Origin of the sequence: Streptomyces sp. NPDC048442 (assembly GCF_040651475.1) — a bacterium.
Lineage (GTDB): Bacteria > Actinomycetota > Actinomycetes > Streptomycetales > Streptomycetaceae > Streptomyces.
Genome location: NZ_JBEZKB010000011.1, coordinates 53,830 through 169,172, shown reverse-complemented (window position 1 = coordinate 169,172; position 115,343 = coordinate 53,830). Strand labels below are relative to the sequence as shown.

Annotated in this window: 87 protein-coding genes and 11 pseudogenes (2 of these 98 only partly in view); 61 read left to right on the top strand and 37 right to left on the bottom strand. The window is 68.8% G+C overall.

What is annotated here, in order from left to right:
* Together AB0D18_RS19030 and AB0D18_RS19025 are read right to left on the bottom strand one after the other, a co-directional pair.
* Positions 1-3,749 carry the 5' portion of a MupA/Atu3671 family FMN-dependent luciferase-like monooxygenase gene (locus AB0D18_RS19030; protein ID WP_362419344.1) on the bottom strand. The gene continues 1,306 nt to the left of window position 1, outside the view, so the window shows 3,749 of its 5,055 coding nt (coding positions 1-3,749); the start codon lies at positions 3,747-3,749; its stop codon lies beyond the left edge, outside the window.
* A 27-nt stretch (positions 3,750-3,776) separates the two neighbouring features.
* Positions 3,777-8,897, bottom strand: a complete 5,121-nt coding sequence (locus AB0D18_RS19025; protein WP_362419341.1) for an amino acid adenylation domain-containing protein — start codon at positions 8,895-8,897, stop codon at positions 3,777-3,779.
* 257 nt (positions 8,898-9,154) lie between these two features.
* Here AB0D18_RS19025 and AB0D18_RS19020 point away from each other — a divergent pair, with 257 nt between their 5' ends.
* From AB0D18_RS19020 to AB0D18_RS19010, 3 genes are all read left to right on the top strand, one after another.
* On the top strand, positions 9,155-10,498 hold the full coding sequence (locus AB0D18_RS19020; RefSeq protein WP_362419484.1) for an MDR family MFS transporter: 1,344 nt from the start codon (positions 9,155-9,157) through the stop codon (positions 10,496-10,498).
* 124 nt (positions 10,499-10,622) lie between these two features.
* Positions 10,623-11,633, top strand: a complete 1,011-nt coding sequence (locus AB0D18_RS19015) for a TauD/TfdA family dioxygenase (protein WP_362419338.1) — start codon at positions 10,623-10,625, stop codon at positions 11,631-11,633.
* Positions 11,630-12,376 (top strand): alpha/beta fold hydrolase, encoded by a 747-nt coding sequence (locus AB0D18_RS19010; protein WP_362419335.1) that lies wholly within the window; start codon positions 11,630-11,632, stop codon positions 12,374-12,376. The genes AB0D18_RS19015 and AB0D18_RS19010 overlap by 4 nt, the downstream gene beginning before the upstream one ends.
* Before the next feature lie 43 nt (positions 12,377-12,419).
* Here AB0D18_RS19010 and AB0D18_RS19005 read toward each other — a convergent pair whose 3' ends face one another.
* Positions 12,420-13,241 (bottom strand): NAD(P)-dependent oxidoreductase, encoded by an 822-nt coding sequence (locus AB0D18_RS19005; RefSeq protein ID WP_362419332.1) that lies wholly within the window; start codon positions 13,239-13,241, stop codon positions 12,420-12,422.
* A 62-nt stretch (positions 13,242-13,303) separates the two neighbouring features.
* A complete protein-coding gene (locus AB0D18_RS19000; protein ID WP_362419329.1) occupies positions 13,304-14,107 on the bottom strand; it encodes an IclR family transcriptional regulator in 804 nt (267 codons plus the stop codon).
* A 133-nt stretch (positions 14,108-14,240) separates the two neighbouring features.
* On the opposite strand from AB0D18_RS19000, the gene AB0D18_RS18995 reads away from it, so the two are divergent.
* From AB0D18_RS18995 to AB0D18_RS18975, 5 genes are read left to right on the top strand one after another with little or no spacing between them, the layout of a single operon-like run.
* On the top strand, positions 14,241-15,749 hold the full coding sequence (locus tag AB0D18_RS18995; protein ID WP_362419326.1) for a sodium:solute symporter family protein: 1,509 nt from the start codon (positions 14,241-14,243) through the stop codon (positions 15,747-15,749).
* 30 nt (positions 15,750-15,779) lie between these two features.
* Positions 15,780-16,724: a 5-dehydro-4-deoxyglucarate dehydratase gene (locus tag AB0D18_RS18990; protein ID WP_362419323.1), complete on the top strand. Its 945-nt coding sequence runs from the start codon at positions 15,780-15,782 to the stop codon at positions 16,722-16,724.
* A complete protein-coding gene (locus tag AB0D18_RS18985) occupies positions 16,724-17,980 on the top strand; it encodes a glucarate dehydratase family protein (protein ID WP_362419320.1) in 1,257 nt (418 codons plus the stop codon). The genes AB0D18_RS18990 and AB0D18_RS18985 overlap by 1 nt, the downstream gene beginning before the upstream one ends.
* Before the next feature lie 4 nt (positions 17,981-17,984).
* Positions 17,985-19,151, top strand: coding sequence for a hypothetical protein (locus tag AB0D18_RS18980; protein ID WP_362419317.1), 1,167 nt, complete (start codon positions 17,985-17,987; stop codon positions 19,149-19,151).
* A gap of 11 nt (positions 19,152-19,162) precedes the next feature.
* Positions 19,163-20,617, top strand: a complete 1,455-nt coding sequence (locus tag AB0D18_RS18975; protein ID WP_362419314.1) for an aldehyde dehydrogenase (NADP(+)) — start codon at positions 19,163-19,165, stop codon at positions 20,615-20,617.
* Between the two features lie 90 nt (positions 20,618-20,707).
* Here AB0D18_RS18975 and AB0D18_RS18970 read toward each other — a convergent pair whose 3' ends face one another.
* On the bottom strand, positions 20,708-21,718 hold the full coding sequence (locus tag AB0D18_RS18970) for a hydroxyacid dehydrogenase (protein WP_362419311.1): 1,011 nt from the start codon (positions 21,716-21,718) through the stop codon (positions 20,708-20,710).
* A 477-nt stretch (positions 21,719-22,195) separates the two neighbouring features.
* Between AB0D18_RS18970 and AB0D18_RS18965 the strand changes: the two genes are divergently transcribed.
* The 10 genes from AB0D18_RS18965 (at position 22,196) to AB0D18_RS18920 (ending at position 33,119) form a co-directional block, all read left to right on the top strand.
* Positions 22,196-23,443, top strand: a complete 1,248-nt coding sequence (locus tag AB0D18_RS18965; protein ID WP_362419308.1) for a sugar ABC transporter substrate-binding protein — start codon at positions 22,196-22,198, stop codon at positions 23,441-23,443.
* Positions 23,440-24,411, top strand: coding sequence for a sugar ABC transporter permease (locus tag AB0D18_RS18960; RefSeq protein ID WP_362419305.1), 972 nt, complete (start codon positions 23,440-23,442; stop codon positions 24,409-24,411). Before AB0D18_RS18965 ends, AB0D18_RS18960 begins: the two co-directional genes overlap by 4 nt.
* On the top strand, positions 24,408-25,274 hold the full coding sequence (locus tag AB0D18_RS18955) for a carbohydrate ABC transporter permease (protein WP_362419302.1): 867 nt from the start codon (positions 24,408-24,410) through the stop codon (positions 25,272-25,274). Before AB0D18_RS18960 ends, AB0D18_RS18955 begins: the two co-directional genes overlap by 4 nt.
* Before the next feature lie 175 nt (positions 25,275-25,449).
* A complete protein-coding gene (locus AB0D18_RS18950; protein ID WP_362419299.1) occupies positions 25,450-26,796 on the top strand; it encodes an alpha-L-fucosidase in 1,347 nt (448 codons plus the stop codon).
* 34 nt (positions 26,797-26,830) lie between these two features.
* Entirely contained in the window at positions 26,831-28,264 is a 1,434-nt protein-coding gene (locus tag AB0D18_RS18945) for a polysaccharide lyase 6 family protein (RefSeq protein WP_362419296.1), read from the top strand.
* 91 nt (positions 28,265-28,355) lie between these two features.
* Entirely contained in the window at positions 28,356-29,798 is a 1,443-nt protein-coding gene (locus AB0D18_RS18940) for a polysaccharide lyase 6 family protein (protein ID WP_362419293.1), read from the top strand.
* 100 nt (positions 29,799-29,898) lie between these two features.
* A complete protein-coding gene (locus AB0D18_RS18935; RefSeq protein ID WP_362419291.1) occupies positions 29,899-30,738 on the top strand; it encodes a TIM barrel protein in 840 nt (279 codons plus the stop codon).
* A gap of 74 nt (positions 30,739-30,812) precedes the next feature.
* Positions 30,813-31,478 (top strand): SGNH/GDSL hydrolase family protein, encoded by a 666-nt coding sequence (locus tag AB0D18_RS18930; protein WP_362419288.1) that lies wholly within the window; start codon positions 30,813-30,815, stop codon positions 31,476-31,478.
* 300 nt (positions 31,479-31,778) lie between these two features.
* Positions 31,779-32,069, top strand: a complete 291-nt coding sequence (locus tag AB0D18_RS18925) for a hypothetical protein (RefSeq protein WP_362419286.1) — start codon at positions 31,779-31,781, stop codon at positions 32,067-32,069.
* Positions 32,070-32,486: 417 nt separating this feature from the next.
* Positions 32,487-33,119, top strand: coding sequence for a DUF2461 family protein (locus tag AB0D18_RS18920; protein WP_362419283.1), 633 nt, complete (start codon positions 32,487-32,489; stop codon positions 33,117-33,119).
* Between the two features lie 101 nt (positions 33,120-33,220).
* Here the strand turns inward: AB0D18_RS18920 and AB0D18_RS18915 are convergent, their stop codons facing one another.
* Entirely contained in the window at positions 33,221-33,625 is a 405-nt protein-coding gene (locus AB0D18_RS18915) for an FKBP-type peptidyl-prolyl cis-trans isomerase (protein WP_362419281.1), read from the bottom strand.
* A 518-nt stretch (positions 33,626-34,143) separates the two neighbouring features.
* On the opposite strand from AB0D18_RS18915, the gene AB0D18_RS18910 reads away from it, so the two are divergent.
* Together AB0D18_RS18910 and AB0D18_RS18905 are read left to right on the top strand one after the other, a co-directional pair.
* Positions 34,144-35,112 (top strand): ABC transporter permease, encoded by a 969-nt coding sequence (locus AB0D18_RS18910; RefSeq protein ID WP_362419481.1) that lies wholly within the window; start codon positions 34,144-34,146, stop codon positions 35,110-35,112.
* Position 35,113: 1 nt separating this feature from the next.
* Positions 35,114-35,467 (top strand): hypothetical protein, encoded by a 354-nt coding sequence (locus AB0D18_RS18905; protein WP_362419278.1) that lies wholly within the window; start codon positions 35,114-35,116, stop codon positions 35,465-35,467.
* On the opposite strand, the gene AB0D18_RS18900 is transcribed toward AB0D18_RS18905, so the two are convergent.
* Together AB0D18_RS18900 and AB0D18_RS18895 are read right to left on the bottom strand one after the other, a co-directional pair.
* Positions 35,358-35,600 (bottom strand): sigma factor, encoded by a 243-nt coding sequence (locus AB0D18_RS18900; protein ID WP_362419478.1) that lies wholly within the window; start codon positions 35,598-35,600, stop codon positions 35,358-35,360. The two genes, AB0D18_RS18905 and AB0D18_RS18900, sit on opposite strands and share 110 nt — an antisense overlap.
* A complete protein-coding gene (locus tag AB0D18_RS18895; RefSeq protein ID WP_362419276.1) occupies positions 35,522-36,028 on the bottom strand; it encodes a hypothetical protein in 507 nt (168 codons plus the stop codon). Before AB0D18_RS18895 ends, AB0D18_RS18900 begins: the two co-directional genes overlap by 79 nt.
* 591 nt (positions 36,029-36,619) lie before the next feature.
* On the opposite strand from AB0D18_RS18895, the gene AB0D18_RS18890 reads away from it, so the two are divergent.
* The 3 genes from AB0D18_RS18890 to AB0D18_RS18880 all read left to right on the top strand — a co-directional run bounded on the left by AB0D18_RS18890 (position 36,620) and on the right by AB0D18_RS18880 (position 38,711).
* Positions 36,620-37,117, top strand: coding sequence for a hypothetical protein (locus AB0D18_RS18890; RefSeq protein WP_362419274.1), 498 nt, complete (start codon positions 36,620-36,622; stop codon positions 37,115-37,117).
* A gap of 290 nt (positions 37,118-37,407) precedes the next feature.
* On the top strand, positions 37,408-37,659 hold the full coding sequence (locus tag AB0D18_RS18885) for a hypothetical protein (protein WP_362419271.1): 252 nt from the start codon (positions 37,408-37,410) through the stop codon (positions 37,657-37,659).
* Between the two features lie 608 nt (positions 37,660-38,267).
* Positions 38,268-38,711, top strand: coding sequence for a hypothetical protein (locus tag AB0D18_RS18880; protein WP_362419268.1), 444 nt, complete (start codon positions 38,268-38,270; stop codon positions 38,709-38,711).
* A 127-nt stretch (positions 38,712-38,838) separates the two neighbouring features.
* On the opposite strand, the gene AB0D18_RS18875 is transcribed toward AB0D18_RS18880, so the two are convergent.
* Entirely contained in the window at positions 38,839-39,108 is a 270-nt protein-coding gene (locus AB0D18_RS18875) for a hypothetical protein (protein ID WP_362419265.1), read from the bottom strand.
* Positions 39,109-39,191: 83 nt separating this feature from the next.
* A complete protein-coding gene (locus AB0D18_RS18870; RefSeq protein WP_362419262.1) occupies positions 39,192-39,407 on the bottom strand; it encodes a hypothetical protein in 216 nt (71 codons plus the stop codon).
* A gap of 433 nt (positions 39,408-39,840) precedes the next feature.
* Between AB0D18_RS18870 and AB0D18_RS18865 the strand changes: the two genes are divergently transcribed.
* Both AB0D18_RS18865 and AB0D18_RS18860 read left to right on the top strand, forming a co-directional pair.
* Positions 39,841-40,107: a hypothetical protein gene (locus AB0D18_RS18865; RefSeq protein ID WP_362419259.1), complete on the top strand. Its 267-nt coding sequence runs from the start codon at positions 39,841-39,843 to the stop codon at positions 40,105-40,107.
* Positions 40,108-40,291: 184 nt separating this feature from the next.
* A complete protein-coding gene (locus AB0D18_RS18860; RefSeq protein ID WP_362419256.1) occupies positions 40,292-40,810 on the top strand; it encodes a hypothetical protein in 519 nt (172 codons plus the stop codon).
* Positions 40,811-40,972: 162 nt separating this feature from the next.
* Here the strand turns inward: AB0D18_RS18860 and AB0D18_RS18855 are convergent.
* Positions 40,973-41,325 (bottom strand): annotated as a pseudogene (locus tag AB0D18_RS18855) (transposase); the annotation flags it as partial.
* A gap of 105 nt (positions 41,326-41,430) precedes the next feature.
* Here AB0D18_RS18855 and AB0D18_RS18850 point away from each other — a divergent pair.
* From AB0D18_RS18850 to AB0D18_RS18810, 9 genes are all read left to right on the top strand, one after another.
* Positions 41,431-41,598, top strand: a complete 168-nt coding sequence (locus tag AB0D18_RS18850) for a thiomuracin/GE37468 family thiazolyl RiPP peptide (RefSeq protein ID WP_362419253.1) — start codon at positions 41,431-41,433, stop codon at positions 41,596-41,598.
* 103 nt (positions 41,599-41,701) lie between these two features.
* Positions 41,702-44,380, top strand: coding sequence for a lantibiotic dehydratase (locus AB0D18_RS18845; protein ID WP_362419250.1), 2,679 nt, complete (start codon positions 41,702-41,704; stop codon positions 44,378-44,380).
* Positions 44,373-45,338, top strand: a complete 966-nt coding sequence (locus tag AB0D18_RS18840) for a lantibiotic dehydratase C-terminal domain-containing protein (RefSeq protein ID WP_362419247.1) — start codon at positions 44,373-44,375, stop codon at positions 45,336-45,338. Before AB0D18_RS18845 ends, AB0D18_RS18840 begins: the two co-directional genes overlap by 8 nt.
* Complete coding sequence (locus AB0D18_RS18835) at positions 45,335-46,525, top strand: thiopeptide maturation pyridine synthase (protein WP_362419244.1); 1,191 nt, start codon at positions 45,335-45,337, stop codon at positions 46,523-46,525. The genes AB0D18_RS18840 and AB0D18_RS18835 overlap by 4 nt, the downstream gene beginning before the upstream one ends.
* On the top strand, positions 46,510-48,543 hold the full coding sequence (locus tag AB0D18_RS18830; protein ID WP_362419241.1) for a hypothetical protein: 2,034 nt from the start codon (positions 46,510-46,512) through the stop codon (positions 48,541-48,543). Before AB0D18_RS18835 ends, AB0D18_RS18830 begins: the two co-directional genes overlap by 16 nt.
* Positions 48,530-50,500, top strand: coding sequence for a TOMM precursor leader peptide-binding protein (locus tag AB0D18_RS18825; protein WP_362419238.1), 1,971 nt, complete (start codon positions 48,530-48,532; stop codon positions 50,498-50,500). The genes AB0D18_RS18830 and AB0D18_RS18825 overlap by 14 nt, the downstream gene beginning before the upstream one ends.
* Before the next feature lie 16 nt (positions 50,501-50,516).
* The gene (locus tag AB0D18_RS18820; RefSeq protein ID WP_362419235.1) at positions 50,517-52,124 is read left to right on the top strand and encodes a SagB family peptide dehydrogenase; all 1,608 of its coding nucleotides are present in this window, start codon (positions 50,517-50,519) and stop codon (positions 52,122-52,124) included.
* A complete protein-coding gene (locus AB0D18_RS18815) occupies positions 52,121-52,771 on the top strand; it encodes a TfuA-like protein (RefSeq protein ID WP_362419232.1) in 651 nt (216 codons plus the stop codon). Before AB0D18_RS18820 ends, AB0D18_RS18815 begins: the two co-directional genes overlap by 4 nt.
* Before the next feature lie 102 nt (positions 52,772-52,873).
* On the top strand, positions 52,874-53,422 hold the full coding sequence (locus tag AB0D18_RS18810; protein WP_362419229.1) for a hypothetical protein: 549 nt from the start codon (positions 52,874-52,876) through the stop codon (positions 53,420-53,422).
* A 9-nt stretch (positions 53,423-53,431) separates the two neighbouring features.
* Here AB0D18_RS18810 and AB0D18_RS18805 read toward each other — a convergent pair whose 3' ends face one another.
* Complete coding sequence (locus AB0D18_RS18805; RefSeq protein ID WP_362419227.1) at positions 53,432-53,638, bottom strand: transposase; 207 nt, start codon at positions 53,636-53,638, stop codon at positions 53,432-53,434.
* Positions 53,622-54,026 (bottom strand): transposase family protein, encoded by a 405-nt coding sequence (locus AB0D18_RS18800; protein WP_362419475.1) that lies wholly within the window; start codon positions 54,024-54,026, stop codon positions 53,622-53,624. Before AB0D18_RS18800 ends, AB0D18_RS18805 begins: the two co-directional genes overlap by 17 nt.
* Positions 54,027-54,155: 129 nt before the next feature.
* Between AB0D18_RS18800 and AB0D18_RS18795 the strand changes: the two genes are divergently transcribed.
* From AB0D18_RS18795 to AB0D18_RS18780, 4 genes and pseudogenes are all read left to right on the top strand, one after another.
* Positions 54,156-54,347, top strand: coding sequence for a hypothetical protein (locus tag AB0D18_RS18795; protein WP_362419496.1), 192 nt, complete (start codon positions 54,156-54,158; stop codon positions 54,345-54,347).
* Positions 54,348-54,439: 92 nt separating this feature from the next.
* Positions 54,440-54,586, top strand: coding sequence for a hypothetical protein (locus tag AB0D18_RS18790; protein WP_362419224.1), 147 nt, complete (start codon positions 54,440-54,442; stop codon positions 54,584-54,586).
* 497 nt (positions 54,587-55,083) lie between these two features.
* Positions 55,084-55,254 (top strand): annotated as a pseudogene (locus tag AB0D18_RS18785) (transposase); the annotation flags it as partial.
* A gap of 306 nt (positions 55,255-55,560) precedes the next feature.
* Positions 55,561-58,566: a BTAD domain-containing putative transcriptional regulator gene (locus AB0D18_RS18780; protein WP_362419221.1), complete on the top strand. Its 3,006-nt coding sequence runs from the start codon at positions 55,561-55,563 to the stop codon at positions 58,564-58,566.
* A gap of 56 nt (positions 58,567-58,622) precedes the next feature.
* On the opposite strand, the gene AB0D18_RS18775 is transcribed toward AB0D18_RS18780, so the two are convergent.
* On the bottom strand, positions 58,623-58,838 hold the full coding sequence (locus AB0D18_RS18775) for a hypothetical protein (protein ID WP_362419218.1): 216 nt from the start codon (positions 58,836-58,838) through the stop codon (positions 58,623-58,625).
* A 356-nt stretch (positions 58,839-59,194) separates the two neighbouring features.
* Between AB0D18_RS18775 and AB0D18_RS18770 the strand changes: the two genes are divergently transcribed.
* Together AB0D18_RS18770 and AB0D18_RS18765 are read left to right on the top strand one after the other, a co-directional pair.
* Positions 59,195-59,476, top strand: a complete 282-nt coding sequence (locus AB0D18_RS18770) for an acyl-CoA dehydrogenase family protein (RefSeq protein ID WP_362419215.1) — start codon at positions 59,195-59,197, stop codon at positions 59,474-59,476.
* Positions 59,463-60,032, top strand: a complete 570-nt coding sequence (locus AB0D18_RS18765) for a hypothetical protein (protein ID WP_362419212.1) — start codon at positions 59,463-59,465, stop codon at positions 60,030-60,032. The genes AB0D18_RS18770 and AB0D18_RS18765 overlap by 14 nt, the downstream gene beginning before the upstream one ends.
* Before the next feature lie 421 nt (positions 60,033-60,453).
* On the opposite strand, the gene AB0D18_RS18760 is transcribed toward AB0D18_RS18765, so the two are convergent.
* Positions 60,454-60,621 (bottom strand): hypothetical protein, encoded by a 168-nt coding sequence (locus tag AB0D18_RS18760; protein ID WP_362419209.1) that lies wholly within the window; start codon positions 60,619-60,621, stop codon positions 60,454-60,456.
* Between the two features lie 444 nt (positions 60,622-61,065).
* Between AB0D18_RS18760 and AB0D18_RS18755 the strand changes: the two are divergent.
* Positions 61,066-62,308: pseudogene (locus tag AB0D18_RS18755) on the top strand (IS256 family transposase).
* On the opposite strand, the gene AB0D18_RS18750 reads toward AB0D18_RS18755, so the two are convergent.
* Together AB0D18_RS18750 and AB0D18_RS18745 are read right to left on the bottom strand one after the other, a co-directional pair.
* Positions 62,239-63,360, bottom strand: coding sequence for a hypothetical protein (locus AB0D18_RS18750; RefSeq protein ID WP_362419206.1), 1,122 nt, complete (start codon positions 63,358-63,360; stop codon positions 62,239-62,241). The pseudogene AB0D18_RS18755 and the gene AB0D18_RS18750 overlap by 70 nt on opposite strands.
* On the bottom strand, positions 63,260-64,012 hold the full coding sequence (locus tag AB0D18_RS18745) for a transposase family protein (protein ID WP_362419204.1): 753 nt from the start codon (positions 64,010-64,012) through the stop codon (positions 63,260-63,262). The genes AB0D18_RS18750 and AB0D18_RS18745 overlap by 101 nt, the downstream gene beginning before the upstream one ends.
* A gap of 234 nt (positions 64,013-64,246) precedes the next feature.
* Between AB0D18_RS18745 and AB0D18_RS18740 the strand changes: the two are divergent.
* Positions 64,247-64,375, top strand: a pseudogene (locus AB0D18_RS18740) (sulfurtransferase FdhD); the annotation flags it as partial.
* Between the two features lie 170 nt (positions 64,376-64,545).
* Here AB0D18_RS18740 and AB0D18_RS18735 read toward each other — a convergent pair.
* Together AB0D18_RS18735 and AB0D18_RS18730 are read right to left on the bottom strand one after the other, a co-directional pair.
* On the bottom strand, positions 64,546-65,532 hold the full coding sequence (locus tag AB0D18_RS18735) for a Dyp-type peroxidase (RefSeq protein ID WP_362419201.1): 987 nt from the start codon (positions 65,530-65,532) through the stop codon (positions 64,546-64,548).
* Positions 65,533-65,812: 280 nt separating this feature from the next.
* Positions 65,813-66,736, bottom strand: a complete 924-nt coding sequence (locus AB0D18_RS18730) for a LysR family transcriptional regulator (RefSeq protein ID WP_362419198.1) — start codon at positions 66,734-66,736, stop codon at positions 65,813-65,815.
* Positions 66,737-66,936: 200 nt separating this feature from the next.
* On the opposite strand from AB0D18_RS18730, the gene AB0D18_RS18725 reads away from it, so the two are divergent.
* From AB0D18_RS18725 to AB0D18_RS18715, 3 genes are all read left to right on the top strand, one after another.
* Positions 66,937-67,827, top strand: coding sequence for a 3-hydroxyacyl-CoA dehydrogenase NAD-binding domain-containing protein (locus AB0D18_RS18725; RefSeq protein ID WP_362419195.1), 891 nt, complete (start codon positions 66,937-66,939; stop codon positions 67,825-67,827).
* 105 nt (positions 67,828-67,932) lie between these two features.
* On the top strand, positions 67,933-68,814 hold the full coding sequence (locus AB0D18_RS18720; protein ID WP_362419192.1) for a hypothetical protein: 882 nt from the start codon (positions 67,933-67,935) through the stop codon (positions 68,812-68,814).
* A gap of 150 nt (positions 68,815-68,964) precedes the next feature.
* Entirely contained in the window at positions 68,965-69,600 is a 636-nt protein-coding gene (locus AB0D18_RS18715; RefSeq protein WP_362419189.1) for a DUF1345 domain-containing protein, read from the top strand.
* Between the two features lie 58 nt (positions 69,601-69,658).
* Here AB0D18_RS18715 and AB0D18_RS18710 read toward each other — a convergent pair whose 3' ends face one another.
* A complete protein-coding gene (locus AB0D18_RS18710; protein ID WP_362419186.1) occupies positions 69,659-70,939 on the bottom strand; it encodes a DUF3533 domain-containing protein in 1,281 nt (426 codons plus the stop codon).
* Positions 70,940-71,217: 278 nt separating this feature from the next.
* Between AB0D18_RS18710 and AB0D18_RS18705 the strand changes: the two genes are divergently transcribed.
* A complete protein-coding gene (locus AB0D18_RS18705; RefSeq protein ID WP_362419183.1) occupies positions 71,218-72,087 on the top strand; it encodes a 3-hydroxyacyl-CoA dehydrogenase family protein in 870 nt (289 codons plus the stop codon).
* Positions 72,088-72,107: 20 nt separating this feature from the next.
* On the top strand, positions 72,108-73,397 hold the full coding sequence (locus AB0D18_RS18700; RefSeq protein WP_362419180.1) for an amidohydrolase: 1,290 nt from the start codon (positions 72,108-72,110) through the stop codon (positions 73,395-73,397).
* 436 nt (positions 73,398-73,833) lie between these two features.
* Here AB0D18_RS18700 and AB0D18_RS18695 read toward each other — a convergent pair whose 3' ends face one another.
* The 7 genes from AB0D18_RS18695 to cas7u all read right to left on the bottom strand — a co-directional run bounded on the left by AB0D18_RS18695 (position 73,834) and on the right by cas7u (position 85,883).
* The gene (locus tag AB0D18_RS18695; RefSeq protein WP_362419177.1) at positions 73,834-76,146 is read right to left on the bottom strand and encodes an FdhF/YdeP family oxidoreductase; all 2,313 of its coding nucleotides are present in this window, start codon (positions 76,144-76,146) and stop codon (positions 73,834-73,836) included.
* A gap of 129 nt (positions 76,147-76,275) precedes the next feature.
* The gene (locus AB0D18_RS18690; RefSeq protein ID WP_362419174.1) at positions 76,276-76,740 is read right to left on the bottom strand and encodes a GreA/GreB family elongation factor; all 465 of its coding nucleotides are present in this window, start codon (positions 76,738-76,740) and stop codon (positions 76,276-76,278) included.
* Between the two features lie 80 nt (positions 76,741-76,820).
* Positions 76,821-79,427, bottom strand: coding sequence for an AAA family ATPase (locus tag AB0D18_RS18685; RefSeq protein WP_362419171.1), 2,607 nt, complete (start codon positions 79,425-79,427; stop codon positions 76,821-76,823).
* A 487-nt stretch (positions 79,428-79,914) separates the two neighbouring features.
* Positions 79,915-82,194: a LuxR C-terminal-related transcriptional regulator gene (locus AB0D18_RS18680; protein ID WP_362419168.1), complete on the bottom strand. Its 2,280-nt coding sequence runs from the start codon at positions 82,192-82,194 to the stop codon at positions 79,915-79,917.
* On the bottom strand, positions 82,179-83,273 hold the full coding sequence (cas3u, locus tag AB0D18_RS18675) for a type I-U CRISPR-associated helicase/endonuclease Cas3 (protein WP_362419165.1): 1,095 nt from the start codon (positions 83,271-83,273) through the stop codon (positions 82,179-82,181). Before cas3u ends, AB0D18_RS18680 begins: the two co-directional genes overlap by 16 nt.
* On the bottom strand, positions 83,273-84,730 hold the full coding sequence (gene csb2 / locus AB0D18_RS18670; protein ID WP_362419162.1) for a type I-U CRISPR-associated protein Csb2: 1,458 nt from the start codon (positions 84,728-84,730) through the stop codon (positions 83,273-83,275). Before csb2 ends, cas3u begins: the two co-directional genes overlap by 1 nt.
* 22 nt (positions 84,731-84,752) lie before the next feature.
* Positions 84,753-85,883 carry a type I-U CRISPR-associated RAMP protein Csb1/Cas7u gene (gene cas7u, locus AB0D18_RS18665; protein WP_362419159.1) on the bottom strand — a complete coding sequence of 377 codons (1,131 nt, stop codon included), beginning with the start codon at positions 85,881-85,883 and terminating at the stop codon, positions 84,753-84,755.
* A 1,749-nt stretch (positions 85,884-87,632) separates the two neighbouring features.
* Here cas7u and AB0D18_RS18660 point away from each other — a divergent pair.
* Entirely contained in the window at positions 87,633-89,123 is a 1,491-nt protein-coding gene (locus tag AB0D18_RS18660; protein WP_362419156.1) for a DUF2971 domain-containing protein, read from the top strand.
* A 505-nt stretch (positions 89,124-89,628) separates the two neighbouring features.
* Positions 89,629-90,108 (top strand): STAS domain-containing protein, encoded by a 480-nt coding sequence (locus AB0D18_RS18655; RefSeq protein ID WP_362419153.1) that lies wholly within the window; start codon positions 89,629-89,631, stop codon positions 90,106-90,108.
* A 212-nt stretch (positions 90,109-90,320) separates the two neighbouring features.
* Here AB0D18_RS18655 and AB0D18_RS18650 read toward each other — a convergent pair whose 3' ends face one another.
* A complete protein-coding gene (locus tag AB0D18_RS18650; protein WP_362419150.1) occupies positions 90,321-90,797 on the bottom strand; it encodes a hypothetical protein in 477 nt (158 codons plus the stop codon).
* A 22-nt stretch (positions 90,798-90,819) separates the two neighbouring features.
* Between AB0D18_RS18650 and AB0D18_RS18645 the strand changes: the two genes are divergently transcribed.
* Positions 90,820-91,617: a PIG-L family deacetylase gene (locus AB0D18_RS18645; protein ID WP_362419147.1), complete on the top strand. Its 798-nt coding sequence runs from the start codon at positions 90,820-90,822 to the stop codon at positions 91,615-91,617.
* A gap of 104 nt (positions 91,618-91,721) precedes the next feature.
* On the top strand, positions 91,722-92,225 hold the full coding sequence (locus tag AB0D18_RS18640) for a hypothetical protein (RefSeq protein ID WP_362419144.1): 504 nt from the start codon (positions 91,722-91,724) through the stop codon (positions 92,223-92,225).
* Between the two features lie 701 nt (positions 92,226-92,926).
* Here AB0D18_RS18640 and AB0D18_RS18635 read toward each other — a convergent pair.
* Positions 92,927-93,529 (bottom strand): hypothetical protein, encoded by a 603-nt coding sequence (locus AB0D18_RS18635; protein ID WP_362419142.1) that lies wholly within the window; start codon positions 93,527-93,529, stop codon positions 92,927-92,929.
* A gap of 260 nt (positions 93,530-93,789) precedes the next feature.
* On the opposite strand from AB0D18_RS18635, the gene AB0D18_RS18630 reads away from it, so the two are divergent.
* The 3 genes and pseudogenes from AB0D18_RS18630 to AB0D18_RS18620 form a co-directional block, all read left to right on the top strand.
* Complete coding sequence (locus tag AB0D18_RS18630; protein ID WP_362419139.1) at positions 93,790-94,335, top strand: winged helix-turn-helix domain-containing protein; 546 nt, start codon at positions 93,790-93,792, stop codon at positions 94,333-94,335.
* 69 nt (positions 94,336-94,404) lie between these two features.
* Positions 94,405-94,860 carry a transposase gene (locus AB0D18_RS18625; RefSeq protein WP_362419137.1) on the top strand — a complete coding sequence of 152 codons (456 nt, stop codon included), beginning with the start codon at positions 94,405-94,407 and terminating at the stop codon, positions 94,858-94,860.
* Between the two features lie 492 nt (positions 94,861-95,352).
* Positions 95,353-95,827 (top strand): annotated as a pseudogene (locus AB0D18_RS18620) (SAV_6107 family HEPN domain-containing protein); the annotation flags it as partial.
* A gap of 641 nt (positions 95,828-96,468) precedes the next feature.
* Here AB0D18_RS18620 and AB0D18_RS18615 read toward each other — a convergent pair.
* The 7 genes and pseudogenes from AB0D18_RS18615 to AB0D18_RS18585 all read right to left on the bottom strand — a co-directional run bounded on the left by AB0D18_RS18615 (position 96,469) and on the right by AB0D18_RS18585 (position 104,062).
* Entirely contained in the window at positions 96,469-96,852 is a 384-nt protein-coding gene (locus AB0D18_RS18615; protein WP_362419472.1) for a transposase, read from the bottom strand.
* Positions 96,853-96,894: 42 nt separating this feature from the next.
* Positions 96,895-97,425, bottom strand: a pseudogene (locus tag AB0D18_RS18610) (IS3 family transposase); the annotation flags it as partial.
* Between the two features lie 53 nt (positions 97,426-97,478).
* Positions 97,479-98,555, bottom strand: a pseudogene (locus tag AB0D18_RS18605) (ISAzo13 family transposase); the annotation flags it as partial.
* A gap of 205 nt (positions 98,556-98,760) precedes the next feature.
* Positions 98,761-98,889: pseudogene (locus AB0D18_RS18600) on the bottom strand (transposase); the annotation flags it as partial.
* Positions 98,890-98,958: 69 nt separating this feature from the next.
* Positions 98,959-99,159: pseudogene (locus tag AB0D18_RS18595) on the bottom strand (IS256 family transposase); the annotation flags it as partial.
* A 50-nt stretch (positions 99,160-99,209) separates the two neighbouring features.
* Positions 99,210-100,316, bottom strand: coding sequence for a hypothetical protein (locus tag AB0D18_RS18590; protein WP_362419134.1), 1,107 nt, complete (start codon positions 100,314-100,316; stop codon positions 99,210-99,212).
* The gene (locus tag AB0D18_RS18585; protein ID WP_362419131.1) at positions 100,313-104,062 is read right to left on the bottom strand and encodes a hypothetical protein; all 3,750 of its coding nucleotides are present in this window, start codon (positions 104,060-104,062) and stop codon (positions 100,313-100,315) included. Before AB0D18_RS18585 ends, AB0D18_RS18590 begins: the two co-directional genes overlap by 4 nt.
* Positions 104,063-104,186: 124 nt before the next feature.
* Between AB0D18_RS18585 and istA the strand changes: the two genes are divergently transcribed.
* From istA to AB0D18_RS18565, 4 genes and pseudogenes are all read left to right on the top strand, one after another.
* Positions 104,187-105,605: an IS21 family transposase gene (gene istA / locus AB0D18_RS18580; protein ID WP_362419469.1), complete on the top strand. Its 1,419-nt coding sequence runs from the start codon at positions 104,187-104,189 to the stop codon at positions 105,603-105,605.
* A pseudogene (locus AB0D18_RS18575) lies at positions 105,602-106,120 on the top strand (ATP-binding protein); the annotation flags it as partial. The gene istA and the pseudogene AB0D18_RS18575, both read left to right, overlap by 4 nt.
* Before the next feature lie 604 nt (positions 106,121-106,724).
* Positions 106,725-108,254: a group II intron reverse transcriptase/maturase gene (ltrA, locus tag AB0D18_RS18570; protein ID WP_362419128.1), complete on the top strand. Its 1,530-nt coding sequence runs from the start codon at positions 106,725-106,727 to the stop codon at positions 108,252-108,254.
* A 115-nt stretch (positions 108,255-108,369) separates the two neighbouring features.
* Positions 108,370-108,615 (top strand): annotated as a pseudogene (locus tag AB0D18_RS18565) (ATP-binding protein); the annotation flags it as partial.
* A 151-nt stretch (positions 108,616-108,766) separates the two neighbouring features.
* Here AB0D18_RS18565 and AB0D18_RS18560 read toward each other — a convergent pair.
* Complete coding sequence (locus tag AB0D18_RS18560; RefSeq protein ID WP_362419125.1) at positions 108,767-109,021, bottom strand: hypothetical protein; 255 nt, start codon at positions 109,019-109,021, stop codon at positions 108,767-108,769.
* A 276-nt stretch (positions 109,022-109,297) separates the two neighbouring features.
* Here AB0D18_RS18560 and AB0D18_RS18555 point away from each other — a divergent pair, with 276 nt between their 5' ends.
* The 3 genes in view from AB0D18_RS18555 to AB0D18_RS18545 are tightly spaced (at most 47 nt apart) and all read left to right on the top strand, a layout consistent with a single transcriptional unit that may run on beyond the window.
* Positions 109,298-113,695 (top strand): amino acid adenylation domain-containing protein, encoded by a 4,398-nt coding sequence (locus AB0D18_RS18555; protein ID WP_362419466.1) that lies wholly within the window; start codon positions 109,298-109,300, stop codon positions 113,693-113,695.
* Positions 113,696-113,742: 47 nt separating this feature from the next.
* Entirely contained in the window at positions 113,743-114,699 is a 957-nt protein-coding gene (locus AB0D18_RS18550; RefSeq protein WP_362419122.1) for a TauD/TfdA family dioxygenase, read from the top strand.
* A protein-coding gene (locus AB0D18_RS18545) for an MFS transporter (protein WP_362419119.1) crosses the window boundary here: on the top strand, positions 114,683-115,343 show its 5' portion. It continues 623 nt past the right edge of the window; 661 of the gene's 1,284 nt are visible here — the first part of the coding sequence; its start codon is at positions 114,683-114,685; its stop codon lies off the right edge, out of view. The genes AB0D18_RS18550 and AB0D18_RS18545 overlap by 17 nt, the downstream gene beginning before the upstream one ends.

Sequence of the window (115,343 nt, the reverse complement as noted above, 5' to 3'; positions counted from 1 at the left end):
GGGATCAGCTCCGGGTCGCCGCCCTCGGCAGCGGTGACCGCGGCGCCCCGGGGGCGTATCCAGCCGGCGAGCGCCGCGCGGTCCCCCTCCCCGACCACGCCGACGACCGCCCGCTCCACCCCGGGGAAGGCCTCGATGTGCGACTCGATCTCACCGAGCTCGATCCGCCGGCCGCGCAGTTTGACCTGGTCGTCCAGCCGTCCCCGGTACTCCAGGGCCCCGTCCGGGCGCAGCACCGCGAGGTCGCCGGTGCGGTACAGCCGTGCGCCGGGCGGGCCGAACGGATCGGGTACGAAGCGCTCCGCGGTCAGCTCCGGGCGCCGCCAGTAGCCGCGCACCACGCTGTCCCCGCCGATCAGGAGCTCACCCGGGGTGCCCACCGGCACCGGCTCGCCCGCCGGGTCCACCAGGTGGAAACGGGTGTTGGCGACGGGCCGGCCGATCGGCGGCGGGCCCTCGCCCGTCACCGGGTGCGTACTGGACCAGATGGTGGTCTCGGTGGGGCCGTACATGTTGAGCACCCGGCCGAGCAGTACGTCGCCGAGCCGGCTCGCGAGCGCGGCCGGGAAGGCCTCGCCGCCGATCACCAGCTGTTCCAGCTTCTCCAGCGTGGCCAGACCCGCGTCCGTCTCGGCCAGCGCGAGCGCCAGCGACGGCGTGCACTGCAGGTGCGTCGCGCTGTGCCGGGCCAGCTGGGCGAGCGCCGACTGGTCCTCCTGGGGTCCCCGGTCGCCGACCGCGGCGGCCCAACCGGCCCGCAGGACGTCCAGTTGGGGCAGCGAGGCGAGGATCTGCTCCGGGTCGATGCCGAAGTCGATGAGGCAGGCGATCTCGTCGACCCCGGAGGCCGCGATCCGCTCCACCATCGGCCCGCAGGACTCGGGCGACCCGATGAGGCCCGCCTCGTTGGCGAACCGGTCGTAGTAGCGCTCCAGGAGTACGTCCAGCTCCTCCTGCGCCAGCGCCTCGATGTCCGCCGCGTCCTCGCCGCTGAGCAGGCGCTTCACCAGCCCCAGCGAGCTGCGGAGATAGCCGACGAACGGCTTCCTGGCGCGCTCCCGCACCGCCTGGGCGTCCGTGTCCACCGCCGTGTGCACCATCAGTGCCACCCGGCCGCGGCCCGGGTGGCCGGCCTCGTCCCAGGCCTTGCGGTAGCGGGCCACCTTCTCGGCCAGCTCTTCAAGGCTCTGGCCGAGCAGGTGGGTGAGCAGGTTCACGCCCGCGCGGCCCGCCGCCTCGAAGGTGGCGACGTCGCCCGAGGAGGTGAGCCAGGAGGGGAGTTCGCCGCGGGCCGGACGCGGGTAGGCCGCCACCTCGATGGTGGCTCCCGCCCCGTTGACCCGCTCGACCTTCTCACCGCGCCACAGCGCGCGCACGGTGTCCATGCCCTCCATGAGGACCCGCTTGCGGTCGGCGTGCCGGTCGGGGGCGAGCACGAAGTCGTCGGCCAGCCAGCCGGAGGCGAAGGACACCTCGGCCCGCCCGCCGGAGATCCCGTCGACTACCGCCCACTCCTCGGCGACCCGCAGCGGGTCCTGGAGCGGCAGCACCACGCTGCCCGCGCGGACCGCGATCCGCCGGGTCACCGCGGCGACGGCCGCGCCGGTCACCGACGGGTTCGGGTAGAGCCCGCCGAAGGCGTTGAAGTGCCGCTCAGGCGTCCACACCCCGGCGAAGCCGTGCTCGTCGGCGAACTTCGCGCCCTCCAGCAGCAGCCGGTACGGCTCGGGGCCCTGCTCGCCCTCCGCGCTGGCGAAGTAGAACAGGCTGAAGTCCACCGAGGGGCGCGGCGCGGACCGCTCCTCGCCCTGCAGTACGACGGTGACGCCGCGGGCCAGCGTCCACAGCAGTTCAAGACCGGCGATGTCGAAGGAGATGCTGGTGGTCGCCAGCCACACCGAGCCTTCGCCCGCGGTGATCTGCTCGTCCATGGCGTGCAGGAAGTTGGTGAGGGCACGGTGCGGCACCGTGACGCCCTTGGGAGTGCCGGTGGAGCCGGAGGTGTAGATGACGTACGCGGGGTTCTCCGGCAGCACCGCGGAGGCGACGGGCTTCTCCCCGGCAGCGCCTTTCTCGGCGGCGCCTTCCCCGTCGAGCGGCTCCAAGGAGGTCAGGACGAGGGAGGCGCCGGAGTCGCTGAGCATCTGTTGCCTGCGCCGCTCCGGGTAGTCCGGGTCCACCGGCACGTAGCCGGCCCCCGACTTGAGCACCGCGAGCAGCGCGACCGGCAGGTCCTCGGTACGGCGCATCGCCACGGCGACCAGCTGCTCGGGGCCCGCGCCCCGGGCGATCAGCGACCGGGCCAGCCGGTCGGAGCGGGAATCGAGCTCGGCGTAGCTGAGCCGGACGTCGCCGTGCACCACGGCGGTGGCGTCCGGGGTGCGCCGGGCCTGCTCGGAAATCCGCTCGTGCACGAGTTCGGCTCCAGGGAACTCCCGTACCGTGTCGTTGAGTCGGCGGACCGCCTCGGCGTCGGCGGCGGTGGCCAGCGGCAGCCGGGCGATCGGGGTGTCGGGCTGCGCGAGGGCTCCGGTCAGCAGGGTCGTCAGCTGCTCGGCGAACCGCTCGATCGTGCCGGCGTCGAACAGGCCGGTGTTGTACTCCAGCACCCCGGTGGCACCGGAGGCGTGCCGCTCCACCGTCAGGATCAGGTCGAGCGGGACCGTGCCGTAGTCGACGGGCAGCTGCTCGACGTCCAGGCCCGGCAGGTGCAGGGTGCGTCTCTCGCTCTCGTACCAGGCGAACATCAGCTGGACGATGGGGGAGTGGCTGAGCTGGCGGGACGGCTGGAGCTCGTCCACCAGCTTCTCGAAGGGCACTTCGGCGTACGGATAGCAGGCCAGGGCGTCCGCGCCCACCCGGTCGACGAGTTCGCCGAACGACAGCGCGCCGTCCACCTGGCTGCGTATCGCCAGCGTGTTGGTGAAGGAGCCCACCACCCGCTCCAGAGCGGGGTCGGGCCGGTCGGTCACCGGCGTGCCCACGATCAGGTCGTCGCGCCCGGTGCTGCGGTGCACGAACGCCAGGAACACGCTGAGCATGGTCATGAAGGGGGTGGCCCCGCGCTCCGCGCCGAACCGGACGACCGCGGCGGTCAGTTCCTCGCCGAGCTCGAACCGGTGGGTGGCCCCCGCGTAGCTCTGCACGGCGGGCCGGGTGCGGTCGGCGGGGAGTTCCAGCAGCTCGGGGACGCCCGCGAGCTGCTCCCGCCAGAAGTCGAGCCCCTCCTCCAGGGCCGGTCCCGTCAGCTGCTCGCGCTGCCACGTCGAGTAGTCGGCGTAGTGCAGGGTGGGCTCGTCGGGGAGCTCCGCGCCGCTGTAATGGGCACTCAGTTCTTCGGCGACGAGCTCCATCGACGCACCGTCGGCGATGATGTGGTGCGCCGCCAGCAGCAGGGCGTGGTCCTCGGCGCCGAGCGTGACGAGCACGGCCCGCAGCAGCGGTGCGCGGTCCAGGCCGAAGGGGCGGGCGCTCACGGCGCGCAGCAGCGAGGGCAGTTCTTCCTCGGTGCCTTCCAGCCGTTCCAGCACGATCTCGGCGCTGTCCTCCACCACCTGGAAGGCGGTTCCCGCCACTTCGGCGAAGCGGGTGCGCAGCGCTTCGTGGCGGGCCACGACGGCCACCAGGGCCCCGTTCAGCGCGGCCTCGTCCAGTGCACCGCGCAGCCGCACCGCCACATGCACCAGAGGGGGCGCCTCGTCGGGCGCTATCTGCGCCAGGAACCAGAAGCGTTCCTGGGCGAAGGACATTCGGGCACTACGTATTTCCGACATGAATCAGATCGCCTCCGCACTGTCTTCGGTGAGCAGCTCGGCCAGCGTGCGGCGTGCCGCGGGGCGCATCGGCGCGATGCGGGAAGGCGCTCCCGCGGGCCCGGGGCCGGCTTCGGCGGCCGTGGCCAGGGCCGCGTCCACGGCTGCTGCCAGGTCGCCGAGCGTCTCCTGCTGGAGGACCAGCCGGAGCAGGGTGGGCACCGGGAGCGGGCGGGCCTTGGAGAGCCGGCGGGCGAGCCGGGCCGCCTTCAGGGAATCGCCGCCGAGCTGGAAGAACTTGTCCTCCGCGGTCAGCTCCCGGATGTCCAGCAGTTCGCCGAGCAGCTCGGCCAGCAGCCGTTCGGTATCGGTCTGCGGGGCGCGGCCGCGGGGCGTGTGCAGCTCCCCGGGGTCGGGCAGCCGGCCGGGTTCGAGTTTGCCGTTCGGTGACAGCGGCAGCTCGGACAGCACCACGAACCGGCCCGGCACCATGGCCTGGGGCAGCGTCGCCGCCAGCGAGGCGCGCAGCGCGTCGAGGTCGAAGCCGTCCGCGTTCGGCACTTCCAGGTAGCCGACCAGGCCGCCCCCGCGCACCGTGACGTGTGCGGCGCTGACCAGGGGGTGGCGTTCGGCGACGGCCTCGATCTCGCCGGGCTCCACCCGCAGTCCGTTCAGCTTGATCTGCTTGTCGCTGCGGCCCGCGAAGACCAGCTCCCCGTCGGCCAGGCGGTACGCCTGGTCCCCGGTCCGGTACATCCGCGTTCCGGGCGGGCCCAGCGGGTCTGGCCTGAACCGGTCGGCGGTCTGGGCCGGGTCGCCGAGATAGCCGCGGGCCAGGCCGTCACCGGCGATCCACAGCTCTCCCGTGATGCCCGCCGGGACGGGGTTGCCCGCCGCGTCCAGCACGTGCAGTCGTACGTTCTGCAGGGCCCGGCCGATCGGCAGGCTCCCGGCCCCGGACAGCTCGTCGGGCAGCGGAACGGGCACCGCGTACATGCTGGCGGTGACGCTCGCCTCGGTCGGTCCGTAGGCGTTGACGAACAGGAAGCCGTCCGGCAGTTGCCCGGACAGCTGCCGGTAGGCCTCGACGGAGACCGCCTCGGCGCCGACGCTGATGCCGCGCAGCTCCAGCTCGGACCGCCGGGCCGCCTCGGGGACCATGTACGGCGCCATGAAGGTGCTCTCGATGCGGTGCTCGATCAGCCAGTCCAGATGGTCCTCGGGTGTGGTGCGGGCCCGGTCGGGCGTCAGGTGCACCTCGGCGCCGCGCGCCAGGGCGGGGAACATCGCGTAGACCGAGGCGTCGAAGCTGAAGCTCGCCCACACCGCGGCCCGGCAGCCGCGGGGCACCAGCGCGTCGTAGTTCGGGTCGGTGATCAGGTTGACGACTCCGGCGTGCGGGACGAGGACGCCCTTGGGCCGGCCGGTGGAGCCCGAGGTGTAGATCAGGTACGCGGGACTCCGCGGGTCGACCGGAGTGTGCAGGTCCTCGTCCGGCAGCTCCCGGGTGTCCGGCAGTGCTCCGGAGAGCACCACGGCCGCCTTGGAGTGCGACAGCATGAACTCCCGCCGCTCCTGCGGGTAGGTGGGGTCCACCGGGAGGTAGGCGCCGCCCGCCTTGAGCGTGGCCAGGATCGCGACCGGTACGTCCAGGCCGCGTGCGAGCGACAGGGCGACGATCCGTTCCGGGCCGACGCCCAGGCCCACCAGGTGGCGGGCGAGGCGGTTGGCCCGCGCGTTCAGCTCGGCGTAGCTCAGCCGGTCGCCCTCGTGGACGAGCGCGGTGGCCCCGGGCGTGCGCCGGGCCTGCTCCTCGACGACCTCGTGCAGCAGCCGCGGGGCGCCGGGCGCCAGGTCCTTCGCGGTGGTGTTGAGCTGCCGCAGCCCTTCGTGCTCCGGTGCGGTGAGCAGCGGCAGCGCGGAGAGCGGGGTCTGCGGGGCGCAGACCGCACCGCGCACCAGGGTGGTCAGGTGCCCGGTCAGCCGCTCCACGCTCTGCTCGTCGAAGAGGTCCGTGCTGTAGATGACGGCCCCCGAGATGGTCCCGCCGGGCCGTCGCTCCAGGGTGAAGGTCAGGTCGAACTGGGTGTCGCAGAAGTCGGACGGGATCGGCTCGCGCTCCACCCCGGGCAGCGAGAGCCCTTCGCCCGGCATGGTGTGCAGCGAGAAGAGGACCTGGACCAGCGGGCTGTGGCTGAGGCTGCGGGAGGGAGCCAGCTCCGCCGTCAGCCGTTCGAAGGGCACTTCCTGGTGGGTGAAGGCCGACAGGGAGGTCTCCCGCACCCGGCCGAGCAGCTCGGTGAAGGTCGGGTCGCCGTCCAGCGAGGTGCGCAGGGCCAGGGTGTTGACCAGGAAGCCGACCATCCGGTCATGTTCCGGCCGGAGCCGTCCGGCGACCGGTGAGCCGACGACGAGGTCGTCGAGACCGGTGTAGCGGTGCAGCACCGACTTGACGCCGCTGAGCAGCACCATGAACAGGCTGGCCCCGTGCTCCCTGGCCAGCCCCTCCAGGTCGGTGACCAGATCGGCGGTCAGGGTGAAGTGGTGGGTGGCGCCGCGGAAGGACTGCACCGCGGGGCGCGGCCGGTCCGTGGGCAGCGGCAGCAGCTCGGGTGCTCCGGCCAACTTCTCGCGCCAGTACGCGAGTTGACCGGCGAGGTCCTCGTCGGCAGGCACCGTTGCCGTGCCCGTCAGCCGCTCGCGCTGCCACTGGGCGAAGTCGCGGTGGCCGACCGGGGGTTCGGGCGGCAGCGCACGGCCCGCGTACAGCGCGCTCAGATCCTCGAAGAGGATCCGCAGCGACCACGCGTCCGCCACGATCTCGTGCACGGTGAGCTGCAGTACGTGGTCCTCGTCGCCCAGCGGCACCAGCAGGGCCCGCAGCAGCGGCGCGGTGCTCAGGTCGAACGGCCGGTACGCCTCCTCGTCGAGGGTGGCCCGCAGCCCCGCCGCGTCCTCGGGACGGTGCGCCGGCGCCGTGCGCAACTCCAGCGCGACCTCGTCGGCCACGATCGCCAGCCGCGTCTCCCCGGTGCTGTCGAAGGAGGTGCGCAGCGCGTCGTGCCGCGCCGCGAGGGCGGTCAGCGCACGGCGCAGCGCCTCGCAATCCAGCGGGCCGCGCAGCCGGTAGGCGAAGGCGTTGTTGTACGCGGTGTTGCCCGGCTTCAGCTCGTCCAGGAAGAGGAACTGCTCCTCGCCGAAGGAGGGCAGGCCCCGGGACGGATCGGTTCTCCGGGGTACCGACGGCAGCTTCGAGGTGGCCTCGTGGTCCGCCTCGGCCTGCCGGACGACCTCGGCCAGCTGGGCCACCGTCCGGCCCTCGAACATCAGCCGCATCGGGAGCTCGACCCCGTACGTCTCCCGGATGCGTGCGACCACCTGGGTGGCGATCAGGGAGTGGCCGCCGAGGTCGAAGAAGTTCCGGTCGGTGGCGACCTCGTCGACGCCCAGGGCCTCGGCCCAGATTCCGGCGATCGTGTCCCGGGCCGGATCGGTCGGCTGCTGCTGCGCCCGCGCGCCGTGCGGCGCGGTGCGTACCGCCGGGGCGGGGAGCGCGGCGCGGTCGGCCTTGCCGTTGGGGGTCAGCGGAATGCGGTCCAGTACGACCAGGGCGCTCGGCACCAGCTGGGCCGGCAGCCTTCCGCGGATGAACTCACGTACCAGATCGGGAAGTTCGTCGCTCTGCCCGACGGCACCGTCCGCGTTCTGTCCGGCGGCACCGTCCGCGTTCCGCCCGGGGGTACCGTCCGCGTTCTGCCCGGCGGATCCGTCCGTGCTCTGCTCGGCGGGGACCAGATAGCCGACCAGTCGCTGGTCGCCCGGCCGATCCTCGCGGACGGTGGCGACGGCCGCGATCACCGCGGGGTGCGCCCGAAGTGCCTCCTCGACCTCGCCCAGCTCGATCCGGAAGCCGCGGATCTTCACCTGGCCGTCCAGCCGGCCGCCGAACTCCATGACTCCGTCGGGGCGCCGGGTGACCCGGTCCCCGCTGCGGTACATCCGTGCTCCGCCACCGGCGAAGGGGTCGGGCAGGAAGGAGGAGGCGGTGCGGTCGGGGCGACGCCAGTAGCCGTAGGAGACCCCGTTCCCGCCGATGTACAGCTCGCCGGGGGTGCCGTCGGGGACCGGTCTCAGCTGCTCGTCCAGTACGTACAGCAGCGTCTGGTCGATCGCGGTGCCGATCGGCACGCTGTCGGCCTCGTCCGGCAGCGCGGCCGTGTCGTAGACGGCGGAGAAGGTGCTGGCCTCGGTCGGGCCGTAGCCGCTGAGCAGACGGCCGCCGGGCGGCAGGTGCTTCCGGGCGGCCCGGACGCTGCCGGGGTCGGCCGCCTCGCCACCGATGACCAGCTGGGGGACGGATGCGAAGGCTGCCGGCTCGTTCCTGATCACCTCGTTGAAGAGGGAGGTGGTGACGAACACCGTGCTGAGCCGCTGCTCCCTGACGAACCGCTCCAGGTATCGGGGGGAGGTCATCACCTCCCGGTCGATGCCCACCAGGCAGGCGCCATTGAGCAGCGCCATCCACATCTCCAGCACGCTGGCGTCGAAGGAGAGGTTGCCGCCGAAGCCCACCCGGTCCTCGGGTGTCAGCCGCAGGTAGCAGGTGTCCACCACCAGCCGGATGACGGCCCGCTGGGTCGTCAGCACGCCCTTGGGGCGGCCCGTGGAGCCGGAGGTGTACATCATGCAGGCGGGCTGGGCCGCCGACTGCCGGCCGGGGCGCTCGGGGCTGCACGCCGCGATCAGCTCGGCGTCGCTGTCGAGCCGCACCACGGGGATGCCGTCCGAGGGCAGCAGCTTGTCGTGCGGACTGCGGGTGACGACGAGGTCCAGTACGGCGTCCCCGGCCATCCAGGCGAGCCGCTCATCCGGGTACGACACGTCCAGCGGCACACAGACGGCTCCGCACTTGAGCGCGGCCAACGTGGCCACCACCATGTCGGACCGCCGGTCGGTGCACACGCCGACGAAGGCCCCCGGTCGTACTCCCCGGTCGGTCAGATGGGCGGCCAGGCGATTCGCGCGGACATCGAGTTCCGCGTAACTCCACTCCTGGGTATCGAATATTACGGCCGTCCGCTCTGGTGCGGTATCGGTGTGATGCTCGAAAAGCCCCGCGAGAGTGGGCAGTTCAGCCCTGAACATAACATCCGTCCGATCGTGGGGAGTTGCAGCAGTCGGTGTTTGAAGTTGGATGCTTTCAGGGCCTGTTGCCAAGATCAAGGTCTGGATTTCCTGGCTCGGACAATGCATGATCTCGGACGAGACGGAGTGCTGGGCAGGGCAATAGCTGCCCGAAATGCCGTACATCCGATCAATGGAGGACGCTTGTGACCAGTGCGGACACTTCAGAGCAGGCCGATGTACGACTCGATCGGCCGCTGTTGGTGCTGGGCGCCCTCATGGCCGTGGGTACGTTCGCAGCGGCCCTCGACGCGACAATCGTGTCGCTTGCGTTGAACAGTATTCGTTCGGAATTCAACACTCCGATTGATACGATCCAATGGATTATCACCGGCTATTTGCTGGGAATTGCGACAGTCATCCCGGTGACCGGATGGGCCGTCGACCGTTTCGGTGCAAGGACCATGTGGTTGACGGCCATGGGGATTTTCCTGGGCGCCTCACTGCTTTGCGGAATTTCCTGGTCCGCTCCTTCGCTGATCGTCTCCCGGGTGCTCCAGGGGTTCGGCGGCGGCATGATCGTGCCGATCGCCCAGGCGGTCCTGGCCCGCGCGGCGGGCCCCAACCGGGTGGGCCGGATCATGGCCCTGGTGACCATCCCCACCCAGTTCGCCTCGGTCATCGGGCCGACCCTGGGCGGCGTGCTGGTGGAGACGACGACCTGGCGCTGGATCTTCTACCTCAACCTGCCCGTCTGCCTGATCGCCGGCGTGCTGGCCGCCCGGCTGCTCCCGCGTGACGAGCCGCAGCGCGAGGCCCGCCTCGACCTCAGGGGGCTGCTGCTGCTCTCGCCCGGCCTGGCCCTGCTGGTCTTCGGCGTCTCCCGGGTGTCCGACGGCGCGGTCGCGGTGCTCGTCCCGGTCGCGGCCGGCGCCGTGCTGCTGGCAGGTTACGTGGTGCACGCCCGGACCACGCCGCACCCTCCGGTCATCGACCTGAGGCTCTTCGCCACCCGCTGGTTCCGCACCCTGGCCGGGATCATGCTGGTGTACGGGGCCTTCTTCTTCGGCGCGGTCTACCTCTTCCCGCTCTACTTCCAGCAGGGCAGGGGCCACTCCGCGCTGCAGGCCGGAATGGAGGTGGCGCCGCAGGGCATCGGCCTGTTGCTGATGCTCTTCCTGGGCGGCTCGCTGGCCGACAAGCTGGGCCCCCGGCCCGCCATGCTCGGCGGCCTCGGCCTGCTGGCGGCGGGAACGCTGGTGTACACCCAACTGCCCGCCGATCCGCCGGCCTGGCTGCTGCTGACCGCACTGGCGGTGCGCGGCGCGGGCGTGGGACTCTGCGTCGGCCCGCTGATGGCCGCCGTGTTCCAGGGCGGGCTGCCGAAGGCGTCGATCCCACGGGCCACCACCGCCATCAACATCCTGCAGCGGGTGGGCGGTTCGTTCGGTACGGCCCTGTTCGCCGTGGTGCTCACGAGCCAGGCGGGGGAGCAGCACAACGCCTCGCCCGCGGACTTCAGCCAGACCTTCTGGTGGGTGGCGGGGCTGGTCGTCCTGGCACTGGTGCTCACCCTGACGCTGCCCCGCGGGCGCCCCGCCGCGGCGTCCGCCGACCACTGACCCCGCGCCGGACCACTGCCCCGCGCCGGACCACTGCCCCGCGCCGACCGCTGTCCCCGCCCCGGATCACCGCCCCCCGCTGGACCACTGTCCCCCCTCCGCTCCGTGGGAGAGAAGAAGAGACATGACGACGAACACCGCCCCGAGCGTCCTGGGAGACGCCGTACGGGAGTGGGCAGTGCTGCCCGGAGGCCCGCTGCCGCTGGGCGTCGAGCCGGTCACTCCCGGCCTGGACCTCCTGGACTGGGCGTCCCGGTACCGCGAGCCGCTGCGCGAGCGCATCGACGAGCACGGGGCCGTGCTGCTGCGCGGCTTCTCCGGGGTCACCGCCGAGTCCTTCGAGGCGCTGGTCCGCGAGGCCTGCGGAGCGCCCCTCGAATACGTCGAGCGCTCCTCCCCGCGCCACGCCGTGCACAAGAACGTCTACACCTCGACCGACCACCCCGCGCGCGAACGCATCCACCTGCACAACGAGCAGTCGTACAACCTCCTGTGGCCGCTGCGCATCTGCTTCTGCTGCTTGATCGCGCCGGGCGGCGAAGGAGCCACCCCCCTCGCCGACTGCCGCAAGGTGTACGACCGGATCCCGGCGGACATCCGGCAGCGTTTCGCCGACCGCGGCGGCTACCTCTACGTGCGCAACTTCGGCCACGGTGCGGGACTCGGCTGGCAGGAGGCCTTCCGGACCAGCGATCCGGCCGAGGTCGAGCGCTACTGCGCGGAGAACGACATCGAGGTGACGTGGGGCCCCGACGGCCAACTGCGCACCGCCCAGCGGCGCCCCGAGGCGCTACGGCATCCCCGTACCGGCGAATGGACGTGGTTCAACCACCTCACGTTCTTCCACCTCTCCACGCTGGGACCCGACCTGGCCGACGCGCTCCTCGAAGCGCTCGGCCCCGATGCCCTGCCCAACCACACGTACTACGGGGACGGCGGGGAGATCGAGCCCGAGGTGATGGAGGTGCTGCGCGCGGCCTACGCCGCCGAGCTCGTCGAGTTCCCCTGGCAGCGGGGCGACATCCTGCTGGTCGACAACATGCTCACCGCGCACGGCCGGGCCCCTTTCCAGCCGCCCCGGCAGATCGTCGTCGGCATGGCCGAGCCGGTGTCCGCGCGGCAGGTGGGAGCATGACCGCGCAGCGCTACCGCACCCCCGCGATGCGCGCCTTCCACGAGGCGCCGCAGGCCGCGTCCCGGCTGGTGTGCTTCCCGCACGCGGGCGGCTTCGCCTCCTACTTCTTCCCGCTGTCCCGGGCGCTCGCGCCGGCCGTCGAGGTGCTCGGCGTGCAGTACCCGGGCCGTCTGGACCGCAGCGAGGAGCCCGCGGTCGAGGACATCGGGGTGCTCGCGGAAGAAGCGGCGGCACTCATCGCCGACGACCCGCACCCGCCGCCCACCCTCTTCGGGCACAGCATGGGAGCCCTGGTCGCCTTCGAGACGGCCAAGAGGCTGACGCGGGACCACGGCATCACCCCGGCGGGGCTGATCGTCTCCGGTATGCGGGCACCGTCCCGGCCGCGCCGCCGCCCCCGGGACTGGGACCGGGAGGAAGAGCTGCTGGACGAGATGAGGCTGCTCTCCGGCACCGACCCGGCGCTGATGGAGGACGAGGAGCTCAGAGAGCTGTTCCTGCCCGTCCTGCGCAGCGACTTCCGTGCCGTGAACGCGTACCCGGGCGATGACACCGTGCTCTCCTGCCCGGTCACCGCCTTCGCGGGCGACGAGGACCCGGTGACTCCGGACGGCGTGCACCACTGGGCCACTCACACCTCGGCGGAGTTCACCACCCGGTCCTTCCCGGGCGACCACTTCTACCTGAAGGGCTTCCCGCCGTCCGTGACCGCTGCCGTACGGGAGGCGCTGAGCCGGAGCTGACCGGACCGGCCGCCCTCGGTCCCCGGTCCGACGGCAGTGTCGTTCAGAGGGGGTTGGGTTCGCCCAGGGGTGCTGTGACGAAGGGGCCGCCGACGTACTCTGCGGCGGGGCCGGTGGGGGCGGGTGCGTCGATCCGGTCCGCGAACGTTTCGGCGTTGTCCTGGGACGTGTAGCCCAGGGCCTCCGCTTCGGCGAGGGAGTAGATGCGGCGCGTGTTGTCGGAGACGCCCCAGATCAGGCGGTAGCCGGGCGACGGAGTGGCCAGGCAGGCTTCGAACAGGCGCGCGCCGTCGCCGGGGGAGAGCCAGGTGACCAGGCCGCGCGGTCCGAGGCCGACCGGGGTCGGGAAGCAGGAGCCGATGCGGACGACGATGACGTCCATGCCGAACCGCGAGTGGTAAAGGCTTCCGAGCGCTTCGATGGCCGCCTTGCTCACGCCGTAGAAGGTGTCGGGGCGGGCGGTGGAGTCGGCGGCGAGGCCCCTCTCGCCGGCTTCGTCGTTCCGCCGGAAACCGACGGCGTGGTTGCTGGAAGCCAGGATCACGCGTGGGACACCTGCCGCGCGGGCGGCTTCCAGGACAGTCCTGGTGCCGTGGATGTTGACGTCGAGGGTCTCTTCCCACGACGTCTCGCGGCTGTGCCCGCCGAGGTGGATCACCGCGTCGACACCGGCGCACGCCTCGGCCATCGCGGCCGGGTCGGTGACCGAAGCGGAGAGCAGCTCGACTGCTTCACCCGCCTCTGCGGCCGGCTGGTCGGAGAGGTCGAGGAGGCGCAGGATCCGGCCGTCACGGCGGAGCCGCGAGCGCATCAGGCTGCCGACTATGCCCGCTGATCCGGTGATCAGGACGCGCTGGTCTGCCATCGGTGTTCTCTTTTCTCTACGTACCAACAGGGACATACGTACCAGAAGGTGAAGGGGAGAAATCAGCGAATTCCCGCGCGGCGCAGGCGTTGCCCGAGCTCTGCGGTGGCTTTGGCGAGCAGTTCGCCGACGTGCTTGGCGTCGTCGTCGGTGACCTGGTCGATGGGCATGGAGCAGCTCATCGCGTCGGTGGCGGGGATCCGGTACGGGATCACCGCGGCGACGCACCGCACCCCGAGGCCGCCTTCCTCGATCTCGGCGCCGTAGCCGCGTTCCCGGGTCAGGGCGCACTCGGCATGGAGGGCTTCGACCGAGGTGATCGTGTGCGGGGTCAGCGCGGTCAGCGGGTCGCGCAGTACGGCTTCGATCTCGTCGTGCGTCAGCTCGGCGAGCAGCACCTTCCCGAGGGCGGTGGCGTGCGCGGGAAGCGTCCGGCCGACGCGTGAGACCAGATGCGTGGACCTGACCGACTCCCGGGTCTCCAGATACACCACCTCCGCGCCGTTGCGGCGGGCGTAGTGCGCGGTGAACCCGGTCTTCTCGCGGACGAGTTCGAGCGCTTCCGTCGCGTAGGGGACCACGGGATCACGGTCGAGATACGCCGTGCCGCAGATCAGCGCCCGGACCCCGAGGCGATATCGCCCGGTGTTGGAGTCCACCTCCAGCCACCCGGCGTCGAGCAGCGTACGGAGCAGTCCGTGCAGGCTCGACCTGGGGAAACCGGTACTCGCCTGCAGATCGGACAGCGACAGCCAGACGCCGTTGGCCGCGAAGGTCTCCAGCAGATCGATGGCGCGGCGCGCCGATTTGACTCCCGCCGGCTCGACGGCGTTCTCGCCTGCCGGGATTTCCACCTTCTGCGGCACGAGGCGCTCCTCCATCCAGCCGTTGACACGTACGTCACACCACATTAACGTCCCGGGACAGCATTCCCATGCATGAACCGCTAGCACAATAACAGACTCCGTTCATGGATGTGAACAGCGAGAGGGGTCAGTGGTGCATTTCCTCGACTGGTCAGTGGTGTGCGGCTACTTCGTGCTGATGGTGGTGATCGGCTGGTGGTCCCACCGGAAGGTCTCCAACGTCAGCGACTTCTTCACCGCCGGCGGCAAGATGCCCTGGTGGCTCGCCGGAATCTCCCATCACATGTCCGGCTACAGCGCGGTTCTCTTCGTGGCGTACGCAGGCGTGGCGTACACGAGCGGGATCACGGTCTACTTCTGGGGCTTCGCCAGCATCGGCATCGGTGTCGGCATCGGCAGCTGGCTCTTCGCCGCCAGGTGGAACCGGCTGCGCTCGAAGGTCGGCGTCGCCTCACCGCTCGAATACCTGGCCAAGCGGTACGACGTCCCGACGCAGCAGGCCCTCGCGTGGAGCGGCAGCCTGCTGAAGGTCTTCGACATCGCGGCCAAGTGGTACGCGGTGGCGACCCTGCTCCACGCCTTCGCCGGGGTCCCCTACCTCTGGGGCATCCTCCTCACCGGCTCGGTCACCCTCATCTACTGCACCGCCGGAGGCCTCTGGGCCGACGCCCTCACCGACTTCGGCCAGTTCGTCATCCAGGCCGTCGCCGCACTCGTGATGATCTGGGTCATCCTCGGCAAGCTCGGCGGTGTGTCCGGCCTCTGGACGATGTGGGCGAAGCTTCCCGAAGGCCACCTCGACCCGGCGACCGCCAAGTACACGACCGTCTTCCTCCTGGTCTACGTACTGGTGAAGACGCTTGAGTACAACGGGGGGATGTGGAACCTGGCGCAGCGCTACATGGCCGCGCCCAACACCCGCGAAGCACGCCGGGGTGCACGGCTCTCGTCGGCTCTCTACCTGCTGTGGCCACCGGTCCTGATGTTCCCGATGTTCGCGGCCCCGCTGCTAGTCCCGGGCCTGGAGGACCCCAACACCTCGTACGCCGTGATGACGATGACGTTCCTGCCGCCCGGCCTGATCGGCCTGGTACTGGCCGGCATCTTCTCGCACACGATGGCGATGGTCTCCTCCGACGCCAACGCGCTCTCCTCGGTGATCACCCGGGACATGCTGCCCGCGCTCTGGCGCCGGGCGAGGAGCTTCACCGAAGCGGAAGGCCTGCGGGTGGCCCGGACGTCCACCATCCTGTTCGTCGTCCTGACGATGATCGTCGCCACCCAGGCGCAGAACCTCGGTGGTGTGCTCCAGATTGTCGTGTCGTGGGTCGCGGCCCTGATGGGCCCGATATCGGTGCCCCTGCTGCTGGGCATGCTCCCCGCGTTCCGCAACTGCGGGCCGCGAGCCGCGCTGGTCTCCTGGGCGGGCGGGCTGATCGCCTACGCGCTCTGCTACTACGTGTTCGCCGCGGGCGCGACGGTCACTGTCGCCACGCCGGTACTGGTCTCGCTGGCCCTCTTCTGCGGACTCGGCCTGCTCGCCCCCGAACGCAGGGAGTCCACCGACGAGATGATCGAACTGGTCGGCAGGGAGGACGACGACCTCGACACCCGCATGAGCGAACCCACTTCCCGCTCATGACCCTTCAGATACGAAAGAGCGAATGAGTTGATGGCACAACCCCACGTCGAGCTCGAAGGCCTGCTCGCGTTTCCCCTCACTCCCTTCACCCACGACCTCGACCTCGACCTGGACGCGTTCGCCGAAACGGTCGAGGGCCACGTGGCAGCCGGTGCCGGAGCACTGTTCATCGCCTGCGGGACAGGCGAGTTCAGCGCGCTGACGGCCGACGAGCAAGCCGCGCTCCTGCGCAGGGCGCGCGAAGTGGTCGCCGGCCGGGTGCCGGTCTGGGTGGGAGCCGGAGGCGGCGCGGCGACGGCACGGGCCGGGATCGCGGCGGCACAGGAAGGCAACGCCGACGGCGTTCTCCTGCTGCCTCCGTACCTCGTGTCCGGGCCGCCGTCCGGCCTCGTCGACCACGTGCGTTACGCGGTGAACGACACAGACGTCCCGGTCGTCGTCTACCACCGCTCCAACGGCGCTTTCACCCCGAGGTCCGCGGTGAAGCTGCTCGACATCCCCTCCGTGGTCGGTCTCAAGGACGGCGTCGGCGACGTCGAGCTGATGACCAGGGTCGTCACCTCGATCCGGAGCGCGAAGTCGCCGCGGGCCGGCGACTTCCTGTTCTTCAACGGTCTGCCGACGGCCGAGGTCTCGGCCCGCGCGTACAAGGCGATCGGGGTGGCCCGCTATTCGTCGGCGGTCCACTGCTTCGCGCCGGAGATCGCGATGCGCTTCCACGGAGCGCTCGCGGCAGGGGACGACAAGGCCGTCGACGCGCTGCTGGCGGGGTTCTACCTGCCGCTGGTGGCGCTGCGGGACGAAACCCCGGGCTTCGCGGTCTCGCTGGTGAAGGCCGCCGCACGGCTGCGGGGCGACAGGGTCGGCGGCGTCCGGCCACCGCTCGTGGAACCCGACGCGGAGCAGGTCGAGCGCCTGGAAAAGATCGTCAAGGACGGCTACGCGCTGCTGTCCGCGTTGGAGGGCGTGCGCTGATGAAAATCATCGACGTTGTCCTGACCCCGGTCGCGTTCCGTGATCCGCCGCTGCTCAACGCGATGGGGGTGCACGAGCCGTTCGCGCTGCGCAGTGTGGTCGAGCTGCGCTGCGAGGACGCGGTGGTCGGTCTCGGCGAGTCGTACGGCGACCTGGCCTTCCTCGACCAGGTGAGGAAGGTGCTGCCGGAACTGACCGGGCACGACGTGTTCGACCTGCCGGGACTGCACCGCACCGTGACGCGGGTACTGGGCGGGGCGGTGTTCGCCGACGAGCACGGCCTCACCGGCGGCTTCTCGGTGAGCAAGACCATCGCCAGCGTGTACGCGCTCTTCGAGGTCGCTTCCTTGGACGCCCAGGGGCACTGCCTGGGCCGTCCGGTGGTCGACCTGCTCGGCGGGCGTGTGCGCGACGAGGTCGACTTCTCCGCGTACCTCTTCTACAAGTACGGCGCGCACGCGGGCGCCGAACAGGACCTCTGGGGCGAGGTGCTCACCCCAGAGGCCCTGGTCGGTGAGGCGAAGCGGATGATCGACCGGTACGGTTTCAAGTCGATCAAGCTCAAGGGCGGCGCGCTCGACCCCGACCAGGAGATGGACGGGATCCGCGCGCTGGCCGAGGCCTTCCCCGGGCACCCGCTGCGCATCGACCCGAACGCGGCCTGGACGGTGGAGACTTCGATCCGGGTCGCCCGGGAACTGGACGGCGTCCTTGAGTACCTGGAGGACCCGACCCCGGGCATCGAAGGCATGGCGAAGGTCGCCGAGCAGGCGAGCATGCCGCTGGCCACCAACATGTGCGTGGTGCGGTTCGAGGACATCGAGCCGGCGTTCCGGGCCAGGGCTGTCGGTGTCGTCCTCTCCGACCACCACTTCTGGGGCGGCCTGCGCGACACCCAGGCGTTGTCGAAGACCTGCGAGGCCTTCGACGTCGGTCTTTCGATGCACTCCAACAGTCACCTGGGCATCAGCCTCGCCGCGATGGTGCACGTCGCCGCGGCGACCGGGCATCTGACGTACGCCTGCGACACGCACTGGCCGTGGCGCGCCGTCGACGTGATCGCGCCCGGTGCGCTGGAGTTCCGCGGTGGCGCGGTGGCCGTGCCCGACAAGCCGGGCCTGGGCATCGAGCTGGATCCGGACGCGCTGGCCAGGGCACACGAGGACTACGTGCGTTGCGGACAGACCAAACGGAACGACGTGACGTACATGCGCAAGTTCGTCCCCTCGTTCGAACCTCATACGGCACGGTGGTGAACCCGTGCGAGTAGTCGGTTACGCCTATCCCTGGGACATCCTCGACGCACCCGGTTTCGTGGACCGGGCGGGGGAACTCGGGGTCGACGAAGTGGCCGTCGCCGTGTCCTACCACAGCGCCCGCGCCGCCACTCCCTGGTCGCCTGCGGGCACTTCGGTCCTCGCCCGGCATGCGGCGCTCTACCGTCCGGTGCGGGAGAAAGCCTGGCGTGACGCCCCGCTGCGTCCGGCCGCACCCGACTGGGCGTCGGTCCCCGACAGTGCGGGAGACGCCGTCCGCGTGCTGAACGCGGCCGGTGTGCCCGCCGCCGCGTGGATCGTGCTCACCCACGATTCCCGGCTGGGCACTCAGTTCCCGCAGTACGCCGTACGCAACTGCTTCGGCGAGAGCTACCCGTGGGCGCTGTGCCCGTCGCAGCCGCAGGTGCGGGCGTACGCGGCGACGCTGACCGCGGAGTGCCTGGAGGGGCTCGACGTCGCGTCGGTGCTCCTCGAAGCCTGTGGCCCGCTCGGCGCGGTGCACCAGCACCAGCACGAGAAGACCGACGGCGTCTGGTCTCCCGCTGTCGCACGGCTGCTCTCGGTGTGCTGCTGCACGGCCTGCGCAGACGGCTGGGCCGAGTCCGGTGCGAAAGCCGAAGACGTCCGCGACGCCCTGCGGAGCGAGGTCCGCCGCCTGGTGGACAGCGCCGATCTTCTCGCCACCGCGGACCGGTTGCCCGCCGATCTGAGGACCACGATCCTCGAAACCCGGCAGCGGGGCACCGACCGGCTCCGGCGCGGTGTGCTCGCCGCGATCGGGCCCGGCACCAGGGTCGTCCTGCACGGCGCGCTCGACCCCTGGGCGACCGGGGCACTTCCCGGCCTGACCCCGACCGCGGCCGCCGACGTCGACGCCGTGGTGCTGCAGAACTGGGCACCCGGCGGGGCCAGTGTCGACGCCGTCGCGAAGGCCCGACGGCAGCTTCCGTCCACCGTGGACGTCGGCAGCTACATCACCGCGGTGGCCGCGAGCCCGGTCCCCGACATGTCGGCCTACGTGACGGAACTGGCCGGGGCCGGCGCCGCCGAGCTGCACCTCTACCACCTCGGGCTGGCCGGCCCCGGCCGCCTGCCGGACATGCACGCCGCCACGGGCGCGGCGCACGCTGCGCGAAGGAAGGACTCATGAAGGAGGGACCCATGACCCAGGACACCGATTCCGCCACCTTGGAGCGCGTTCTCGCCGGCGCCGCGGCAGCGGCAGGACCGGCAGCCGCCTCGACCCCCGCCGGGCGCGCGGCCTGGCTGATCGCCGTCGCCGACGCACTCGACGACGCGGCCGAGGAACTCGTCGCCCTGGCCGCTGCCGAGACGCACCTGCCGCCCGCACCGCGGCTGAAGGGCGAGCTCGCCAGGACGACGTTCCAACTGCGCCTGTTCGCCGGTGAGCTCGACAACGGACACTTCCTGGGAGCCACGATCGACCACGCGGACGCCGCGTGGCCGATGGGCCCCCGTCCCGACATCCGGCGGTCGCTGATACCGATCGGCCCGGTGCTGGTGTTCGCCGCAGGCAACTTCCCGTTCGCCTTCAGCGTCGCAGGCGGGGACACGGCGTCCGCGCTGGCCGCCGGCTGCCCGGTCGTACTCAAGGCCCACCCGGGGCACCCGGAGCTGTCGGACCGGACAGGCGCGCTCGTGCACGACGCGCTGGTCGCGGCCGGTGCGCCGGAGGGGATCTTCGCGGTCGTCCACGGCGTCGACGTCGGTGTCACGGCACTGCGCGACGAGCGGATCGCGGCGGCTTCGTTCACCGGTTCGGTGCCGGGCGGGCGCGCGCTGTTCGACATCGCGAACGGCCGCCCGAGCCCGATCCCGTTCTACGGCGAACTCGGCAGCGTCAACCCGGTCGTCGTCACACCGGGTGCCCTCGCCGCGCGCGGTGAGGCGATCGCGAAGGCGTACGTGGGTTCGTTCACCCTGGGCGCCGGCCAGTTCTGCACCAAGCCGGGGCTGCTGTTCCTGCCGGAAGGCCATGGCCTCGACGGCGCGTTGAAGGAGGCCGTTTCCGCCGTCGCCGCCCAGCCGATGCTGAACGAGCGCATCGCGCAGGGCTACACCCGCGCGCTGTCCGGGATCCGTGAGATGCCGGGTGTCGAGGCGCTGGTGGAGTCCGGGCAGGACGGTCCGGTGTTCACTCCGGCCCTGCTGAGCATCAGCGGCAAGGAGTTCCTGGCCGCGGGCAAGGGTGTGCACCAGGAGTGCTTCGGTCCCGCGTCGCTGGTGGTCACCTACGCCGACCGGGCCGAGCTGGTGCGCCTGCTCGACCGGCTCGAACCGGGACTCACCGCGACCGTGCAGGGCGAGGAGAGCGAAGCCGAGCTGGTACGCGGCGTGCTGCCCTCGCTCGTCAGGCTCGCGGGCCGGCTGCTGTGGAACGAATGGCCGACCGGAGTCACCGTCAGCTGGGCCCAGCAGCACGGCGGGCCGTACCCGGCGACCACCTCGCCGGGGTCGACCTCCGTGGGCACCGCCGCCGTCGAGCGCTTCCTCAGGCCCGTCGCCTGGCAGGGCTTCCCGGACGCGTTGCTGCCGGACGCCCTGCGGGACGACAACCCGTGGAAGCTCCCGCGCCGTACGGACGGCCGGCGCTGAGTCGCAGACCGGCTTGCAGACCGGGGCCGGTACGGCCGACCCGGGCCAGGCTCTGGCCCGGGTCGCGTACCGGTACGGCTCCGCGCCGGGTCAGGCCAGTGAGGCGGCGTGCGCGGGGTTGATGGCGTGCTGGAGCGGCAGTCCCTGGGTGAAGCGGCGGAGTTCGTCGAGCACCAGCAGCCCGAGTCGGTGTCGTTCGGCGCCCATCGCGCCGCCGAGATGGGGCGTCAGGACCACGTTGGGAAGGTCGAAGAGTGGCGAGTCGTGGGCCGGAGGCTCCGGGTGTGTGACATCGAGTACGGCGGTGAGGTCGGGCCTGGCGCGCAGCACCTGCGCCGCGGCCGCCTCGTCGACAAGCGCGCCCCGCGCGGTGTTGATCAGCGTCGCGCCCGGCCCCAGGGAGTTCAGCAGCCGCGCCCCGACCGTGCCGCGGGTCTCGGGCAGGAGCGGTGCATGGAGGCTGACGACGTGGCAGGTGGCGAAGAGCTCCTCGATGCCGATGAGCCGGACGCCCGCCTCCCGGGCGGTTTCCGGGGAGGCGACGGGGTCCGTGGCGAAGACGTCGACGTCGAAGCGGCCGAGGTGGGCCGCGACGAGTCGGCCGATGTGCCCGAGCCCCAACAGGCCCACCCGCGACCGGTAGGCGCCCGGCACGGCGACGTCGCGGGGGAAGCGGCGGCTGCTCGCCACGTCCCGCGCGATGCGGTGCACCTGCTTCAGCCCGAGGAGGACCTGGGCCAGGGTGAACTCCGCCACCGGGACGGCGTTGGCCGCGGCGGCGGAGACGATCGGTATGCCGCGCTCCCAGAAGGCGGGCGTGGTCAGGTGCCGGACGGATCCCGCCGCGACGAGGACGGTCCGCAGCCGAGGGGCATGCCCCAGGAGGGCGGCGTCGAGGACGGGCGCGCCCCAGCCCGTGAGCAGGATGTCGACCCTTCTCAGCACGGAGGGGTCATCGGCGAGCTGCTGACGGGTGAGGGGCGGTCCCTGCCAGTCCACCAGCCCGTCGATCCCGGCCAGTACCTCGGGCGGATAGACGTCCGCCCGGCGTTCTTCCTCCATGACCAGAAGGGCTGTCGGTACGGTGACCGGCTCGTTCATGTCGGCTCTCTCCTCTGCCTGTTCACTGGCGGCCCGTCAGCCGGCCGGCCGACGGCCCCTGGTCGGATGCGTGGGCAAGTGTCCGACCGGATGTCGCAGACTGGCGCGGTTTGTTTACCACTTGGGTTTACCACTCGGGCCAGGCGGCTCGCAGGGACCATACATCGGATCTCTGGAATGTCATCGCCTGAAACGTGGAACTCCGGCCCTCGTCGATCGGGCGGCAATTTGCGGAGGCCCATGCCCATTTCGGTGCGTGGGAGCGCCTCTGGCAGGACTCTCGCCGATCACCGGAATATTCATATTCATCGGACTATTGACCGCTGATTCGGACCCCGTTACCGTCCGAGCAAGCGCTTTCTAGCTCAACTGCGCAGCGGCGAAACAGGAGTTGTCATGCAGAGATCACAATGGATAGGTGCGGGTTTTCTCGCCTCGGCATTGGTCCTCACCAGTTGTACATCCGGGCCTGCGGGAGTGGATGCCAAACAGAACTCCAAAGCGCCGTTGGAGCTCTGGACCAGGACGACACCGGGCGGACCGGGGGAGCAGGGGACGCTCAGGCTCGCCAAAGCCTTCGAGAAGGCCACCGGCCACAAGGTCAAGGTCACGGCCATCTTCGACGACTTCGAGACCAAGCTGCAGCAGCGGGCCGCGCAGAAGAACCTTCCCGACCTCGTCATGAACGACGTCACGCAGCTCGGGGCGATGCACAGCCAGGGCCTGCTCCGGGAGATCGAACTGGACAAGATCAAGAACAGCAAGGACCTCATCGGCCAGGGGCTGGACTCCGGCAAGAGCGTGGACGGCAAGCAGTACGCACTGCCCTACTCGGCGCAGGCGTCCGCACTGCTCATCCGCAAGGACTGGCGACAGAAGCTGAAGCTCGGCGCCCCGAAGACCTGGGACGACTTCGCCGCGATGGCCAAGGCCTTCACCACCCAGGACCCCGACGGCAACGGCAAGCAGGACACCTCCGGCCTCGCCGCCCCGCTCTCCACCAAGCGCGGCTACGCCTCCTGGTACTTCTCCAACTTCCTGTGGGCCGCGGGCGGAGACTTCATCACCGAGGCCGGCAAGGGCACGTACCGACCGGCGATGACCAGCAAAGCGTCCGTCGAGGCCATGGAATGGTTCCGTGACCTCGGCTGCAAGGACAAGGCCGTCCAGCCGGGTTCGGTGACCATGGACACCCCGCCGACGAACGAGACGTTCGAGGCGGGCAAGACCGGCATGTACGTCGTCGGCCCGTACATGCTGCCGCGTTTCGACGAGAGCCTCGGCAAGGACAAGTACGAGGTCGTGCCGATGCCCAAGGGGCCGAAGGACGCCACCGTCCTCGCCGAGGGCGGTTCCGTCTATCTGATGGCCGGCTCCGAGAACCGGGCCGGGCAGGACGCGTTCGTCGACTTCGCCGTCTCCGCCGAGGGCCAGAAGGTCGGGATGGAGGGCGACAAGGGCTTCGTCGTACAGCTCCCCGTCAACAAGACGGTGAACATCTCCCAGGTCCGTCCCGACCCCCGCTGGAAGACCTACTCCGAGGTGTACCGGGATTCCGGACGCTACGCGCCCTCCATCCCGAACTGGACCCCGGTGCGGCAGGCGACGGCGGACACCGTGAACGCGCTGATGGCCGACTGCGGCCTGGACATCAAGGCCAAGCTGGCTGAGCTCGACAAGCAGCTCGCCGGCATTCTCAAGGAGCAGGGGATCGCCGCGTCATGAGCCTCGACCAGGCTGGTCCGGCCGCTCCCCCGGCGGCCGGACCAGCCACCCGTACAGCGGGCCGGCGGGGTGCGGGGGCCGCAGGCCGCCGGAGGAACGGCCGTAGGTCGGGCCGGTGGTGGACGCCCTGGCTGTTCCTCGCCCCCGCCCTGCTCCTCTTCCTGTACTTCAAGTTCATCCCCATGGCCAGCGCACTGACCATGTCCTTCCAGGAGGTTCAGCCCTACCTGGGAAACAAGTGGGTCGGCACCGAGAACTACTCCACGGTGCTCCAGTCCCTCGGTTTCCGCGAGGCCGCATGGCACACCGTCGTCCTCGCCGCCGGGCAGACAGCCGGCTCGATGGTGCTCGGCCTCGCCCTCGCGCTGCTGATGGAAGGGCAGAGCCGCCGACTGGGATTCGTACGCTCTGCGGTGTTCCTGCCTGTGGTGGTGCCCATCGCGGTCGTCGCCGAACTGTGGCGGATCATGTACCACCCGACCGAGGACGGGATGCTCAACTCTCTCCTCGGACTGGTGGGGTTCGGTCCCTCGGGGTTCATCAACGACCCCCACAGCTCGATGGCCTCCATCATGCTCACCGGCATCTGGCGGGGCGCCCCCTACGACATGATGATCTTCCTCGCCGGTCTGGCGAGCGTGGACCGCGGTCTGTACGAGGCCGCCAAGGTCGACGGTGCGTCCAGGCTGCAGCGGGTGTGGTACGTGACGGTGCCCGGACTGCGCTCGGTGTTCTCGATCCTGTTCATCCTCGCCGCGATCCGTGGACTGCGGGTGTTCACCGAGGTGTTCCTGCTCACCAACGGAGGGCCCGACGGCTCCACCGAGGTCGTCATGACCCTCATCTACAAGCTCGGCCTTGAGCAGAACCGGCTCGGCGTCGGCGCGGCGGGAGCCGTCCTGCTGTTCGTCGCGACCCTGATCCTGACCGTCGTCGTCCAACTGCTGCGGCGGAGGGAAAGCAAATGACCGCGCCGACCGAGACCGCGCTGGGCCTGACCGAGAGCCGGAGTGCCGGCGGACGGATCCTGAGGGCCCTCGTCTACCTGCTGGTCCTGATCGTCTTCGGCGGACCGCTGCTGGCGCTGCTCGTCAGCTCCTTCGGCCACGTCAAGGACCCGACACAGCTGAGTGTCATCCCGTCGGGAATCACGCTGGACAACTTCGGGATCGCCTTCGACCAGGGCGTCCTGAAGTACCTGCTGAACTCGTTCTTCGTGGTCGGCTTCGGGCTGCTGCTCCAGGTGGCCGTGTCCGTCCTGGCCGGATACGCGCTGGCCAGGAAGGTTTTCCCCGGCATGACGCTGGTACTCGTCGCCGTCCTGGCGACGCTGATGCTGCCCGAGGAGATCCTGGCCCTCCCGCTGTCCCTGATCCTCTCCGACCTGCCGGTCCTCCACTTCAACCTCATCGGCACACTGGCCGGAATGATCGTCCCGCTGGGCGCCTGGGGATTCTCCATCCTGGTGATGACCGAGTTCATGAAGGACGTGCCCCGCGAACTGGAGGAGGCCGCCCGTATCGACGGCGCCGGCGACCTGCGCATCTTCCTCCAGATCATCCTGCCGATGTGCAAGCCCGCCCTGGGCGTCATCGGGGTCTTCGGCTTCACCATGATCTGGGACCAGTACCTGCTGCCCCTCCTCGTCTCCACCGACGCCTCCTCCTACACTCTCCCGCTGGCACTGCGGACCCTGCGGATCGACCCCGACGTCACCCCCGGCGTGGTGATGGCCGCCGCCCTGCTGGCCCTGCTGCCCTCCGTGATCGTCTTCCTGTTCTTCCAGCGCTCCTTCGTCAGCGGCCTGTCCTCCGGCGCACTGAAGGGCTGACCCCGCAGCCGCGGCATCCCCGGCGCCCTGCCCGGCCCGGCAGGACAAGCTGTCCCCGGCAGGTCAGCCCGCCCGGCCCGCCCCCGGCAGGACAGCCCGCCCCCGGCAGGTCAGCCCGCCCACGACCGGCACCCGTGCCGCGTCCGCACACTCCCGTCCAAGGAGCGAATCCCCCATGACCCCGCACACCGACACTCCGCCGGCACACCTGAACGGGACCCCGGCCACCGAAGAAGCCCCGGAGACCTCCTGGTTCACCACCGCCCGGTTCGGCATGTTCGTCCACTGGGGCCTCTACTCCCTCGCCGCTCGGCACGAATGGGTCAAGAACCGGGAGAAGCTGACCGACGAGCAGTACCAGGTCTACTTCGACCACTTCGACCCCGACCGCTACGACCCGGTCCAATGGGCCAGGGCGGCCAGGGCCGCGGGCATGCGGTACGTCGTCCTGACCGCCAAGCACCACGACGGCTTCTGCCTGTGGGACAGCGCGCTCACCGACTACAAGGTCACCCACACCCCACACGGCCGCGATCTCGTCGGCCCGTTCGTCGAGGCGTGCCGCGCCGAAGGGCTCAAGGTCGGCCTCTACTACTCACTGATCGACTGGCACCATCCGTCCTTTCCCGTGGACGGCACCCATCCGCAGCGCGACGACGAGGAGTTCAAGGCCGCCCATGCGGACCGGGACATCCGCGACTACCAGCGCTATCTGCACGGCCAGGTCCGCGAACTGCTGACCTCGTTCGGACGTGTCGACTACCTGTTCTTCGACTTCTCGTACGCCGGGCGCAGCTGGTGGGGCGGCAAGGGGCCCGACGACTGGGACTCCCGGAAACTCCTGGAGACGATCCGTGAACTCCAGCCGCACGTACTCGTCAACGACCGCACCGGTCTTCCCGGCGACTTCGTCACCCCCGAGCAGTACCAGCCCTCGGGACCGATGACCGAGGACGGGCGCCCCGTGCTCTGGGAGGCCTGCCAGACGCTCAACGGGAGTTGGGGCTACGACCGCGACAACCTCGACCACAAGAGCGCCGACCTGCTGATCCGCATGCTCGTCGACGGAGTGTCCAAGGGCGGCAATCTTCTCCTCAACGTGGGCCCCACCGGCCGCGGCGATCTCGATCCGCGCGACGCCGCGGTCCTCGGGGAGATCGGCCGGTGGACGGAGCTGCACGAGAGGTCGGTACGCGGCTGCGGCCCGTCCCCGTACACCGCCCCCGCCGAATGCCGGTACACCCAGCGCGGCGACCGGCTCTACGTCCATCTCTTCGCCTGGCCGCTGCGCCATCTGCATCTGCCGGGCCTCGCCGGCCGGGTGCGCTACGCCCAGTTGCTGAACGACGCGTCCGAGATCGTACGGATCCACATCGACCCGGACCGGCCCGCGGTCAACACCGAGATGGGCGGACAGCCCGCCGGGACGCTCACCCTCCAGATCCCGGTCCGGCGCCCCGACACCCCCGTACCCGTCATCGAACTGTTCCTGGACACCTCGGCCGACCGGACCGACTGCTGAGCCGGAGCCCGGTCCACCACTTCACGGAGGCATCATGCAACGACGCACGTTCCTCATAGGCACCGCGGCAGGGGCGGCGCTGGCCGCCGCCCCTGCCGCAGGACTGCTGACCGCAAGCGCCACGGCGGCCCCGGCGATCGTCGGGTCACTGGACGAGCTCCAGGCCGCGATCGACCGGGCGCGCCCGGGAGACCGGATCGTCCTGGCCGACGGTACGTACACCGTCCCGCCGGACCGGCCTCTCACCGTCCGCAACAAGCGGGGCACCAGGCGCGCACCCGTGACCATCGCCGCCCGGACCCGCGGCGGCGTCGTACTGAACGGCGAGCAGAGCTTCGTCTTCCAGGCGTCCAGCCATATCACCCTCAGCGGCTTCTCCTTCCGCCAGAGCAGCACCCTGGACGTCCCCCCGGACTGCTCGCACATCAGGCTCACCCGCAACGACTTCCAACTGGCCGACATCGAGGGCGTGCACTGGGTGATGGTGCGCGCGGACGACAGCGAGGTCGACCACAACCACTTCCACGGCAAGAGCACGCTTGGCATCTACCTCGGGATCGAGGGCGCGGGCGAGGCGGAGATGGCCCAGCGCGTTCACGTGCACCGCAACTACTTCTCCGACCACAGCTTTACGGGGTCCAATGGCGGCGAGCCGATCCGGCTCGGGGTCAGCCCCCGGGCACTGTCCAGCGCCCACGCGGTCGTGGAGTACAACCTGTTCGAGCGCGCGAACGGGGACCCCGAAGCGATCTCGGTGAAGTCCTCGGACAACACCATCCGGTACAACACCATCCGTGACAGCTTCGGCGGGATCGTGCTGCGGCACGGCAACCGCAACCGGGTGGAGGGCAACTACCTCGTCGCCGGCACGGAAGGCGTACGGATCTACGGAAACGACCATGTGATCGTCAACAACTACCTGTCCGGTCTGTCCGGCCGTGCCCTGGTGATCGGCAGCGGTTCGGAGCGCGACCACGTGCCCGGCGAGACGCCCGACGCGCGCCGTGGCAACGACGCCGCCGACCGGGTCCTCATCGCGTACAACACCCTGGTGAACAACAAGGGCACGCTCTTTGGGGAGAGCCAGCGCCCGCACGAGCCGCGGGACGTCACCGTTGCCGACAACCTGCTCGTCGGGGACTCGGGCCAACTGGTCGCGATGGCGAACACCGTGCGTTTTACCTGGTCGGGCAACCTCCTGTGGGGCGGGGCCGCGGACGGCAACATCCCCGCCGGCGGCGGCACCCGCAAAGACCCGAAGCTGGTGACGGGCCCAGGCGGAATCGTCCGGCCGGCCGCCGACAGCCCGGCGCTCAACGCCGGCACGCTCCGGTGGCCGCGCATCACCCACGACATCGACGGGCAGCCACGCGGCCGGGCCCGGGACGTGGGCGCGGACGAATACTCCCGCCGGGCACCGAGGCGCGGGCCACTGACCCCGGCGGACGTCGGTCCGCAGGCCGGCTGAGAACATCCGTCCACACCCCTGGAGGGCCTGTCCCGCCTCATCCCCACAGGCCGGAGGGCCGGCCCCGCCTCATCCCCGCAGGAGAGACACCATGCAACGACGCACGTTCCTCAGAAGCACCGCGGTGGCAGCACTCGCCGCCGTGCCCCTGACCACCTTGCTGTCGGGCAGCGCATCGGCGGCCGACAAACCCGTCGCCTCCCTGGCCGAACTCCAGAGCGCGATCAACGGCGCCGCACCCGGTGACCGGATAGTCGTCGCCGACGGCACCTACACCGTGCCGTCGGGGAGCTCGATCAAGATATCCGGCAAGAACGGGACCAGTGCCGCGCCGATCAGCATCGTCGCCAAGACCCGCGGCGGCGTCGTGCTGCGAGGCCAACGCGGCTTCGTCCTCAGCAATTCGAGCAACATCACTATCAGCGGCTTCTCCTTCCGTCAGAGCATGCAGATGGAGATCCCGGCGAGCTGCTCGTCGATCCGGCTGACCCGCAACGACTTCCAGTTCGCGAACACGGGCGACCTGGACTGGGTCGCCGTGCGGGCGGACGACACGAAGATCGACAGGAACCACTTCCACGACAAGACCACCGCCGGCATCTTCATCGTCCTCGACGGCCCCGGCTCGGACGACCCCAGCACGGGAGTGGCGGCCCACAACCTGCAGATCTTCAAGAACCGCTTCTCCGACCACAGTTACTCGGGGCTGAACGGCGGAGAAGCGATCCGGCTCGGAGTCAGTGGCCGGGCGCTGTCCCGCGCCGAGGCGAGGGTGGAGTACAACCTCTTCGAGCGCTGCAACGGCGACCCCGAGACCATCTCGGTGAAGTCCTCGTACAACACCATCCAGTACAACACCATCCGTGACAGCCGCGGCGGGATCGTGCTGCGGCACGGCAACAACTCCACGGTGGCGGGGAATTACCTCATCGACGGCACCGACGGAATTCGCATTTACGGAAACAAGCACCTGATCGCCAACAACTACCTCAGCGGGCTGTCGGGCAATGCGCTGGTGATCGGCAGCGGATCCACTCGTGACCACAACCCGGACGAGACGGAGGCAGAAAGGAGGGGCAACGACGCCTGCGACTCAGTGGTGATCGTGCACAACTCCCTGCTGAACAACACCAAAACGCTCGTGGGCGAGAACCGGACGTACGAGCCGCGGAACGTGGTCGTCGCCGACAACCTGCTGGTCGCAGGTTCCGGCAGCCTCGTCGCGATGGGAGCCACCTCCGGGTTCACCTGGCAGTCCAACATGCTGTGGGGGAGTGCCAGCAACGGCAACATCCCCTCCGGTGGCTACACCCGGGCCGATCCCCGCCTCGCCCGGGGCCAGGACGGTGTCCTGCGACTGTCGTCGGGCAGCCCTGCGATCGGTGCCGCCACGCTGGGCAGCCCGGCGGTGGCCGACGACATCGACGGGGACCAGCGCGGCAGCGCGCGCGACATCGGCGCCGACGAGTACGCCACAACTCCCGCTCTCCGGCACCCTCTCACCGCCGCGGACGTGGGCCCGAACGCAGCATGAACGGCACCCGGGGACGGGGCACGGACGACCCGGTCCGCACGCCCCGCCCCCGGGTGGACCACCCAAGAGCTTCCGCAGGACAACGCCGGAAAGGCATGGAGTGACCGAGAAGTTGAGGCGGGGCGTGGCGGACGACACCGCGAGCCGTCGACCGGCCGGGCCCGACGCCGGCGTGACCAGGCTCGGCCTGTGCTCGGTCACCTTCCGCCGGCTGCCCGCCGCCGAGGTCGCGCGGTGCGCCGCGGACGCGGGCCTGGAGGTGGTCGAGTGGGGAGCGGACGTGCACGCGCCGCCCGGGGAACCCGGTACCGTCCGCGCGGTCCGTGAGGTTTCCGACCGGTACGAGCTCGCCTGCTGTTCGTACGGCTCGTACTTCCGCGCCACCCCGGGCGAACTGGCCGAATTCCCGGCCGTCGCCCAGGCCGCGGTGCTCCTCGGGGCGCCACGGGTACGGGTCTGGGCGGGCGGAACCGGATCGCGGGCCACCTCGCCGGACGAACGGCACACGACCGTGGCCTGTCTCCGGGAGGCGGGCCGGATCGCTGCGGACCACGGACTGGAGCTCGCACCGGAGTTCCATCAGGGAACGCTCACCGACACCGTCGCCTCGACCGTCCAACTGCTGGACGAGGTGGGCGCGGACAACGTCCGCACCTACTGGCAGCCGCCGCTCGACGTCCCCGACGAGGAGGCCCTGTCCGGCCTCGCCGAGCTCGGCGACCGGGTCACCGCCGTGCACGCCTTCTCGTGGTGGCCGGGCAACACCCGGCTGCGGCTGGCCGAACGCGAGGCCCTGTGGGCCGCCGCACTCCGCCTGCTGAACGGCCGGCGCGTCGAGGCACTGCTGGAGTTCGTGCCAGGCGACGACCCCACCGTGCTGGCACGCGAGGCCGCGACGCTGCGGCGCGCCGCAGCGCAACGACCAATTCATCAGCGGTAGTCGACCGGCAGGTGGGAAAGCAACGATCGTCTCGTCCCCCACGCCACCCCACACGCGACGCCAGGACGGCAGACATGCACATCAAGGGAGACGACACACTCCTGTTCATCGGTGACTCCATCACCGACGCGGGCCGCGCCCGGGCAGATCCCACCTCGCTCGGCAACGGATACGTCCACGAGATCGCGCAGACCCTGCGCGACCGGGCGAACGCGGGGTCCGGCCCCACCCCGGGGCCCTCCCCCCGGGTCATCAACAAGGGACTCAACGGCAATCGTGTGTACGACCTCGAATCCCGCTGGACCACCGACGTCACCGATCTCCGGCCCACCGTGGTCACGGTCAAGATCGGAATCAACGACACCTGGCGGCACTACGACAGCGGACTCCCCAGCCCCGTCCACGAGTTCGAAGCGTGCCTCGACCGCCTTCTGGCGAGCACCGCGCAGACCCTCGCCGCACGGCTGGTAGTCATCACCCCCTTCCTGCTTCCCGTCACCCCGGAGCAGGAAGGCTGGTTCGACGACCTGGTGCCCCGTACCGAAGCCGTGCTGCGGGCAGCTCGGGGCAACGGAGCCCAGGTGGTCCGCGCGGACCTCGCCCTGCTCCGCGCGGTACAGGACCGGGAAGCGGCGGAACTGGCCCCGGACGGCGTCCACCCGAGCCCTCTCGGCCACCGCCTGATCGCCGACGCCTGGCTCGCCGCGGTCGATACCCGCACCCCGGTCCCGCGGCGGTAGCGCCCGTACGGGGGGACGCCGGGTTCGCGCCAGGTTCGGCGCCCCTGCCCCCCCCGTACGGCCTTGTGCCGGAACGGCAGGCCAAGGCTTACGTGGTTCCACGACGTTTGCCCCGCGAGGGGAGCCACTGCCCGCGCCGAGGATTTTGCAGGATGGCTCACCGCCCGAACCCTCGCGAGGTCCCTCTGTCCGGGACATGTCCCGGACAGAGGGACGCGGTTCCCACTCCCTGCCCCGCCTGCCAAGGTCTGCCTTGCCGGCCGGAGACGGGCTCCGGCTCACGAGCGCTGGAGAGACCTGATGAAGCGCATGGTTCGCACGACGTTGACCGCCCTCGCACTGACCTGCGGGAGCCTGCTGGCCACCACTGCTCCCGCGAGTGCGGGGCAGCTGGCCTGCAAGGCCCCGTGGACGGACGGCACCACCTTCGGTATTGCCTGCTCCGGCGGTCCCTACATCGCAGTTGCCCAGTGCAAGAACGGCCGGTGGGTACAGGGAGCCTCCGCCAGCAACTACAGCAAGTCCTATGCCTACTGCTCGACCGTGGGCTCCAAGTACAAGGCCGGTACGGGGTACGCCCTCTACCTGTAGCCCGCAGCATCCTCGAAGGGTGAGGGAACAGACCGCGCGCTACGCCTTGGCGCAGACCCACTACCGGTGACAACACCCGGACGACAGCAGAACAGCGGGTGGCCGGCGACGAAGGGCGAGGTGTGCGTACGGGAAGTCGGGCTGGGGCCGCCGCAGCGGAGCGTGCCGGGTGCGCCCGTACGAACGGTTCCAGCCTGCGGAATCGAGCGGAGCGGTGACGGCGACCGGACGGCCGGATCCGCCACGGCATTCGGGAAGGCCGAGGATGTGGACGGTCTGAGCGAGGTCCTGTCCGAGCTGCGCAGGATCAACGCGCCACCGGATCGACACCTCCACCATCCCCCGGCCAGGCGGCCAATCCGCTGCAGCCCCGCCTCGTTCTCCGCGCGCCGATCACGGGGGAGCTAAAGTGCGCGCATGCGCGGACAGTTCACCGGCTGGCCGGAGCAGGCCATGGAAGTGTTGTGGCAGCTCCAGGGCGAGCCGACCCACGCGATCCGCGAGCGCTACCGCGCGGACCGTGAATGCCTGGTCCGGCAGCCGATGATCGCCCTCCTCAACGAAGTCGCGGACACCGACCCTCGGTACGAGGACTTCTCCGTCTGGCACTACCGCACCGACTCCTGGTGGTGGCAGCACCAGGGCGCGGTGATCCGGCTCGGCCGCAAGATTGAGATCGGTCTCCGGTTCGCCCTCGACGGCCTGCGGATCCAGGGCGCCTGGTGGTACCCCGATCCCGGCCAGGTGGACATGTTCCGCAAGGCCGTGGCCTCCGGGGGGAGTGGCCTCGAACTGTCCGCCATCGTCGAGGATGTGCGGAAGAAGGGCTACGAGATCTCCGGGGACGTGATGAAACGCCCCCCGCGTGGCTATCCGGCGGACCACTCCCGTTCGAACCTGCTGCGCCATCGTTCGCTGATCGCAGCCCGTCCGCTCGGCTGCGAGGAGTGGCTGCACACGCCCGAGGCGGTCGACCGGGTCCTCTCGGCCGTCGCCGACCTGGATGCGCTGCTGATGTGGTTGGTCCGCCACGTTGAGCGCGCCGCCTGACATCACGAGGGCATCCCTCGACCTGGTGTCCGGAACGCAGCAGCAGATCGGCGACCGAACCTCCGATGCAGCCGGTGGCCCCGGTGACAGCGCCAGGGTCGCTAGGCGTTGCTCCACCCTGCTGTGCTGGAATACGAGTCGAGCAGGTCCACCACGAAAACCAGGGTCGAGCCCGGCGGGATCAACGGCGAGGGCGACTGATTGCCGTAGCCGAGACGCGGGGGAACGATGATCTCGCGCCGACCGCCGACCTTCATGCCCCTCACCCCCCGGTCCCAGCCCTTGATGACCTTGCCACTGCCCAGGCCGAACTTGAACGCCTCGCCCCTGTCCCAGGAGGCGTCGAACTCCTTCCCGGACTCGAAGGTCACCCCGACATAGTGGACCCTGACCACCATGCCCGGCTTCACCTCAGCGCCGTCCCCGACGACCAGGTCCCGGATGGTCAACTCGGTAGGAGCGTCACCCTCCGGAACGTCGACCTCGGGCTTGGTCCGTTCACTCATTGCAGCCTCGTCACTCTCCGCCGGAAGCCCTCGCACGGACCAGCCGGACATATGGACACATGGGCACACCATGCAGCAGATGGCCACGCTACCGAGAATTCCGATTCCCGGAGCACGCCAAATCCCTTACCGGTGCTGGCGGCCGAGATGCCAAAACCGCTATGGCTTGCCCGTGACGGTGGGCACCGACGCCACCCCGGCCCCCTCGGCACGCGCCGCTGAGAACTGCGTGCGGACCATGCCTGCGATAGACCGGTTTGCGGCATATCGAAGATCATTCTGCTACGGCAGCATTGCGGTTCTTGCCGCAACGTTGCGGCCTTGTGGCTAAACCGGCCAAAACCTGGTGCGGCCATCCAGGTACGGACCAAGCTGACATTCGCCCCTTCGTGGCACCGTTCCGTACCCGTACGCCCGCAGAAAGCTCCACCACACATGTACTCGTCCTGCTTCTCCGGCGCCGTCCCGGCGCATCCCACGTGTGTGATGAGGGGGCGGTCCGCACCGTGCGCCATGTAATGCGCAAGGCGGGCGGCTGGCTCCTGATGATCGCGGTCGCGACCAACGCCACCTATTTCCTGGCCAGTTGGTTCCTGGACCCGCGATCGAACTTCAAGGATTTGCGGCCCGTCCGCAGCGAGGCGCAGATTTCCCGGGCCCTCGCCCCGTACAACCTCGACCCCGGGATGCCGCTGGTGCAACGGTGGTGGAATTGGCTCACCTCGGTGATCTCCGACTTCGACTGGGGCCAGTCACCCACCGGTGTTTCCGTCAACGGTGAGATGGGTTACCGCGCGCTCGTCAGCGCCCAGCTGGTCGTCACGGCGACCGTCCTGTCCGTCGTGATCGGTGTTGCGCTCGCCGTCTACACCGCCGCACGCCAATACGGCACGGCCGACCGGGTTTCACAGGCCATATCCATCGCGGTGTTCAACGTACCGACGTCCGTCGCCGCACTCGCCGTGGTCTTCGTCGCCATCTGGCTGGGCCAGCACGCCGGGCTCGACTTCCTCTACGTCGCCGGGGAGAACTCACCAGGCGTCGAGGGGCTGCTCCCGACGATCGGTGACCGTCTCCTCCACCTGATCCTGCCGACGCTGACCCTGACGCTGATGGGCTACGTGGGCTACCACCTGACGCAGCGTTCGCTGCTGCTCGACACGATCAACGCCGATTTCGTACGTACGGCCCAGGCCACCGGCCTCACCCGCAGCCAGGCCGTCCGCAGGCACGCCCTGCGGGCCGCGCTGATACCGACGGCTGCCTCCGTGGCGTTCAGCGTGCCCGCCATATTCACCGGAGCCATCATCACCGAGACGATCTTCGGCTGGAACGGCATGGGTCGCTACTTCATCCAGACCATCAGCAAGAACGACGTGCACGGCGCGGTCGCGACGGCCGCCTTCGCCGCGGTACTGACCGCGATCGGCGCGATCCTCGCCGACATCGCCACGGTCTTCCTCGACCCGAGGGTGCGGGTGAACTGACATGGCGACAGCGATCGATACCGCCCAGCCGCGTAGAGGCCTCGGCCGCGGCCGGCTCTACCTGCGGCGCTTCCTGCGCAACCGCCTCGCGGTCGCCGGCGTGGTGATCTTCGCGCTGCTCGTGCTCTTCAGCGCCTTCGGCGGCGGGACGGCGAGGTGCTCGGCCACCTGGGCCACGGTGCATTCCAGGACGTACATGAGGCGGATGACGGTTTGCTGCTGTTCGGTCAGCTCCCGCACGGCTTTCAGCACCACGTGGGTGGTGATCGTGGATTCCGTGCTGTCCCAGGAGGCGTCCAGGTCCTCTGCCGGTACTCCAGTGGCCGGATCTGCCGGGTTCGGAGGTGGTCGATGACGAGGTTTCTCGTCACGGTGAACAGCCACGGCCGGATGTGCCCGCCGCGGGTGTTCAGTAGCCCGGCGTGCCTCCAGGCGCGGGCCGCGGTCTCCTGGAAGATGTCCTGCGCCGTGTGCCAGTCGCCGTCCAGCAGCCGGGTGGCGTACCGGACGAGCAGAGGCCCGTACTGGGCGTGGATGTTTCGAATGAAGGCATCGCAGTCGGCGGCGTCCTATGCGTCGTGCCGGGCCTGCGAATACCGCGCCGGAGGGCCTCGATGATGTTCGCGAGGGTCGCGGAGTGAGAGCCCTTGCGGCCGGTTGCCTGGTCGTGCCCCGCGTAGGTGTCGGCGTAGTACGACGTCGCGAGGTTGACGCCGGGCCGGGCGAAAAGTGCCCCGTGCTCATGGCGCACGCGGTACAAGTTGGAGTACACCTGAACCCCGAGCCCTTCTGCCAGGGCATGTTCCACGAGCTCGACGAAGTCGGGGTGAAGCGTGGCTTCGCCGATGAATTGGATCTTCTTGACGCCGAGTGCCGCGGCCTGGCTCATAACCCGCTTCCAGTCGTCGCCGGTCATGCTGCCTTCCCTGATGATTGGGTGAGTTCAAGGACTCAGAGGCGTGCAGGTTGGACGAGTGGTGGTTGGTGTTCGTTCCGGACCTGAGCGGTGGGGGCCGCTGCCGGCAGCGGCCCCGCGAGCAGTGCCTGTTGCCGCTCCGCAGCCAGGCCAGATGCCGCTCCGGCAGGCTGACGCCAGGGCACGTTGAGGGTGCGAGCCAGCAGTGCGCGCTCCCAGTTTCACGCTAGGGCGTGACGTGCGCGGTGCGGTCTGCTGTCCTGAAGGTGGGGGTGGCAGATGGAGTGGTTCGAGAGTGCGCGCGCTCGCCTCGGCGTATGACCAAGCGGAACAGCATGCGTTGTCCGGACTGGGAAGGTCTGGTGGGGAAGCCCCTGCCTCAGAGGGCGTGTCACTTGATTGACACAAGATGATAAGGCCGTTGGCGTGTCGGGCAGCGAGGGAGTGTGGTCATCGGGCAGGGCCGTCTGGATGAATTCGCGCCGCTTCAGCCCTTTCATTCGCTCTGATGTGGCTATACAGGGTTCGTTCCTGCCGCCTGGTCACATTGTTGGCCCAGCACATCGGAGTGTCATGTCACAACGTTGTGGAATGGTTCTGACGGTTGCGGTGCTCGCTGCATTCGCTCTGTCTTCGGGGCAAGGCAGTGCAGTCGCCGACGGACGGGTCGTGGAGACTGGCAACGCCGTTCGGGGGCAGGCCGACCTGGCCGAGACGCCTCGCGAGGCCAGGGCTCCCAGATTGCCATACCTCTGTAGTGGGAAGGTCGACTCTCCGCACAGTTCGCACACGAAGAACTACACGATCAATGTGCACTTCGACACGGCATGCAAGATGGTTGCCACTAACGTCTCGACCGAGGGCAGTCTCTACCGATCCCGCTGGTACGGCTGGGAACAATTGAAGACGGCCAAGGACGGGAGGAAGAACACGCGCAAGCTGCGCGTGGTTGCCCCCAAGGGTTGCAAGGCCGGAACGAAGTACCGCTACAAAGGGCAGGCGCGCTTCTATGTGTCGGGCCCGCAGGGCAAGGGCTCAGCGCACGTCTACAACCAGAACGACAGCGAGATCACGTGCAAGAAGCGCTGATGCGGGGGATGGCTGCCGCGGCGGGCACCGCCTGTCTGATGGTCACCCTGGCGTCGTGCGGGACCAGTCGGCAAGGTGGTGAATCTCCTCCTGACTCCGTGGCGGGTGTGCCGAGCGCACGCGAAGGTCAACACGACGCCGTCCTACCGCTGGTGGCCGGCCACTGGCCGGGGAGTGGTGCCCACCATCCGCCGAAGAAACTCGCGTGGGAACGAGGGCACGCCGTGCGACCGGAGGACTCTCTGTCAGTGGAGGTCGCAGGTCCGGGGCGCCCCTGGTACGCGTCTTTCATGACGCACAAGACCGTCGACCGGGCAGGCATTCCGGATGAAAGTCCGGACAACCAGCGGGTACTGGCGTGTGGAGAGGGCATCACAAGGCCCGGATGCCGTATTGCGTCGCTCGGCGGCCACCGGTGGCGGATCGAGACGCTTGCCCCTGCGCCTCAGGATCACCCGTACCGCATCCTGTACGTGCAGTGGCCCTCGGGCCGCCCCGGCGAACCGGAGAACTGGGCATCGTGGAAACTCCCCACCCCCTGAGCGCCATGGCTCGCGATCACGCGGGTCTGGCTCGCTGGGCCCTTGGGCGCATGGCCGCCGCAGTGGCAGAAGACGTCCGGTTCGGCGCGGAGGCGCAATACGTTCAGCACCGTGTTCCGAAAGACCTCTCCGGCCGCTACGGCTGGCACGGCGTGGAGCGCTTCGGCGAAGCAGAGGTCCCGTCCACGGGGCGACTCCATATCGATTCCGAATCCAGCGCCCGTCTGCGCCGGGAGGACGAAGCCGCCGGCGACCCTCTCCTCTCACTCTGTGATCCCGCTCGACTGGTGAGCGGCGTGGCCGGCGCATCGGCCGGGCAATGCGCCTGGAGCGAGGGACGTCCCTGCGTCGACGTCACGCTGGTCCCGAATCCCCGGGCCGCCGACCCACAGGACCCCTGGCTCCCGCCGGGGGCGGCTCACCTGACTGTCGGCGTGGACACCGCCACCGGATTCCTCCTGCACGCCCGCGCCTACGACGCACAGGGGTGTTTCCGCTCCGGTCGTCTTCGCCACCTGCGTACTTCTGCGGACGAAAGTTCACCGAGCGCCGATGAGCCGTGGGCATCAGAGAGCACGAAGGGAGCAGCTTGCTGCGTGCTGGCGCGCATGGCGACCAGCCTGCTCGATCCCGTACGGCTGAGCGCCGACGTCACGACCGATCCGGAGATCGGATCGGAACTGTCGGTCGCAAGTGTGCCGTCCCACCGCTCCTGGGCCGTCACCCCTCGGGGCGCGACCGCGAGGACGGTGGAAATGAGCGGCGACTACGAACCCGACCAGGCCGACCCCGCAGCCGCCAGACTCGCGGAACTGCTCACCCCGGCCCGCATCGTGTCGCACCTCGCAGAGGTCACGGGGGCCGGGCCGGCCTCCGTCATCGCCGTGGTCCGGCCCATGCGCACCTTCCCCTTCAGCGCCTGGGCCCCGGAAGAAGGCCTCACCTGCCACTTCACACTCGACCCCGCCACGGGCATCCTGCTGCAGGCCCAGACCATGGACGGGCTGCAGACGCTCTTCCGTAACGAAGTCGCCGCTCACCTGGCCTGGTAGGCCCTTGCGGATCGCGACGCGCAGGATCTACTGCGCTTCTTCGCGAAGATCCTCGGCCCAATGCCGAGCCCGAAGACCCCCGTTTGGCTCCTGCGCGGAAGGCGGTCGACTCGCTGTTGGAGGACCTTCAAGGGCGCTGACGTGCCGTGAGGAGCTGCCGATACTCCCGGACGGCCTGATCGTCGATCTCGTATGCCAGGTCTTCGGTCAGCTCCCACAGGTGGTTGACGTTGTCCGGGCCGACGGCGACCGCGTCGGCCCGGGGCAAGGTGTAGGAGGCACAGAACGCAGCCTGGAACTTCGTTGCCGGGGCCGAATCCCGCAAGAAGATCGGCGGATCGAAGCCCTCCCACACACCGCCTGGGCGGTGCTTCCGCCGAAGGGGCTCATGCGCCACACCCGCACCGGAAACGGCACACCGAGCGTGCCGCTGCGGCAGCCGCCTGGAAGGGACGGCCCGCATGACCCTGACCGCTTCTTCTAGTTCTGCTGCTGCTCGTGGTCAGTCTGCTCGTTGGCACCGGCGTTGCGGCCCGTGCTCCACCACTGTCCCGCCTGGGCGTTTTCGGTCACCGGGGCTCTTGCCGCAATGATGCTCACGGCCACCGCTGCCGGACTGCTCATCGCGGTCACCCACAACTGACGCCACTCGGCGACATGTTCACCCGTGCCGACGGTGCCCCACAGGCTCTTCATCCTAGATATCCGAGGTGATACCCAGGACGGCGACCACGAACGCTCAGACCGACCAAGTGAGCCCTCGGTTGTGGGTGCGAGCTTTCACCACCAGGCCGTCACTCGAAGACCAGACCACTCGAAGGAGTGACCCTCGTCAGAGTGGCGGAGGAGGCTTTCATGCCGCCCCTGAAAATTCGCGACTAATGTCGACCGGGTTCCTTCATCCTTGTTCGGGTGAAGTCTCTTCTGGGGCCGTTGGCCGTCCTGTCGGCCGATCGGTCCCTCGCGTTGTGGAGTTCCCTGATCCGTTTTCACGGTTTTCGCTGTTCGGCGGAGGCGTGCGCTGCGCGATCAGCGTGCGGAAAGGCACCGGAAAGGCTCCGAGTTGGTTGCCATCAGCGCCGGAACCCTCCCCGCCGTGCCGAACCGAACCCGACGTAAGGAGAAGGGCATGATGCAGCACGTCCGCCGGGGGATCGCGAGGATCCTCCCGGCAGCGCCCGAAATTAGCATTCCGATCTCGGATGCCGTGCAAACCGGAGTGCGGAGTATCACCGTGCTGACGCTTCGCTTCGGATCCGCACTGGCACTTGGAGTTGTGGTCGCCGCCGTTGTGCGGCCCGAATCGTTTCCAGTCCAGCTGTTGTGCGCGGTGTCGGTGGCCACTTTCGCCGACCGCAGCGGGCTGACGTATCTGAGGATCCGCCGCACGTGCTGATGCCCCGACGGCCCGGAGTGTGAGACCGGTGGCCGCTTCGGACGAGGCGGCCACCGGTCTCACACTGAACGCAGCGCACGCTCGCACGGCTTACCCATGGCTTAGCCCGTTCCTTGCAGCGTGCTGCGCCTTCCGGCGCGCACCCAGCACACTTCCCGACGGACCATCAGAGGTGAGGTTCTCGATGCTGCGGCAATCCAGCTCTTCTGGACCGCAGAACGCCGCCGCGCCCGAGGTAAGGAAGCCCGTACGACTTGCCCCGCGCCTTTGCACCGGCCCGGGAACCGCCACGTCCTATGCCGCTTTCTGCCAGGACTACGGGCGGGTCTACCGGCAGTACGCCAGCTCCGTCACCGGATGCGCGGTCACCGGGGGGCGCCTCGCCGACGTCGCCTTCCGTGAGCTCGGTGCCCCGTGGCACACGGTCCTGCGGAGCGCTGTTCCCTCCGCGCTGGGGTGGGCGCTGCTCTGCGCGACGACCGCCTCCCACCGTACGGCTACCGCACGCATGCTTCACCAGGTCCTCGGCCCGCGCGGGGCGGATGCCCTGGTCCTCTACTACAGGCTGGGCCTGACTATGCATCAGGTCGGGCCTGCGATGGGGGTGGATCCGTCCACTTTCGATCTGTGCCGGCGGAGCGCCCTGCGGAAGGCTGCCTGTCTCGGCCAGTGGGCGCATATGCCAGAGTTGAATGCCCTCTGACCTGGGGAAGGGGTGCGCCGGAGCATTTCAGGTCACCTTGACCGCCAAGGCGCTCCGAACAGTTTCACCTGCGGGTGGAAGCGGGTAGCTGTGGGTCGGCCAGCCTTCTAGCATGGCGTCTCCACCTCCGGAGAACTGCCGCGTCCGAGGGGGGCGCGTGCGGCCGTCGGCGGTCACGGCCATCACCTCGTAGACCGGACGGTTCGCGACCTGCCCGTCACAAATCTTGTTGACGGCATCGACGAACAGGACCGGATAGACGCGGTCCAGCGGCCGGCTGAACCATTCCGCCATGCCCTCCCTCACCTTGTCGGTGATTGGGGTATTGATCGCCTTGGACACGCTCGCAGCGTTGGCCTCGGCCAGGTGCGCGGAGATTTCCCCGTGCGTCAGGCCCTTCGCGGCAGGGACAGCACCATCTCCTTCACACCGGTCAGGCGCCTCTGGCGCTTCTTGACAATGGTTGGCTCGACCGTGCCCGCCAGGTCCCGGGGCGCCTTGACCTCCGCCGGGCCGACACCGTGCCGTAGACCTGCCGTAGTCCTGCCATAGATGTCGGCCGGTGAAGGTTTCGACAAGCGGTGCACCACGGTGGTGCACCCAACTCGAAGGAGCCGGATATGAACACCGACAAGCTGCTCGCCGACCTCGACAAGCTGGACATCGACACCATCGAGCTTCCGCAGGACGCGTCGTTCGAGTCGCTGGCCACCGGTCACGCCGTGACCGAGATCGGGGCCTCCTGCCCCGGTTGCATCCGGACCAAGCTCGGCAGTCTTGTCGTCTGACGCACAGCACTACCAGCGGGTGTCCCAGCTCATGGGGCACCCGCTGTTCCTCCGGTGCCGCCGAGTCGGGCGCCCGGAGAGTCGACCACTCCGGGAGAAGTACATGGTTCGCAATCCGGGCCGTTCCGCCACGGCCACCGTCTCCGATCTGGTCCTGGTCCGGGTCGCCGGACTGCCCGTCACCGCGCTGGAGGAGCTGCGCTCCCCCGCCACCTGGGAGACCGTCCGGCGCGCTGTCGCCGAGCGGGCCCGGCTGGCACAGGAGGGACGCGCCCTCGCCGACCACTGCTACGTGCTGATCGGCGACCACGCCGGACACCCGCTCAAGCCCGCCCTGGTCGCGCTCCGCCGTGACCTGCACAACTCCCGTCCGCCGACCGGCGCGCTGCGGCGCGCCGAGGTCCGTGCCGCACTGCCCGCCGACCTTTTGGCCGAGGTCGAACAGTGGGCCGCGCGGCTGGCCGAGGCCGACCGGACCCCCGAGGACCTGCCCGCTGTGTTCACGGCCGAGCAGCACAGGGCCCGATCGCGGCTGCGCCACCACGTTGCGGATGACGCCCTGCGCTTTGGCCTCGTCCAGGGGAGCCCCGCCCTCTCGGACGAACTCGACGCCTGGCTCACCGGGCCCGACACCGCCGAGCCGGACCGCACGGTGCCGCTGAAGCTCGCCAAGTACCTGACCCGGATAGTGGCCAAGACCAGTCCGTACGCGACCTTCACCCTCACCGGGTCGGCCTGCTGGGTGCCGCACGGCCCGGCGGTGCAGCCGACCGGCCGTTGGTCCTGGCGCAGCGCGGTGGAGCCCAACGTGTGGCTGGCGCAGAAGGCGGCCCGCGCCCTGGCCCGGCATCCGGAGGCGGCCGCCTCACTGCATGTACGGGTCAATCCGAGCGCCGTCGAACAGGACGGCAGCCTGTGGTTCACCGGCCGCGACCGCTCGGGCGAGGTCCATGGCGTCACCGCGAGCGCGACGCTGCGGGCCTGCCTGGAGCAGGTCGGGGCGGACGGCACCACGGTGGCCGCGCTCCGCGCCCACCTCGGCGGGGGCGAGCCGGCCGTCGCCTTGGTGGACCGGCTGCTCGCGACGGGGCTGCTCGACCTCCAACTGCCCTTCGCCGACCAGTCGCACGACCCGCTCGGTGAGCTGCTCGGCTGGGTGGACAGCTGGCTGGACGGCGTGACGATCCCCGACAGCGAGGCCCTCCGGCAGACACTCGGCACGCTCCGGGGGGCCATCCGCCGCTACCCGGACCTGACCGAAGTGGCCGGCCGGCGGGCCCGGCACACCCAGGTGGAGGCCTCGGTGGAACGGCTGTTCGCGCTGCCGGGCATCCAGGAGACGTATGCCGCGGCTCTGCCGAGGAAGAACCTCTTCCACGAGAACGCCGTGCTGTCCGACCCTGTCCTGAACTGCAACCGGACACGCTGGCAGCCGGCCTTGGACGACCTGGACCTGCTGCGTCGGCTGCTAGCCGTGTTCCGGCACGACACCGTCGTCGCGCTGGTCGCCGCACCCGCGTTCGCCGAGCGGTACGGGCCCGGCGCCCGGGTGCCGTACACGGTGTACTACCGGGACCTGCTGCGTTCCATGGCCGTCGGCGCGCCGGAGCGGGGGGCGGCCGCTGAGCTGCGCGCGCTGGTCCGGCAGACCGCAGGCGCCGAACACTCCACTGCGACCAGCACCGTCGCCCGGGTGCGGACTCTGCACCAACTGCGGCAGCGACTGCTGGAGCTGCTGCGGTCCGCCCCGGAGCAATCACCGGGAATCGCCGCAGTGGACCGCGACGCGCTCGCCGAGCAGCTCGGCTCCTGGCCCTCGTACGTCATGCCCGCACGCTCGATCTCCGTGTACGCGCAGCAGGCGGCGGGTCCAGCGGCCGACGAGGACGTCCGGCTGGTACTCAATGGGGTGGGCCCCGGCTACGGGCAGTACCGCAGCCGACTGCACCGGATGCTCGAACTCACCGGCTCCCCGGCCGCCGAGCGGGCCGCCCGGGTGCTCGACGGGGACGACGAGCTGCTCGCGGAGAACGACGGCTGCTTCGACAGCAACGTCAACCTGCGCAGCCCCTCGGTCCGGCTGACGATCGACCTGCCGGGGGTGACCGGTGCGCGGAGAGCTGCCGACCGTGTCCCGTTGTCCGCGCTCGTGGTGGCGCCCAACCGCGCGTCCGGGCGGCTGGAGTTGCGCGTCGGCGACGAGGGGCCCGCCGTCCGCCCGCTCCACCTGGGCACCATGGTCAGCAGCCAGCTCCCCCCGGCGATCCGGCTGCTGGTCGAGCTCTTCGGCGACACCCCGAACTCCGCGACCGGCACCTGGTGGCTGTTCGCCGACATCCCGGACGGCACCCGTCGGCAGGTGACCGCCCGGCCGCGGCTCGACCTCGGCCGGGTGACCCTCGCCCGCGCCTCCTGGACCGTCCCGGCAGAGCTCGTCCCGGTGCGGCACGGCCACGAGTCGGAGGCCGAGTACCTGCTCCGGCTGGCCGTCTGGTTTGCCGAACAGGGCATCCCCAGCCGGTGTTTCGTCCGGCTGGTTAAGGACGACCGGCGAAGGACGGGCGCCGTGATCGCCGACAAGGACCTCAAGCCGATGTACGTCGACCTGGCCAATTGGTTCCTGGTCAAGCTGTTGGAGCGGCTGGTACGCAACCGCGTGGGCCAGGTGCTCTTCCAGGAGGCGCTGCCGGACCTCGGCCACGCCCCCGACCTCGGCCAGGCCGGTCGCCGGGTCACCGAGTTCGTCCTGGAGCTCACCGAGCAGGGGGTCCACCGTGACTGACCGGCCGTGGGTGAGCCTGCACGCCTTCCACACCAGCGGCACGGACGCACTGCTCACCGGGGCGGTGGCCCCGCTGCTGGCAACGCTGGAGCACCGGGGCCTGATCACCGGCCACTTCTTCCTCCGCTACTGGGAGGGAGGGCCGCACCTGCGGCTGCGGCTGCGGTGCGCGCCCGCCGATGCGACCGCCTCCCCGGCAGCCGTCACCGCACAGGCCACCGACGCACTGGTCGGCTGGCTGGCCGGACGGCCAGCCGATAAGCGTCCGTCGGCCGACGAACTGGCCCGGCTCTCGGGGCAGTTGGCCCAAGCTGAGGGGCTGCACGACTTCGACCGGCGGATCCGCACCCGGGACGGTGTCGAGCGCATACCCTACCGGCCCGAGTACCGGGCCTACGGCGGGCCGGAAGCGGTGGCTGCGGTGGAGCGGCACTTCACCGACTCCTCGCGGATCGCGCTGGAGCTGCTGACGGCCGGCGCCGACCTGCGGCAGCGGGCCGCCTTCGCGCTGACCGCCCAGCTGCTGGCGCTGGCGGCCTGGGAGCCGGACCGGGAGCGGATCGGCGCCCTGTTCGCCCTGACCCCACGCCTGCCTGCCCCGCCGGTGCCCGACGCCCTCCGCCAACGCGCCGAATTGTGCTGGCAGTTGGCGAGCGGTACCGCCCCCGCCGAGGTAGGTGGACCGAGCGCGGCCTGGTGGCGATCGGTCCGCCGCCTGCGCGCCGAACTCGCGGCCCTGCACGAGGGTGGCCGGCTCGCGCCCACCGCCACCGACCCGCTGTACGGCCTGGACGCCACCGCCCTCCAGCCCGGTGACCGCGCTGTCCTGGTCGTCCTGATGCGGTGCGTCCACCTGCTGCACAACCGGCTGGGGCTCACCACCGACCGGGAACTGCACCTCAGGTCCCTGGTCGGCGCTGCCCTCATCTGCCGGAACGACACCGAGGAGACTTCATGAAGACCCAGAGCACCACAAGCACCACCACGACTGCGGAGTCTGCCACTGCCGCGCAGTGGCGCAGCATCCAGGTCCGCTACTACGCCGAGGACAAGGACAACCTCGTCCTCGACGCCGTCCGCCCCCTGTTCCGACGCTTCGCCGGGGAGATCGGCAGCCCCTACCTCACACGGCACTGGCGGCGCGGACCGCATCTGCGCCTCAACTTCATGGCCACCGAGGAGGACTGGCAGAACACCGTACTGCCCGGCGCGCGGCACGAGCTCGCCGAGTACCTGCGCGCATCCCCCTCCACGACCGTGCTCGACCAGCAGGCCCACGCCGCCGCGCACAGCCGGATGGCGCAGGCCGAGGACGAGCGGGGCCCGCTGTTCCCCTGGCACCCGGACAACACCCTGCAGCACGAGCCCTATGAGAACCGGCTGCACATCCTCGGCAGCCGACGGCTCGCCGAGCTGCTCGACTCCGCGTACGCGGCGAGCTGCGAGCAGCTGTTCGCCATGCTGGAGCGGGTGCGCGGCGGCCACGACAGCCGCAGTGGCATCGCGCTGGACCTGATGGTCGCGTTCGCCCATGTGAGTGTCCCGCCGATCACCAAGGGATTCAGCTCCTACCGCGCCCATGCCGAGGGCTTTCTGAGCCGCTGCCAGGACCCGTCGGCGGTGCGGAACGCGCTCGACGCGGAGTACCGCAGCAGGCGGCCCGCGCTGGAACGGCGGGTCTCCGCCGTCCTGGAGACCCTGGACGGCGACGGGCAGGTGCCCTTCGTCCGGTGGTGGGCGCAGCACACCGCCGAGGTCAAGGCCGCCGCGGAGCCGTTGCTTGAGGCGGGGCAGATCTCACTGGACCACCACCTGCCGCAGACCCCGCAGGTGCCGATCGGGCTGTCGCCGACGGACGGGCAGAACTCGTACCTGGACCTGCTGCTGGTCAATCCGACCTACCAGCAGGAGGTGCTCGCCACCGTCTGGCACCGCAGTCACCGGCTGGCGATCAACGTGCTCTACACCCAACTCAACCGGCTGGGCATCGTGCCGAGGCAGCGCTTGCTGCTCTGCCACCTGGTCGCCAATACCGTCGAGGACCTCTTCGGGGTCTCCGCGGAGGAGCGTGGCCGCGCCTACGTGGCCGCGCACCCGGCCCCCTTCGACCGCGGTACGGGGGAGGGCCCGTGCGACCGCGCCTGAAGGAGGACGTGCGCTTCGCCCCTGTCGAGGGCGGGGTGTTCGTGCAGGGATCGCGGGGCTCTTTCATGGTGCCGGGCGGCGGCGCCGGCACTTGGCTGGAGCGGCTGGCCCCGCACCTGACCGGGGAGCACTCGCTGGCCGAGCTGACGGCGGGGCTGTCCCCGAAGAAGGGGGCCGTGGTCGGCGACCTGGTGCGGCTGCTGCACCGGGCCGGGTTCGTCGCCGACGCGCGGGAAGACCGGCCGCACGGCCTGAGCGAGGAGGAGCGGCGGGAATATGCCGACCTGATCGCGTTCGTCGGGTACGCGCTCGACTCGGCGGACCACCGGTTCCAGCGCTACCGCGACCACCGCCTGGTGGTGGCCGGCGACGGCCCCCTGGTGGCGGCCCTTGTGCCGGCAGCGGTACGCACCGGCTGCCGCCGGGTGGAGGTGGTCGCGAGCGGCACTGCGGCCGACCAACTGGCCGAGCAGGCCGCGGCGGTCCTCCGGGACCGGCGGCAGGAGGTGGTGCTCCACGCCTCACTGGACAAGGTCGCGGCGCTCGGGGAAGCCACGGTGCTCCACGTGTGCACCGGCACGGACACCGGTGAGGTCCGAGCGGTGGCCGAGCACTGTTCCCGGTCGGGTGCTGTGCTCGGGCAGCTGCTGGCGGCCGGGGACGAAGCCTGGATCCGCCCGGCCGCTCCAGCCGGACCGGACGCCGGCTCATCGTGGCGGCGGCTGGAACCAGCGACCGGTCCGGCCGGGCGGGAGGGCGGGGCCGACGCCTGGGCCGCATGCAGGCTCGCCGGCCCGGTGCCGGCGCTGCTCGCCCATCAGCTGCTGCTGGGCTGGTTCCGCCGCGCGACCGGCCTCGCTGAGCCGTCGGCGTCCGAACCCCTCTCCCCGGGCCCCGGACGATCGGCCCCGCCCGGCGGCACCGACCTCGTCCGGGTCGACCTGCGGACCCTGGAGGCGAGCCGTCACCACGCCCTGCCGCACCCGGCGGACCGACCCGTGCAGCAGCCCGCGCACTGCCTCGGCACCACCCGGATCGACGGCGCGCGACCGGGCGGCAGGCCTGGAGAGGCCCGTGCCCGGGCCGCGCTGCAGGACCGTGTGAGTGGCGCTCCCGCTGACCCGCAGGATCTGCTGCACCGCGCGGCGCGCGCCGTCGACCCCCGCACCGGGCTGCTCCGCGCCGTGGACGAGGGCAACCTGCCGCAGTCACCGTTGTGGAGCTGCTGGGCCGAGCCCGCGGACCCCTTCCGGTCGGACCGGCCCGGAGCGCCCCAACCGTCCATGGTCCTCGGCCACGGCCTCGACCGCGACGAAGCCCGGCTGCGCGCCCTGCTCGCCGGCCTCGCCGCGTACGCCGCGCTCGTCGTCGCACGACCCGGCCCCGACGACGGCCTGGTCTGGGGCCAGGACCTGGTCACCGGCGACCTCGTCCAGGTGCCCGCCCCTCGCACCCGAGCCGGTACCGCGGCAGGCCTCAGCTGGGCCGAGGCAGTGCTCACCGGCCTCTACCAGCAGGTCGAACGACATGTCGAACAGCACGCCGGACGGCACAAGGCCCACCGGCCTGCTGGCCCGCTGGCGGCTGGCGCCGGCGAGCGGCAGCCGCACGAGCGCGGCGAGCGGTTGCTCGGGCTTCTGCACACCATCGCGGCGCCCGGGCTCCGCGACCTCACCGAGCTGTTCGGCATCCCTGTCTGCGAGGTCCGCATCGGCCCCGACACCGGCCTCGCCGCCGGCCCCAGCTGGGCCACCGCCCGGGCTGCCGCGGCGGAACGGGCGCTGCTCGCCTGGCAGTTCCGTACGGCAGTCGGCCCCGGCGGCTCGGCCGCCCCAGAACTGTCCACCGGCGCACCCACCCGCCCGGTCCCGCCAGGACCGCAGCCCTGGCAGCCGCTCGCGGTGGCCCTGCACGCCCGGGGGCTGCACGCGGTCGCCGTCCCACTCGACCAGGATGCCCAGGCCACCGCCCTGCTCCCCTACCTCGTCCAGGTGGTGATGACCGATGCCCGGCCGTGACCCCGCCGCGAGTGTGGCCCTGCTTGGCGCCGACTGGCTGGCCGCTGCCCTCCGCGCGGAGCTGGCCCCCCGCCCGCTGCTGACCGCCCCCGTATCCGACCGGCACCTGCCGCACCCGCCCGGCCCCGACGCCCGCGTGCTCGTTGCCGAGGACCCGTTCGGCGACGAAACGCACCGTCGGATCGCCCGTGCCTGGGCAGCCGGCTCCGACCGGGCCTGGCTCCCGCTGCGGCTGGACAGCGGCACCGCCCTGCTCGGCCCCGCGGTGCTGCCGCGCACCCCGGGCTGCCCGGAGTGCGCCGACCGTCGGCACCCGGCGAACAGCCCGCACCCGGCCGGACTCCGCGCCCTGCTCACCGAGGGCCCGACGGCGCAGTCGGCACCCGGACCGTTCGCGCTGGAGCCACTTGCCCTGCTGGTCGCCGACGAGGCGCGGCAGCTGGCTGACGCCGATCCGACGGACGCACGTACCGCCGGGGCTCGGCTGCGCCTGGACCTCACCACCCTGGCGGTGACCCGCCACCTGGTGGTTCCCGACTCGCGCTGCCCGCTCTGCGCCGCCCCGCTGGTCCCCGGCCCGGCCGCCGCCCGGCCCCGCTGGTCCCCGGCACCGAAGCCGGACCCGGGCAGCACCCGGCTCCGCAGCCTCTCGCCGGAAGGGCTGGAGCGGTGCTACGCCGACCCGGTAACCGGGCTGGTGTCCGCCGTCGACACCTGGGCGGAGCCGAACGCGGCCTGCGCCGTCGCCCGGCTGGCACCCGCTCTCGCCGAGGACGCCACTGGCTTCGGGCACGGCCGGGCCCGGGACTTCGCCACGGCCCGGCTCACCGCCGTCCTGGAGGCGCTGGAGCGGTACGGCGGCGAGCGACCGCGCAGCCCGCTCGCCCCCGTCACCGCGCGGTTCGACGAGGTCGCGTCGGACGCCGTCGATCCGTTCTCGCTCGGCCTGCACTCTCCCGGCCAGCACCGCCGCCCCGGCTTCCCTCTGGCGGAGTTCGACCCCGCGGAGCCGATCGGCTGGCTGTGGGGGTACTCCTTCGCCCGGGAGCGGCCGGTCCTGGTGCCGCAGAGCTACACGTGCTTCGGCCCGACCGGGCCGGGCGATCGGCGGTTCGTCTACGAGACCTCCAACGGGCTCGCCCTCGGTGGGTCCTGGACGGAGGCCGCACTGCACGGACTGCTCGAAGTCGCCGAGCGGGACGCCTTCCTGACCACCTGGTACACCCGCCTGCCCGCCCCCCGGGTCGATCTCGACTCGGCTGCGGACCGGCGCATCCCGCTGCTCACTGAGCGGACCCGGCAGGAGCACGGCTACCAACTGCACGCCTTCGCCACCGTGCTGGAGCAGCGCGTGCCCGCCTTCTGGGTGGCCGCGCAGGACCTGTACGGACGCGCGGACCATCCGGCGCTGCTGTGCGGCGCAGGCGCCCATCTCGACCCCGAACGGGCCCTGCTCCGCGCGCTGGACGAGCTCACCGGCTTCCTGGCCGGAGCCGTCAAGCAGCACGACCGGGCCCGGGCGGCCCGGCTGCTGGCCGACCCGGACGCCGTCGAGGAGATGGAGGACCACGCCCAGCTGTACGGGCATCCAGAGGCCTTCGAGCGGCTCGACTTCCTGTTTCGCGACGGGCCCGCCGTGCCCACGGGCAGCCTCGCGCGGGAGCTGCCCTGGCCGGAGTACGAGGACCTCGGCCAGGACCTCGCCGAGCTGGTCCAGCGCTACCTGGACACCGGCCTGGACGTGGTCGTGGTCGACCTAACGGCGTCGGAGCACCGGTCGGCTGAGCTGTCCTGCGTCAAGGTGATCGTCCCCGGCGCTGTCCCGATGAGCTTCGGTCACCGGTTCCGGCGGGTGGACGGGCTGCCGCGGCTGCTCTCCGCCCCGCGTCGGCTCGGGCACCGCGACCGGGACCTGGAGTCGGCCGAGCTGAATCCGTATCCGCACCCCTTCCCCTGACTGGCCGAGGACGGACATGACGATTACCACTGCGGGGGCCGCCACCCTCGCCTATCTGCCGCACGGGCGCCGACCCCGGCCGTTCCGGGCCGACTGGTCCACGGTGCCGGCGCCCCACCCGGACCACCCGGGCGGGCCCGTCCGAGCGCTGCCCTGGCCCGGCGCCGACGCACCGCACGCACCGGCGGACACGCCGACGGACGCACTGCTGGGCGAGCTGCTGCGCGGCATGTCCGGACTGACCCGGGCCGTCTGGTCGCACCCGCTGGAACCGGCCACCGGCGCCCCGGCCGGGGGCGTGGCCCACCAGTCGGCGGGCCGCCCGGCCCCCAGCGGCGGCGGGCTCTACCCCGTCGAGGTCCAGGTGGCCACCCGGGACGGCCTGTACCAGTACGCCCCGCTGCCGCATGCGCTGCGCACCGTCCGCGCAGGCGACCACCGGTCGGCCCTGCTGGCGACGCTGACCGAGCCGCCCGCCCAACCCCCGTGGCTGGTGCTGGTGTTGACCACGGCCTGGTGGTGCAGCGGGGTCAAGTACGGGGAGTACGGCTACCGATTGCAACAGCAGGAGACCGGGGTACTGGCCGCGCAGGCTCAGGCCGTGGCCGGGGCGCTGGGCGGCACGGCGGCCGTGCACCTGGCGTTCCGGGACGAGCAGGTCAACGGGTTGCTCGGGCTGGAGGCCCTTCGGCAGAGCGCGACCGCCGTCCTGGCCGTGGACCATCCCGCGCGGCCGGCAGCGCGGATGCCCGGACCGGACCGGCCCGCAGCGGCCGCCCTGGTCGCCAGGGGTGCCCCGGTCGCCCAGAGCCACGCGTTGCCGGACATCTCGGCCGTTCTGCCGGTCACGGCGGCGCTGCACGCGGCGGCGATGGTCCAGCCACCGGCCACCCGACCGCTGCCGGAACCTCCCGAGCCGCCGCCGGTCCGGGGAGCGCAAAGCGAGCCGGTGCGGCTCCCGCCGGGCGTGGCGGTGCCGGCGCACGGACTGCGCGCACGAGTGTCGGCGGGCCACGGATATCTGCGCGAGCCCGTCCCCGCCGAGGCGCTGGCCGCGGTCCTGCGGGCTGCCGCCGGTCCGGGAGGCGGCGGAGTCGACCTGTCCGTGCCGATCGGCATGTGCTGCCTGGTCGGCCGCGTGACCTCGGTCCCGGCCGGGGCGTACTGGTACGACCGGCACACCGGTGGGCCGGACGACCGGCTGGCCGTCGTCGGTGGACCGGAGTGGACCGGCCGCCTGCGAGCCGGGCTGACCAACGAGCAGACCGTGCTGAGCCTGTCCGAGTGCGCGTTCGCCCTGCTGCCGGTCGCCAATGTCCGGTCCGGGCTGCGCTGTCACGGCGACCGCTGGTACCGGCTGGCCCAGATCGCCACCGGGATGAGCCTGCAGCGGGCAGCGCTCGCGGCGGCCTCCCTCGGCCTCGCGGCCCGGATCCACTCAGACGGGAGCACCCCCACAACCGACCGCGCCCTCGGGCTGGCGGACGGCCCCGGCTCGACGGGCCAGTCGATGTCGATGCTGCTGGTCGGCTGCGGCCGCCCGGGCCAGGCCCTGCACCTCCCACTCGACCACCGCCCCGCCCCGGGCTCGTCCGGCCCCCTTCCACCGAAGGAGCTCCGATGACCACCTACGTCTTCGTCGGGCCCACGCTGCCCGTAGCGCGTGTGGCGGCCCTCGCCCCGGACGCCGTGGTGCGCCCGCCCATCGCGCAAGGTGACCTGTTCCGGCTCGGCCTCGCGCCCGGAGACGCCGCCGTCGTGATCGACGGCTACTACCACCACGTGGTGCCGGTGCGGCACAAGGAGATCCTGGCCACGCTGGCCGCCGGGGTCCGGGTGGTGGGCTGCGCCAGCATGGGCGCGCTGCGGGCGGCCGAACTCCACCCTTTCGGCATGATCGGGGACGGCGTGGTCTTCCGGATGTACCGTGACGGCGTCATCGACGCGGACGACGAGGTCGCAGAGGCGCATGGCGAGGCGCCCGAGTACCGGCGCACCAGCGAGCCGCTGGTGAACATCCGTCACGCGCTCGACGCCGCCACCGCGGCCGAAGTCCTGACGCCCCCGCAGGCCACCGCGGTGCTCGCTACCGCGCACGCCCTGCCGTACCACCGGCGGAGCTGGCGCGCCGTGGAGCGCGCCTGCACCGCCGATGGCACCTGCGCCGATACGGGCCTGCGCAGGCTGCGGGAGTTCCTGGCCACCTGGCCACCCGGCCGGAGCACGCCGACCGCAACGCGGCGGACGCCGCCGACACGCTCGCCCGGCTGAACCGGCTGGTGTCCCCCGCGCCGGACACCCTCCACTGGGCCCGGTCCGAGGGCTGGCGGAGCCGGGACCTCCACGAGTGGCAGGCCGAGTTCGGCGGCCCGGGTGCGCGGGATCCCGGACGGCGACGCCGCGGTGCTGCGCCACCGCCAGGTACATGACGAGGACTGTCCGTCGCGCTGGCGGCGGTTCGCGCTGGCTCGGATCGCCGCCGCCGCGGCCGGCACCGACGCGGAGGCCGGCACCGACGCGGAGGCCGGCACCGACGCGGAGGCCGGCACCGACGCGGAGGCCGGCACCGACAACACGCCAGAGGACGCCCTGCCGGAGGACGCCGCGTTGGCTGCCGCCGACCGCTGGGGCATGCAGCCCGGTGCGCTGTCGGCCGAGCAAACCGCCCGCTGGCTGACCGGGCGGGAGGCCGCCCAGCTCGACCCCCGCGAGGCGCTGCTGCGCATCCTGGTCCGCTCCTACCGGCCGCCCCGCGGCGCCTATGACGTCGTGGCCGCCGATCCCGTCCTGGTGTCCGTACCGGAGCTGCGGCTCGCCGTGGCCCAGGAAGCGGGCGAGATCGACCAGCGGATGCGGGAAGCCGTAGCCGAGGGACTAACGAGTTGGTGCGTGATGGCGGGTAGGACGTGTTTGTCCTGCTGAGCGTCTTCTTCAGGCGGTGGTGGTGCGGTCGGATACGAGGATGGCGATGGCTCGGTAGGTGTCGGGCAGGCGGTCTCGGCGGTGGGTCCAACGCGTCAGTTGCTTCCAGCGTTTGTGGTCGGCGAGGGCGTGTCCGACGGTGATGCGGCGTGAGGAGTGGTCGTGTCTTGGGCGTGCTCGGGCTTCGACGAAGGGGGAGTTACTCCTGGTCGTCATGTGGGAGGTGCGGTGAGGGACTGGCCCGGGTGATTCCGTCCGAGGCCGAGGTAGCCGTCGTCGAGGAAGACCTGGACAAGGTCGAAGTATTCGAAGCATCTGCTGATCCGTCCGTGCGGGCAGCGGTCACATCGTGCATCAACCCTGGCCGGAGGGCATCTGTCCACAGCGTGCGTCCCTGGTGGTCGGCGATGACGGTGGCCTTCATCGTGTTCTGATTCTTCTTGCCCGACAGGAACGCCCGCCGGCTGCCCTGGCCCGCCGCCGGCCTGCGGGCCTGGACCTCGGCGGCGTCCAAGCGCAGCTGAACGCCCTCGACCTGGGCATAGGAGAACACGTCCTCCAGGTGCGCAGTCGCAGGCCAGGGCGGGGGACGGCGAGCCCCCATTACCGTTTTCATTGGCTCCGCGATGGAGCTTCCGGCCTCCGAGGCCGGCATGACTTCCCCCCTTGTTCACCATGATCCGGCGGTGGTGTCACCGGACCCGGAGGCACTGACTGACCGCTGATTAGGGCCATGACCACTGACTTCTTCGCAGGTCGGGAGGCTCCTCGTGATGTGGATGTGGCGATCGGTGCCGTGGCTTCGAGGCCGGCTGAGCACAACCGGAGGTTGTACGTGATCGACACCCGTGACATCAACGTCTATCTCGGCCTGGATGTCGGCAAGGGCGAATACCAGACTCTGCCTCGCCCGCCGCCGAGCTGACGTCCTCTTCGCCATGCTCCGCGACGGCACCTTCCACGAACCTCGGCCCGCCACAACGGCTTGAGACCCGCTAGTGCTCTGACCGGGAGGGTTTGAGGTATTCGCAGGGCGGAGGCCTGACCGACGAGCGGAGGGCATTCCGGGAGAAGATCCGGCTGGAAGCTGCCGACCCGGTCGCCCAGGACCTCCCGAACGGCGAGGTGGCCCGGGAACTGTGGGTCAGCGTGCGGTCGACGTAGCGATGGCGCCGGGCGTGGGAGAGCGCGGCGAAGTCGAACGGCAGGCCGAGCCGGTCGGCGACCTTCGCGGAGTAACCGGACGAGCCGAGCAGCCACAACGGCAGTCAGCCGGTGAGGCGACCGCGCCGCGTCCCCAAGGCGCACGCCGACCGCCCGGCCCCGTTCGGCTACGAGAAGACCAGCCCGTTCGCGGTACAGGGCCGCGCCCGGGGCATGACGCCTGTCGAAGCGGTGGACTTGCTCGGGGAAGCTGAGCTTCACGCGCGCACAGCGGAGCTCGCGGAGTGGCGATGCCTCGTGCAGCTGCCCACGACAACCGGCGGCCCGTACACCCCGGACGGCGACATGGTCGTCCTGGAGGAGCTCGCCGAATTCCGGCGCCGCAAGGAAGCCGAGCGAAAGCGGCTGGCTCCGCCCGGACGCGCCGATAGTGCGAACCGCCTGTTCTGGCTCGCCACACTGCGATCGAGTCGGCAAGCCCCGGCGAGGGCAGCCAGTTCTGCCATGCCTACGGCCCCAGCGGCCGGTCATCCGGCCGGCTCATACCTCGCTGGCCCTCCTCGTTCGTCGCAACCCTGGAATCAGGGCGGACGTCCTGGTGCCAGTTCCTCGACACCATCCGCCTCGGCCCGGCCGACGACGTCGCCAAGGTGACCTCCGCCCGGCTCCCCGGGAGCACAGGCTCCCCATGCACCGGCCGGGTCGGCGTCGCTCGAGTTGGCCCACTCTCTCCTCCTGTCCCCGCAAGCTCCTCCTGTCCCCGCGAGTCTCCTGCCGTAACCGCTCGGGCCGTGGCCGGGTCCTTCCAGGAGGGAACCGAGACGGAGCAATGACCATCCCCTTATATGCCCCTGGCCAGAGGGGTGAGGGCCAGGACGACGACCAACTGTTCGCGAGGTACCACCGGGTGGGGCCGGCGCAGGTGACTGGCGGGCGCATCGGAACATCACCGGGGGGAAGTCGTGGACGTCTTTATGCTCGGACCTGTAGGTATTCATGCGGGAGACAGGGAGCTTCGTTGCGGCGCGCCGCAGCAGCAAGCCACGCTCGCCGTGCTCGCGTTCCATCCCGGCCGGGCGGTGCCGTTGCACGAGCTGATGGAGGCGGTGTGGGGTGAGGAGCCTCCCGTCTCGGCGAACAAGGTGCTGCGAACGTATGTGTGGCGGCTGCGCAAGCTGATCGCGGGGCACGGCGGCGACCCGGGGCTACTCGACTCCGCAGGCGATGGTTACCGGCTCGCCGTACGGCCGGAGCAGGTGGATGCCTGCCGGGCCGAGCAGGGTGGACGGCAGGCCGCGCGGGCAAGCGAGGCGGGCCGGTACGACGACTGCGCGGAGCACTTGGTGCAGGCCTTGGCGCTGTGGCGCGGCGAACCACTGGCGGGAGTCCCCGGACCGTTCGCGGAAGGCGCGCGATCGCGGTTGGAAGAGCTCCAGCTGACGCTCAGGGAGGAACGGTTCCGACTGGAGGTCCAGCAGCACAGACACACTCCCCTCGTTCCAGAGCTGACGTCCTTCATCCGTGAACACCCGCTGCGGGAGGGACCGTACGGCACCCTGATGCAGGCACTGTTCGCCTCTGGGCGGCAGGCGGACGCCCTGGCAGTATTCGGCCGGGCGCGGGCAGTGCTGGGCAGTGAGCTGGGCTTGGACCCCGGCGTCGAACTGCGCACGCTGCACGAGCGCATCCTTGGCGGCGACCCGGACTTGATCCCGGCGAAGCCGCCGTCCGTGCGTACGAGGGAGCCCGTCCGCGGCTCCGCACCCGTCACGGTCGTGTTGCGGCCAGCCCAGCTTCCCTCAGAGACAACGGACTTCACCGGGCGCGCTGAGGCGGTCGACACTCTGTGCCCGGTACTGACCGGCACCGGGTGCTCAGCCCCCGTGATCGTGTCCGTCGGCGGCATGGGCGGCATGGGCAAGAGCGCCCTCGCGCTGCGGGTAGCCCACCGGGTCAAGGACCATTTCCCCGACGGTCATCTGTACGTGGATCTGCAGGGCGCCGGGCCGGGAGCGGTGGATCCCGGTACGGTCCTGGAGAGCTTCCTGACGGCGCTCGGCGTGGCTCGCCAGGACGTGCCCGCGTCCCTGGAGGACCGGGCGCGGCTGTACCGCACCGTGCTGGACGGACGCCGCGTACTCCTCGTATTCGACGACGCACGAGACAGCGTCCAGATCGCGCCGCTGCTGCCGGGTGAGGCCCGGTGCGCGGTGCTGGTGACCGGTCGGACCCGCCTGTCGGCCGTCGCGCCCACCGTTCATGTCCAGCTCACCGAGTTCAGCAGCGAGGAGGCACTGGCCCTGGTGCGGCGGATCGTCGGCCCGGAGCGGATCTCGGCGGAGGAGGCCGCAGCGAGGGCTCTGGTCGCGGCCTGCGCGCACCTGCCGCTGGCGGTGCGCATCGTGGCGGCCCGGCTGGCCGCCCGGCCCGGCTGGACTGTGGCCCATTTACTGGGGCGCCTCGCCGACGAACGCCGCCGGTTGAGCGAACTGCGCACCGGGGCCCTCGCGGTGGCGGCCGTGTTTGAACTCGGCCACCACCAGCTGGCTCCGGCCCAGTCCCGAGCGTTCCGGTTGCTGGCCACCATCGCCGTACCCGATGTGGGCCTCGCGGCCGGGGCGGCCGTACTCGGCCTGCCGGAGGCGGAGACGGAGGAACTGCTGGAATCCTTAGTGGACATCGCCCTGATGGAATCCCCCGCGCCTGGCCGATACCGCTACCACGACCTCGTACGGGATTTCGCCGTACAGCTGTCCCCCTCCGGTACGTCCGCGGAGCCCGGCCCCGATACGCCTACGGAACCCGACACCCCCGCGGAGGTGCGCGCAGCCACGGACCTCGCGGTGCTGGGGCGGTTGCTGGACCATCTGCTGGAGGGGGCGGTGGAAGCGTTCCAGCTGATGGTTCCCGGTGACCCGGTCCGCAGCATGCTGCCCGCCGGCCGTTCCGCATCCCGTGGCCCTCGGTTCCGGGTCCTGGCGGACGCCCGTGCCTGGGTCGTGGCCGAATTCGACTGTGCGATTCATGCCGTACGGCTGCTGGGACGGCCGGTGTCGGCCGGTGTGGGGCCGGGGGAGGGCACCCTCACGGACGCCGCCGATCTGCTGGTCGCCCTCGGGGCATACGGCCAGGAGATTCCGTACACCCACATCGAGGACGTGGCCCGGACACTGGCAGAGGTGGCCTCGACGCGGCAGAGCCACCGCGCCGCCGGCCGCGCCCACTTCATCTGCGGGAACGCCGCACTCCAGGCGACCCGGCTGCCGCGCGCCGGCTACCACACCCAGCGTGCCGCGGAGGCGTGCCGGCTCGCCGACGACCGGCCCATTCTCCAGCAGACCTACAACGACCTCGGCGTGATCGCCCTGTTCGAAGGAGACCACAACGCCGCCGCGGAGCACTTCGACCGGGCGGTCGCCCTCGCCAGGGAACTGGGGCACCGCTCAGGCGAGTTGATCACCACGCTCAACGCCTCGCTCGCCCGAACCCGGGGGGGCCGGGCGGAGGAGGCGCTGCCGGTCTGTGACGGAGCACTTGCCGCGCTGCGCGAGGTGGCCGACCGCCGTGGCATCGCCTACGCATTGTGCGCACGCGGTCAGGCTCTTCAGGAACTGGGACGCTACGAGGACGCTCTGTCCGCCTATCAGGAGTGCCTGGACGTCGGTGCCGCCGCCGGTCTCGCGGGTCAGCGGGCGCAGGCCCGCTATCGCCGTGCCGACACCCTCCTCGGGCTCGGCCGGGCCGCCGAGGCCGCCGGAGAGGCGGAGCAGGCGGTAGCCTACTACGGCACGGTGCTGGACCGGGACCGTGACCGGGGCTACGCCCTGCTGTCCCACGCCCGCGCCCTGCTCGCCGTGCGGGAGTCGGGGCGGGCACTGGAGCAGGCACGAGCGGCGCTGGAAGTCTTCACTCGGGCCGGTCTGCCGGAGACCGAACAGGCCAGGCGGCTGATCGGCGCCGTGCGCACACCGCCGAGCTGAGCCAGGGGCCTGCACCGCTCGTGAGGACGCAGGACAACCGCCCCGTACCGAAGGCGTCAGGAGGCCGTCCGAACGTACCCCGCAGTCGAGTTCACCTCTTTGGGGGAGAGCTCCTGGCCGTCGCTGAGTGGATCCCCGGTGGCAAGGATCCCGGCCGGGCCGCCCGCCCCGTGCCCGGCCCCGGACAGGGTCAGAAGGCAGCCGAGGAATGCCGCTGCGAGCACCCTGAGCAGGCGGGCGCGACGGGGAAGGGACAGGGGGTGCTGCTGCATAGGGAGCTCCTGTTCGTCGGTGGTGCGATCGGGGAGGCCCAGGTACGGCCGCTGTGGCTTCGTGCGCCGACTATCACGGTAGGCGGTCTACGTTCGGTATACGGGGCCGCTGACCGGCTGAGGTACCCACACAGCGCGGGCAAAGGGTCCATGTACCGGCTCAGCGTCAGGACCTACCTCGGCGCCCCGATGATCGACCCCGCGACCAAGATCAGTCCCGGGACGGTCTGCGCGGTCGGCACTGAGCAGCCCGACTTGAACCGCGCCGACGTCGAGCTGAGCAAGGCATTCGCGGCGGAAGCCGTCGACCTGATCAAGCACCTGGCCTCCGTACAACCGCCTGCAGGGAGGGGAACGTGCCGGGTCTCACGGACCGCGAACTCGCCGCCCACATGGGCAAGTTGGGCTGGACCAGTATTCTCGTTCCCACCGAGTACGGCGGTGTGAGTGCAGGCCACATGGCCAAGACGCTCCTGATCGCGCATGTCTCGCATGCGAGCGGAGCAGCGGGCGGCATCCAACAGGCATCTCTGATACGCGCCCTCGCGCTGCAAGATCTGCGCAGCCCCGAGCAGCAGTCGCTCTGGCTGCCGCAAATCGCTGCCGGGCATGTACTACGCCGCCATGCGTCCCGCTGAGGTCATCCACCTGCAGAAGTCCCAGTGTCGCCTGCCGGCGAGCGGGTGGGGTCTTCTCAACCTCAAGGGCGGGGTCGTGGCGGCCGGAAAGGCGTGGACGAACGATGGCGCCGTTCACGAGATCCACTCACTGAAGCGACGGGCTGCCAAGGCCACGCGACCGGTGCCCATCCCGCCCGTGCTCGTCCGCATGCTGCGCGAGCACATAGAGCTCTTCGGTGTCGCGCCTGACGGGCGCCTGTTTCGCAACGCAGCGGGAAACTACATCGAGGCTGCGGCGTACGGCATCACATGGGGACGGGCACGTGAAGCCACACTCACCCTCGACGAACACGCCCTCGTACTGGCGAAGCGCCCCTACGACCTGCGCCACGCGGGAATCTCCTTCTGGCTCGCCTCCGGCGTAGACCCCGCAGAGTGTGCGCGCAGAGCAGGGCGGAGCATCCAGGTCCTCTTCCGCTACTACGCCAAGTTCCTGGCCGAGGCGCGCAACCACGCCAACACATTGATAGAGGAGTCGATGCGGCGGTGGGACGAGCCGGAGAGCGGCATGTAGGGCGCCTGATCCCGGTCTTGGCCCGGAAATGCCCCGGAACAGCTGGTCAGAGGTGGGACAGCGGTGGGAGATATCGGGAGTACCTTCGTTATTTGACCTGTGGCTTTGATGTGGCCGACGAGGGGCGCCTGCGGGGGAAAGCCCCTGGTCAGAGGCCCTTTTGCGGCACTTAGAAGAAGCCCAACTTCCTCGGTGAGTACGACACCAGAAGGTTCTTCGTCTGCTGGTGGTACACGAGCCATTGTCGTGCTGACCAGGCAAAACGACCTCCATTCGGGCGTGTCAGGAAGCCTTGGCCCGCATATGGTCCGGATCTTCGTCCGCCGTGCTGGTGTCCGTGGGGTTCGTGATAGCTAGGTGAGACGGGTGACGCGACGAGGCCCCGCCGACTTGCTCCGGTGGGGCCTCATCGCGTGCTTGGTCAGGATGGGTTGGCGCTGGAGCTGGGGACTCCGTTGTGCTCCGGTTCGCCGCTTTCGAGTACGCGCAGGAGCGACGCGGTGACGACCCGGGCGGTTCGGCCGATCAGCAGCACCCGGCAAGGGAACTCTCCACGGCGCACCAGGTCGTAGCCCTTGGATCTCGACATGCCCAAGGCCCGTGCTGCCGAGCCCGCCGTAGTGGTGCTGCGACTTGAAGTCGCAGAGGTAGCGCGAACCTTCTGGCGGCGAATGCGGTGATCGCGGGGCCGTGGTGGTGCTGGGAAACGAAATCGCGGAGGCAGGCCGCAGCCCAACCGTCATGGGAGTCCTCGACCTTGCCGTAATGGTGCTGCGACTTGGGGTCGCAGAGGTGACCCACCCAACGACATTCCTGCCGTCAGAACCGATGATGCCGTAGCGATGCTCCGGTATTGAGCCGCAGGGACAAGGCTCGATGGCCTGCAGCGAGCCACGCTGTTCCTCGCGGTGATGGTGCCGCAGGTTGAACCTACGGAGACAGATGCCGGGCAGGTTGAGGGCGGCCGGAGCGGGCAAGCCGCGATGGTGCCGCTGGTAGCCCCTACGGTGAGGGTTCGCCGCCACAGGTGTCCATGCCCGCTGCTACCAGCAATAATGCTGCTGGTGCGCTACGGCCGGAACGAGATGGTATCGAGCTCGTGCGGCATGTCGCGGAGCGGATGCTCCAGGAGCTGATCGAGGCTGAGTTGTTCGGCCGGATCGGTGCCCAGTGGAACGAGCACACCGAGGAGCGCACCGCTTTCCGTAACGGTCACCGCGACAAGACCTGGACCAGCCAGGCCGGTGACCTGGACCTGGCCATCCCCAAACTCCGCAGCGGGACCTTCTTCCCCAGCCTGCTGGAACGCCGGCGCCGCATCGATCAGGCGCTCTACGCGGTCATCATGGGGGCATACGTGCACGGCGTGTCCATCCGCGCCGTCGACGACCTGGTCAAAGCCCTCGGCGCGGACAGCGGCATCTCCAAGAGCGAGGTCTCACGGATCTGCGGCGACCTCGACGACGATCTCCGCGTCTTCCGGGACCGGCCGCTGGATCACACCCGCTTCCCCTACATCTATCTCGACGCGACGTACTGCAAGGTGCGGGTGAACCACCGGATCGTCTCCCAGGCCGTCATCATCGCCACCGGCATCACCGAGGGCGGCGGCCGCGAAGTCCTGGGCGTCACCGTCGGCGACACCGAGAGCGAAGCGTCCTGGAGCGAGTTCCTGCGCTCCTTGCGCTCACGCGGCCTGAGCGGAGTCCGCCTGGTCATCTCCGACAGCCACAGCGGCCTGGTCGCTGCGATCCGCAAGGTCATGCTCGGCGCCGCCTGGCAGCGCTGCCGGGTCCATTTCCTGCGGAACGTGTTCTCGGTGATCCCCAAGGGATCCGGAGAGATGGTCGCAGCAACCATCCGCACGATCTTCATCCAGCCGGACGCCGACACCGTCCGCCACCAGCTCGATCAGGTCGCCGACATCCTCGGCCAGCAGTTCCCCAAGGTCGAACAGATGCTTCTCGATGCCAAGGAGGACCTCACCGCTTTCGCTGGCTTCCCCGTCTCCCACTGGAAGAAGATCCAGTCATTGAACCCCCTGGAACGCATCAACCGGGAGATCCAAACGCCGCACCGACGTCGTCCAGATCTTCCTCACCCCCGCCGCCCTCGAACGGCTCGTCACCGCGGTCCTCAGGGAAATGCACGACGAGTGGATCGCGTTCCCCCGCCGCTACCTCTCCGAAGGCAGCATGGCGGCCATCTACGCCGGCGAAAGCACCGAGAACACCACCCACGAGCTCCCCAACACCCCGAACACCACCGCCGATTGATCGCCTACACCATCACGCGGGACACCATCCTGTGGTCCGCTGCCGAGCGATTGTCGGCGTTCACGTGAAAGTGGTCCCGGCAAGATTTTCGTGAAGCGGGGCTGGGCCACCGTGCGCCGGTGACGCTCCGTCACGGGAAGCGGCGTCGGAGGTGGGCTATGAGGATGACGCGGTGGCGCAGGAGTGGAACTGCGGCCCTGCCAGCCATGATCCTCTTCTGGAGCTTCAGGTCCGTGATCCGGCCTTCGTTGACGCCGGAGTTGAACGAGGTAGTGATCCCCTGCACGACTACCCGACTGGTCTTCGCGGAGGGCGTTGGCCAGGCTCGCCAAGGCAGACAGGCCCGAGGCCGTGAGCTGGTCGAGCCAGTCCGGCAGCGGAGCGGCGTCGCGGGCTTCCAGCATGGCCGCGAACTGCCGGACCACTGTGTGGGTTTGGTCGAGCTCCGGGCAGTTTTCGAACAGCCGGCGGAGTGCCTCGGTGGCATGCGGACCGCGCCGAACTGGTGCGGTGGTGATCCACCGGGCGACCCGGCGGGGCGAGGGTGGTCGCTCGCGCGGTGTGCCGATTGGCAGGCCTTGGCGGAGCGGCGCGATGGCCATCTTGACCCGCTGGTAGTGGCCGCCGTAGCCCTTGGCGGCGATCTCCTGGTGCAGCATCGTCGCGGTGTGCTCATCCTCCTCCCAGCGTTGGCGCAGATACTCCAGATACGGGTCGAGACTTGTGAACCGGCGGGGTGGAGTGCGCCGTACGCACTCCTGCCAGCAGGCAGCGCGTGCGTACTTGGCCACGGTGCGCCGGTTCAGGCCGAGTTCGCGGGATATCGCGCTGAGACTGCGGGCCGTGCCGGTGTATCCCTGGACGGTCTCGAACAGCCGCTTCGCGTGACGGCGGGCGGGAGTTTCGGCCGCCTCACATGATTCGCCCGACGGCGGTGGGGCCACTTCGGGTTCAGGTACTGCCGCAGCGAGGCAGCCGCGGTGGACTGCGGCGATGTCCGAGACCCGCTTTGGCAGCCCTTGCCACAGGTGAAAGCGGTCGCTGACCTGCACCGCGTCCGGGGCTCCGTCGGTGATGCCCTGCCGGTAGACCAGCGAACCGTCGCGGCACCACCTCGACGCCAGGATCCGTGCGCAGCCAGGCCGCCAGCTGCTGGGCATCGCGGCCAGCCCACAACTCGATCGGCAGCCGCGTGTCGGCGTCCACCAGCAGGGTGCCGTAGGCGTCCGCGTACAGCGCGAAGTCGTCCACGCCCAGCACCCGCGGTGTCGCGGCCGACGGCAGTTGCATGCGCATCAAGTGGAACAACGCACTTGTCCGCGACAAGGGTGCCTTCAAGATGCTCAGGAGCCGGGCCCCGCCACGGCCGGCGAGCAATACCCCGGCCATCTCCACCAGATGCTGCAGCAGCGGGCTGCGCCGCTGGTAGCGCACCGTCAGCCCCTCGACCTGCTCGGCGAACGTCCGCCGTCCGCAATCCGCGGTGTCGCAGAACAACCGCCGCACCGACAAACCGATCAGCACCGGGCGACCGCCGACAGCGACGTCGGTCAGCGCGCGGGCATACCGGCTGTGCGGCCGCGCGGACTCGCGACCGCAGTCCGGACACGCGGCTGGCAACTCATAGGTACGGGCCGCGATATGAACCACCCCACCCGCCGACCACACCCGTTCCACCCGCACCACATCCAGGTGCGGCGACACAGTTGGTACGAGGTCATCACACTCACCGACGATCCCGCTTCCCGTGACGGAGCGTCACCGGTGCACGGGGGCGCAGCCCCGCTTCACGAAAATCTTGCCGGGGCCACGTTCGGGTGTACGCCGACAGCGATTGAGCGGGTACTCGTGGAGGCGCAGAAGAGCTACCGGCAGGCCCAGGAGGAATCGGCCCGGGCCGATGCGGAACGGGTGAGAACCGGCCGGGCGGTGGCCCGCGCGGAGTCCACGCTGGTTGCTTTCCTAGCGCAGGCGGAAAGCGGACTGACGCTAGTCGGCTTTCTGCGCGGCGCATCGATGAACGTCTACATCGGTGCCGAGCGTCTGCGGGCGCTGCCGGTGGGATGACGGAGCCATCTCGCCTGGCGTGAACGGCCCGTTTGTCGCGCGTGTGGCATTCAGATATTCACCCGGGCAACGTCGCGGCCAGCGCCGTGCACAGCCACACCGTCGTCGACTGGTCAAAGAACTGTTCGGTACTCCAAGAAGCACCAAGGCCGTACCTATCGCCGACAGGGTCATGCGGTGCCCTTGAGGCTGCGGATCTCCGGGAAGCCTTTGCTTGAGTGAGCGGGACGTGGGGCTGTGGGCAGGTCGTCCAGGAAGTCGGCGGTCGGGGTGTAGAAGAGGCATCCGGTGACGGCGGTCGAGAAGTCAAGGATTCTGTCGTGCAGGCCAGCTCGGGTGCCCAGGTACATATTGCGCAGCATCTGCTCTGTGACGTCGGGGGTGCGAGAGTACCCGATGAAGAAGGTGCCGAACTCCCCTTGTCCCACTGCGCCGAACGGCATGTTCTCGCGGACGATCTTGCGCTCGGTGCCGTCCTCGTCGGTGACAGAGTTGACCGCGATGTGGGCGTCCTCGGTCTTGATGTCATCGGGGAACTCGACGTTGTCCGACTTGGTGCGTCCGATGGCCTTTTCCTGTTCGTCTGTGGGGAGCAGGTTCCAGGCCGTCAGGTCGTGCAGGTACTTCTGGATCGTCACATAGCTGCCTCCGTGGAACCCTGGGTCCTCGGCCCCAATGAATACGGAGTCGGCCGCGAGCTGTCCCTCGGGGTTCTCGCTGCCGTCCACGAAACCGAGCAGATCGCGCTCGTCGAAGTATCTGAAGGCGTGTACTTCGTCGACCACGGACACGCAATGGCGCAGCTGCTCCATCAGGAGCCGGGCCAGTTCGAAACAGAGGTCCATGCGTCCGGCCCGGATGTGAAAGAGCAGGTCGCCTGGGGTGGAGGGAGCCCGGTGCTTTTCACCGGTCAACTCGACGAAGGGATGCAGGTCGCGAGGCCGGGGCCCGCTGAACAGCCGGTCCCAGGCCTGCGAACCGATGCTCACGACGCAGGTGAGCTCGTCACCGGGGGACCGGAAGGCAACCGAACGCCGTAGAGCCGACACGTTTTCCAGAACGGCACGAACGGTCTGCAGGCCGCCCGGCCCGATGGCGGCGACAAGGAAGACGGTGGCGCTGGCCGGCGGGGCAATCACAGGCTGGGGTTCGGGCACAGAAGTCGGTCCTCTCCATGTGCGTGACGGCAATGGGCAATCGTTCACACAGGGCCCATCCTGCGCCGAACCTCGCGGAGCAGCCACACGGGCGGGTGGCAGCTGGGGAGAACGGCCAGTCATCTGCGTGTTCTGCCACCAGGTATTGCGTTTCGGTGGGCTGGGTGGCTCTCTCGCGGGGGCGTCACTTCGCCCGCGACACCGTCAGGGGTGAGGTGGGTGGAGTGGTCATCGGGACCCTCCCCGAGGGGAGGTGCAGGCAGTGATGGGGCGGGTCGGATCAGAGGCCCTGGGGCTGCAGGTTGGTCGTCATTTCCAGCAGACGGATCACCGCGGCGTCGGCGTCAGGACGGTGGATGGCGTATACGGCGGTGTCCAGGTGGTTCGTCCGCCCTTGGAGCGGGATCAGTATCACGCCGGAATCGGCAAGGTGCCGCAGACTCTCGGGAGCGAGGCTCACACACAGGCCTGCTGACACATAGCTGAACAGTCCGCTGAGATCGTCCGCGGTCGCCACTTCGTGGGGAGTGAACCCCGCTTCGCGGCAGGCGAGTTGGAGTTGCTCGGCGAGGACGGGCAGTGCGGTCGGGTGAGGCAGTACGAAGTCCTCGTCCGCCAGCTGAACGAGGTCGATACTGCGAGCCTCGGCCAGCCGGTGGCCGCGTGGTACTGCGGCACCGATCCGCTCGGTGACGATGAGTCTGCTGACGAGCTCGTCGGAGAGCCGCCCCGGGTCGCGCAGAAAGCCGAGGTCGAGCATTCCGTCCCGCACCTGGTCGGCCACACCCGCAGATGAGCTGTGGTGAAGGTGTACGCGGAGGCCTGGCAGCTGTTCGGCCGCCTCTCGCAGCATGGTGGGGAGGTAGAGGTGGCTCAGGAGGCTCACGTACCCGACGCGGACGCCGCCTTCCTTTCCGGAGGCGACCCGCCGGGCCCGAGTGACCGCAGCGATCTGGAGATCGAGCAGCCGCTGTGCATCGGTAGCGAACACCTTCCCGGCCGCGGTGAGCCGCACACCTCCCGGGCCGCGGTCGAGCAGGCGCACGCCCACGGTCCGTTCCAGGCGCTGGATCGACTGGCTCAGCGGCGGCTGGCTCATGCCGAGCCTCTCGGCGGCCCGGCCGAAGTGCTTCTCCTGTGCCACCGTCAGGAACTGTTCCAGCAGCCGCCGCGACAGATTCATATCTTCCATAGTATGAGTCATGATCTGATCATATATTGGACAGACCTGACCTCTCGGGTGTCGACTAGGTCCTGGAGCTTCCGCCGGAGCGCGGAGTTTGTTCCCCTTGTCTCAGCTCGGCCGATTTGCCGCCTTTCCCTGGGTCCCTTCTCCTGGAGACAGGGTTGGCGGCGCGCCTGGCCCGAGCATGTTTCCCCTGTCGTTCGTCTGGAGTGGTTTTCGTGGCGGTCGTGACAATCGTGGGTGCCGGCGTCATCGGTGTCTCCTGGGCGCGTCTGTTCAGCGAAGGCGGTTGGGAGGTACGGGTCAGCGACCCGCGCCCCGACCTGCACGAGCTGGTGGAACGGGAGCTGGCTGGACTGCCGGTGACGGCGAGCGCCGACCTGGCCGGCGCGGTGACCGGAGCGGACTTCGTGCAGGAGGCCGGCCCGGAGCGAGTCGAGATCAAGGAGGAGATGTTCGCCACGCTCGCCGCGCACACCCGCGACGACGTGGTGCTGGCCTCGTCCTCCTCGTCCCTGTTGCCCTCGGTGATCGCCAAGGGCAACCCGGCGGCCGACCGGATCGTGATCGGCCATCCGTTCAACCCGCCGGAGCTGATGCCACTGGTCGAGGTGGTGCCAGGGCCCGAGACAACGGCACGAACCGTCGACCGGGCCGTCGAGGTGTACCGCGACCTCGGCAAACTGCCGATCCGGCTGAAGAAGGAGATCCCCGGCTTCGTCGGCAACCGCCTCCAGAAGGTCTTCAACGACCAGGCCACCTACCTGGTGCAGCAGGGGGTGATCGACGTGCAGGACCTCGACGACCTGGTCCGGGCCTCGCTCGGTCTGCGCTGGGCCGTGACGGGACCATTCCAGAGCGGCACTCTCGGCGGTGGACCCGCCGGCATGCGCCATCTGGTGGAGCACGTCGGCTCGCAGCTGACCTTCGAGACCGGCAGCCCGGACCCGGCCCGGCTGGATGCGGTCCTCACCGCGGTCGAAGACGCCTACGGCACCGGTGAGGCGGCCTACGAGCGGCTCGTCGAACTGCGCGACGTACGGACCCGCGCCGTTCTCAAGCCGCTGGGCTGGCCGGAGCCCGCGTCCGCGGACGGCCCGCAGCAGTGACCACCCGCCCCGGCCGGGACGAAGCCGGGACAGAGCGAGACAGAGCGAAAAATACCGGGAACGAGGACACCTTCCATGGCGAAAGTGCTGCTTGCACTGCAGTTCATGCCCGCGAAATTGCTGCGGGTGAGCATTCCGGACGGCCAGGTGCACACCCTGCTCGACGATGCAGGGGACGGGCCCGACGGCATCGTCGTGGATTCCCGTACCGCCTACTGGACCACCATGGGTGCTCCCGCAGTCGACCCTGACACTCCCGGCGAGGCAGGCTACGACTTCTCCGCGCGCAACGGCGGCGTCCACGCGTGGAGCCTCGACGGCGGGCCCGGACACGACGTGGTCCCGAGCGGGGCGATGACGACCGGCAAGCAGTTGACGTCCGACGGCGCCGGCACGCTGTATTGGAGCGACCGCGAGGGTCACCGGGTCAGCAGGGCCCGGGTGGACGGCAGCGGCCTGACCGACCTCGTGGTGAACCCGGCCGAGGACAAGATCATGGGGGAATGCGTCGGCGTAGCGGTGGATCCCGTGCGCGGGTACCTGTACTGGACGCAGAAAGGGCCGGCCAAGGGTGGCAGGGGCCGGATCCTCCGGGCGGGCCTGGAGATCCCGCCGGGCCAGAGCGCCGAGAACCGCAACGATGTCGAGGTGCTCTGGAGCGGTTTGCCCGAGCCGATCGACCTGCACCTCGACGGCGACTGGCTGTACTGGACCGACCGCGGTGCCGAGCCCGCGGGCAACACCCTCAACCGTGCGCCCGTGCCGCCGCCCGGCGAGCCCGGACAGGCCCCCGAGATCCTTGCCGGCGGCTTCGCGGAGGCGATCGGCCTCGCCGTCGACGGCGAGGAGGGCATTGCCTACGTCGCCGACCTGCAGGGCCACATCCGTGCCGTACCCCTGCCCGGCGGCCCCGCCGCCGGACAGGAGCCGCGCGAGATCGTCGTGCTGCCGTACCCGCTGACCGGGCTGTGCCTGCTGCGGAACTAGGACGGGGCGGCAAGGAGGGCACGGGGCTTCTGACTGCGCATCCCCCAGCCGCCCGCTCCTGCACATCACATCCGCTGCCCGCAAGGCCAGAACCGCCGCCGTGTGCGCGGTCTCGTGTGGGCGGTCCCGAGTGCGAAGTCTGAGGTGCTCATGAACCGTCGGCCGATGCTCTCCGCCGTCCCCCGTCTCGGCTGCGCCGCGGTTCTCGGCGCAGCAGCCGGCGCGGGTGTCGCTGTGCCCGCGGGTGCGCCGCTGGGCGCACTGGTGGGCATCGCCACCGCGCTGACGCTGTTTGTCGTGGCGGGCTGGCTCGTCCTGTGGCCGATGGACGCCTCCACCACCCGGCGCAACGTCGGGCGGGAGGAGTTCCGGCCCATCGTCGAGGAAACGGCTGTCGTCGTGGCCGCTCTCGGCGGCCTGGTCGCCATTGTGCTGCTGCTCGTGGTCGGTGACTCGGACCTGAGTCACGCGGGGGCCGCGACTGCCCTGTGCGGGGTGTTCATGGCGTGGGCGGCTCTCCACTTGATGTACGCCACTCGCTACGCCTACCACTACTACGCGGAGCCCGGCGGCGGAATCGACTTCAACTCGCAGGAGCCACCGCGCTACAGCGACTTCTTCTACTTCAGTTACAACCTGGGAATGACCTATCAGGTCTCCGACAACAATGTCTCCACGACACAGCTGCGCGCCGTTGTTCTGCGGCACTGTCTGCTGTCCTACGTCTTCGGCGCCAGCATCCTGGCCACGGCGATCAACCTCGTCACAGGGATCATCACCGGGTGAGACGGCTCGCGGACCGCAGCCGTCTCACCCGTGCTGCGGCTCGCGGGCGGCAGCCGTGTCACTCGGGCTGAGGCACCAAGCGGTGCAGCCCCTTGCGGTCGTAGTACCGCGTCATGAGGAATCCGAAGACGAGGGCCACCGCGACACCGACCCCGATCATGCTCCAGCCACGGGTCAGTCCGGCATCCGCGCGCGCGTCGAAGTACAGGATCGCCCGGATTCCGGCGACGAGTTGGTGCATCGGTTCGAAGGTGCCCAGGAAGCGGTAGAAGCCGGGCACGGCCTCCAGCGGGATGGTGGCGCCGGAGGAAGGCAGGGCCAGGGCGATGAAGAAAAACATCGACACGAGCTGTCCGATGTTCCCGAACGCCGCGTTGATCGCCTGCACTCCGAGTCCCACGCTCAGGCAGGCGCAGTACGAGAACAGCGCCAGCATGGGCAGATGGTCGGCGTCCATGCCCAGGACGGCGATGCACGCCGCCATCACCAGCGCGGTGGTCAGTACGGACAGCCCCGCGGTCATGGCCATCTTGAGCAGCAGGGTCTGCGTGCGGCTGATCGGAACCGTGGGGTGGCGCCGGTGCCAGGGGCCGATCTCCACGTCGGCGTAACCGAGCGCGGTGTCGACGGCGTTGTGGATGATGTTGCCGCCCAGGAATCCCGCGAGTACGAGCAGCAGTACGTAGTAGAAGGCACTCAGCCCCAGGCCGCTGTGCCCGCCCAGGGCGAGCCCCGGCTTCGTCAGCACGGTGACGGGGTCGGCGAACAGCAGGCGGGCCGCGGAGTCGGTGTCCGCGAGCCCGGGCGAGGCCATGAGCTGCTTCCCGATGCCCGCCGACGCGCCGTGCGCCGCCCGCTCGGAGATCTTGGCGGCCATCGACGAACCGAGGCTGCCCATTCCGGGGTTCGTGAGCACGGTCAGTGTCGGCCGACTGGCGCTGGGCCCTCCCAGCGACCGGACGGCAGCGGTGAAGTCGGCGGGAACGATCAGGGCGCCGTAGACCTTCCCCGAGGCCAGCTGATCCTTCGCAGCCGCCATGTCCAGGCGCCGCCACTGCACGCTCTCCGGCGCGGTGGAAGAGGCGATCCGATCGGTGGCCTGCGTGCCCAGGTTCTGCTGTGCCCCGGGCAGCGGTTTGCCGGAGTCCTGGTTCACCAGGGCGATCGGCAGTCGGTGCAGGCTGCTGTCCGGGGTGAGGATGCCTCCCATGTAGAGCAGGGAGAGAACCAGGGCGACCAGCCCGCAAAGTACGCCGGGTGCGAGCCACAGCTTTCCGCGGAGCAACAGGGATCCGGCGTTCGCCGTGGATCCGGAGGATCGCGTGCGGTGGGAAGGCATGGAGCTCCACGGGATGTCGAGGGCGGCTGGTTCGCCCAGGGCACTGCGGAGCGTAGGTGCGGCCGGGACAGCGGCAGGTGTGCCACACCAGCCCGCTTTTCGTACTCGCCCGAACGGGCCACCCGGGTCGTGCGGCGCCGGATGCCGTCAGAAGGTGAGGGATCAGACGGTGGGAGAGAGGCGAGCCGGCCTGCGGAGGCCGCCCCCTCCGGCGAGCCGGCCCGCGGGAGGCCGCCCCCTCCGGCGCACCACCCGAACAACAGAGCGCGGGAGCAGACATGACCTTTACCCTGCCCACGGACATCCAGAACCGTCCGGTCGCCGTCATCGGCGCAGGCACCCTCGGCCGGCGGATCGCCTTGATGTTCGCCACCCGCGGCGGCCTGGTGCGGATCTACGACAAGTCGCCGCAGGCGGGCGACGCGGCGCGAGCCTACGTGGAGGAGCACGTCAGTGAGGTCGCGGCAGGGATCGAAGGCGGAAAGCCGGGGCGGGTCACGGTCACCGACGACATGGCCGAGGCGTTGCTGGACGCCTGGCTGGTGGTGGAAGCCGTACCGGAGCGACTCGACCTCAAGAAGGAAGTCTTCGGAGAGCTGGACCGGGTAGCGCGGCCGGACACGATCCTGGCCAGCAACTCCTCGTCGTACGCGACAAGTGAGTTCATCGACCGGGTCGAACACCCCGAGCGCGTACTGAACGTGCACTTCTACATGCCGCCGCACCAGGACGCGGTCGACCTCATGTCCGACGGGCACACGGACCCGGGAATCTTCGACCTGCTCAAGCGCGAACTGCCGCTCTTCGGGATCTTCCCGTTCGTGGCACGCAAGGAGTCCACGGGCTTCATCTTCAATCGCGTCTGGGCCGCGATCAAGCGCGAGGCGCTGGAGGTCGTGGCCGAAGGCGTGTCCACACCCGAGGACGTGGACGCGATGTGGAAGCTCAACACGGGGCTGGCGACCGGCCCCTTCCGGATGATGGACCAAGTCGGTCTTGACGTCGTCCTGGACATCGAGAACCACTATGCAGCGGAACGCCCCTATCTGCCCGCCGGCCCCCGCGAGCTGCTGAAACGGTACGTGGACGCCGGGAAGCTGGGCGTGAAGTCCGGTCAGGGCTTCTACACGTACGACACCCCGAGCTGACGCTGTCCGGGAGCCGGCCAATGAGCACCGAGCCGATGTACGAAGCGTTCGACGCCCGCGCGTCAGCGGTCGAGCCGCAGGTCATCGAGTGGCGCCACCATTTCCACCAGAACCCGGAGCTGTCCAACCGCGAGATCAACACCGCCGCGCTGATCGCCGGGCACCTGACGTCCCTGAAGCTGGACGAGGTCCGTACCGGAATCTCGGGGCACGGCGTCGTGGGTGTCCTCCACGGGGGCCGGCCCGGCGAGAGAGTGATCGCACTGCGCGCCGACATCGACGCGCTGCCGGTCAAGGACGAGTCGGGCGAGGAGTTCGCCTCCACCTTCGTGGACGAGGACTATCCCGGTGGACCGTTCCCCGTGGCGCACGCCTGTGGGCACGACGGACACATCGCGATGCTGATGGGCGCCGCCACCGTTCTGGCCGGCTTACGAGAACAGCTGCCCGGTACGGTCCTGTTTGTCTTCCAGCCCGCCGAGGAGGGCGCCCCGCCCGGCGAGGAGTCCGGAGCCCGGAAGATGCTCGCCGAAGGAGCCTGCGACGACCCGGTGCCGACGATGGTGTTCGGCATGCACCTGGGCCCGCTGCCCAACGGGTACGTCGGCTACCGCATCGGCAACCAGTTCGGCGCCTCCTGCATGGTCAAGGTCGTGATCACCGGGCAGCAAGTGCACGGCTCCACCCCGTGGATGGGCATCGACCCAATGCCCGCGGCAGGTGCCCTCGCAGTGGGCATCGGCCAGCTGTACCGGCAGCTCCCGGCCTTTGACCCGGTCACGGTCACCATCGGACACATCGAGGATGTCGGCCGCTTCAACATCGTGCCCGAGACGATCACACTGTGGGGCACCGTCCGCTGCACGGTCGAGGACGACATGACCGAGGTCCAAAAGCGGCTGGCGACCCTGGCTGAGCAGACCGCCGCCGCCTACAACTGCACGGCCACCGTGGAGTACCTGCAGGAGGTGCCGGCCGTGCACAACTTGCGGGAGTGGATCGACGCGAGCATGCCGACCCTGCGCCGCACGGTCGGAGCCGCCAGAGTCTTCGAGACTCCACCCACGCTCGGTTACGACGACGTCTCGGAGTTCGTCAACAGGTTCGGCGGCGTATACCTGATGCTGGGGGCCCAGGACGGTGAGGTGTCCGGCGACGGAAAGATGGAACCCGCCCCCGGCGGGCGGGGCCTGGTTCCCAACCACAGCCCGCACTTCTACGTCAACGACGACTCTCTGGTGCAGGGCGTACGACTGCACTGCAACATCGCCTACGACCACCTCACGGGCAGGATCGACCCGAAGCGGTGACACCCCAATCGCCGCGGGGGCGCCAAGCGTGCAGCACCTTGCCGGTCCGGGCCGCGGCCAGACCCACGGTCTCCGCCCCGCTGAGCACGTCCCAGTGGGGCAGCAGCGCGGAGACGACCACCACCAGCGCAACGGGTGCGAGCAGGGCCGCCGCAACCCAACCGCCGGGACCCCGGCGGCGCCGACCTGGCCTCGCATGATGCCGGTGGCCAGTCGCTCCAGAGCGATGAGCCCAGAGAGCTGTTGGGCCGGGTTGCCACTGAGAACCTGAACGCGGGCCATCGCGCGCTCCGGGGTGGGCGCGTACGGGCACTGGATCGAATGCGTGCTCAGAACGAAGGAGACGCCTCGTGCCCCAGGCGGCGGTGGTCGAGTGACAACCCCACCGCGGCTTGTTGCTGGTGTTCGGCCAGACGCGCGGGCACGGTACGGCGGCTCAGCCAGCGGGTACGACGGTGACCTTGACGTGTTTCATGAGGGGTTGGTCGCTCTGGGTGCTGTAGTCGGCCAGCGCGCACAGCACGTTCATTTCCGGCATGTAGCCGGCGGCGCAGCCTCGGGGGATGTCGTAGGGGATGGCGAGATAGCCGTAGAGATGCCGCTGGCTGCCGTCCCTGGCGGTGCTGGTGATGTCGACCGGATCGAACTCGGCGAGACCGCGTTCGCGCATGTCGTCCTTGTTCATGAAGACGAGCGTGCGCAGGTTTTTGATGCCCCGGTAACGGTCGTTGTCGGAGTAGATGGTGGTGTTCCACTGGTCGTGCGAGCGCATCGTGCCGAGCGCCAGGGTCCCCGGTGCCGGCACGACATCGGGCAGCGGGGCGGAGGAGAACTCGGCACGGCCCGAGGGGGTGAGGAAGACCAGTTCGCGGGCGGGTTGCTTGATGCGGAAGCCGAGCGGCAGGCGCACTCGGCGGTTGCAGTCCTCGAAGCCGTCCAGGACCTGGGCCATGGTGTCGCGGACGCGGTCGTAGTCCTCCACGTACCACTCCCACGGGGTGGCGCTGTCGGGCAGGGCGGCACGGGCCATGCCCGCGATGATGGCGGGCTCGGACAGCAGGTGCTTCGAGGCCGGCCGCTTCATTCCGACCGACAGGTGCACCATGCTCATCGAGTCCTCGACCGAGGTGCTCTGGATTCCACTGCGCTGCTGGTCCTTCTCGGTGCGGCCCAGGCACGGCAGGATGAGCGCCTGGCGGCCGTGGACGAGGTGACTGCGGTTGAGCTTGGTGCTCACCTGGACGGTCAGCTCGCAGTTGCGCAGCGCTTCGTAGGTGTACGGAGTGTCGGGCGCGGCAAGGGCGAAGTTGCCGCCCATGCCTACGAACACCTTGACGTCTCCGCGGTGCATGGCCCGGATGGTGCCGATGGTGTCGAGGCCGTGCTCGCGGGGCGGGTCGATTCCGCAGGCCTCGGCGAGGCGGTCGAGGAAGGCGCCGGTGGGCCGGTGGTCGATGCCGCAGGTGCGGTTGCCCTGGACGTTGCTGTGTCCGCGGACCGGGGACGGGCCCGCGCCCTCGCGGCCCAGATTGCCCCGCAGCAGCAGAACGTTGACGATCTCCCGCACGGTGTCGACGCCGTGCTCGTGCTGGGTGACGCCCAAGCACCAGCTGATGATGCTGCGGTCGGCCTCGCGGTATACGCGGGCAGCCTTGAGGATGTCGGCGCGGCTCAGCCCGGACTGGCGCTCGATCTCGTCCCAGGAAGAGGCCTCGCAGAGCGTCCGGTACTCCTCGAAGCCGCTGGTGTGGCGGTCGATGAACTCCCGGTCCAGGGCCTTGGGGTCGGTCTTGGCCTGTTCCAGGACGGTCTTGGCGATGCCGCGGAGGAAGGCCATGTCTCCGCCGATGCGCACCTGCAGGTTCAGCGTGCTGGTTCTCGTCGACCTGAACAGGGCCATGTCCGTGAAGTCGTGCGGAATGATCGTCCGCGTCGCCGCCGCCTCGACGAGCGGATTGACGTGCACGACCTGCGCCCCACGGCGGTAGGCCTCGGCGAGGGCGGTGAGCATGCGGGGCGCGTTCGAGGCAGCGTTGACTCCCATGATGAACAGGGCGTCGGTGCTCTCCCAGTCCTTGAGGTCGCACGTCCCCTTGCCGGTGCCCAAAGACGCCTGCATGGCCCTGCCGCTCGCCTCGTGGCACATGTTGGAACAGTCCGGCAGGTTGTTCGTGCCCAGCTCCCGCGCCCACAGCTGGTACAGGAAGGTCGCCTCGTTACCGAGCCTGCCCGAGGTGTAGAACGACACCTGATGCGGGCTCTCCAGATCCCGCAGAGTTCTCCCGACCCGCTCGAACGCGTCCTTCCAGCTGATGGGTACGTAGCGGTCGCTCTCGGCGTCGTAGGCCATCGGCTCGGTCAGCCGGCCCTGGTCCTCCAGCGCGAAGTCGCTCCACTGCGACAGCTCGCTCACCGAGTGCCGGGCGAAAAACTCGCGCCCGACCCGCTTGGGCGTCATCTCCCAGCTGACGTGCTTGATGCCGTTCTCGCAGATGTCCAGCCGCAGGCCCTTGAGGTCGTCCGGCCAGGCGCAACCCGGGCAGTCGAAGCCGCCGTTCTCATGGTTCATCTTCATGATCGCCCGCGGCCCGTCCACCAGTTCGCGCTCGCGCACCAGGAACTTCGTCACGCTCTTGGCGGCGCCCCAGCCCGCGGCGGGGTGGTGGTAGGGGCGGAATTCCGGTTCGCCGGGGGAGGCGGGACCCGTGGTGGGCTCCACGCCCTCCGGCTTGTCGTGGGAGGCGTTCATGGCACTTACCCTTCCGCCACTGAGGCGTAAGCCTGCACTCCGGCTCGTCCAGCCGTTGGATGAATACCCGGCAGCCCTTCGAGACGCTGGGGAAGGGTACTGCCGGTGAACCGGATCGGACCGGCAGGCTCAGCCTGCCCCGAGCGAGATGATGGTCGCGCCGGACGGGCCGCCGGGCGTGTCGTAAGTGACCGTGTCACCGGCAGCACGGCCGAGAAGGGCACGACCGAGCGGGCTGTCTGCCGTCACCTCCGTCTGATCCAGCGGTTCGGCGACCTCGCCGATCTGGAGCGTCTGCACGACGCCGTCGGTCAAACGCACGGTGACCGTACTGCCCACGCCCACCACATCACTGGAGGGCGGGCCCGCGGTGTCCGCCTCGCGGAGTCTCAGCGTGATCGTCTCGATGCGGGCATCCAGGTGCCCGAGGTCGTTGGACCGCTGCAACTCGTCGGCCTGGTCCGCGCGGTCGCCCTCGTAGTCGCCGTCGCGCAGCGTGGACGCCACCTTCGCGCGTTCTTCGCGCAGGCCGGCGAGCTCTTCCTCCAGACCGCGACGTGCCGTGGCGCTGATCGGTTCCGGCTGACTGGTCATGGATACTCCCGCTGAATCGATTCCAGTGGCCTTCACGACGGGTGAGCAGTCCCCGGAAGGCAGATGCAGAGCTGCGTGCGTCAGGGCCGATCCGCGCCTGCCCCCTCGTCGGCCGGTGCGGCATGTGAGGTCGTGGCCGCAGACTCAGCAACGGACACCGCGGACGTGTCGGCGGCATCCGCGGAGCCCTCCTCGTCCCCCTCGCTCGAAGGCGCCTTTCGCACGGTGCAATGGAGCGAGTCGTTCTGCACGTCGGCGACGAGGGTGTCTCCGGGATCCGCCTCACCACCGAGGAGAAGTGACGCGATGCGGTTGTCGAGCTCCGCCTGGATCGTCCGGCGCAGCGGACGGGCACCGAACTCCGGCTGGAAGCCGTGGGCGAGGAGCAGCTTCTTGGCGGCTTCGGTGACCTCGAGGTGCAAGCCCTGCGCGTGCACCCGGTGCTGGCTCTGAGCCAGCAAGTGGTCCACGATCCGGCCGAGATCCTCCTCGGTGAGGCTGTGGAAGATGACGATGTCGTCGATGCGATTGAGGAACTCGGGCAGGAACCGGGCCCGCAGCTCGTCCATCAGCTCGTCCTTGATCTCGGACGTGTCGCCCCGATGCTCCAGGATGCGATGCGCGCCGATATTGGACGTCATGATGACGACGCAGTGACGGAAGTCGACCGAGCGGCCCTGGCCGTCCGTCAGACGGCCGTCGTCGAGTACTTGCAGCAGCGTGTTGAAGACGTCCGGGTGGGCCTTCTCCACCTCGTCGAACAGCACCACGCTGTACGGCTGACGGCGCACCTTCTCGGTGAGCTGGCCCGCCTCCTCGTAGCCGACGTATCCGGGCGGGGCCCCGACGAGCCGCGCGACTGTGTGCTTCTCCTGGAACTCGCTCATATCGAAGCGGACCATGCGGTCCTCGTCACCGAAGAGCAGCTCGGCGAGCGTCTTGGCCAGCTCCGTTTTTCCCACTCCGGTGGGACCGAGGAAGAGGAACGAACCCACCGGGCGGTTCGGGTCGCCCATCCCGGCCCGGTTGCGGCGTACCGCCTGCGAAACGACCGTGACCGCCTCGTCCTGGCCGACGATGCGGGCGTGCATCTCCTCTTCGAGCCTGAGGAGCTTCTCCTTCTCACTCGCGGTGAGCTGGGAGACGGGGATGCCCGTGCGCCGGGAGACGATGTCCGCGATGTCGTTCGCCGTGACCGAGACGACGCCCTCGCGGCGCTCCTGCACCCCGGCGAGCTCGCCCGTCGCTTCGGCGATCTGCCCCTTCAGCTCCGAGGCCCTGTCGTAATCCTCCGCGGACACAGCCTGGTCCAGCTCGCGGCGCAGCTTGGCGACACGGTCCTCACGACTGACCACCTCGGTGGAGCGGCCCGCACTGCGCAGCCGTACGCGCGCGCCGGCCTGGTCCATCAGGTCGATCGCCTTGTCCGGCAGGAACCGGTCGCTGATGTAGCGGTCGGACAGTTCCGCTGCCGCTGCCAACGCACCGTCGGCGAAACGGACTTGGTGGTGCGCCTCGTAGGCGTCCCGTAGCCCCTCCAGGATCTGCACCGTCTCCTCGACGGTCGGCTCGGGAATCAGCACCGGCTGAAAGCGGCGTTCGAGCGCGGCATCCTTCTCGATGTGTTTGCGGTACTCGTCGATGGTCGTCGCGCCCACCACGTGCAGCTCTCCGCGCGCCAGGGCGGGCTTGAGCATGTTGCCCGCGTCCATCGAACCCTCGCCGGTGGCACCGGCCCCGACCACCGTGTGGAGTTCGTCGATGAACAGGATGATGTCGCCGCTTGTCTTCTGGACGTCCTCGATGACCTTCTTCAGCCGCTCCTCGAACTGGCCGCGGTACTGTGCGCCGGCCACCATCGCAGACAGGTCGAGGGAGACCACACGCTTGTCCTTCAAGGTGTCGGGGATCTCCCCGGCGACGATGCGCTGGGCCAGGCCCTCGACGATGGCGGTCTTCCCGACGCCGGGTTCCCCAATGAGCACGGGGTTGTTCTTGGAGCGGCGCGAGAGGATTTCGACGGTCTGCTCGATCTCTTCGGCCCGCCCGACGACCGGGTCGAGCCTGCCGGCCTTCGCCTCTTCCGTCAGGTCACGGCCGAACTCGTCCAGACTTGTGGAGGGTTGCTTCTGATCAGCCGGGACACCGTCCGCACGGGCAGTCTGATCAGTGAGGTGCGAGAGCCTCTTCGGGTCCAGGCCGTCAGCGCGTAGCAGCCGAGCCGCTCCCGTGTCGCGGTCGTCCAGCAGGGCGCTGAGGATGTGCTCGGGCCCGATGTAGGACACCCCTGCCGCCTGCGAGTGGGCGTAGGCGGTGGCGAGCGTGCGCTTGGCTGCCGGCGTGAGCCCCGGTTCGGCGGACGGTTCACTCGATTCCTGGGGGAGAACCTTGGCGATCTCGAGCGCGAGGGCGTCCGGGTCCACGCCTGACTGCGAGAGGATCCGACGGGCGGGATCGACCTTGGTGGCCGCCCACAGAAGATGCTCGGTGTCGAGGTCGGACGTCCCGTCCTCGGCGGCACGCCGAGCAGCCAGGTTGAGGAGTTCCTGCGACGACTCCGTCAGGAGCCGCCCGATGGGTACGCGCTGGACCGCAGGGGGAGAAGACGCCGGAGACATGCCGAAGAAATGATTCAACATTTCACTGAACGGGTCCGTCGAACCAAAGCCGAACGACGACATCGACATGGCAGCTCCTCGCGCGGATGAATTTCCTCCACTCAATCCCGAGACCCGAGACCTCGCAAGCTGACCACCCATGCGTGAAACCGTCCGCGCCCTCCCCGTGAACGGGTCCAGGCTTCGGGCCAACCCGACTCCAGGCTTCGGGCCAACCCGACGGAACCGTCAAGGGCACATGCACGTTCCGTTACGGCATGGCTGTGGGTGCCGGCTGACCTGGCACCACGACGTCCATGCGGCGATCGTCCACGTCGTATCCAAGAAGGACGCGAAACGCCTGCGGGGTCTCCACCTTGCCGCCCGCGCAAGGGCGGCGAGAGCAGCTTCGTCTGTCTCCTGATGCTCAGGGCCCTGACACCGTACGGTGACGTGGTGTTCAACCAGCGGCAGAGGCCGCTGCCACTGAATCGCGCAGGCCCACGAGCTGTGCCCAGAGGTCCAGCAGGGAACGCACCTGTATGAGCTGCTTCATCGGAGACCGACCGCTGGAGGCTCAGCAGCCGTTGGCCCGGCCGACGACTGCCAGAGACTCTGCCGAGATCAGGGCGGCGATCTGTGAGCGGGAGGAGTATCCCAGCTTCGCCAGGATGTGCTCCACGTGTGCGTCGGCCGTCCGTTTGGAGATCACCAGGCGCTCGGCGATCTCCCGGTTCGTCATGTTCCTGGCGACCAGCGCGGCGACTTCACGTTCCCGCTGGGTGAGGTCGCTTGGGGCGGGAGCACGGTGCGGGGCGGGGACGTCGGGCAGCGTGTCCTGGGAGGACAGGGCGAAGGCCACCAGCTGTTCCCGGGACAGTCGCGCGCCCTGGTAGCGGAGGCGTTCCAGCTCTTCGCTGCCCAGCGCCTCCCGGGCAGCGCCGAGCGACTGTGCGTGTACTTGCGTGAGCAGGGGATTGCCCAGCGACCGCCGCTGGTCGAGCAGGTCGAACGGGGTATCCACACCGCCGAAGATCAAAGCAGCACGGTGGTGACGCCCCTGGGCGACGGCCGTCCAGGCGACGACGTCCAGCGTTATACCCAGGTTGAGAACCCCATCGCGCAGATCATGCAGCTCCACGGACCGGCGGCCGGTGCGCTCGGCCGCTTCGATGTCCCCGGTGACGAGGTGAGCGACCGTCATATAGCCGTAGGCGCAGCCCTGGAGGTAACTTTCCCGGCTGTTCTCGCCGGCCAGCCGCACTACCTCGCTCAGAGTTGTGATCCCGGCTTCGGCATGGCCGTTGAGCGCTTGCACCATGCCCAGACGCATGGTCGCAAGCCCCACGTCCATTGCGGTGCCCACGGCACGCAGCTCTTCCAGGGCCGAGGTCAGGTCCACGACTGCCTTCTCGTAATCTCCGAGAAAGCCTGCCGTCTGGCCGGCGCACATCCGGGCCACTGCGATCACTCGTGGATCGCCCAGCTGTTCGGCCTGCTCGTGCATCTCGTGGGCAAGCCTCTTCGCGGTGGCATGATCGCCCTGGAGGTCGGCGAACGTGGCGGCCCACTGCTGCCCCCGCGCACGCTCGGGCGATGCTTCCGGCTGCTGCGCCAGAGCCAACTCCAGCCAGTGACAGGCCTCGGCGGGCTGCCCGCTACAGAGCCAGTACGGCCACATGGTAGCTGCCAGGGGCAGCAGCGCACCTTCGGCGTGGGCGTACTCCAGAGCGGCACGGAGGTTCTCGTGTTCAGGCAGCAAGGCCTTGTACAGGGGCACTTGATCGGAGCTGAAGAACAGGCTTTCGAAGCGTTGCAGGCGGCTCTGGTAGTACGAGATCAGGCGGTGCCTGCCGGTCGTGGTTTCGCCGAGCTTCTCCAGGTATTCAGCACCGAACTCACGAATGGTGTCCAGCATTCGGTAAGAGGGACCGCGCCGCAGCAGCACCGACTTGTCCACCAGGCCGATCAGCGCGTCCACCGCGACGTCGGTGGACAGCTGGAGGTCTGTACATACGGCCTCTACCGCCGCAAGGTCGAAGGAACCGGCGAAGGCCGACAGGCGGGCCCACAGCAGCCGTTCCGCAGGCGAGCACAGTTCATGACTCCACCCGATGGCGGTGCGCAGGGTCTGGTGCCTCGGCAGCGCTCCCTTCCGCCCGCCGTCGAGCAAAGCGAAGCTCTCGGTGAGCCGGGCGGCCAGCTGCTCCAGAGGAAGTGCCCTCAGCCGCACGGCGGTCAGCTCGATGGCCAGCGGAATACCGTCCAGGCGCCGGCACAGGGTGGCAGCGATCCCGCGTTCGTCCTCCGTGAGCCGGAGACCGGGAACGGCCACCGAGGCTCGCTGCTCGAACAGCTCCAGCGCCTCACCTCCTCCTCCATCGCCTGCCGACAGGCCCAGCGGGGCCACGGGCAGAACGTACTCACCGGGGATGTCGAGGGCCTGTCGGCTGGTGGCGAGGATCTTGAGCTGCGGGGCCTGCGACAGCAGCAGGTTGGTCAGCAGGGCGCAGGCGTCGACGAGGTGCTCGCAGGTGTCCAGGACGATCAGCAGCTCACGGTCGGCAACGTACTCGACGACCGCGTCGATCTGCGGCTTACCGGCTTGGACCGACAATCCCAGCGCCTCGGCGACTTTTTCAGGCAGTAGTTCGGGGCCCTTGAGACCGGAGAGCTCGACCAGCCGCACCCCGTCGGCCAGGCCGACGGCGGCCTCGGCCGCCGCCCGCAGTGCGAGCCGGCTCTTGCCGACACCGCCGGGGCCGATCAGAGTCAAGAGGCGCGCCTGGCCGAGAAGCTGCCGAAGCTGAGCCAGTTCGCCGACGCGCCCGACAAAGCTGGTCAGTTCGACGGGCAACTGCCCCGGACGCATCCATGAGGACCCGAACTCCACGTATCTGCCCCCGTATTCACAGTCTGCATGCGTAAGGTTTCCAAGAATAGCGGCCGATGAGGTGCGTGTATGCCTTTCACCACCGTCTGACGGCAGCGGTGACGAGGCCGGATCGGGTACGGATCCTGGCTCGCCGGCAACAGCGCCTCCACCGCCAACCGGGCGGTGACGGCAGACGCTTCGGTGGCGCTCTTGGCCGCAGTCGAGGCGTCCAGCAGGGTCACCCGCCGCTTGGCGCGGAGCCGGCGGCGGGCGACGGGATGGTGGTGGTCCTTCTCGGTCAGCGGATGCCGGGGGCGTCCGTCGCCGCTGGCGGCGGTGGCGGAGAGGCTGACCACCCTCACCGCCCGGTCGGCGAACGTGGGGTCGGTGGCGGTGGCCTGGTAGCGGGCGCAGTCCGCCGCCGTCTCCAACAACGGCAAGGCGATGTGGGCCTCGTCGACGGCCAGGAGGGCGTCGATGCCGCACAGGGCGGCGTCGACCGGGCGCATGCGGGGGCTGGTGTGGTAGCCGCGGAACAACAGGCGGCTGCCGTACTGGTCGACGGTCGAGGTGATCACGGCGGGCTGGGCGGGGGAGCGCAGCCAGCGCGACGCCCAGTCCACCCCGCCGCGCATCCGCACCGTCTCCAGCGCCTGGCCCTCCCCGCCGAGCGCGGCCAGTGCCCGCGCCACCCGCACCACCACCTCCTTCCTGGTCTGTGCCGGGTTCCGGAGGGCCCCCTGGAGGACGTTTTGGAGGGTGGTGGCGTGTTCGTGGGCCTGGTCGACGACGAGGCGGCGGTCGACGACGAAGAACAGCCGCAGCGGCACCGTTCGCGCCTGCCCGTTCGCGTGCTGCCAGGCGAGGAGGAAGATCCAGATGTCGATCAGGCTGGTCTTGCCCAGCCCGGTGGGCACATCGAGGTCCGGCCACACGCCAGACTCCGCCGCTCTCTCCGCGTACGCGGACTGCCAGGGAAACGGCTCATACCCGTGCACCGCCTTGAGGAAGTCGGGAAACTCCTCCAGGTCCACCGGGGCCAGCTTCGGTGTGCTGTCCATCAGGCGTTCCTCCACCCGTCGATGGGCAGGCACAGCCCCAGCCCGAAGTTCTTCTTGCTGCCCAGCACCACCGGCCCCTGCACCGGCCGGTCAAACCGCACCCGCACATGCCTCGCCGGCAACGGCCGCTCACCCGCCTTGCGCCGCAGCGCACCCACCGGCAGCTCCCGCGCCCCCGGCACATACGCGCCGTGCGCCAGCACCTCCACCTCGATCGGCTGCGGGAGCCCGGCAAGCCGACAGCTCACCGCGACGGACTCCTCGATCAGACGGCTGTTGCGCTTGGGAAAGCGGTCCATCACCATTGGCAACGCCGTCGCCCACCGCGCCGACGCCTGCGTCCACCGCTCGGGACGCACCGACTTCAACGTCTCCACCACTGGGCTCCCAGCACCCACATAGGTCAGCGGCACCGGACGCGACAGGGTGGGGACCGCGAGGCGGCGCAGGCCGCCGCCCTGGCGCAGCAGCATCGCCAGCAACGCCCGCCGGTGCCCCGGATCCAGCCCGTGCGGCAGGGCGACCGCGACGCCGCGCAGCCGACCGTCCGCGTGCCGGTGGCCGACGAACGGCAGGGCCAGGTACGCGCACGGCCGAGCACTTTCGCCGGGGGCCTTGTGCCCGTGGACGGCGACCATGGCCTCCACGTCGTGGCCGGCCTCCTCCAGCATCCCCATCACTTTGCTCCGCAACGAGCCCGTGACCGCCATCGTCAGCGCCGCATCCAGCGAGAACGACGGCGGAAACGCGAAGACCACCACGTCCTCGTACGGCCCCGCCACCACCTCGACCACCGGAGCTTCGGGTGCACCGCGCAGCCGGTAGGGGAAGGACCGGGCCTGCTGCCAGGCCGGCTGCCCCTGCTCGTACGCCTCCTGCAACCGCGCCAGATACCCGCCGTACGGCGCCCGCAACTGACGCACCTCAGCACTCTGCTGCTCGAGGGTCGGCTCCCACACCTGCTGCCCGTAGTCCTCCCCGGGGGCGGGGCCGCCGGGGGAGGGCGGAACTACGGCGGCGTGGACGAGGGCGTGCCCGCTGGCCCGCCCCACATACGGGACGGCCTTCGCCAGCATCTCCAGCACCGCCAACACCCCGAGCGGAGGCTCCGCCTGCCACTCAAACTCCACCAACGGCTCACCCAGCGTCCGCTGCGGCCACGTCTTCGGTTTGCCCCCGTTGGTCCGCCCCGGCAACACCGCATGTCCGGGACGGGAGACGGCCGCGTTCACCGGCACCCACGCCGCCCGCGGACTTTCCGCCTCCGCACTCAACACTGGCACCCGCACCACTGGAGGCTGCTGACGCTCCAGCCACTGCAACGCCGCCTTCTGCACCGGATCCTCCGGATCCGCCACCGACACCAGCGAGCAGAAGATCCGCGCCGGGTGCGACGGCCACTCCGCCGACTCCCGGTCCACCGAAGACGCCTGATAGGCGGACTCCAGAAAGTGCACACTCAGACGAAACGGCACAGGATCACTCGCTCTCGGCCTCGCCGATACCGGCGATCACGTACGACTTGTCGATCGCCTGCTGCAAACTCGCATTCGGACGCACCACCACCGGCTCCCGTGCCCACTCCAGCCCCGCAGCCCGCGCACGCTCCAACGCGACCTCGAACAAGGCCAACGCCTTCTGCGGCGAAGCCACTTCCAGCGCCTCCACTCCAGGACGCCCGTCCCGGCCGCGCAGCACCCACTCGACCCGCTCACCCACCAGCATCAGATCGCAGCCCGAACGCAGATGCAGCGCATGAGATGCGAACGCAAGCCGATCCCCCAGCAACGCGATCGCCGCCACCAACGCCCGTCCCGTTGCTGCGAGTTCCTCGTCCAGCGGCCCGAACCGCAGCGCGGCCAGCTGCGCGAACGACAGAGTTGCGCTGCGCTGCAGCGCAGTCACCGAAACCCCGCCCAAGCCCTCGGACGGCGGGATCATCCCATGCCCCAGGGCCGACATCTTCGCCGTCTTCGCCCCCTTGGCCGGCTTGCCGCCCGCCGCCGGAGCCCACCCAGACTCCGTCACCTCGACTGTCTCACCGGTCAGGTTGAAGCGGTCCACCCGGCCCGCCGCCCGCACCCCGATCAACGGCGCCACCCCGATCATCTCCGAGGAATACGCCCGCGGGATCTTCACCTGGATACGCCGCTTGCGATGCGAATCCCACACCCCATACGCCAGATCACTGGGCACCAGCCGCAGATACGCGCTCACATCCCCCGCACTCGCATCCCGCAACGCCAGCCCCGCCTCCGTCCGGTCGAACGCGACCCCGTCCGCGTCCACCGCGTCACGGAAGTACGCATCCCTGCTGCGGTGCGGCGCGTCCAGGCTCGTCACCCGCACCGCCACCCCCACGGACTCGGTCTCCAACGCCAGGTGCGGCACGAAGACTTCACCTCGCTGCACCGCATCCAGCAACGCGGCCTCACACCGGTTGGCCTGCGACTGTCGCTGGTCCAGCAACACCACGTCCTCCCGTGCCCCGCCGACATACCGCGGCTCGAGCAGATAGCCCGCCGAGTCCGTCTCCGTGATCTTCACCGTCGGCGGGAACACCGGCGAGCCGACCCCACCCAAAGGCTCGTACTCCGCGGTGACCCGCACAGCACCATCCGCCGACCGCAGGTTTACTGCCGCCAACAACCGCTCGTAGACCTAGGCGCGCCGTCTCACCTTTGGAGTTGGACAGGGCGGAGCGTTGGACGCAGTAACTCGACTTGACCCAAAATAAGTTCATCACCTCTTCGGGTGAGGTGTTCGAAATTACCCCTTCGGCTGTTCGATGGGGCTGGAGTGCCCGGCGCGGAGCGAGCACGGAACGCCCGCATGGTTTCGCGTCAGAACCGACCGAGGAGATGGCCGCGCTTGCTATTCCGCTGAGCTTCCGAGCTCAGATGGGAGGAGCTGCCATGTCACAGGGAGGCGCGCTGTGGCAGCGACACTTGCTTGCCGCGATGGTGCCGCAGGCGGAACGTGCGGTGACAGACTTCTGCGCCCAACTCCTGCGCGAGCCGCGATAGCGGGCCGCCAGGTTCAACCCTCGGTGAGAGCACGTCATCGACGCGGACCCGCTGGGGGTGGCCTGCCCTGCGATGGTGCCGCAGGTTCAACCTGCGGTGTGGTCCGACGGACCAGTTGCGAACCCAACCACGAACCCGCGGTGGTGCAGCAGGGAGAACCTGCGCTGACAGGCGGCAAACAGGGCCACGCTCGCCGGGGATGAGCTGCTGCGATTGGTGCCGCAGGTTCACCTGCAAGAGTTCCAAGCCGAGAGCGTTCAGCCTGCACGTGGGTGCATTCGTGTTTGGTCCGCGACTGGTCCGAGAGGAGTTGGTTCGAAGGAGGATGCCGACATAAAGATAATGGATGATCACTTTAAGTGTTCAAGGTGTGAGGCTGGCTGGAGGGCAACGGTACCTCCAGCCAGCCGACTTGATGCTCTAGAAGAACCCAAGTTTCTTTGGGCTATAAGAGCAAAGAACGTTCTTCGTCTGCTGGTGGTACACGGTTTCCTGGCGACTTGACCTGCGGAATCTGCTGGGTTTCCCCGACCAGGAGCGGAGTTGGTCCGCTTCTGGTCGGGATCTTGGTAGGCGAGTGGTGTCGTCTTGAACGTGGAGCTGGGGATCGATCCTATGGCACCACATGGCACAGGTAGGCGAAGCCGTCCAGAGGAGTCCATCCAGCCCGGTGCGGGCATATGTGTCCAATTCCAGAGCCGTGCGGCGGACGGCGTCCGTGGGGTTCGTGATTTCCGGGTGACATCTGAGGCCCGACGAAGCACCGCCGATCTCTCCCGGCGGTGCTTCGTCGGGCGGCTGGCCAGGGTGGATTGGTGCTCGTGACGGGTGCTCCGTTGTATGGGCAGACCCGTCGGTGGGCGTGAGCTGTCCAGTGTGCTGCGCGCCGTGCTTGTCCAACTGGCGGCGCCTTGCCCGACGCAGCTGTCCGCCCGACTCCGCTGCCGCGGTCGGCGATGGCCGTAGCCGCCTTCTCGACGGTGGTCGTGTGGTAGAACGACCGGAGTTGTCACGTCGGCACCGTTGCCGAGGCTGACGGCCGAGCTCGGAGGCGTTGACGAACGGACCATCTGGTCGAGCGCCGATATCACGTGGCGTCGGAAGCTGGTTCCTATCAGGGTGTGACGGCTCGCCAAATGACCGGACTGGAACGCAGCGCAGGGGTGTGCCGCAGAGTCCTTAGCCGCCTGTGGGGCGCCGACTGCTCCAGCCTGGCATTTGTGACTGTGGGCAACTGCCCCCCATTGTCATCTATTTGACGAGAATGGGAGCAAGGTCACTAGTGACATCGCGCGAACCGATGCCGGATCTAGGCAGCGGAAGGGACTCCTGCATGCCCGTCCATGGCCAGTTTTCAGGTGAACCCGCAGACGCAGTGGCGGCATTCGAGGACTACAACGACTACGAGGTCGCCACCGCTCCGCAGGTCGTTACCGAGGAGCTGTTCCACTACACGAGTACCGTCGCGGCGCTCACCGGCATCTTGGCCTCGGGTACCCTGCGGCTCTCGCCCTACGAGAGGACCAATGACCTGTGGGAATCACAGCCGCACTACCCGGTACTCAGCTCACATTACGACCAGAGGAACTTCGACGCGGGCTTCGAGCTTTGGGATGAGATCGACCGCCAGCTACGTCTGCACACCAAGGTCGGGTGTCTCACACAGGACGTGGCGCTGCCGGCCAGATTGTTCAATCCCGATGCACATCGGGGATGGGCTCATCTCTCCCTGTGGGCGCACTACGGCGCCGGACATACCGGCGTGTGCCTCAGGTTCGGCCGGAACGCACTCGTCAAAGCCTTTCTCGAACACGCTGGCCCCGCGGCCTTCGCCCTCCACGGCCCGGTTCGGTATCTGAGCAGCCAGGACAGTCCGCCGACCCTGGGCATAGATGTCGGACAGGTGGCGGAGTTCGGAGCGGATGCGGTGGCTCTGGCCTATGCGGAGGCCAACAAGGAGTCGTTGTTCTTCCGCAAGCACATCGACTGGGCCAATGAGTCCGAATACCGGCTGGTCCTTCTCAACCAGTCCATCGACTTCGACTACATCGACATCCGAGCCGCCCTCACGGGTGTCGTCCTGGGTAGTGCGTTCCCACAAGATCAAGTGCAGGGTTTGCTGGAAGCCTTGAGTCCCTACCCTGAAGTCGCAGTGGACTCCCTGCGGTTTCTCAATCGCCGGCTGCACTGCTTCCCTTTTGAAGGCGACGTCCCGCAGCCACGGCCTGTATCCCCCCGAGCCTGGCCCGCGCCACGCCGGGCGGGCTCTCTGGCTGAGCGTCTGCTGGCACTTCGTGTCGCAGACGCAGAGGCCACAACACATCAACGTGCCTCTGCTCAACTAGTTCAGGAGTACATAGGAACGTTTAAGGAAGGTGCCGCGGAGCTGCTTTCAGAGCTGAAATGTTGGCCCGACGCTGAGGTAACTATTCTCGCCCAGCCCACGGCAGTGCCTGCAGAGTTGCGCGCACGAAAGCCCGGGGTCCCGGGCGAGGTAATCCACTTTGAACAAGGTTTCCAATGCGTGATGGAAAACCTACCCCCACATTCACATACTTTGATTGCAGCGGCAGCCGTCCAGATCTTGGCCGATGAGCGCATGCGTCTCCATGGAGTTGTGGAAATCGAGCACTGGCTGCCCGACGGAAACGAACACGAAGAACTCTGGCGCAACCAGCGGGAGACTGACACGGCCGGGGCAGGAGCGGCAGTAGCCACGCTTCTGCACGAGTTGACCGACGCCGTGCAGACTGCTCGGGTGGCATTTGACCGAGCGCGCGGCGCGTCCCCAGGCATCGTAGAGGAAAGGCGACGAGACGATTGACTCGCGGAGGATGAAGTGAACGCCCGGCAGAAAGAAACAGGGCGTCGAGCAGCTCCGGATGGCAGGGAGGCAAGTAGCCCAACGGCCAAGTCATTTTTTCATGGTAGTTACTATGTCCACCGGAATTTTGCAGTCGTCGGCGGGCGTATACACGACGGGCTATCCCACGTCGACTCCGTGGGCTCTAGCCAGGCCGTCGAGTCTGTCAGTCCCCGCCCTTCGTCGCCCGGGAATCACGGCAACGCACGCGACGTACAGGCACATCAGCCCCCACGTGAGCATCTTCATCGGTGACGGCCAAACCCCCACCCGTAGGGGTGAGTTCATAGATAAATTTTCGTTTCTGCAGCCGAGTTCTTCCTAGGGTGGTGGTTCTTCGCCCCGGCCCCCGGTGAGTGCCAATCGACCGCCTGCCCCGCCTTGCGGGGCTGCCGCACCTGGGGCCCCCAATGGTTTGACGTTCAGCTCTTTCCCCGACCCGTCCGGCCGTGGAATGAGTCCGCTGGTGCCGGACCCAGCGCGTCCTGTAGAGCGCCCGTGCATCCGCACCGTCCATCTGGACGCCTTCACCGTCATCGAGGCAGGCGGAGAGCTCGACCTCACCGCGGTCCCCGACATACGCCGTCACCTGGACTCCGCAACCGCGCGCTCCGCCTGCCACCTCATTGTGGACCTGCGCCCTGCCCGCTTCTTCGACTGCTCCGCACTGAACCTCCTGCACCGGGCCCGTCTACTGGCGCGTGAGGGCGGAGGAACCTTCGCTCTGGTGTGTACGGATCGCTGGCACCTGCGCGTCCTGCGCCTCGCCGGGCTGAGCGAGGAGCGCCCGCCGGCCGCCACGCTGCGGCAGGTGCTCTCCGCCCATTGGCACAGCGCGGCGACGGACGGCGGTTCTGTCAGTCATCTCCCATCCAGCTCGCCGGGCACGCCGTCTATCGAGGCGCGCAGTCCGGTGCTGGGTGCGAAACACTCCAGGCGGCCCTGATGGTCGACCTGTTGCGCTCGGATCCAGGCAGGTCAGGGGGCCTCGCGCCGAACTGCCCCCGGCCTCCTGGCCTTGCCGGCTCACCACCGGTGCCGCCAGCGGGTCCGGCACTGTCATCAGTGGCTGGCTTTGGCGGCACGGGATGGGTGACGCCTACCGGGGCCGGTGGCGACGCGTATCAGGGTCGTCGTATCCGTCCAGTGGGGCCGGTGTCAGGGCTGGATGAAGGTGAGGCTGGTGGTGAGGCAGGTCAGGGAGGCTAGCGGGTCGCGAATGTTGGCGATGGTGACCTGGTCGCCGTTGAAGCGCCCGGAGTTAACCGTGGCGCTGAGTCCCACTGCTCCGCCGGCGCCGCCGAGTCCCGGGACGAGGCTGGTGACGGTGGAGGTGCTGGTGCTGCCGTCGGCCCAGGCGAAGTCCAGGGTGCCAGCGACTTTCTGTGCGGAGATGCAGGTCGGGTTCCCTGTCAGGGAGTAGCGGAAGGTTCCGGTCGTGGCGCTGCCGCCCGGGAAGACGCAGGTGGTGATCGTGCCGGTGCCCGTCGAGGTCGTGACCGGCGCGCGGGTGGGGAGCACGATTCCGGAGACCGCCGGTGAGAAGTTCAGGTCGTTCCGCCTCGTACAAGGGGCGCCGTCTCGCGCTGCTGCGAGCCAGGTGCGGCAGGGGTGGAGACGGCCCGCTGTGCGCATTGCCCTCAGGGAAGATGGTTTCATGGCGACTGTCGTGGCGTTTCACGCCCACCCGGATGACGAAGTGCTCATGACCGGAGGCACCCTGGCGGGCGCCGCATCCGAGGGACACCGTGTCGTGATCGTCACTGCGACGGACGGCAACACGGGGGAGGCGACCGGTCAGGAGCCGCTGCGGATGCGTGAACTGCGCGCGAGCGCGGCGGCGTTGGGTGTCCATCGGGTCGTTCACCTCGGATACGCGGACAGCGGCAGGGACCGCTCCATGCTCTCGGACCCTCCCGGCCGTGTGCGTTTCGCCAGAGTGGACCCCGACGAGGCGGCAGAGCGACTCGCGGAGATCCTCCGGGCTGAGCGGGCAGACGTCCTGCTGAGCTACGACGTCAACGGCGGCTACGGCCACCGCGACCACGTGAAGGTGCACGAGGTCGGCCGCCGCGCCGCCGCGCGTACCTCTGTCGCTCTCCTGCTGGAGGCGACGCTGCCGAGAGAACCCATCGTCAGAGCGCTGCGGCTGGCGTGCCGCCTGGGACTGGTCCCGCTCGAGACCCTCGAGGCGTTCCGCGGCGCCTACACCCCGCGCGCTGCCATCACGCATCGGATCGACACACGGCACGCCGCTCGGCGCAGGCAGGCGGCGCTGGCCGCTCACCAGTCGCAGATCCACGGCACGGGACGGATTGCCCCGTTGATGCGCTTCGCTCTGCGGCTGCCGGCCCCCCTGTTCGGTCTGCTGTGGGGGCGTGAGTGGTACGTGGAGCCCGGTGCGACGCCCGCGTACGGACTCCGCTCCTCCATCTTCACCGAACCGCCCCGCTGACCCAGCCCCGCCCTGCAGCCGTCCTCCGGGGGTTCGGCGATGGCGCCGCGGGGGATTCCCAGTGCAGGACCTTGGGGGCAGTTGAAGGACCTTGGGGAGGGGACATGCCGCAGCTCACGCACAGCGATCTGAAAGAACTCCTGGACATCACGCTCCGGGAGTACGAGTGGCTACGACGCGAAGTGGACCAGCGCGTCGTCGCCCGCAGCCAACTCATCAACTTCATCGGCGCGATGGCCGTCCTGGCGTCGGCCGTGGGTACGATCCTGCTCAAAGACGAAAGGCCGGGACTGTCGAGCGTCTTCATCGCAGGCATCGGCGCGTTCTTCGTTCTCGCCGTCGCCTACTGGCGGACCAGCAACAAGTCCATCATCCGGCTGGGGGCCTACCTCGAGGGACTGGAGAGGAAGATCAATGCCTTGACCGGAGAGCTGTACGGGCAGGTCACAGTCGAATGGGAGACCCAGCGCGAGGAGCTGCGCCAGAGGCCATCGAACTGGCTCATCAACTTCGGGTGCCGGCTCCTTGCCCTCCACCGCAGGGAACCGCTGGCCCGCCCCACACCCTTCTCCGCGTTCGCGAAGGAAGAGACGGTCGCGAAGCAATGAGCGTTTGACGTCAATTGCGCGCCGCGCCATCAGTGTGGAGTTCAGGGGAGGGGAGAGGGAAGGCGTCGCGGAGAGCAGTCCGCAGAGTGAACAGGTCGTTCAGGGTGGCGCGCTGGGCGAAGACCTCGATCAGTGTGTCCAGGCGGTCGAGGCGTCTGCTTCGACCGCCTTCACGATGGCGGTGATCTGGTCCTGCGCAGGGGTGGGGAAACCCTTCACCAGGTCAGGCTGCCCGGCGTGAGGTCCTCCCTACCCGCACCCCACCCTCCTCCGCGTTCGCGGTGCCCCTCCGCGCGTGTCACGCTCACCAGCCTGACCCTCGACCCCCGAGCCCCTCCATCTAGGTGGGGCCTCAGGGTGGGCCCACCGGCCCTCTTCCTGCCGGGGCCGGGGAAACCAGGCCCTGTGTTGAGTTGTGATCGGCTTGCCGGATCCGTACTGGCTTACTCTGTCGGGCGGGTGACAAGGAAGTCGCTGTGCTCAAGCAATATTCTGAGGAGCTCCGCGAGGATGTCATGCGGGTCGCGAGAACACCACGGCACAAGCGTGATGCGGGAGCAGATGGCCGCCGACTTCGGCGTCCACGCGATGACGCTGTTGAAGTAGATCCGCCACCTATAATGGTGTCCGCTCGACTGAATGCCCGTCAGATTCGAGGGTATGGGGCCGGTATGACTGTTTCGCCAGGCACGTGGTGAACGTTATTCTCCGCGCTTTTGCTGGCCGACGGCCTGACGGTCACGGTGACCGAGCCACCGGTGCCACCCGCGAGCGGTCGGCTGGGGCTCCGGCTCAGGGACGTCTGGCCCAATGTCCACGACTAGGTCGGACAGGTCCTTGACCGGTGCGCTCCGTATCTCCGAACCGCTGGTGAGCCACGCCTTGACGTACACGTACCGGGGGTTCGTCCCGTCGTGGCGCAGGGCACTGGGCCGGATGTCCGCGTAATCCTTCAAGCCGCTGAGGGGTTCAATCACTTTGGGGTCCGGGAACCATCGGCCGCTCTCTGGCTTCTTCTTCCGGTTCCACCATCGCCACCACGGACCGTGGATAGGGATGACTTCTATTCGCTCGACCCCGATGGCGATAGCACCACGGTTCTTCAGCCGGATACGGATTCGGTAATTGCGCTCTTGCCTTGGCTTAGGTGCTACTGGGCTCATCCTGTGGTCTTCAACGATGATGCGGACGTTGGGCTTCACTCTTTTATAGGTCAGGGCGGCAATGCCCATGTTGCATACTGCGCCTACAGCACTGCCAAGGGAAATCAAGAGAGCGGCGACTTCCACGCGGTCAAGGACCATGGGCCAAGTGTGACGTCTCTCATGCCATCTGACGAGACGTTGACCGTGACCCGACCGCGGGAACGTGTCGCCCCTGGTGGCCGCTGTGGTCTGGGGGCCTCGCGGCGCCTGACATCCGCTTGGAGTGCTCGCGGCAACTCCCCTCCACCGCAACGGTTGCTGACCGGCTTCCTCGTCACCGAACGAACCTTCTGCTCGGGTTGAACTGGCGGTGTTCGGTGGGGAGTGACGTTCCTTGATCCCTGCGGTACGCCGGGGTCATGAGGTATGCGCAAGGGGGCGGGCTGACGCCCGGCGAGCAGGCGAAGCGGGGACTGCTGTGGTGGGAGGTGGCCGAGCGGTTCGCGCGCGGGGATCGTACCGAGGACATCGCGCGGGACTACCGGGTCACCGCGCGGTCGGCGCGACGCTGGCACCATACGTGGCACACGAAGGGGCCGGGGGCCCTGCGGTCCAGGGCTCCGATAGCCGTGGAGAGACTGAACCCTGCTCAATGGGATCGGCTGGAGCGGGCGTTGAAGCGGGGCCCGCTGGCGCACGGTTTCAAGGACGAGGGCCAGGGCTGGACGCTTAAGCGGATCAAGTTGCTGATCGGCCGTCTGTTCCACGTGGGGTACACGGTCCAGGGGGTGTGGAAGCTGATGTGTCGTCGCGGCTGGAGCGCGCAGGTGCCCGTGCGCCGGGCGCTGGAGCAAGTCGAGGGGGTTTTCGAGGTGTGGAAGGCGGAGGTGTGGCCGCTGGTAAAGCCACCACGGGCGACTTGGGCGCCTACGTCTGCTTCGAGGACGAAGCGGGCCAGGGTCTGAGGCCGCCGAAGGACCACACGTGGGCGCCGCGCGGGATGCGGCCGGTGGTACGGGTGCGCGGCAGGGGAAGTGGCTGGGTCAGCGTGGCCGGCGTCGTCTGCTATCGGCCCGGACACTGCACCCACCTCTTCTACCACTTGCACATGCCACGGCCGCCGTGGCGAGAAGAAGACGTTCGCCTGGCAGGGCTATCGGGACCTGATTGTTGCCACGCACCAGAAGCTGGGCACTCCGCTCGTCTGGTGCCGGGACAATTTCAACCTGCGCCTCGTCCAGGAGGTCTACGATTTCGCCGAGGAGAACAAGCAGTGGCTGCGGATCTTCCAGCTGCCCAGCTACGCACCGGAGTTGATCCCGGCGGAAGGCATCTGGTCCGTCCTGCGGCGCACCACCACTGCCAACCGCGCCTTCCGCGCCCCCGCCGTCCTGATCACCGCAATCCGGCACGGCCTCCGCCAACTCCAGTACCGGCACGACGTCCTCGACGGCTGCCTCACCGGCACCGGACTCCTCGATTCATCGTGACGACATCACGGATTCAAGGTCAGTAACTGGACCTGCGCACGGGCGAAAGTCGAGTGCAGTGCGAGCCCGGGGTGCGGGCCCGTGTCAAGTCGGTAGAGGTACCTGACATGTCCCGAGTCGGCGTCGCGCGAGCGGTGCGCCGGTTCACCATCACGTGTTGCGCGCACGATGCCTGACGGTCATTTCCTCCTCGGCCGACGCTCCAGAGCGGGGAGCGGTGTGTGGTTAGCGCCGGACGTGGCGGGGGCATCGTTGGTAGTCTCCTGGCAACGCACTTGGGGGTGGGAGCGTGGAGTGGGCTGGCTTGCGGTTGGTCGGGGATTTTCTGGCCGGGATGCTTAGGTTTCAGAATAAAACGCCAGATCTTGTGGAAGTTGATCCCAAGGACTATCTGGCGGACGCCTACCGAGAGGTACTCCGTAGGGTCGGAGACAATGCCTGGCTTATGACTGAAGTAGCCGCGCAGGCGTCACTGGAAGAGTTGCACGCTCGGTGGCTTTTCGTCAGCTCACGCACGCCATCAGAGCCCGACGCAATCACCCACGGAGAGCGACGGAGCCTCCGCCATGTGAACGTTGATACTTCGAGCAGGTACATGTCCCCTCCACCAGCGGCGAGTGACCTGCTATCGCAGGCACGTACCGGGCTTCGTGAGGCTGCCAGCCTGGATACTCCCAATAAGCGTTTTGCCGCCGCACACCTAGCTGCTTTACGTGCAGCAGCAGCAGTGCTGGCTGCACGAGGAAGGCCTGAGCAGGGGAGCGGCAGAGGGCGTAGGAGGATTCGGTCTGCTTGGGAGGTACTACCTGAAGTTGCTCCCGAACTCTCGGAATGGGCAACGCTGTTTGCGGCCCGAGCCGATCAGCGTGCTCAAGCTGAAGCTGATATCAACGAGGCGGCTAGTGCGCGTGAAGCTGATGAGCTTATCCGTGATGTAAATATGTTTGTCCGGCTGATCGAGCGCATGCTTCCGCAGAGTTCCACCACGGATCTCTTTGACATGACGGAAAATCAAGATACCGGTGCTGCTGTTCGGCACCTTGCGGATGGTTTCGATGAACTTTTCAGGTCTCTAGGGCCTCCACCCCCAGGACTCAAACAACGAACCACAGTGACTGATGGTGGGGGAGGATCAGAGCGATGACGCGTGAGGCGGCAGATGTCCCGCGCAAGCAGCACCAGTCCGGATTAGAGATTGCGATGGCTTGGGCAGACCTCCCCGCGGAGCACCTCCAAGTGGCTTTGAAGGCGCTCGAACCACAACTGAGGCGCGAGCACGAACTCCGCATGGCGGAGCAGTCTTCGCTCCGTCAGTTGGAACTGGAGAAGTCGCGGGAGAGGACTGCACGCAGGGCGCATATTCTCTTGATGGTCGGTCTGATTGCGGGCTTCGTGCTGAGTGCGGCCATGCTGACGGGGGCGGTGATTGTTGGCCTACAGGGGGAAGTGCTCCTGGCATCCATGCTGTCGGGCCCAAGCGTTCTGGCCCTGGCCTCGCTTTTCGTTCTACGTCGGTCAGATGTTTCCCAGACGAGAGCGGTGGCTCGTGCGCAGGCTGCTACCACTCAGGCGGTCACCCCGCCCCCACTGTAAGAGCTCGTAACACGATCATGCGTGGGTCTTCTTGAGGCGGCGCCAGCAGATCAGGCTGCAGGCCAACGAGACGAGAGCGTCGTGGAGTTCGAGGCGTCGTTCCCATTGGACGGCAAGGCGTTTGAACTGGTGGAGCTGGGTGAAGGTCTGCTCCACGACGTAGCGGAGTTTGCCCAGGCCCTTGATGTTCGGGGTGCCCTTGCGAGAGATCACCGGGGTGACTCGGCGCTTGCGCAGTACGTGCCGGACGGCCTTGGAGTCGTACGCCTTGTCGCCCAGCAGAGCGTCGGGGCGACGTCGCAGTCGGCCGGGGCGTCCGGCGACGGGCGGCAGACCGTCGACCAGGGCCAGGGTCTGGGTGATGTCGTTGACGTTTGCCGCAGTGGTAATGACGTGCAGCGGTGTTCCCGGGCCTTCACCCTAGATCGTGGACACCGGTTGTTATGCGGCGGAGGCCAGCGTAGTTGATCGTTGTTCGTAGTTGATCGGGCTCTGCTGGCCGAGGGCTGAGTGCCGTCGCCAGGTGTTGTAGCGGGTGACCCAGCGGAAGACCGCGAGGCGGGCGGCGCGGGCTCCGGGCCAGCGTTTCGCGCCCTTGGGGGTCTCCCTTTTCATGCTGGCGTTGAACGACTCCGCGGCGGCGTTGTCCGCGCTGGTGCCGACGGCCCCGCGTGATCGGATCACGCCGAGGTCCTTGCAGACCTGGGCGAACTCCTTGGAGGCGTATTGGGCTCCGTTGTCGCTGTGGAAGATCGCTCCGCGCAGGTTCCCGCCCCGCGCGCCGGCGGCGGCCTTGAGGGCGTCGGTGACCAGTTCGGTCCGCATGTGGTCGGCGATCGACCAGCCCACCAGACGCTTGGAGTGCAGGTCCAACACCGTTGCCAGATAGAGGAAGTGGCCGTCACCGACCGGGAGATAGGTTATGTCGCCGACGTACTTCTTGTTTCGCGCGGAGGCGGTGAAGTCCCGCCGGCGCTCTGGCGTTCGGCTCGGGTGAGCACGCGCCCGGTGAGGTATGCGTTCTCGTCCAGCACGGCCTGGACGGTCAGTCCGGTGCTGGTGCGGGTGGCCGAGATGGTCTCCAGCAGTACCTCGTAGCTGGTCAGCGGCTGCCCGCGCAGGCTGTGGGTGATTCGGGAGAACAGTCGGTGTTCCACTTTGTTCCATTTTGAAGTACCTGGCGGGAAGTGCATGACGGTGATGCTCAGCCCGCACTCCTCGGCGAAGTCGGCCAGGCCCATCTTGAACAGGCGGGAGTCCGTCGAGTTGGCGCCTCCAGAATCGGCGGTGACCAGCAAGCGGGCGGTATTGGGATAGTCGAGGCGCCCTTGAACCTTCCACCAGCGGCGCAGGGACTCCACCGCGAAGGCAGCAGTGTTGCGGTCGGTGCCCACATTCACCCAGCCGCTGTCGCGGCCCAGGTCGTAGGTGCCGTACGGGATGGCGAACGGAGTGTCGGAGCGGACGAAGTCGTGATCCGGAGCAGTGATCGGCTGCCCTTTGGGGCGGTAGGTGCGGCCGGGGCGTGCGAAGTCGCCGATCGGTTCCTTCTGCTTCGCATCCACACTCACCACCGGAAGGCCCTGCGCCAGGAAACGTTCGGCGGCGGTGTTGATGTGACGGAACTGGGCGTCTCGGTCGGGCACCTGACTGCCGGCCCGAGTCTTGGCCATGCCCTGCAGACTGAAGCCCATCGCACGCAGCAGACCACCGACCACCGGGGCACTGACCGGATGACCAGCAACGGTCAACTCCTGGGACAGGTCCCATAACGAGGCAGTGGTCCAGCGCAACGGGGACACCGGATCACCCACCGCACGCGGCTCGATCAACAGCTCGAGAGCCGCCAGCAGACCAGGGTCGCGCTCGGCAGCAGACTTGCGCCCGCCGCCCGGTCTGCGTACCCGCCCCAACGCTGTTGCTCCGAGGGCGAGTTCCGCACGCCCTCGTGCAACAGTCGACTCCGAGACCTCCGTCAGCCTGGCCACGGCCGCGATCCCTCCATGCCCCAAAGCCTCCGCCTCGGCAGCCAAATACAGACGGCGCTGCCGCTCGTCCAGATGCGGCAGCACCACCGCGAACTTCGTATCCAGTACCGTCAGGACTTCATCCGGGATCGCCACAACGGCCCAACTGCATGGCACCACCGAGGTATCGGCCAGAAACCGGCAGTAGTTAAATTACGGGTCCGTCACCAGCTGGTCTCGCCCGCAAAATACTTCGCGGCCCTCCGCAGGATCTCGCGTTCCAGCTCGAGCTCCTTCACCTGGGCCCGCAGCCACTTGTTCTCCTTCTCCAACGTGCTGCCCAAGTGCGGAGCGTCTCGTGGTTCACCCCGAGATCCTTGGCCACCGACGCGTATGTCCGCCCCGGACTGGAGCGGTACAACGCGACGGCATCGGCCCGGAACGCAGGCGAGTACTTCGACGTCCCCAACGGGAACTCCTGTCCTTCGGATCTTCACGATCCAATGATCAGGGTGTCCACGATCAAGGGGTAGCGCCCGTCGGTGATCTCACCCTCGAGAGCGGACTCCAGGAGCCGCTTGGTGAGCTGCTGGAGCAGTCCGCCCTCCCCAGTCAGCTGAAGGCCTTCGGCCTGAGCCCAGCCCACCAAATCGTCGATCAGCCGGTCGTCCACAGACTTCGCCGGCGCCGCCTCAGACGGCTCCGCGGGCTCGGCCTCGGTCACATTGTCGCTGGTCATCGATGCACCTTCCATGATCGGGAGTTACACCGGACGTTTTACAGTCCCCGTTAGCTGTATGGCGTGCCTGTTTCGGTGGGGATAGCGGCGAGCTGTTGCCGCAAGGCGCCATTGGTTGGTGTGAGAACTTTGCGCAGTGCGGTGAGTAGTAGGGCTTCCTGGCGGACAACGGTTCCGTTGGTGAGCGCGCCGATTACATCGCTGGCGAGTGGTGAGGGCAGCCAGGAGCTGACCTGGTGGGCGGCTTCGGGGGTGACTACAGTGGCCTTTCGGCGTGCGCATTTGAAGAGTGCTGCGTAGAGCCCACCTGCTGGGTTGAGCGGGGGGAGGCCGACCGACACTGATCGTTGGCTGGCGAGGATCACACAGTGGAGACCGTCGTAATCGAGGTCTCCGTAGTACAGGATCTCCGTGAGCGTCTGGCCTGTTTCGGCGAGGCGCTCCGGGAGCGTGGTGATGCTGGAGGCGATACGGTCGCCGTCGCCGAAAGCGAGCCAGCCGACCTCGTGGGGGTGGGGCCAATTTCGCAGAATGCGACGGAGGTTGTCGAAGGAGGCTGTGTTCTCGACGATCAGAAGCCAGGGCGCCGGTCCGAACTCGATGATGTTCAGGGGCGCAGGGGTGAGGTAGGCCCGTAGGTGGTCCTTGATGCTCAGGGAGCCGCCGAGCACCCATTTCGAGTCGTGAATGCCGTCGAGGTGCTTCTCGTCGCCGAACAGCTCGAAGGCGCGGTCGCGTAGCGGCACTAGTTCGCTGCTGGCTCCGTCGGCGAGGAGGAAGCCGTTGAGGCGGGTGAACAAGTGATGGTCGTGCGGGGAGAGCCGGCGGCCGTCGAGAAATGACAACTCTGCTACCCAAGATCGGGTTGGGAGACGGCTGACGGCTGGACGGGGCGGGTCAATGCGCTCGGCCCATCGGGGCAGGGGCGGAAGCGCCGTTTGGTCCCAGAACTTCCGGGCGACGGGCAGTTTGAGGGCGCCGGTGTCCCGGAGAACAGTGAGAGCGTCGGCAAGGAGTTGACGCCGTTCGGGCGCGGTGAGGAGTGCCGGGTTCGAGGTGTACGCGGCGTCGGCCAGGTCGTCGAAGGGGATCCGTTTCCGCGGGTGCGCGTTCAGCCGGTCTAGCAGAATCTCGTCGAGCGTGCGGGGTGTGGTCATACCCCGTCTTCCCCATCCCGGTCGTCAGCTTCCGCGGAATCGTCCGGTTGGTCGTTGTCGGACTCGGCGAGCGGGAATCGGTACAGCCGTGCGGCACGGATCCCGTCGGAGCGGGCATCGGTGACGCCGGCGCTGACCGCATCCCCGTAGCGTTCGGACAGCGGGACGAGGCGATGGCCGCTGCGAGCGTCGTGCGCGTTGTTGCGTAGGCGCAGGATGAGGGGGAAGCGGCCGACAGCGTCGAGGTCTTCCACACCCGTGGTGTAGATGAGCTGGACACCATGAGTAGCGGCGACCGTGCGCTGGAGGTCGATGAACGGGACGTAGTTGGACTTGCCCATCGGGTTGTCCAGCAGCAGGGTGCCGACGCCACCGGGAAGCCCGCTGTTGTGGTTGGCAGCACGTACTTGCGCCAGGCAGCAGTACAACAGCACGGACACGGTCAGGAGTTCACCGCCGGAGAACTTCTTGATCTTCGTGACGTCGACGGGGTCCATGACCGGCACCGGGTGGGGCTTGAGGACCTTGGCGGTGATGCTTCCGCTGCCGCCCAGGGCGGCGAGGACCAGGCGTTTAGCCAAGTCGAGCGCGGGGGGTAGGACATTGGCGCTGCTGGAGTGCTTGGCGGCGACGTCGGCGACCAGGATGTCGACGCAGGTGGATATGCGGTGGGTGAGGGTCTCCTCGCTGCCCCAGTCGGCGAGTTTGAGCGTGAGGAAGGGCTTGCCCGACCAGGCGCCCAGTCCGGCAGGGAGCTTGGAGTGCCGGGCGACCTGGTGCAGCATCGCCACGATGGTCTTGGTGAGGGCCGCGCATTGCTGTACCAGGAGGAGCTGGTCCTCGGTGAGTTGATCGAGCAGCTTGGTGATGCGCTTCTCGCGGAGCTCGATCTCTGGGATCAGTTCGGACAAAGATGCGTGCAGCTGCGCGGGGTCTTCACTGAGGCGGGCGACGATCTGTGCGTCGACGGCATCGGTGTACTGCCGGTCGGCGGCCAGTTGTTGTACGTGGCGGGTGGCGCTGGCGAGTTTGCGGGTGGCTTTTGCCAGGGTCGCCTGTGCGGCGGTGATGGTTTCGGTCAGCAGGTCCCGCAGTTGGTGAGCCTGTTCCTCGGTCAAGGCGGACGCGCTCTGGGCTGTGATGCCGCAGTGCTCGGTGAGCCAGGCGTCGGCGTCCGTCAGCGGTTCCTTGAGGCCGGGTGACCATTGAGTGGCCAGTGCATTGAGACTGCCCTGGAGTACTTGGTAGGCGCCGTCCAGGGAACTCGCGGTCAGCGCCGCTGTGTTGGCCTTGTCCTTGAGGGCGTGGTGCTGCTCGGTGTAGGCGGTATGGTCGCGATCGGCCCGCTCGGCCTCCTGCCGGGTTTCTCGCGCTGCGGTCTCAGCCGCTTCGGGCCCAGAAAGGTCGGCCAGAGAGTCCGTCGCGGTTCCTGCGTCGCCGAGCTTCTGGCTGGCGGACGCTTCGGCCTCCACAGCCTGCTCGGCCCGCATGGCGCTGCGCGTTGCGCGTTCGCCAGCCTCACCGGCATCGTGCTCAGCCTGCTCCACAGCGCGGTCACGGCGGTCCGGGGCTTGGGCCTCGGGACGTGCGGCGAGCTCGGCGGTGAGTGCGCGGGTGGCGTCGTCCAACGCGGCCAGGGCCTTGTCCGCCGTCTCCAACCGGCCAGCGGTTATGGCAAGGTCGGTGCGCAGCTGGGTGTCTGCCGTATCGGACTCATAGGCGGTCCGGGCGTTGGTGAACCGTTCCTGCAAGGCGTCCAGGGACGAGCGCTCCAAGGTCCGCTGGTTCAGGCTCACGGCCAGGACCTCGGGCACCAAGGTGGCGAGCTTGCGCAGCGCGCTGCGGTGTCGTTTCAGATCCTGTCTGCCGAGCGTTTCGTCACGCCGGTGACGCTGCTCGGCTTTGCGGGCGTCTTTCTTGTCACTGGTGGCCAGACGCGCCTGTTCCTGCCGGTCGGCTTGGTGTTGCTGTGCAGAGGCAAGTTGTTCTCGCAGGTCGCTGGTGCGCTGCGCCTGCTCAGCTACCTGCCTGGCTCGTTCCTCGCCGGCCGCCACCTTCCGCAGGCGACCGGTGGCCTCAGTGATCTTCTGCTGGATCCGGTCGCGCTCGGACAGTACCTGCCGACGACTCATGCGCTGGGCGTCAAGCTTGTCCTTCCAGCCGTCTCTGCGGGATTCGGCCCGGTCCAGGGACTCCTTGAGCCGCTGGCGAGGGGCGGACCCAAAGGCTTGCAGGTGTTCGGCCAGTTCGCGGACCAAGGTCTGGTCGCGATCCTGGGCAGTGGTGATGCGCTGACAGCGTTCTGCGCTTTCGCTGAGGCGGGTCCGGAGCCGTACCTGTTCCACGCCAGCGGCCTGGGGCTCCAGAGCTGCTCTCTGGACGGGGAAGACGGCATGGGCATCGGCATGGCCCGTGTCGGTGAGGCGGGCGCGGGCGGTGGCGCTATCGCAGACCGAGATCACCGAGCGGGTGCTCACACCGGTAGCAGCGATGCGACGGCGCAGATCCTGGTCATCGACGTCGCCAAGGACGACGATGCCGCCGACGACGTCGGGGGCGGTGGCGATCGCGGCGGCGTGCTGGCGGGGGGGCAAGGATTCTCGCAGGAACTGGAGACCGCTGACCGCTTCCACAGAGATGTCAGCAGCCTTGAGTGCGGCCAGAGCGCGCTCGGTCTCCAGGGGCGCGGGGAGAAAGCCCTCAGTTTCCAGGCAGGCCAGGGCTCGCCGGTCGGCCGCTACGGCGAGCTGCTCGGCGATCAGCGCGTCCCGCGCCCGCGTGATCTCCTGGTCCAGCATCTTCAGCAGGGGATAGCCGGCAACATCGAAGTCCAGGCCATTACCGGCGGCTACTTCGTCGTCCAGCAGGGCCAGTTCGGACAGCCGGGGGTGGCGGGCCAAGAGCTCCTGCTGTGCACGGAGCTTGCTCCAACGGTCCCAGATCCGGTCGTACTCGTTGGCTGCTTCCCGCCAGTGCCTGTCAGCCGTATCCCGGTCACCAGCCAGTTCCGCGAGCTGTTCAGCCAGCTCCTTGAGGCGCACCTGACCACGCGCCAACTGGGTGTCCAGCCGGACAGTTTCGGCTGACCAGCGGACGCGGGCCTCCTCCGGAGTCTCCTCCTGCTCCACAAGGCCGTCCGTACGGGCCCGAGAGATCAGGGCGTCGATCTTCTTGAGGGACTGCTGCAGGCGGGCAACGCTACTGCGGGCCTGCTCCGCAGCGACCAGGTGCTGCGTCTCGGCCTGGTCCGCCGTCTTCCCCTCGCGTTCGGCGTCCTTGACGCGCTGCGTGAGCTCCGCGGACTCTGCCTGGCGCTCCTCAATGACCTGGGTGAGCTTGGCGCGCAACATCGCGCCGGCACTTTCCATCGCCGCCCGCAGCGGGGCAGCATCATGAACTTGACGGGTGAGCAGAGTGTTCAACTCGGCCTGCTCGCGTTCCAGGCCCTCGCGTTCCAGGTGGATATGAACCGACTGCCAGGCCCTCTTCCGCGCTTCGGCCTTCTCCTTGGCGGCTTCGGCCCGCTCCTGGTCGGCACGGCGGGACCTGGTGGTGAGAACCGCAGCCGCGAGGTCCAGAACATCGGCCCGCTGCTGGCGCTCTTCGGCGCGACAACGCGCCTGTTCAGCCTTCTGCTGCGCCTGGCTGGCACCGGCGGCCAACGACGCCTTCTGAGCGGTGAGGGCGTCGCGACGGGCACCGATCCATGTACAGGCCAGCTCGCCGGCCGCGTGGGCGGCGGCCATCTGTCGGCGTACACACTTACGTCCCCAGCTTCGTACGGATGAATAGGGACAGTTGTTGATGCGGTGAGGCGTGGTGCTCGGCACTCTGCTGCTTGTCGGTTTGGCAGCGGAGAGGGGGCTGGCGATGCTCTTGGACTCGGAGCGCTGGTTGGAACTACGGCGGTTTCGTGGGTTGTTGGAGTCCGGTGCGCTGAGCTTGTCCGAGATTGCCCGGGAGACGGGGCTGGACCGCAAGACGGTCCGCAAGTACCTGTCGTCGCCGGGCCCGGCGACGCCGCCGCGGCGGTCGCCCAACGGTCGGTCCCGGGCGAGGGTGATCGACGAGTTCGCGCCGCTGGTCGATGCGATGCTGCGGGCAGAGGTCCTGATGAAGGCCGCGGTCATCCACGAGCGGCTGGTCGCTGAGTACGGGTTCACCGGGAACTACCAGCGGGTCAAGCTCTACGTTCAGGAAGCCCGGCCCAGGGTTGCCGAGGATCTCGGCATCACGCCGAAGGAACTGGCGGGCCTGCACCGCCGGTTCGAGGTGATTCCCGGCGCCCAGGCGCAAGTTGACTGGGGTGATGAGGGCAGGGTCCTCGCGCACATGGGCGTCGGGAAGGTCTATTCCTTCCACATGACCCTCTCGTATTCCCGTGATCCGTTCTGCTGCTTCACCACGAGCCAGGATCTGGAGACCTTCTTCGACTGCCACCGGCGGGCGTTCGCGCACTTCGGCGGGGTGCCGATGACGATCGTCTACGACCGCACCAAGACGGTCGTGCGCCGTCACGTTGCCCCTGGCGAGGCGGTGCCGCTGCATCCAGAAGCGGTCGGGTTCGCCGGGCACTACGACTTCGACATCGACGTGCTGGCCGCCTACCGGCCCACCGGAAAAGGCCGCGTCGAACGCCAGGTGCTGATCGTCCGCGATCACGTTCTCTCCGGGCGGGCCTTCTCCTCGATCGAGGAGATGGATGCCGCGTTCACGGCCTGGGTGCCCAGGCGGCGGGCAAAGGTCCACACGACCCACCGTGAGGTGATCGGGCACCGGGCCGCTCGGGATCACGCAGCCCTCAAAACGCTGCCGCCGGCCCCCTATCTGGTGGCCGAACGGCACCTGCGGCCGGTCGGCAAGGACTGTCTGATCGCGTTCGGCGGCAACCTCTACTCGGTGCCCGCCCGCAAAGTCCGCCCCCGCCAGCTCGTCGAGATCCGGGCCACGAAATCCCAGGTCATGTTGCATGCCACGGTCCCCGACTCGTCCGGCGAGACACTGCTGGCCATGCACCCGAGGGCAGTCGGCCGCGGAGTTCGCGTGGTCGAGGAATCGCACTGGGACGGGCTGCCCACCGGCAAGGGCCGCCGGACAGCCACCGGCGAAGTTCCCGTCCAGCCGCGTCACCACCGTCCCCTGGACGAGGAAGCCGGACCCTTGCAGGCCCTGCTCAACCGGGCCGCTGCCACCCAGGTCGAGGTCGGCCGCCGGCCGTTGTCGGTCTATGACGAGCTGACCGGCACCCGCCCCTTCACCACCCACCGCACCCCGAAGGAATCGTCTTGAGCGAGCTGACCGGCAACCGCATCCGCACCACGGCCGCCAAGCTCGGCCTGCCCCATCTGGCAGAAACCATCAACGAGTTCACCCGCCGCGCGGACGAGGGAAAGCTCGGCTACCAGGATTTCCTCGACCTGGTCCTCTCCGAGGAGCTCGCCGTCCGGGACGACCGCCGCTTCCGCCAGGGCCTTCGGACCTCGCGGCTGCCGCACCACAAAACGCTGGACGAGTACGACTTCTCCTTCCAGCCGGACCTCGACCCGCGCAAGGTCAAAGACCTCGCCACCTTGTCCTTCGTCGAGGCCAAGGCCAACGCCGCCCTCCTCGGGCCGCCCGGAGTCGGCAAGACCCACATCGCGATCGCGCTGGCGGTCGCGGCCTGCCGTGCCGGCTACTCGATCTACTTCACCAGCCTCGACGACATGGTCCGCAACCTCAAAGCCGCCGAAGCGGCGGGACGGTTGACCAGCAAACTCGGCTCCTACCTGCGGCCGGGCGTCCTGGTGGTGGACGAGGTCGGCTGTGCGCCACGAGGCGCTGATGGATCTCGCGGGATGAGAGGCCCGCCGCCGGTCCTCGCAGGGACCGGTTGAAGCTGGAGGCAGGCTGAACCCCGGGTTGGGGGTGAGGCCGGAAAGCAGCCTCGACAACGTAGGGGCGGACCGACACCACCAGACGGTTCGTGCCCGCAAGCGAAGACGGAATGGGTGCAAGGAAACTGAACCAGTGGTTGACGTCCCGTGAGTCGTCAGCGGTCTGCCGAATCTGGTGGATGGACCGCTTTGCAGTGCTGGAGAATTCCGTAGCCGATGGAATCTCCTCTCCCGCCGCCTTTATCCCATGGGTTTCGGGAGGCCCGGACCAAGACTGCGATGTGCGGTCCGTGGCGATGCTGCCGGGGTATAGCTGGGCACCGAAGCCGTCACAGAGATCCTCAGTGAACGTGGGAAGCGATCTGGCATCGCCCTTCCCGTCCGGCAGCCGGCCGGGCGGCGGGCAGGCGCAATGCCCGCTGATGAAGTCAGATCGTGGCGGAGTCGCCGTAGTACTCGGAGTCCGGGAAAGCCGGTCACATGGGGAAGGGCGACAGCGTGATAGCAGTAAGGCTGCTGTCGGGGAGGAACGTTGTTGAATAACGACGCGCCGTCGGAAACAACCTGGCCGGGCAGTATGACGGCTGGGCGACGGGTACTCGATCATCAGATCAAGCTGCACCGATGGGCCAGGAGCGAACCGGAACGCCGGTTCGATGATGTATTCAACTTGATCTGCGACCGGGCCACTTTGGTAGTGGCTTGGGAGCGGGTGTCTGGCAACCGGGGTGCCAGGACAGCAGGTGTGGACGCGGTGACCCGTTTTCACATCGAAGAGCGTCATGGAGTGATTCCGTTCCTGGAGGAGCTTCGCTCCTCGCTCAAGGACGGGTCCTTCACTGCGCTTCCGGTCAAGCAGGCTGTGATTCCCAAGAAGAACGGCAAGGTCCGTTACTTGGGCATTCCCACCCTGCGGGACCGTGTTGCGCAGATGGCCCTCAAGCTGGTCCTGGAGCCGATTTTCGAGGCTGATTTCTACCCGTCCAGTTACGGGTATCGGCCTGGGCGTCGGGCTCAGGATGCCATCGCCGAAATTCACCGCTTCACCCGCAAGCCGTCGACCTACGACTGGGTTATCGAGGGCGACATCAAGGCTTGCTTCGACAACGTCGACCATCACGTTCTGATGGACCTGGTGGCCGAACGCGTCAAGGACCGCAAGGTTCTGCGGCTGGTCAGTGCGTTTCTGCGGACCGGAGTTGTCGAGTTGCATGGTGGATTCGCGGAGACCCTGACGGGCACTCCGCAAGGAGGAGTTGCCTCCCCGCTGTTGGCCAACGTCTATCTCTCTGTCCTGGACCGGCATTTCTCGCGGATCTGGAACACCGAGATGAGTCCCGGGTGGCAAAGGCAAGCCCGACGCCGCAAGGGACTGCCGAACTATCGCCTGGTGCGATACGCCGACGACTTCGTCGTGCTGGTGCACGGCACCAAGTCCGAGGCCGAAACGCTCAAGACGGATATCGGCGAAGTGCTGGCCCGCAGACTGAAGATGACACTCTCGGACGAAAAGACCCACATCACCCATATCGACGACGGCTTCGTCTTCCTGGGCTTCCACATCCAGCGGAGGCCCTGGTGCGACGGCCGTCGCGTCGTGCTCACCATTCCGTCCAAGCAGGCTTTGGCGTCGGTGATGCACAAGGTCAAGAAACTGACGGGGCGAAGTACCACGTCGCTCTCGTTGGAGGAGGTGCTGCGGTCGGTCAACCCGGTCCTTCGGGGCTGGGCTGCCTACTTCCGCTACGGCGCATCGAAGAGAACGTTCTCCTACCTCGGCTGGTACGCGTGGTGGAGACTGCTTCTCTGGATTCGCTACAAGCACCCCCACCTGACCTGGAAACAGCTGCGGCGCCGCTATTACGGGGCGGACCGCATTGCAGAGGGCGGGGTCGTCCTCTACAACCCGGCGAAGATGCGGGTCCAGCGATACACGTTTCGTGGAGCGCAGATCAGCACGCCGTACAACATCGACGAGGTCGATCCCGACGGAGCACGCTTCCGCCGGACAAACCACGACGATGTGGCCTTCGTCGGCCAGGTCAGCGAATACCTCGCCTGATCCATCGGATCACGTGGAGAGCCGGATGCTCGGCCAACGGGCACGTCCGGTTCGGCGGGCGGGGACGGGAAAACCGACACCGGAAACGGTGCACGGCGTCTCGTCCCCGACCCAACACATGGAACTCGACCGCCGCGGCGCAGAGTTGCTGTTCCAGGTGCTGACCGAGCGCGAGGAGAAGAACAGCGTCGCCATCGCCTCCAACGAGTCCTTCGGAGCCTGGACGAAGACTTTCACCGATCCCCGGCTCTGCGCGGCCATCGTCGACCGCCTCACTTTCGGCGGCAACATCATCGAGACTGGAACCGACTCCTACCGCCTGGCTCAGAGCCGGGCGCGGGCCGAACAGACAGCCAGCTGACGAACACACCTGGGGCTTCCTCGACAGGTGCCGCGTTTGTCGGCCGCAGGAGTGGGTCAAGGTGGAGCGCCCGGAGGTGAAGCCGAGGACGAACGACCTTGACCCGTGACGAAGGACGACCATCATCACGGCGCTGAGGAAGCCCGCTCTGCTACCAGCCCATGTTCTTGGCCACCTCTGCCTGGGCTGCGGCGATCTCCTCCTCAGTGGACTCCGTAATGTCGACATCACAGGCCCACTCGAACCGCGACAGCAGGTCGGTGAGCGCCTGTTTCTGAGCAGGATGCGTGATCGGCACCGTGTTCAGGTCCGTACTCATCAGCCAGTCGAACAGCACGACCGCATCCGCACGCCATAGACGGACATTGACGGTCGGCACGGATTCCCACGAGTCATTGGCATTCATAAGGGCATCGTGCCAGGTCAGCGGCACACGAATCGCCGCAGCCCAAGACGCACGCCACCCTCTCACCCATCGGCGACCCAGCCTCGTCATCGCTAGCCTTCATCGGCGTTGATCAAGTTCGCCGAGTCCGGACACCTTCGACAGGGCACCGATGACCTCGAAGTGGTGCTAAAACTCATCGGCATTCCACCGGCCGACGACGCTCAGCTGGTGCTCAACCCCATCGACACTTGGTGCCGTCTCTCATCGCCATAGCCACGGGTCGAACTCGGCGAGATCGAGACCACCTTGGCACGGCACGCCGGCGTCGCCCGCGCGGCAGTACTGGCGCGGGCAGACGGCACCGGCGTCAAGCAACTAGTGGGTTACGTACAACCGGCCCCAGGCCTGCATCTGGACCCAGCCGACCTGCGGGCGTTCATGGCTAGTGCCGTGCCGGCCTACATGGTCCCGGCGGAGATCATGGTTCTTGACCAGTTCTCCCTGACACGCAACGGGAAGCTCGACCGTGCGGCGCTGCCCGCGCCTGAGTCCACCGTAGATACGGGACGGCGGCCGCGAAACCCGCGTGAGGAGATCCTATGCGGCCTGTTCGCCGGATTGCTGGGTCGTGACGACGTCAGCATCGATGACGACTTCTTCGCCCTGGGCGGGCATTCCCTGCTCGCCACGCGGTTGATCAGCCGAGTGCGCTCCGCGCTCGGTGTGGAACTGACGATCCGCAGCCTCTTCGAGACGCCGACCGTCGCCGGTCTGGCGCGGCAGCTGGAGGACATCGACCGCCCGGTGCTTCGGGCACGGGACTTGCCGGACCGCGTGCCGTTGTCCTTCGCACAGCAACGCCTGTGGTTCCTGGCCGAGTTCGAAGGACCCAGCGCGAGCTACAACATCCCCATCGTGGTACGGCTTTCCGGCGAACTGGACGTTCAGGCGTTGCGTAGCGCCTTGGCTGACGTTGTCGAGCGGCACGAATCCCTGCGGACTACCTTCCCGGCCGCGGATGGTGTGGCGGGACAGCGCCTTGTCGACGTGGACACGGCGATGGCGCAGTGGGCCGAGGTGACGTGCAAGCCCGATGAACTGCCGGACGCGTTGTCACAGGCGGCGAAGTACACGTTCGACTTGGCCAACGAGGTTCCCCTGCGGACGCGGCTGTTCACCGTGGCGCCGCACGAGCACGTGCTGCTGGTGCTCATGCACCACATCGCGGGCGACGAGTGGTCGTTCGGCGTGCTGTGGCGTGACCTCGCGAAGGCCTACACCGCACGGCTTTCCGGGCTCGAACCCGAGTGGGTGCCGCTGCCGGTTCGCTACGCGGACCACGCCATCTGGCAGCGGGAGATGCTGGACGGCAACGCCGAACCGCTGCGGTACTGGCAATCGGCCCTGGCCGGACTGCCCGATCAGCTCGAACTGCCTACCGACCGGCGACGACCCGCGGTGGCCTCCGGCCGCGGCGACAACGTCGCCTTCCACATCCCACCGGACCTGCACAAACGACTGGCAGACCTGGCGCTGGAGGCGCATTCCACGCTGTTCATGGTGGTGCAGGCAGGCTGGGCGGCACTGCTGACACGACTGGGTGCGGGCACCGACGTCCCTATTGGCACACCGGTTTCCGGCCGCACCGAGCACGCGGTCGAAGACGTGGTCGGCTTCTTCGTCAACACCCTTGTGCTGCGGACCGACACGTCGATGGACCCGACGTTCCGTGAGCTGATCGACCGCGTCCGGGACACCGATCTCGCCGCGTTCGCCAACCAGGACGTGCCCTTCGAGCGTGTCGTCGAGCTGCTCAACCCGGTGCGTTCGACGTCAAGGCATCCGCTGTTCCAGGTGATGCTGTCGTTCCATACCGACGACCTCGACACCCCGCGGTTCCCCGGACTTGAGGTCACTTACGAGGATATGGAGACCGGCGACGCCAAGTTCGATCTGCTGCTGGACCTGGCTGAACAGCGGTCGGCGGCCGGTGCGCCCGAGGGCATCCAGGGCATACTCGAGTACGCCGTCGACCTGTTCGACGAGTCGACCGCCGCGCTGATGGCACAGCGGCTGGTGCAACTGTTCGAGGAGGTCGTGGTCGATCCGGACCGGGCGATCGGTGAGGCGTCGATCCTCGTACCGGACGAGGAACGCAAGTTGCTCACCGAATGGAGCGGCGGCGACGGCAAGCGAGCCCGCTCGACGTTCCCGGACATGGTTGCTGAGCAGGTCCAACGGACTTCTGACGCGGTCGCTGTCGTGGCGCCTGACCAGGAGCTGACCTACGCCGAACTGGACGCGTGGTCCGATCGTCTCGCGCAGCGGCTCGTCGAGGCCGGTGCCGGGCCGGAGCGGTTGATCGCGGTGCTGCTTCCGCGTAGTGCGGCACTGATCGCGGGGATTCTCGCGGTGATGAAGACCGGCGCCGCGTTCCTGCCGATCGATCCTCATTTGCCCGCTGAGCGAATCGAGTTCATGCTGGGTTGTGCGCTCGCGGTGTTGACGACACCCGAGCTGGCTGACTCCGTCGAACTGCCTGTGGTTCTCGTCGGCGACGAGTCCGAGACACCCTTTGAGCCGAGGACAGGCCTTCCCGGTGCGGCAGCGGCGTATGTCGTCTACACGTCTGGATCCACTGGCAGGCCCAAGGGTGTGGTGGGGTCGCATGACGCCCTCGCCGACTTCGTGGTCCAGTTCCGTGACACGCTGGCGTTGACGCCAGCCGACCGGGTTCTGGCGATCACTACAGCCTCGTTCGATATGTCCTTTGTGGAATTGCTCAGTCCGTTGGCCGACGGCGCCACGGTTGTCCTCGCAGACCGTGAGACGGTCGTGGACCCGTATGAACTCGCCGGTTTGTTGCGCAGCATGAATGCCACTGTGCTGCAGGCGACACCGACCCTGCTGCAGTCAGTGGTCGCCGAGGCGCCAGAGGAGTTGGCGGGCGTACGGGTCTTCGTAGGCGCCGAACCGTTGTCGGCCGATCTCGCCGCCGGCCTGCGCGTGCACGCGCGGTCGGTGACCAACCTCTATGGCCCGACCGAGACGGTGGTGTGGACGACCTCGGCTGCCATCTCGCCGGACAACGCCGAACGGCCGCCGATCGGACGTCCTTTGCCTGGCGTTCAAGCCTTTGTGCTCGACGCCCGGCTTCGTCCCGTTCCGGTTGGCGTACCCGGCGAGTTGTACCTGTCGCGAGTGGCATTGGCACGGGGATACGCGGGCCGTCCCGACCTCACCGCCGAACGATTCGTGGCGAACCCCTTTGGTGTCAACGGTGCACGGATGTACCGAACCGGCGATCTGGTTCGCTGGACCGCTACCGGCGACCTGGAGTACATCGGCCGTGCCGACACCCAGGTCAAGATCCGTGGGTTCCGCGTGGAACTCGAGGAGATCGAGCAGGTGCTGACCGCGCTGCCGGACGTGCGCAAGGTGACCGTGCTGCTGCGGGAGGATCGCCCAAGGGACAAGCGGTTGGTGGCCTACTACACCACGGACGGCCCCGTGCAGGTTGACGCGCTGCGGGACGCGGCGCTGCGGAATCTGCCGGGCTACATGGTGCCGTCCGCGTTCGTGCACCTCGCTGTGTTTCCCATGACGCCCAACGGAAAGCTCAACCGCGCGGCACTTCCCGAAGCGGAGATCACCAGCGGCGGGGGCCGGGGGCCACGGTCGGTCCGCGAGGAAGTACTGTGCGGGTTGTTCGCCGAGGTGCTCGGGGTCCACAAGGTCGGGATCGACGACGGGTTCTTCGAACTCGGCGGGCATTCCTTGCTCGCGACGAAGTTGCTGAGCCGGATCCGGGCGACGCTTGGCAGTCGCGTCTCAGTTCGGGACCTGTTCGTCACACCGACCGTGGCCGGGCTGGCCGCTGGACTGGACTCCGCCGTCGTGCGGACGTTCGATCCCCTCCTCACACTGCGGTCGAGCGGGCAACGAAACCCGTTGTTCTGCGTGCCACCCGCGAACGGAATGAGCTGGTGTTACTCGACGCTTGTCCGGTTCCTGCCCAAGGACCTGCCGATCTACGGCCTGCAAGCCGCGGGACTCGGCTCATCGGACACACTGCCCGGCAGCATCGACGAGATCGCCGACGACTACCTGGCACGGATCAGGGAAATCCAGCCGACCGGGCCGTACACGCTACTGGGGTGGTCATTCGGCGGCAACGTTGCCTACGAGATCGCCGCACGGCTGCGACAAGCAGGCCACCAGGTCGACCGGGTGATCTTGCTCGATTCGTTCCCGGGCAAGAGCGCCGCTGATCGTCCAGAGTGGACGCAGCGGGACCACCTCGAGGTGGCGTGTGACGGGATCGGCGCGTTCGACGCCGAACCTGGTGACGGCCCGCTGCCGATGTCGCGCGTGCGGGAACTGCTGCAGGAGCACGGAAGTGTGCTCGCTGAGCTCGATGTGGCCGAGCTGGCGTCGGTCGTCCGGGTGACGGAGAACAACGTACGGCTGCTTGAAATGTCCACTCCGACAGTGTTCGACGGTGACGTGCATTTCGTCGAGGCGACCGGGGACGAGAAACCCGATGGACGCTTCGCCGACCGGTGGGAGCCCTATGTCGGTGGCCGCGTGGTGACGGCCGAAGTCACCGCCCGGCACCTGGAGATGCTGGGGCAGCGGTCGGTCGCGGAACTGGGACCGCTGGTGGCGCGGCTGCTGGCGGTGACCGAATGAATGGAGGCGATGTGGCGGTTCAGAGATCCGCTGGGGAGATCGTATCGATGCCCGTGTGCAAGCTCGGCGGTGAGGATGCGTCCAGCATCGCCGCGTCCGCGCACGGGTTGATGCGGGTCGAACAGGGCCTTGTCGACCACCCGGGCTGGGTGGCCGCGGCTCGCACGCAATGGGAGGACCTGCCCGGCGGCATCCGCCGGAGTATCCGGGATTTCCGCCGTGACTCCGGCCGCAGCGGTGCGCTGGTGGTGCGTGGGATGCCCATCGAGTCGTCGACGCTGGCCGCGACTCCCCAGGTCGAGGGCTCGGTGCAACGGCATGCCACGCTGGCCGCGGCCGGGCTGCTGCTCGTCGCATGCGGCTTGGGGGAGCCCGGTGCATTCCAAGCGGAGAAATCCGGTGCACTGGTGCAGGACGTCGTACCTGTTCGTGGCCATGAGGAATTTCAGGGCAATGCCGGTTCCACGACGCTGACCTTCCACAGCGAGAACGCGTTTCATGAGCATCGGCCTGACTACGTGCTGTTGCTGTGCCTGCGTTCGGACCACGAAGCCATAGCGGGACTGCGGTTGTCGTGCATCCGCACGATCTTGCCGCAGCTGTCCAGCCGGACCAGGGACGCCTTGTTCCGTGCCGAGTTCGCCACAAATGCCCCACCGTCGTTCGGTGCAACGGAAGCCGGCGCTCCCGAACATGCTGTGCTCACAGGCGCGCCCGACGATCCCGATTTCCGGGTGGATTTCGCCGCGACCCAAGGACTGTCGGCCGATGCCGCGCAGGCACTGGCCGAGTTGAGCGACGCTGTCGGCGAAGCCGCGCACACCCTGGTGCTCTCACCGGGCGACTTGGCGATTGTGGACAATCGCGTGACAGTGCACGGCAGAACCGCGTTCCGGCCGCGATACGACGGCAGGGACCGATGGCTGCAGCGGTCGTTCTCGTTCATCGACATCCGCCGGTCCCGAGACCACCGGCCCAGCGACGGGTATGTACTTGTTAAATAAGACAGCACCGGCCAAGCCCAAGACCCGGCTTGGCCGGACGTTCCACAAGCTGTTGGCAGCGACCGCGATCTCCACCCTCGGTGACGGCATGTACCTGGCGGCGTTGCCGTTGCTCGCCGTATACGTCACCGACAGTCCGCTGGTACTGGGATTCGTCGTTGCCGCGGGGGAGATCCCGTGGTTGGTGTTCGGCCTGCACGCGGGTGCGCTGATGGACCGGTGGGACCGGCGCAAGGTGATGTGGTGGGTGGACGCCGCACGATGTGTTGTCGTAGGCGTGTTGTGCGTGCTCGTCCTCACCTCGGAGGTGACCGCGCTCTCGATCGTGCTGACGGCGTTCCTCCTCGGCTGCGGCCAGGTGTTCTTCGATGTCGCGGCCCAGTCGGTGATCCCGGACGTGGTGTCGCGGGACGAACGGACGCTGACGGTCGCCAACGGCCGCATGTCCGCGGCGCAGACCAACGGCGAGGACTTCGTCGGGCCACCGCTCGGTTCGGCGCTGTTCAGCATCGCCCAGGTGCTCCCGTTCCTGGGCAACGCGGTCTCCTTCGCGGTCAGTTCCGTACTGGTCAGCCGGTTGAAGGACGGAATCCCGCCGCGGAAACCGGGAAAGCCGGAAACGACGCTGCGCGCCGAGATCGGCG

Excerpts from the sequence above, each read along its gene's own strand:
- AB0D18_RS18905 (WP_362419278.1), top strand. The coding sequence starts at position 35,114 with ATGGCGACAGCGATCGATACCGCCCAGCCGCGTAGAGGCCTCGGCCGC.
- AB0D18_RS18825 (WP_362419238.1), top strand. The coding sequence starts at position 48,530 with ATGCCCGGCCGTGACCCCGCCGCGAGTGTGGCCCTGCTTGGCGCCGAC.
- AB0D18_RS18880 (WP_362419268.1), top strand. The coding sequence starts at position 38,268 with ATGGCGACCAGCCTGCTCGATCCCGTACGGCTGAGCGCCGACGTCACG.
- AB0D18_RS18590 (WP_362419134.1), bottom strand. The coding sequence starts at position 100,316 with ATGACCACACCCCGCACGCTCGACGAGATTCTGCTAGACCGGCTGAAC.
- AB0D18_RS18975 (WP_362419314.1), top strand. The coding sequence starts at position 19,163 with ATGACCCAGGACACCGATTCCGCCACCTTGGAGCGCGTTCTCGCCGGC.
- AB0D18_RS18865 (WP_362419259.1), top strand. The coding sequence starts at position 39,841 with ATGATGCAGCACGTCCGCCGGGGGATCGCGAGGATCCTCCCGGCAGCG.
- AB0D18_RS18650 (WP_362419150.1), bottom strand. The coding sequence starts at position 90,797 with ATGCGCACAGCGGGCCGTCTCCACCCCTGCCGCACCTGGCTCGCAGCA.
- AB0D18_RS19015 (WP_362419338.1), top strand. The coding sequence starts at position 10,623 with ATGACGACGAACACCGCCCCGAGCGTCCTGGGAGACGCCGTACGGGAG.
- AB0D18_RS18630 (WP_362419139.1), top strand. The coding sequence starts at position 93,790 with ATGAGGTATGCGCAAGGGGGCGGGCTGACGCCCGGCGAGCAGGCGAAG.
- AB0D18_RS18950 (WP_362419299.1), top strand. The coding sequence starts at position 25,450 with ATGACCCCGCACACCGACACTCCGCCGGCACACCTGAACGGGACCCCG.
- AB0D18_RS18870 (WP_362419262.1), bottom strand. The coding sequence starts at position 39,407 with ATGAAGAGCCTGTGGGGCACCGTCGGCACGGGTGAACATGTCGCCGAG.
- AB0D18_RS18560 (WP_362419125.1), bottom strand. The coding sequence starts at position 109,021 with ATGAATGCCAATGACTCGTGGGAATCCGTGCCGACCGTCAATGTCCGT.
- AB0D18_RS19025 (WP_362419341.1), bottom strand. The coding sequence starts at position 8,897 with ATGTTCAGGGCTGAACTGCCCACTCTCGCGGGGCTTTTCGAGCATCAC.
- AB0D18_RS18685 (WP_362419171.1), bottom strand. The coding sequence starts at position 79,427 with ATGTCGATGTCGTCGTTCGGCTTTGGTTCGACGGACCCGTTCAGTGAA.
- AB0D18_RS18550 (WP_362419122.1), top strand. The coding sequence starts at position 113,743 with ATGCCCGTGTGCAAGCTCGGCGGTGAGGATGCGTCCAGCATCGCCGCG.
- AB0D18_RS18690 (WP_362419174.1), bottom strand. The coding sequence starts at position 76,740 with ATGACCAGTCAGCCGGAACCGATCAGCGCCACGGCACGTCGCGGTCTG.
- AB0D18_RS18645 (WP_362419147.1), top strand. The coding sequence starts at position 90,820 with ATGGCGACTGTCGTGGCGTTTCACGCCCACCCGGATGACGAAGTGCTC.
- AB0D18_RS18820 (WP_362419235.1), top strand. The coding sequence starts at position 50,517 with ATGACGATTACCACTGCGGGGGCCGCCACCCTCGCCTATCTGCCGCAC.
- AB0D18_RS18990 (WP_362419323.1), top strand. The coding sequence starts at position 15,780 with ATGGCACAACCCCACGTCGAGCTCGAAGGCCTGCTCGCGTTTCCCCTC.
- AB0D18_RS18805 (WP_362419227.1), bottom strand. The coding sequence starts at position 53,638 with ATGACGACCAGGAGTAACTCCCCCTTCGTCGAAGCCCGAGCACGCCCA.
- istA (WP_362419469.1), top strand. The coding sequence starts at position 104,187 with ATGCTCTTGGACTCGGAGCGCTGGTTGGAACTACGGCGGTTTCGTGGG.
- AB0D18_RS18695 (WP_362419177.1), bottom strand. The coding sequence starts at position 76,146 with ATGAACGCCTCCCACGACAAGCCGGAGGGCGTGGAGCCCACCACGGGT.
- AB0D18_RS18585 (WP_362419131.1), bottom strand. The coding sequence starts at position 104,062 with ATGGCCGCCGCCCACGCGGCCGGCGAGCTGGCCTGTACATGGATCGGT.
- AB0D18_RS19020 (WP_362419484.1), top strand. The coding sequence starts at position 9,155 with ATGGCCGTGGGTACGTTCGCAGCGGCCCTCGACGCGACAATCGTGTCG.
- AB0D18_RS18800 (WP_362419475.1), bottom strand. The coding sequence starts at position 54,026 with ATGGGGGCTCGCCGTCCCCCGCCCTGGCCTGCGACTGCGCACCTGGAG.
- AB0D18_RS18895 (WP_362419276.1), bottom strand. The coding sequence starts at position 36,028 with ATGACCGGCGACGACTGGAAGCGGGTTATGAGCCAGGCCGCGGCACTC.
- AB0D18_RS18920 (WP_362419283.1), top strand. The coding sequence starts at position 32,487 with ATGCGCGGACAGTTCACCGGCTGGCCGGAGCAGGCCATGGAAGTGTTG.
- AB0D18_RS18730 (WP_362419198.1), bottom strand. The coding sequence starts at position 66,736 with ATGACTCATACTATGGAAGATATGAATCTGTCGCGGCGGCTGCTGGAA.
- AB0D18_RS18860 (WP_362419256.1), top strand. The coding sequence starts at position 40,292 with ATGCTGCGGCAATCCAGCTCTTCTGGACCGCAGAACGCCGCCGCGCCC.
- AB0D18_RS18705 (WP_362419183.1), top strand. The coding sequence starts at position 71,218 with ATGACCTTTACCCTGCCCACGGACATCCAGAACCGTCCGGTCGCCGTC.
- AB0D18_RS18890 (WP_362419274.1), top strand. The coding sequence starts at position 36,620 with ATGGTTCTGACGGTTGCGGTGCTCGCTGCATTCGCTCTGTCTTCGGGG.
- AB0D18_RS18985 (WP_362419320.1), top strand. The coding sequence starts at position 16,724 with ATGAAAATCATCGACGTTGTCCTGACCCCGGTCGCGTTCCGTGATCCG.
- AB0D18_RS19010 (WP_362419335.1), top strand. The coding sequence starts at position 11,630 with ATGACCGCGCAGCGCTACCGCACCCCCGCGATGCGCGCCTTCCACGAG.
- AB0D18_RS18960 (WP_362419305.1), top strand. The coding sequence starts at position 23,440 with ATGAGCCTCGACCAGGCTGGTCCGGCCGCTCCCCCGGCGGCCGGACCA.
- AB0D18_RS18660 (WP_362419156.1), top strand. The coding sequence starts at position 87,633 with ATGCCCGTCCATGGCCAGTTTTCAGGTGAACCCGCAGACGCAGTGGCG.
- AB0D18_RS18795 (WP_362419496.1), top strand. The coding sequence starts at position 54,156 with ATGACCACTGACTTCTTCGCAGGTCGGGAGGCTCCTCGTGATGTGGAT.
- AB0D18_RS18910 (WP_362419481.1), top strand. The coding sequence starts at position 34,144 with ATGCGCAAGGCGGGCGGCTGGCTCCTGATGATCGCGGTCGCGACCAAC.
- AB0D18_RS18710 (WP_362419186.1), bottom strand. The coding sequence starts at position 70,939 with ATGCCTTCCCACCGCACGCGATCCTCCGGATCCACGGCGAACGCCGGA.
- AB0D18_RS18930 (WP_362419288.1), top strand. The coding sequence starts at position 30,813 with ATGCACATCAAGGGAGACGACACACTCCTGTTCATCGGTGACTCCATC.
- AB0D18_RS18940 (WP_362419293.1), top strand. The coding sequence starts at position 28,356 with ATGCAACGACGCACGTTCCTCAGAAGCACCGCGGTGGCAGCACTCGCC.
- AB0D18_RS18775 (WP_362419218.1), bottom strand. The coding sequence starts at position 58,838 with ATGCAGCAGCACCCCCTGTCCCTTCCCCGTCGCGCCCGCCTGCTCAGG.
- AB0D18_RS18635 (WP_362419142.1), bottom strand. The coding sequence starts at position 93,529 with ATGGTCCTTGACCGCGTGGAAGTCGCCGCTCTCTTGATTTCCCTTGGC.
- AB0D18_RS18845 (WP_362419250.1), top strand. The coding sequence starts at position 41,702 with ATGGTTCGCAATCCGGGCCGTTCCGCCACGGCCACCGTCTCCGATCTG.
- AB0D18_RS18700 (WP_362419180.1), top strand. The coding sequence starts at position 72,108 with ATGAGCACCGAGCCGATGTACGAAGCGTTCGACGCCCGCGCGTCAGCG.
- AB0D18_RS18715 (WP_362419189.1), top strand. The coding sequence starts at position 68,965 with ATGAACCGTCGGCCGATGCTCTCCGCCGTCCCCCGTCTCGGCTGCGCC.
- AB0D18_RS18885 (WP_362419271.1), top strand. The coding sequence starts at position 37,408 with ATGACGCACAAGACCGTCGACCGGGCAGGCATTCCGGATGAAAGTCCG.
- AB0D18_RS18765 (WP_362419212.1), top strand. The coding sequence starts at position 59,463 with ATGCGTCCCGCTGAGGTCATCCACCTGCAGAAGTCCCAGTGTCGCCTG.
- AB0D18_RS18955 (WP_362419302.1), top strand. The coding sequence starts at position 24,408 with ATGACCGCGCCGACCGAGACCGCGCTGGGCCTGACCGAGAGCCGGAGT.
- AB0D18_RS18835 (WP_362419244.1), top strand. The coding sequence starts at position 45,335 with ATGAAGACCCAGAGCACCACAAGCACCACCACGACTGCGGAGTCTGCC.
- AB0D18_RS18780 (WP_362419221.1), top strand. The coding sequence starts at position 55,561 with ATGCTCGGACCTGTAGGTATTCATGCGGGAGACAGGGAGCTTCGTTGC.
- AB0D18_RS18815 (WP_362419232.1), top strand. The coding sequence starts at position 52,121 with ATGACCACCTACGTCTTCGTCGGGCCCACGCTGCCCGTAGCGCGTGTG.
- AB0D18_RS18850 (WP_362419253.1), top strand. The coding sequence starts at position 41,431 with ATGAACACCGACAAGCTGCTCGCCGACCTCGACAAGCTGGACATCGAC.
- AB0D18_RS18720 (WP_362419192.1), top strand. The coding sequence starts at position 67,933 with ATGCCCGCGAAATTGCTGCGGGTGAGCATTCCGGACGGCCAGGTGCAC.
- AB0D18_RS19005 (WP_362419332.1), bottom strand. The coding sequence starts at position 13,241 with ATGGCAGACCAGCGCGTCCTGATCACCGGATCAGCGGGCATAGTCGGC.
- AB0D18_RS18640 (WP_362419144.1), top strand. The coding sequence starts at position 91,722 with ATGCCGCAGCTCACGCACAGCGATCTGAAAGAACTCCTGGACATCACG.
- AB0D18_RS18915 (WP_362419281.1), bottom strand. The coding sequence starts at position 33,625 with ATGAGTGAACGGACCAAGCCCGAGGTCGACGTTCCGGAGGGTGACGCT.
- AB0D18_RS18925 (WP_362419286.1), top strand. The coding sequence starts at position 31,779 with ATGAAGCGCATGGTTCGCACGACGTTGACCGCCCTCGCACTGACCTGC.
- AB0D18_RS18945 (WP_362419296.1), top strand. The coding sequence starts at position 26,831 with ATGCAACGACGCACGTTCCTCATAGGCACCGCGGCAGGGGCGGCGCTG.
- cas3u (WP_362419165.1), bottom strand. The coding sequence starts at position 83,273 with ATGGACAGCACACCGAAGCTGGCCCCGGTGGACCTGGAGGAGTTTCCC.
- AB0D18_RS18760 (WP_362419209.1), bottom strand. The coding sequence starts at position 60,621 with ATGTCGAGATCCAAGGGCTACGACCTGGTGCGCCGTGGAGAGTTCCCT.
- AB0D18_RS18970 (WP_362419311.1), bottom strand. The coding sequence starts at position 21,718 with ATGAACGAGCCGGTCACCGTACCGACAGCCCTTCTGGTCATGGAGGAA.